This is a genomic window from Nonomuraea purpurea, assembly GCF_042650645.1.
GTDB classification, from domain to species: Bacteria; Actinomycetota; Actinomycetes; order Streptosporangiales; family Streptosporangiaceae; genus Nonomuraea; species Nonomuraea purpurea.
The window spans coordinates 1-110,756 of the sequence record NZ_JBHSBI010000011.1 but is presented as its reverse complement, the minus strand read 5'-3'; the positions used below and the strand labels follow the sequence as shown (position 1 = coordinate 110,756).

The 110,756-nt window shown below is 68.5% G+C and carries 111 protein-coding genes and 5 pseudogenes (1 of these 116 running past the window's edge); 58 read left to right on the top strand and 58 right to left on the bottom strand.

Going from position 1 to position 110,756, the window contains the following annotated elements; genetic code table 11:
- Positions 1–327 carry the 5' portion of a sensor histidine kinase gene (locus tag ACFOY2_RS22570; RefSeq protein ID WP_379530055.1) on the bottom strand. 855 nt of this gene lie to the left of the window's left edge, so only the first 327 of its 1,182 coding nucleotides appear in the window; it begins with the start codon at positions 325–327; its stop codon lies beyond the left edge, outside the window.
- Positions 328–480: 153 nt separating this feature from the next.
- Between ACFOY2_RS22570 and ACFOY2_RS22565 the strand changes: the two genes are divergently transcribed.
- Complete coding sequence (locus ACFOY2_RS22565) at positions 481–1,455, top strand: hypothetical protein (RefSeq protein WP_379530054.1); 975 nt, start codon at positions 481–483, stop codon at positions 1,453–1,455.
- A 13-nt stretch (positions 1,456–1,468) separates the two neighbouring features.
- Here ACFOY2_RS22565 and ACFOY2_RS22560 read toward each other — a convergent pair whose 3' ends face one another.
- The 8 genes and pseudogenes from ACFOY2_RS22560 to ACFOY2_RS22525 form a co-directional block, all read right to left on the bottom strand.
- Positions 1,469–2,545 carry a LacI family DNA-binding transcriptional regulator gene (locus tag ACFOY2_RS22560; RefSeq protein ID WP_379530053.1) on the bottom strand — a complete coding sequence of 359 codons (1,077 nt, stop codon included), beginning with the start codon at positions 2,543–2,545 and terminating at the stop codon, positions 1,469–1,471.
- 9 nt (positions 2,546–2,554) lie between these two features.
- Complete coding sequence (locus ACFOY2_RS22555) at positions 2,555–3,463, bottom strand: glycerophosphodiester phosphodiesterase family protein (RefSeq protein ID WP_379530052.1); 909 nt, start codon at positions 3,461–3,463, stop codon at positions 2,555–2,557.
- The gene (locus ACFOY2_RS22550; RefSeq protein WP_379530051.1) at positions 3,460–5,163 is read right to left on the bottom strand and encodes an ABC transporter permease; all 1,704 of its coding nucleotides are present in this window, start codon (positions 5,161–5,163) and stop codon (positions 3,460–3,462) included. The genes ACFOY2_RS22555 and ACFOY2_RS22550 overlap by 4 nt, the downstream gene beginning before the upstream one ends.
- Entirely contained in the window at positions 5,163–6,170 is a 1,008-nt protein-coding gene (locus ACFOY2_RS22545; protein WP_379530050.1) for an ABC transporter ATP-binding protein, read from the bottom strand. Before ACFOY2_RS22545 ends, ACFOY2_RS22550 begins: the two co-directional genes overlap by 1 nt.
- Complete coding sequence (locus ACFOY2_RS22540; RefSeq protein WP_379530049.1) at positions 6,167–7,222, bottom strand: extracellular solute-binding protein; 1,056 nt, start codon at positions 7,220–7,222, stop codon at positions 6,167–6,169. Before ACFOY2_RS22540 ends, ACFOY2_RS22545 begins: the two co-directional genes overlap by 4 nt.
- Before the next feature lie 364 nt (positions 7,223–7,586).
- Positions 7,587–7,997 carry a calcium-binding protein gene (locus ACFOY2_RS22535; protein WP_379530048.1) on the bottom strand — a complete coding sequence of 137 codons (411 nt, stop codon included), beginning with the start codon at positions 7,995–7,997 and terminating at the stop codon, positions 7,587–7,589.
- 39 nt (positions 7,998–8,036) lie between these two features.
- Positions 8,037–8,135 (bottom strand): annotated as a pseudogene (locus ACFOY2_RS22530) (hypothetical protein); the annotation flags it as partial.
- A gap of 132 nt (positions 8,136–8,267) precedes the next feature.
- Complete coding sequence (locus tag ACFOY2_RS22525; RefSeq protein ID WP_379530047.1) at positions 8,268–8,717, bottom strand: hypothetical protein; 450 nt, start codon at positions 8,715–8,717, stop codon at positions 8,268–8,270.
- A gap of 447 nt (positions 8,718–9,164) precedes the next feature.
- Here ACFOY2_RS22525 and ACFOY2_RS22520 point away from each other — a divergent pair, with 447 nt between their 5' ends.
- A complete protein-coding gene (locus ACFOY2_RS22520; protein ID WP_379530046.1) occupies positions 9,165–9,410 on the top strand; it encodes a hypothetical protein in 246 nt (81 codons plus the stop codon).
- A gap of 18 nt (positions 9,411–9,428) precedes the next feature.
- Here the strand turns inward: ACFOY2_RS22520 and ACFOY2_RS22515 are convergent, their stop codons facing one another.
- Positions 9,429–10,424, bottom strand: coding sequence for a LacI family DNA-binding transcriptional regulator (locus ACFOY2_RS22515; RefSeq protein ID WP_379530045.1), 996 nt, complete (start codon positions 10,422–10,424; stop codon positions 9,429–9,431).
- Positions 10,425–10,622: 198 nt separating this feature from the next.
- Here ACFOY2_RS22515 and ACFOY2_RS22510 point away from each other — a divergent pair, with 198 nt between their 5' ends.
- Positions 10,623–14,651, top strand: coding sequence for a glycosyl hydrolase 115 family protein (locus ACFOY2_RS22510; RefSeq protein ID WP_379530044.1), 4,029 nt, complete (start codon positions 10,623–10,625; stop codon positions 14,649–14,651).
- Between the two features lie 111 nt (positions 14,652–14,762).
- Here ACFOY2_RS22510 and ACFOY2_RS22505 read toward each other — a convergent pair whose 3' ends face one another.
- From ACFOY2_RS22505 to ACFOY2_RS22480, 6 genes are all read right to left on the bottom strand, one after another.
- Positions 14,763–15,620, bottom strand: a complete 858-nt coding sequence (locus tag ACFOY2_RS22505; protein ID WP_379530043.1) for a hypothetical protein — start codon at positions 15,618–15,620, stop codon at positions 14,763–14,765.
- A gap of 66 nt (positions 15,621–15,686) precedes the next feature.
- On the bottom strand, positions 15,687–16,070 hold the full coding sequence (locus tag ACFOY2_RS22500; RefSeq protein ID WP_379530042.1) for a peptidase inhibitor family I36 protein: 384 nt from the start codon (positions 16,068–16,070) through the stop codon (positions 15,687–15,689).
- A gap of 62 nt (positions 16,071–16,132) precedes the next feature.
- Entirely contained in the window at positions 16,133–16,885 is a 753-nt protein-coding gene (locus ACFOY2_RS22495) for a hypothetical protein (RefSeq protein ID WP_379530041.1), read from the bottom strand.
- 136 nt (positions 16,886–17,021) lie between these two features.
- Entirely contained in the window at positions 17,022–18,545 is a 1,524-nt protein-coding gene (locus tag ACFOY2_RS22490) for a serine/threonine-protein kinase (RefSeq protein WP_379530040.1), read from the bottom strand.
- Between the two features lie 3 nt (positions 18,546–18,548).
- Positions 18,549–20,123, bottom strand: coding sequence for a serine/threonine-protein kinase (locus ACFOY2_RS22485; protein ID WP_379530039.1), 1,575 nt, complete (start codon positions 20,121–20,123; stop codon positions 18,549–18,551).
- A 4-nt stretch (positions 20,124–20,127) separates the two neighbouring features.
- The gene (locus ACFOY2_RS22480; RefSeq protein ID WP_379530038.1) at positions 20,128–21,684 is read right to left on the bottom strand and encodes a serine/threonine-protein kinase; all 1,557 of its coding nucleotides are present in this window, start codon (positions 21,682–21,684) and stop codon (positions 20,128–20,130) included.
- Positions 21,685–21,767: 83 nt separating this feature from the next.
- Here ACFOY2_RS22480 and ACFOY2_RS22475 point away from each other — a divergent pair, with 83 nt between their 5' ends.
- The 4 genes from ACFOY2_RS22475 to ACFOY2_RS22460 all read left to right on the top strand — a co-directional run bounded on the left by ACFOY2_RS22475 (position 21,768) and on the right by ACFOY2_RS22460 (position 25,824).
- A complete protein-coding gene (locus tag ACFOY2_RS22475) occupies positions 21,768–22,658 on the top strand; it encodes a hypothetical protein (RefSeq protein ID WP_379530037.1) in 891 nt (296 codons plus the stop codon).
- Between the two features lie 390 nt (positions 22,659–23,048).
- Positions 23,049–23,894 (top strand): peptidoglycan-binding domain-containing protein, encoded by an 846-nt coding sequence (locus ACFOY2_RS22470; RefSeq protein WP_379530036.1) that lies wholly within the window; start codon positions 23,049–23,051, stop codon positions 23,892–23,894.
- A gap of 57 nt (positions 23,895–23,951) precedes the next feature.
- Complete coding sequence (locus ACFOY2_RS22465; RefSeq protein WP_379530035.1) at positions 23,952–24,842, top strand: peptidase inhibitor family I36 protein; 891 nt, start codon at positions 23,952–23,954, stop codon at positions 24,840–24,842.
- 34 nt (positions 24,843–24,876) lie between these two features.
- A complete protein-coding gene (locus ACFOY2_RS22460; RefSeq protein ID WP_379530034.1) occupies positions 24,877–25,824 on the top strand; it encodes a SpoIID/LytB domain-containing protein in 948 nt (315 codons plus the stop codon).
- A gap of 40 nt (positions 25,825–25,864) precedes the next feature.
- Here ACFOY2_RS22460 and ACFOY2_RS22455 read toward each other — a convergent pair whose 3' ends face one another.
- The 3 genes from ACFOY2_RS22455 to ACFOY2_RS22445 all read right to left on the bottom strand — a co-directional run bounded on the left by ACFOY2_RS22455 (position 25,865) and on the right by ACFOY2_RS22445 (position 28,223).
- Positions 25,865–26,368, bottom strand: a complete 504-nt coding sequence (locus tag ACFOY2_RS22455; protein ID WP_379530033.1) for an NBR1-Ig-like domain-containing protein — start codon at positions 26,366–26,368, stop codon at positions 25,865–25,867.
- Between the two features lie 775 nt (positions 26,369–27,143).
- A complete protein-coding gene (locus tag ACFOY2_RS22450) occupies positions 27,144–27,431 on the bottom strand; it encodes a hypothetical protein (protein ID WP_379530032.1) in 288 nt (95 codons plus the stop codon).
- A 291-nt stretch (positions 27,432–27,722) separates the two neighbouring features.
- Positions 27,723–28,223, bottom strand: a complete 501-nt coding sequence (locus ACFOY2_RS22445) for a hypothetical protein (protein WP_379530031.1) — start codon at positions 28,221–28,223, stop codon at positions 27,723–27,725.
- 207 nt (positions 28,224–28,430) lie between these two features.
- On the opposite strand from ACFOY2_RS22445, the gene ACFOY2_RS22440 reads away from it, so the two are divergent.
- The 4 genes from ACFOY2_RS22440 (at position 28,431) to sigJ (ending at position 33,090) form a co-directional block, all read left to right on the top strand.
- On the top strand, positions 28,431–28,979 hold the full coding sequence (locus tag ACFOY2_RS22440; protein WP_379530030.1) for a DinB family protein: 549 nt from the start codon (positions 28,431–28,433) through the stop codon (positions 28,977–28,979).
- 289 nt (positions 28,980–29,268) lie between these two features.
- Complete coding sequence (locus ACFOY2_RS22435; protein WP_379530029.1) at positions 29,269–31,422, top strand: CHAP domain-containing protein; 2,154 nt, start codon at positions 29,269–29,271, stop codon at positions 31,420–31,422.
- A gap of 145 nt (positions 31,423–31,567) precedes the next feature.
- Complete coding sequence (locus ACFOY2_RS22430) at positions 31,568–32,041, top strand: carboxymuconolactone decarboxylase family protein (protein WP_379530028.1); 474 nt, start codon at positions 31,568–31,570, stop codon at positions 32,039–32,041.
- A gap of 56 nt (positions 32,042–32,097) precedes the next feature.
- The gene (sigJ, locus tag ACFOY2_RS22425; protein WP_379530027.1) at positions 32,098–33,090 is read left to right on the top strand and encodes an RNA polymerase sigma factor SigJ; all 993 of its coding nucleotides are present in this window, start codon (positions 32,098–32,100) and stop codon (positions 33,088–33,090) included.
- Positions 33,091–33,806: 716 nt separating this feature from the next.
- On the opposite strand, the gene ACFOY2_RS22420 is transcribed toward sigJ, so the two are convergent.
- The 4 genes from ACFOY2_RS22420 to ACFOY2_RS22405 all read right to left on the bottom strand — a co-directional run bounded on the left by ACFOY2_RS22420 (position 33,807) and on the right by ACFOY2_RS22405 (position 41,986).
- Positions 33,807–35,477 carry an OmpL47-type beta-barrel domain-containing protein gene (locus ACFOY2_RS22420; RefSeq protein WP_379530026.1) on the bottom strand — a complete coding sequence of 557 codons (1,671 nt, stop codon included), beginning with the start codon at positions 35,475–35,477 and terminating at the stop codon, positions 33,807–33,809.
- 114 nt (positions 35,478–35,591) lie between these two features.
- On the bottom strand, positions 35,592–39,518 hold the full coding sequence (locus ACFOY2_RS22415; protein WP_379530025.1) for a ThuA domain-containing protein: 3,927 nt from the start codon (positions 39,516–39,518) through the stop codon (positions 35,592–35,594).
- A gap of 143 nt (positions 39,519–39,661) precedes the next feature.
- Positions 39,662–40,651, bottom strand: a complete 990-nt coding sequence (locus tag ACFOY2_RS22410) for a multicopper oxidase domain-containing protein (RefSeq protein WP_379530024.1) — start codon at positions 40,649–40,651, stop codon at positions 39,662–39,664.
- Between the two features lie 300 nt (positions 40,652–40,951).
- Positions 40,952–41,986 (bottom strand): medium chain dehydrogenase/reductase family protein, encoded by a 1,035-nt coding sequence (locus ACFOY2_RS22405; protein WP_379530023.1) that lies wholly within the window; start codon positions 41,984–41,986, stop codon positions 40,952–40,954.
- 328 nt (positions 41,987–42,314) lie between these two features.
- On the opposite strand from ACFOY2_RS22405, the gene ACFOY2_RS22400 reads away from it, so the two are divergent.
- Together ACFOY2_RS22400 and ACFOY2_RS22395 are read left to right on the top strand one after the other, a co-directional pair.
- Complete coding sequence (locus tag ACFOY2_RS22400; protein ID WP_379530022.1) at positions 42,315–42,977, top strand: TetR/AcrR family transcriptional regulator; 663 nt, start codon at positions 42,315–42,317, stop codon at positions 42,975–42,977.
- 170 nt (positions 42,978–43,147) lie between these two features.
- Positions 43,148–43,525, top strand: coding sequence for a Dabb family protein (locus ACFOY2_RS22395; RefSeq protein WP_379530021.1), 378 nt, complete (start codon positions 43,148–43,150; stop codon positions 43,523–43,525).
- A gap of 16 nt (positions 43,526–43,541) precedes the next feature.
- Here ACFOY2_RS22395 and ACFOY2_RS22390 read toward each other — a convergent pair whose 3' ends face one another.
- From ACFOY2_RS22390 to ACFOY2_RS22370, 5 genes are read right to left on the bottom strand one after another with little or no spacing between them, the layout of a single operon-like run.
- Positions 43,542–43,952: a pyridoxamine 5'-phosphate oxidase family protein gene (locus ACFOY2_RS22390; RefSeq protein WP_379530020.1), complete on the bottom strand. Its 411-nt coding sequence runs from the start codon at positions 43,950–43,952 to the stop codon at positions 43,542–43,544.
- 5 nt (positions 43,953–43,957) lie between these two features.
- Positions 43,958–44,755: an ABC transporter permease gene (locus tag ACFOY2_RS22385; RefSeq protein ID WP_379530019.1), complete on the bottom strand. Its 798-nt coding sequence runs from the start codon at positions 44,753–44,755 to the stop codon at positions 43,958–43,960.
- A complete protein-coding gene (locus ACFOY2_RS22380; RefSeq protein ID WP_379530018.1) occupies positions 44,752–45,645 on the bottom strand; it encodes an ATP-binding cassette domain-containing protein in 894 nt (297 codons plus the stop codon). The genes ACFOY2_RS22385 and ACFOY2_RS22380 overlap by 4 nt, the downstream gene beginning before the upstream one ends.
- Positions 45,642–46,004 (bottom strand): hypothetical protein, encoded by a 363-nt coding sequence (locus ACFOY2_RS22375; protein ID WP_379530017.1) that lies wholly within the window; start codon positions 46,002–46,004, stop codon positions 45,642–45,644. Before ACFOY2_RS22375 ends, ACFOY2_RS22380 begins: the two co-directional genes overlap by 4 nt.
- A gap of 3 nt (positions 46,005–46,007) precedes the next feature.
- Entirely contained in the window at positions 46,008–46,553 is a 546-nt protein-coding gene (locus ACFOY2_RS22370; RefSeq protein WP_379530016.1) for a helix-turn-helix domain-containing protein, read from the bottom strand.
- Positions 46,554–46,614: 61 nt separating this feature from the next.
- Here ACFOY2_RS22370 and ACFOY2_RS22365 point away from each other — a divergent pair, with 61 nt between their 5' ends.
- On the top strand, positions 46,615–47,406 hold the full coding sequence (locus ACFOY2_RS22365) for an arginase family protein (protein WP_379530015.1): 792 nt from the start codon (positions 46,615–46,617) through the stop codon (positions 47,404–47,406).
- A gap of 38 nt (positions 47,407–47,444) precedes the next feature.
- Here ACFOY2_RS22365 and ACFOY2_RS22360 read toward each other — a convergent pair.
- Together ACFOY2_RS22360 and ACFOY2_RS22355 are read right to left on the bottom strand one after the other, a co-directional pair.
- Positions 47,445–47,558, bottom strand: a pseudogene (locus ACFOY2_RS22360) (osmotically inducible protein C); the annotation flags it as partial.
- 44 nt (positions 47,559–47,602) lie between these two features.
- Positions 47,603–48,664, bottom strand: a complete 1,062-nt coding sequence (locus ACFOY2_RS22355) for a hypothetical protein (RefSeq protein ID WP_379530014.1) — start codon at positions 48,662–48,664, stop codon at positions 47,603–47,605.
- A gap of 265 nt (positions 48,665–48,929) precedes the next feature.
- Here ACFOY2_RS22355 and ACFOY2_RS22350 point away from each other — a divergent pair, with 265 nt between their 5' ends.
- A complete protein-coding gene (locus tag ACFOY2_RS22350) occupies positions 48,930–49,832 on the top strand; it encodes a helix-turn-helix transcriptional regulator (protein ID WP_379530013.1) in 903 nt (300 codons plus the stop codon).
- 41 nt (positions 49,833–49,873) lie between these two features.
- Here the strand turns inward: ACFOY2_RS22350 and ACFOY2_RS22345 are convergent, their stop codons facing one another.
- On the bottom strand, positions 49,874–50,398 hold the full coding sequence (locus tag ACFOY2_RS22345; protein WP_379530012.1) for a hypothetical protein: 525 nt from the start codon (positions 50,396–50,398) through the stop codon (positions 49,874–49,876).
- A gap of 253 nt (positions 50,399–50,651) precedes the next feature.
- Between ACFOY2_RS22345 and ACFOY2_RS22340 the strand changes: the two genes are divergently transcribed.
- Together ACFOY2_RS22340 and ACFOY2_RS22335 are read left to right on the top strand one after the other, a co-directional pair.
- Positions 50,652–51,476, top strand: a complete 825-nt coding sequence (locus tag ACFOY2_RS22340; protein WP_379530011.1) for a MurR/RpiR family transcriptional regulator — start codon at positions 50,652–50,654, stop codon at positions 51,474–51,476.
- A gap of 9 nt (positions 51,477–51,485) precedes the next feature.
- A complete protein-coding gene (locus tag ACFOY2_RS22335; protein WP_379530010.1) occupies positions 51,486–52,325 on the top strand; it encodes an aldo/keto reductase in 840 nt (279 codons plus the stop codon).
- Positions 52,326–52,352: 27 nt separating this feature from the next.
- Here ACFOY2_RS22335 and ACFOY2_RS22330 read toward each other — a convergent pair whose 3' ends face one another.
- A complete protein-coding gene (locus ACFOY2_RS22330) occupies positions 52,353–53,114 on the bottom strand; it encodes a hypothetical protein (RefSeq protein WP_379530009.1) in 762 nt (253 codons plus the stop codon).
- Complete coding sequence (locus tag ACFOY2_RS22325) at positions 53,111–55,387, bottom strand: protein kinase domain-containing protein (protein WP_379530008.1); 2,277 nt, start codon at positions 55,385–55,387, stop codon at positions 53,111–53,113. Before ACFOY2_RS22325 ends, ACFOY2_RS22330 begins: the two co-directional genes overlap by 4 nt.
- 648 nt (positions 55,388–56,035) lie before the next feature.
- On the opposite strand from ACFOY2_RS22325, the gene ACFOY2_RS22320 reads away from it, so the two are divergent.
- From ACFOY2_RS22320 to ACFOY2_RS22290, 7 genes are all read left to right on the top strand, one after another.
- Positions 56,036–58,213 (top strand): septum formation family protein, encoded by a 2,178-nt coding sequence (locus tag ACFOY2_RS22320; protein WP_379530007.1) that lies wholly within the window; start codon positions 56,036–56,038, stop codon positions 58,211–58,213.
- A 133-nt stretch (positions 58,214–58,346) separates the two neighbouring features.
- Positions 58,347–59,057 carry an FHA domain-containing protein gene (locus ACFOY2_RS22315; protein WP_379530006.1) on the top strand — a complete coding sequence of 237 codons (711 nt, stop codon included), beginning with the start codon at positions 58,347–58,349 and terminating at the stop codon, positions 59,055–59,057.
- A complete protein-coding gene (locus tag ACFOY2_RS22310) occupies positions 59,054–59,743 on the top strand; it encodes a PP2C family protein-serine/threonine phosphatase (RefSeq protein ID WP_379530005.1) in 690 nt (229 codons plus the stop codon). Before ACFOY2_RS22315 ends, ACFOY2_RS22310 begins: the two co-directional genes overlap by 4 nt.
- Positions 59,721–60,761, top strand: a complete 1,041-nt coding sequence (locus tag ACFOY2_RS22305; protein ID WP_379530004.1) for a serine/threonine-protein kinase — start codon at positions 59,721–59,723, stop codon at positions 60,759–60,761. Before ACFOY2_RS22310 ends, ACFOY2_RS22305 begins: the two co-directional genes overlap by 23 nt.
- Positions 60,758–61,342, top strand: a complete 585-nt coding sequence (locus ACFOY2_RS22300; RefSeq protein WP_379530003.1) for a hypothetical protein — start codon at positions 60,758–60,760, stop codon at positions 61,340–61,342. Before ACFOY2_RS22305 ends, ACFOY2_RS22300 begins: the two co-directional genes overlap by 4 nt.
- On the top strand, positions 61,335–63,815 hold the full coding sequence (locus ACFOY2_RS22295; RefSeq protein WP_379530002.1) for an Hsp70 family protein: 2,481 nt from the start codon (positions 61,335–61,337) through the stop codon (positions 63,813–63,815). Before ACFOY2_RS22300 ends, ACFOY2_RS22295 begins: the two co-directional genes overlap by 8 nt.
- The gene (locus ACFOY2_RS22290) at positions 63,812–64,741 is read left to right on the top strand and encodes a hypothetical protein (RefSeq protein ID WP_379530001.1); all 930 of its coding nucleotides are present in this window, start codon (positions 63,812–63,814) and stop codon (positions 64,739–64,741) included. The genes ACFOY2_RS22295 and ACFOY2_RS22290 overlap by 4 nt, the downstream gene beginning before the upstream one ends.
- A 31-nt stretch (positions 64,742–64,772) precedes the next feature.
- Here ACFOY2_RS22290 and ACFOY2_RS22285 read toward each other — a convergent pair whose 3' ends face one another.
- On the bottom strand, positions 64,773–65,315 hold the full coding sequence (locus ACFOY2_RS22285; RefSeq protein WP_379530000.1) for a class I SAM-dependent methyltransferase: 543 nt from the start codon (positions 65,313–65,315) through the stop codon (positions 64,773–64,775).
- 401 nt (positions 65,316–65,716) lie between these two features.
- Between ACFOY2_RS22285 and ACFOY2_RS22280 the strand changes: the two genes are divergently transcribed.
- The 8 genes from ACFOY2_RS22280 (at position 65,717) to ACFOY2_RS22245 (ending at position 73,866) form a co-directional block, all read left to right on the top strand.
- Positions 65,717–66,376 (top strand): glycosyltransferase family 2 protein, encoded by a 660-nt coding sequence (locus ACFOY2_RS22280; RefSeq protein WP_379529999.1) that lies wholly within the window; start codon positions 65,717–65,719, stop codon positions 66,374–66,376.
- Position 66,377: 1 nt separating this feature from the next.
- The gene (locus ACFOY2_RS22275; RefSeq protein WP_379529998.1) at positions 66,378–67,028 is read left to right on the top strand and encodes a TIGR04282 family arsenosugar biosynthesis glycosyltransferase; all 651 of its coding nucleotides are present in this window, start codon (positions 66,378–66,380) and stop codon (positions 67,026–67,028) included.
- Positions 67,028–68,032 carry an NAD-dependent epimerase/dehydratase family protein gene (locus tag ACFOY2_RS22270; protein WP_379529997.1) on the top strand — a complete coding sequence of 335 codons (1,005 nt, stop codon included), beginning with the start codon at positions 67,028–67,030 and terminating at the stop codon, positions 68,030–68,032. Before ACFOY2_RS22275 ends, ACFOY2_RS22270 begins: the two co-directional genes overlap by 1 nt.
- A gap of 11 nt (positions 68,033–68,043) precedes the next feature.
- Positions 68,044–69,471: a glycosyltransferase 87 family protein gene (locus ACFOY2_RS22265; RefSeq protein WP_379529996.1), complete on the top strand. Its 1,428-nt coding sequence runs from the start codon at positions 68,044–68,046 to the stop codon at positions 69,469–69,471.
- Positions 69,472–69,516: 45 nt separating this feature from the next.
- Positions 69,517–70,833, top strand: a complete 1,317-nt coding sequence (locus tag ACFOY2_RS22260) for a molybdopterin-dependent oxidoreductase (RefSeq protein WP_379529995.1) — start codon at positions 69,517–69,519, stop codon at positions 70,831–70,833.
- Positions 70,830–71,342 (top strand): hypothetical protein, encoded by a 513-nt coding sequence (locus tag ACFOY2_RS22255; protein ID WP_379529994.1) that lies wholly within the window; start codon positions 70,830–70,832, stop codon positions 71,340–71,342. The genes ACFOY2_RS22260 and ACFOY2_RS22255 overlap by 4 nt, the downstream gene beginning before the upstream one ends.
- A complete protein-coding gene (locus ACFOY2_RS22250; RefSeq protein ID WP_379529993.1) occupies positions 71,339–73,147 on the top strand; it encodes a glycoside hydrolase family 15 protein in 1,809 nt (602 codons plus the stop codon). The genes ACFOY2_RS22255 and ACFOY2_RS22250 overlap by 4 nt, the downstream gene beginning before the upstream one ends.
- Positions 73,148–73,293: 146 nt before the next feature.
- Positions 73,294–73,866: a fasciclin domain-containing protein gene (locus ACFOY2_RS22245; RefSeq protein ID WP_379529992.1), complete on the top strand. Its 573-nt coding sequence runs from the start codon at positions 73,294–73,296 to the stop codon at positions 73,864–73,866.
- A gap of 65 nt (positions 73,867–73,931) precedes the next feature.
- Here ACFOY2_RS22245 and ACFOY2_RS22240 read toward each other — a convergent pair whose 3' ends face one another.
- The 5 genes from ACFOY2_RS22240 to ACFOY2_RS22220 all read right to left on the bottom strand — a co-directional run bounded on the left by ACFOY2_RS22240 (position 73,932) and on the right by ACFOY2_RS22220 (position 77,164).
- The gene (locus ACFOY2_RS22240) at positions 73,932–74,468 is read right to left on the bottom strand and encodes a hypothetical protein (RefSeq protein ID WP_379529991.1); all 537 of its coding nucleotides are present in this window, start codon (positions 74,466–74,468) and stop codon (positions 73,932–73,934) included.
- Positions 74,469–74,831: 363 nt separating this feature from the next.
- Positions 74,832–75,023 (bottom strand): hypothetical protein, encoded by a 192-nt coding sequence (locus ACFOY2_RS22235; RefSeq protein WP_379529990.1) that lies wholly within the window; start codon positions 75,021–75,023, stop codon positions 74,832–74,834.
- A gap of 42 nt (positions 75,024–75,065) precedes the next feature.
- Positions 75,066–75,551 (bottom strand): DUF3224 domain-containing protein, encoded by a 486-nt coding sequence (locus ACFOY2_RS22230; protein ID WP_379529989.1) that lies wholly within the window; start codon positions 75,549–75,551, stop codon positions 75,066–75,068.
- A 102-nt stretch (positions 75,552–75,653) separates the two neighbouring features.
- A complete protein-coding gene (locus ACFOY2_RS22225; protein WP_379529988.1) occupies positions 75,654–76,289 on the bottom strand; it encodes a TetR/AcrR family transcriptional regulator in 636 nt (211 codons plus the stop codon).
- Positions 76,290–76,633: 344 nt separating this feature from the next.
- Positions 76,634–77,164 (bottom strand): hypothetical protein, encoded by a 531-nt coding sequence (locus ACFOY2_RS22220; RefSeq protein WP_379529987.1) that lies wholly within the window; start codon positions 77,162–77,164, stop codon positions 76,634–76,636.
- Positions 77,165–77,405: 241 nt separating this feature from the next.
- On the opposite strand from ACFOY2_RS22220, the gene ACFOY2_RS22215 reads away from it, so the two are divergent.
- Entirely contained in the window at positions 77,406–78,137 is a 732-nt protein-coding gene (locus ACFOY2_RS22215; RefSeq protein WP_379529986.1) for an SDR family oxidoreductase, read from the top strand.
- A 125-nt stretch (positions 78,138–78,262) separates the two neighbouring features.
- On the opposite strand, the gene ACFOY2_RS22210 is transcribed toward ACFOY2_RS22215, so the two are convergent.
- Together ACFOY2_RS22210 and ACFOY2_RS22205 are read right to left on the bottom strand one after the other, a co-directional pair.
- Positions 78,263–78,589 (bottom strand): hypothetical protein, encoded by a 327-nt coding sequence (locus ACFOY2_RS22210; RefSeq protein WP_379529985.1) that lies wholly within the window; start codon positions 78,587–78,589, stop codon positions 78,263–78,265.
- Between the two features lie 47 nt (positions 78,590–78,636).
- Positions 78,637–78,813, bottom strand: coding sequence for a hypothetical protein (locus ACFOY2_RS22205; RefSeq protein ID WP_379529984.1), 177 nt, complete (start codon positions 78,811–78,813; stop codon positions 78,637–78,639).
- 127 nt (positions 78,814–78,940) lie between these two features.
- Between ACFOY2_RS22205 and ACFOY2_RS22200 the strand changes: the two genes are divergently transcribed.
- Genes ACFOY2_RS22200 through ACFOY2_RS22180 form a run of 5 tightly spaced genes read left to right on the top strand, consistent with a single transcriptional unit; the run spans position 78,941 to position 82,297 of the window.
- Positions 78,941–79,354, top strand: coding sequence for a TOBE domain-containing protein (locus tag ACFOY2_RS22200; protein WP_379529983.1), 414 nt, complete (start codon positions 78,941–78,943; stop codon positions 79,352–79,354).
- A gap of 14 nt (positions 79,355–79,368) precedes the next feature.
- Positions 79,369–80,175 (top strand): molybdate ABC transporter substrate-binding protein, encoded by an 807-nt coding sequence (gene modA, locus ACFOY2_RS22195; protein ID WP_379529982.1) that lies wholly within the window; start codon positions 79,369–79,371, stop codon positions 80,173–80,175.
- A gap of 6 nt (positions 80,176–80,181) precedes the next feature.
- Positions 80,182–81,015 (top strand): ABC transporter permease, encoded by an 834-nt coding sequence (locus tag ACFOY2_RS22190; RefSeq protein WP_379529981.1) that lies wholly within the window; start codon positions 80,182–80,184, stop codon positions 81,013–81,015.
- On the top strand, positions 81,012–82,043 hold the full coding sequence (locus tag ACFOY2_RS22185) for an ABC transporter ATP-binding protein (RefSeq protein ID WP_379529980.1): 1,032 nt from the start codon (positions 81,012–81,014) through the stop codon (positions 82,041–82,043). The genes ACFOY2_RS22190 and ACFOY2_RS22185 overlap by 4 nt, the downstream gene beginning before the upstream one ends.
- On the top strand, positions 82,040–82,297 hold the full coding sequence (locus ACFOY2_RS22180; RefSeq protein ID WP_379529979.1) for a hypothetical protein: 258 nt from the start codon (positions 82,040–82,042) through the stop codon (positions 82,295–82,297). Before ACFOY2_RS22185 ends, ACFOY2_RS22180 begins: the two co-directional genes overlap by 4 nt.
- Here the strand turns inward: ACFOY2_RS22180 and ACFOY2_RS22175 are convergent.
- Complete coding sequence (locus ACFOY2_RS22175) at positions 82,267–82,734, bottom strand: hypothetical protein (protein ID WP_379529978.1); 468 nt, start codon at positions 82,732–82,734, stop codon at positions 82,267–82,269. The genes ACFOY2_RS22180 and ACFOY2_RS22175 overlap by 31 nt on opposite strands.
- A 266-nt stretch (positions 82,735–83,000) precedes the next feature.
- Here ACFOY2_RS22175 and ACFOY2_RS22170 point away from each other — a divergent pair.
- The 5 genes and pseudogenes from ACFOY2_RS22170 (at position 83,001) to ACFOY2_RS22150 (ending at position 87,770) form a co-directional block, all read left to right on the top strand.
- Positions 83,001–84,282: pseudogene (locus ACFOY2_RS22170) on the top strand (aldehyde dehydrogenase family protein).
- A gap of 295 nt (positions 84,283–84,577) precedes the next feature.
- Entirely contained in the window at positions 84,578–85,021 is a 444-nt protein-coding gene (gene cynS, locus ACFOY2_RS22165; RefSeq protein WP_379529977.1) for a cyanase, read from the top strand.
- Between the two features lie 119 nt (positions 85,022–85,140).
- A complete protein-coding gene (locus ACFOY2_RS22160) occupies positions 85,141–85,320 on the top strand; it encodes a hypothetical protein (RefSeq protein WP_379529976.1) in 180 nt (59 codons plus the stop codon).
- Positions 85,321–85,382: 62 nt separating this feature from the next.
- The gene (locus ACFOY2_RS22155; protein WP_379529975.1) at positions 85,383–86,903 is read left to right on the top strand and encodes a helix-turn-helix domain-containing protein; all 1,521 of its coding nucleotides are present in this window, start codon (positions 85,383–85,385) and stop codon (positions 86,901–86,903) included.
- 462 nt (positions 86,904–87,365) lie between these two features.
- Positions 87,366–87,770: a hypothetical protein gene (locus ACFOY2_RS22150; protein ID WP_379529974.1), complete on the top strand. Its 405-nt coding sequence runs from the start codon at positions 87,366–87,368 to the stop codon at positions 87,768–87,770.
- A gap of 98 nt (positions 87,771–87,868) precedes the next feature.
- On the opposite strand, the gene ACFOY2_RS22145 is transcribed toward ACFOY2_RS22150, so the two are convergent.
- Entirely contained in the window at positions 87,869–89,974 is a 2,106-nt protein-coding gene (locus tag ACFOY2_RS22145) for a WD40 repeat domain-containing protein (RefSeq protein ID WP_379529973.1), read from the bottom strand.
- A 451-nt stretch (positions 89,975–90,425) separates the two neighbouring features.
- On the opposite strand from ACFOY2_RS22145, the gene ACFOY2_RS22140 reads away from it, so the two are divergent.
- Positions 90,426–91,550 carry an epoxide hydrolase family protein gene (locus ACFOY2_RS22140; protein WP_379529972.1) on the top strand — a complete coding sequence of 375 codons (1,125 nt, stop codon included), beginning with the start codon at positions 90,426–90,428 and terminating at the stop codon, positions 91,548–91,550.
- Between the two features lie 73 nt (positions 91,551–91,623).
- Here ACFOY2_RS22140 and ACFOY2_RS22135 read toward each other — a convergent pair whose 3' ends face one another.
- The 3 genes from ACFOY2_RS22135 to ACFOY2_RS22125 form a co-directional block, all read right to left on the bottom strand.
- The gene (locus ACFOY2_RS22135) at positions 91,624–92,034 is read right to left on the bottom strand and encodes a DUF3037 domain-containing protein (RefSeq protein WP_379529971.1); all 411 of its coding nucleotides are present in this window, start codon (positions 92,032–92,034) and stop codon (positions 91,624–91,626) included.
- Entirely contained in the window at positions 92,031–92,882 is an 852-nt protein-coding gene (locus ACFOY2_RS22130; protein ID WP_379529970.1) for a HipA family kinase, read from the bottom strand. Before ACFOY2_RS22130 ends, ACFOY2_RS22135 begins: the two co-directional genes overlap by 4 nt.
- A gap of 92 nt (positions 92,883–92,974) precedes the next feature.
- Positions 92,975–93,595, bottom strand: coding sequence for a TetR/AcrR family transcriptional regulator (locus ACFOY2_RS22125; protein WP_379529969.1), 621 nt, complete (start codon positions 93,593–93,595; stop codon positions 92,975–92,977).
- Between the two features lie 54 nt (positions 93,596–93,649).
- Here ACFOY2_RS22125 and ACFOY2_RS22120 point away from each other — a divergent pair, with 54 nt between their 5' ends.
- The gene (locus ACFOY2_RS22120; protein WP_379529968.1) at positions 93,650–95,035 is read left to right on the top strand and encodes an amidase; all 1,386 of its coding nucleotides are present in this window, start codon (positions 93,650–93,652) and stop codon (positions 95,033–95,035) included.
- 26 nt (positions 95,036–95,061) lie between these two features.
- Here ACFOY2_RS22120 and ACFOY2_RS22115 read toward each other — a convergent pair whose 3' ends face one another.
- A complete protein-coding gene (locus ACFOY2_RS22115) occupies positions 95,062–95,388 on the bottom strand; it encodes a LysR substrate-binding domain-containing protein (RefSeq protein WP_379529967.1) in 327 nt (108 codons plus the stop codon).
- Between ACFOY2_RS22115 and ACFOY2_RS22110 the strand changes: the two genes are divergently transcribed.
- The 4 genes from ACFOY2_RS22110 to ACFOY2_RS22095 are packed head-to-tail and all read left to right on the top strand — an operon-like array spanning position 95,387 to position 97,317.
- A complete protein-coding gene (locus ACFOY2_RS22110) occupies positions 95,387–95,722 on the top strand; it encodes a 4-hydroxythreonine-4-phosphate dehydrogenase PdxA (protein ID WP_379529966.1) in 336 nt (111 codons plus the stop codon). The two genes, ACFOY2_RS22115 and ACFOY2_RS22110, sit on opposite strands and share 2 nt — an antisense overlap.
- The gene (locus ACFOY2_RS22105) at positions 95,719–96,468 is read left to right on the top strand and encodes a cyclase family protein (protein ID WP_379529965.1); all 750 of its coding nucleotides are present in this window, start codon (positions 95,719–95,721) and stop codon (positions 96,466–96,468) included. The genes ACFOY2_RS22110 and ACFOY2_RS22105 overlap by 4 nt, the downstream gene beginning before the upstream one ends.
- A 9-nt stretch (positions 96,469–96,477) precedes the next feature.
- The gene (locus tag ACFOY2_RS22100; protein ID WP_379529964.1) at positions 96,478–97,080 is read left to right on the top strand and encodes a hypothetical protein; all 603 of its coding nucleotides are present in this window, start codon (positions 96,478–96,480) and stop codon (positions 97,078–97,080) included.
- A 60-nt stretch (positions 97,081–97,140) separates the two neighbouring features.
- The gene (locus tag ACFOY2_RS22095; protein WP_379529963.1) at positions 97,141–97,317 is read left to right on the top strand and encodes a hypothetical protein; all 177 of its coding nucleotides are present in this window, start codon (positions 97,141–97,143) and stop codon (positions 97,315–97,317) included.
- On the opposite strand, the gene ACFOY2_RS22090 is transcribed toward ACFOY2_RS22095, so the two are convergent.
- Together ACFOY2_RS22090 and ACFOY2_RS22085 are read right to left on the bottom strand one after the other, a co-directional pair.
- A complete protein-coding gene (locus ACFOY2_RS22090; RefSeq protein ID WP_379529962.1) occupies positions 97,308–97,922 on the bottom strand; it encodes a flavin reductase family protein in 615 nt (204 codons plus the stop codon). The two genes, ACFOY2_RS22095 and ACFOY2_RS22090, sit on opposite strands and share 10 nt — an antisense overlap.
- A 147-nt stretch (positions 97,923–98,069) precedes the next feature.
- Positions 98,070–98,348: a hypothetical protein gene (locus tag ACFOY2_RS22085; RefSeq protein WP_379529961.1), complete on the bottom strand. Its 279-nt coding sequence runs from the start codon at positions 98,346–98,348 to the stop codon at positions 98,070–98,072.
- A 23-nt stretch (positions 98,349–98,371) separates the two neighbouring features.
- Between ACFOY2_RS22085 and ACFOY2_RS22080 the strand changes: the two genes are divergently transcribed.
- Both ACFOY2_RS22080 and ACFOY2_RS22075 read left to right on the top strand, forming a co-directional pair.
- Complete coding sequence (locus ACFOY2_RS22080) at positions 98,372–99,328, top strand: MFS transporter (RefSeq protein ID WP_379529960.1); 957 nt, start codon at positions 98,372–98,374, stop codon at positions 99,326–99,328.
- A gap of 419 nt (positions 99,329–99,747) precedes the next feature.
- Positions 99,748–99,966 carry a hypothetical protein gene (locus ACFOY2_RS22075; RefSeq protein WP_379529959.1) on the top strand — a complete coding sequence of 73 codons (219 nt, stop codon included), beginning with the start codon at positions 99,748–99,750 and terminating at the stop codon, positions 99,964–99,966.
- Positions 99,967–100,037: 71 nt separating this feature from the next.
- On the opposite strand, the gene ACFOY2_RS22070 is transcribed toward ACFOY2_RS22075, so the two are convergent.
- Positions 100,038–100,991 (bottom strand): GntR family transcriptional regulator, encoded by a 954-nt coding sequence (locus tag ACFOY2_RS22070; protein ID WP_379529958.1) that lies wholly within the window; start codon positions 100,989–100,991, stop codon positions 100,038–100,040.
- A gap of 180 nt (positions 100,992–101,171) precedes the next feature.
- Between ACFOY2_RS22070 and ACFOY2_RS22065 the strand changes: the two genes are divergently transcribed.
- A complete protein-coding gene (locus tag ACFOY2_RS22065; protein WP_379529957.1) occupies positions 101,172–102,533 on the top strand; it encodes a carotenoid oxygenase family protein in 1,362 nt (453 codons plus the stop codon).
- Positions 102,534–102,637: 104 nt separating this feature from the next.
- Here ACFOY2_RS22065 and ACFOY2_RS22060 read toward each other — a convergent pair whose 3' ends face one another.
- Both ACFOY2_RS22060 and ACFOY2_RS54745 read right to left on the bottom strand, forming a co-directional pair.
- The gene (locus ACFOY2_RS22060; protein ID WP_449290140.1) at positions 102,638–102,850 is read right to left on the bottom strand and encodes an imine reductase family protein; all 213 of its coding nucleotides are present in this window, start codon (positions 102,848–102,850) and stop codon (positions 102,638–102,640) included.
- Positions 102,824–102,901: pseudogene (locus tag ACFOY2_RS54745) on the bottom strand (hypothetical protein); the annotation flags it as partial. The pseudogene ACFOY2_RS54745 and the gene ACFOY2_RS22060, both read right to left, overlap by 27 nt.
- Here ACFOY2_RS54745 and ACFOY2_RS22055 point away from each other — a divergent pair.
- A complete protein-coding gene (locus ACFOY2_RS22055; RefSeq protein ID WP_379529955.1) occupies positions 102,888–103,520 on the top strand; it encodes a tetratricopeptide repeat protein in 633 nt (210 codons plus the stop codon). The pseudogene ACFOY2_RS54745 and the gene ACFOY2_RS22055 overlap by 14 nt on opposite strands.
- 49 nt (positions 103,521–103,569) lie before the next feature.
- Here the strand turns inward: ACFOY2_RS22055 and ACFOY2_RS22050 are convergent.
- The 4 genes and pseudogenes from ACFOY2_RS22050 to ACFOY2_RS22035 form a co-directional block, all read right to left on the bottom strand.
- Positions 103,570–103,762: pseudogene (locus ACFOY2_RS22050) on the bottom strand (IS5/IS1182 family transposase); the annotation flags it as partial.
- A complete protein-coding gene (locus ACFOY2_RS22045) occupies positions 103,728–104,129 on the bottom strand; it encodes a VOC family protein (protein ID WP_379529954.1) in 402 nt (133 codons plus the stop codon). The pseudogene ACFOY2_RS22050 and the gene ACFOY2_RS22045, both read right to left, overlap by 35 nt.
- The gene (locus ACFOY2_RS22040) at positions 104,126–104,392 is read right to left on the bottom strand and encodes a hypothetical protein (protein WP_379529953.1); all 267 of its coding nucleotides are present in this window, start codon (positions 104,390–104,392) and stop codon (positions 104,126–104,128) included. Before ACFOY2_RS22040 ends, ACFOY2_RS22045 begins: the two co-directional genes overlap by 4 nt.
- A 16-nt stretch (positions 104,393–104,408) precedes the next feature.
- Complete coding sequence (locus ACFOY2_RS22035; protein WP_379529952.1) at positions 104,409–105,749, bottom strand: OmpA family protein; 1,341 nt, start codon at positions 105,747–105,749, stop codon at positions 104,409–104,411.
- Positions 105,750–105,822: 73 nt separating this feature from the next.
- Here ACFOY2_RS22035 and ACFOY2_RS22030 point away from each other — a divergent pair, with 73 nt between their 5' ends.
- The 3 genes from ACFOY2_RS22030 to ACFOY2_RS22020 all read left to right on the top strand — a co-directional run bounded on the left by ACFOY2_RS22030 (position 105,823) and on the right by ACFOY2_RS22020 (position 107,400).
- A complete protein-coding gene (locus ACFOY2_RS22030; protein ID WP_379529951.1) occupies positions 105,823–105,945 on the top strand; it encodes a hypothetical protein in 123 nt (40 codons plus the stop codon).
- A 443-nt stretch (positions 105,946–106,388) separates the two neighbouring features.
- Positions 106,389–106,748 carry a DoxX family protein gene (locus ACFOY2_RS22025; RefSeq protein WP_379529950.1) on the top strand — a complete coding sequence of 120 codons (360 nt, stop codon included), beginning with the start codon at positions 106,389–106,391 and terminating at the stop codon, positions 106,746–106,748.
- A 58-nt stretch (positions 106,749–106,806) separates the two neighbouring features.
- Positions 106,807–107,400, top strand: a complete 594-nt coding sequence (locus ACFOY2_RS22020; RefSeq protein ID WP_379529949.1) for a TetR family transcriptional regulator — start codon at positions 106,807–106,809, stop codon at positions 107,398–107,400.
- A gap of 450 nt (positions 107,401–107,850) precedes the next feature.
- Here the strand turns inward: ACFOY2_RS22020 and ACFOY2_RS22015 are convergent, their stop codons facing one another.
- Positions 107,851–108,195, bottom strand: a complete 345-nt coding sequence (locus tag ACFOY2_RS22015; protein WP_379529948.1) for a hypothetical protein — start codon at positions 108,193–108,195, stop codon at positions 107,851–107,853.
- A 361-nt stretch (positions 108,196–108,556) separates the two neighbouring features.
- On the opposite strand from ACFOY2_RS22015, the gene ACFOY2_RS22010 reads away from it, so the two are divergent.
- Together ACFOY2_RS22010 and ACFOY2_RS22005 are read left to right on the top strand one after the other, a co-directional pair.
- Positions 108,557–109,357, top strand: a complete 801-nt coding sequence (locus tag ACFOY2_RS22010) for an NBR1-Ig-like domain-containing protein (RefSeq protein WP_379529947.1) — start codon at positions 108,557–108,559, stop codon at positions 109,355–109,357.
- A 165-nt stretch (positions 109,358–109,522) separates the two neighbouring features.
- Positions 109,523–109,870, top strand: a complete 348-nt coding sequence (locus tag ACFOY2_RS22005; RefSeq protein ID WP_379529946.1) for a hypothetical protein — start codon at positions 109,523–109,525, stop codon at positions 109,868–109,870.
- Between the two features lie 480 nt (positions 109,871–110,350).
- On the opposite strand, the gene ACFOY2_RS22000 is transcribed toward ACFOY2_RS22005, so the two are convergent.
- Complete coding sequence (locus ACFOY2_RS22000) at positions 110,351–110,506, bottom strand: DUF6895 family protein (RefSeq protein ID WP_379530253.1); 156 nt, start codon at positions 110,504–110,506, stop codon at positions 110,351–110,353.
- Positions 110,507–110,756 lie beyond the last annotated feature (250 nt).

Genomic DNA, 110,756 nt, shown 5'->3' with positions numbered 1-110,756 from the left:
GGCCGTGGGCGGTCGCCGGTAAAGCGCCGCGACGAGCGTGGCGATCCCCGCGGCCACCGACGCGGCAGCGGCCGGGATCGACAGTGCGATGACGGCCAGCGAGGCGGCCACCGGCCACCGCCGGCACAACCACATCCCCACGCACGCCAGGGCCCCGCCGGCTACGTCGGCCCACAGGTACCAGCCGGGCGTCCCCGGGACGAGATCCCCCCAGACCACCCCGACGGCCCCGGCCATGGCGAGCACGACGCCGCCGGCCCCGACCGCCCAGTCACGCCGCGACCGCCCCGACCCCGGTTGCCCGTCCCGGCCTTGTGCTGCGAACACAACCGCAGATCGTATCCGCCGGTCTTCTGCCTGGTAAGCAACCAAGGTCCCCCGCCATGACAACCAAAGTCACCACCCGGGAGCGACAGAAGAGGCCACGGAGCGGCCTGACGGCAGCAGCGCGCCGCGCCCGTCGCGGGGGACCGTGGGCGCATGGACACCTCACGAGCACGCGGCCGGTGGGCCGCGCTCCTGCTGGCCGGGCTCACCCCGGTCGTCGCCGAGCTCACGCTCGGCAATCCGCCCCTCCGCCAGGCGTGGCTGCTACTGCTGTGGATGCCGATCTACGGCGCCGGCACCGTACTGATCCGCGAGCTGGTACGCCGTGCCGGCCGGGGCTGGGCCGCGATCCTGCTGCTCGGGGCGGCGTACGGGATCGTGGAGGAGGGGCTGGCGTTGCAGGCGCTCACCAGCCCGACCATCTACGGCGTGGCAGACTGGGCGCCCAGGATCCTCGGCCTCAACAGCGCCTACACCGAGCTGAACATCCCCTACCACGCGGTCTTCAGCGTGGCGCTGCCGATCCTGCTGGTGGATCTCATCGTCCCGGCTCTTCGCCATCGGCCCTATCTGGGGCGCACCGGGCTGGTCGTGGCGGGGGTGGTGTTCGTGCTGGGCGCCCTGGTGCTGCGGTGGACGACGGCCTTCATCGACCCCGGCTACCAGGTGCCGCCGGCGGCGCTGGCGGCGTTCGTACTGGCGATCGCGGTGCTCGCGGTGCTCGCGCTGCGGTTCGTCCCCCGCCCTCCGGCCGTCGTGCCCCGGACGATTCCCGCGCCGCCGGTCGTCGCGTGCCTGGCCGGGGTGGTGGCGTTCGGATATCTCGCGCTGCTGTTCCCCTTCGGCGGCGCCCGGCACCCGGCCTTCACCCAAGGCGGCTGGGTGGTGGTCCCGATGGTGGCGGCCGTGCTCCTGGCGGTGGCGGCAGGGGTGCTGCTGCGCAGGTGGACGGCGCACGGCGGGTGGCGCGACCGGCACAGCCTGGCGCTGGCCAGTGGGGCGCTCGTGGCGCACACCGCGTTCGGGGTGATCGCCAACGGCGAGAACACCACCGACCGCGTGTCGCTGGCCGCGCTCGGACTCGTCATGATCGGCCTGCTGGCCCTGCTCGCCCGGCGTACGCGGTGACCGCCGGCTGCCGTCACCTACCGCCGCGAGGTGGTCCGAGCGTGCGCCCGGGCAGCAGTGTGCCGGGGAGCAGTTCGTGTTCGACCTTGATCCGGCCCGGCTTGGCGAGCATCGACTGCATCACCGCCGCAGCTCGTACGGCGGCCTGCTCGACCGGTATGCGCACCGTGGTGATGCCCAGCAGGTCGACCCCGGGCAGGACGCCGTCGCAGCCGGTGGCGGACAGGTCTTCCGGCGTGCGGACCCCGGCGGCGCGGGCGTGCGACAGGAAGGCGAGCAGGCGCACGTCCGACGGGAACATCGCCGCCGTGATCGTGCCGGCGTCGTACAGCGCCATCACCTCGGCGATGCCCTCCTTCACGACGCCGAACGTCGGCGACGGTATCCGGTGCACGGTGACACCGTGCCCCTCCAGCCGCTGGGCCATCACCCGGCCGCGAAGGCTCTCCGCCACGGAGCTGCCGACATTCGGAATCACCACGGCGACGTCGCGGTGTCCCTGCGCCGCGACCGCGTCCGCGAGCAGGGTCGCGTTGCCGTTCTCGTCGTAGGAGACGCTGTAGATGCGCGGGTGGTTCTCGGGCCGCCCGATGATGACGACCGGCACCACGTCCAGGAACGGTTCGAGCATCTCGGCCTGGATGACACCCGTGGAGACGAACATCCCGCCGACCCGGAGCCCGAGCAGCCGGTTGAGCGCCTGCCGTTCGAAGTTCGCGCCTTCCATCGGTGACGGGGCGACAGTGATCATCTGCAGCCCGAGCCGGCTGATCTCGGCCTGCAGTTCGCTGAACAGCAGTCCGTACGCCGGATTGCTCGGCCCGCGCAGTAACAGGCCGATGATGTCCGAACTGCTCGCGGCCAGCGACCGGGCCATCTCGTTCGGGATGTACCCGAGCCGCTCCGCCGCGGCATGGACCGCGTCGCGGGTGCTCGGCGCGACCGGAGTGGTGCCGTGGAAGACCCGTGACACGGTCGCCCGGGAGACACCCGCTTCCTCGGCGACCGCCATCATCGTCACGTTCAGGGGTGACTGCGACTGCGGCTTCGACGATCGGCGCCTGCTCCTGGCCGCCTCACCTGATCCCACTCGCGGATCCTATCGGCGCCGGTGGACACGAGGGACGATTCCGGTCCTTTCCTCGCGGTACCGGCGCAGGAGGCCGGGCCAGTCGGTCTGGATGATGTCCGCACCGTGCGCGATCAGCCATCCCCAGCCGTCGGCCGGATCGCCGAGGACCGAGGTGTGGTCGTCGCGACCGTGGAAGAGCGGGACGCCGTCGGACAGGTTGATCGCGTCCAGCAGGCACGCCAGACCGGCGTCGTGCAGCTCGCCGATCAGCTCGGGCCGGGCGAGCTCGTCCGTCGCGCTTCTCGCCAGCAGTTCGACGCCGACCAGGTTCAGGTCGGGATCATCGAGTACGGCGTCGATGTCCGCGCGGGTCCGCACCATCGGAATGAACGGGTACTTGACCGGATGCCGTCGCAACTTCTCGAGCCACACCTCCTCCACCGGGCTCTTGAAGACCAGTTGTTCCGCCAGGTCGAACCGATCGGCGAACGGCAGCAGGCGATCCCAGTACCACCACGACCGGTCCACGTTGAACAGCACGTCGCCCCTGAAGCGCTCAAGTACGTCGGCCAGTTCGCTCACCCCGGCGTCGGCGCGCACCCATCGGTACCGCAGCGCGCGGATCTCCGCTGTGGACAGCGCCCGGAGGTCGACGTCGCGATCGAAGGCGAGCCGCTCCATGCCGTCGTGGAAGAGGAAGAAGTCCCCGTCGGCCGATTCCACGATGTCGATCTCGACCATGTCGGCCCCCTCGACCAAGGCGGTCTCGACCGCATCGCCGGTGTTCTCCGGGATGTTCCCCAGCCCGGTGCCCCGGTGTACGGCGATCAGCGGCGAACGCTCCGCCAAGGCCGTGTTGAGCAGCGCGTTGATCTGCTTGTACTGCGGCTGGCCGAACAAGTAGTACTCCCTGGTCGTAGTGGTTGACTGGCTCATGCCCGGCTCCTGCGGACCCGGCTGTTGCGGCCGTAGACGAACCACATCGCGACGGTGCAGACGAGCATGAGCAGTACGGCGTACACGAAGGTCAGTGCGGTGGCGTCGGTGTTGCCCTGGTTCCGGGTGGCGTTCTGGATGGTGATGCCGAGCGGTTGGTAGAGCGGGTGGGCGAGGAACACGGCGAGGTCGTAGTCGTCGAGCAGGCTGGTGAAGTTCAGGGCTGTGACGGCCGCTGCCACGGGGAGGACCAAGGGCACCAGGACGCGTAGGTAGGTGCGCATCCGGCCGGCGCCGAGAATGGACGCGGCCTCCTCCAGCGAGTCGGGGACCCCGGCGTAGGCGGCCTTCATCAGCCGCAGAGTGAACGGGATCTTGGCCAGGATGTAGCCGATCGCCAGGAGGCTGACCGTGCCGGTGAGGACCATCCCGCCGATGATCGGCCGCGGTGCCGAGTAGGCGATGACGAGCCCGAGCGCGAGCAGCGTGCTGGGCAGGACCCACGGGATGTGCAGCAGGTACTCGATCGCGATCGTCACGGGATTGACGACCTTCTGCAGCACCCGCGCCACGAACAGCATCATCATGATGACGACGATCGCGGTCACCGTCGCATAGCCGATGCTCACGACGAAGGGCCAGTACGCCGTGGCGTCGGTGAGCACGCGATGGTAGTTGGCCAGGGTGAAGCTGTCCAGGCTCAGCCGTCCCGTCGAGATGGTCGCCGCGTCCGTGAACGAGAAGACCACGATCAGCAGCGGCGGTACGGCGTACGCCGCGAACAACACGTACGCGCAGACGTGCACGGCCGCGTTCGCGACCGGATTGGTGATGCGCTGCTTTCGCAAGGTCGCAGGGACCTTGGAGACCGAGAAGTAGGTCCCGCCCGCCTCCAGCCGGTTGAGGGCGGTGAGCAGCACCAGCGTCGCCACACCGAGGATCAGCGCGAGTGTGGCCGCGAGGTCTCGCGAGCTGGGGATCTCGGCGAAGGTCAGGATCATCGGTGTGATCGTCTGGAACTCCCGGCCGCCCAGCACCTGAGGCGCGGCGAACGCGGCCAGTCCGCCCAGGAAGGTCAGCGTCGTGACCGCGAACAGCGTCGGCCGCAGCACCGGCAGCACGACCTGTCGCAGGATTCGCCAGGGCGAGGCGCCGAGCTGCTGAGCGGCCTCGATGGTCTGCTGGTCGATCCGGGCCAGCGCGGCGGACAGGAAGAGCAGATGATGTCCGGTGCCGGTCAACGTCATCACGACGACGACCGCGAGCATCCCGGAGAACCACCCGGGATCCGCGCCGGGAAACACCGACAGCACGATGCGCGTGATGAGCCCGCCCTCGCCGTACACGAACGTGTAGCCCGAGACGGCGACGACACCGCCGTACACCAGTGTCGTCGCGTAGCCCACCCACAGCAGGCGGGCACCGCGTACGGCGAAGTAGCGAGTCACCAAGACGACGAACACGCCGACGACGTTGACGGTCACCGACAGGACGAGCGCCAGCAGGAAGCTGTTGCGCAGCGAGTCGATGGCACGTTGCGAGGACCACAGCCGCTCGAACGCGCGGGTGCTGAACGCGCCGCCGGGGAAGAAGATCTCGTGCAGCGTGACGACGTTCGGATAGATCAGGAACGCGGCGATGAACCACAGCAGCGCCGCGGCGGCCACCAGGAACCACGGGGAGCGGACCCGGCCTCTCATCAGGCCGCTCCCGGATACTGCAGAACCGACTCCGGGTCGATGACGACGTCGACCCGGTCACCCGCGTCGAGCCGGTCGTCGCTCCGCATCACCTGCAGCACGTCGTGCTCCGTGCGCACCCGGTACATCGTGTGCGCCCCGTGGAACGCGCGGGCGGTGACGGTACCGGGCAGGCGGACTCCCGCTCCCGACCGGTCGAGACCGACCTTTTCGATCCGCAGGTACGAGGCCTTGCCGGGATCGAGCCGATCGGCGCCCCGCGCGGCAAGCTCCTTCACCAGCTCGACGCTGAGCTTGTTCACCTGACCGATGAAGGTGCAGACGAACTCGGTCGCCGATCGCTGATAGATCTCCTCGGGCGATCCCACCTGCTCGATCCGGCCGTGGTCGAGCACCGCGATCCGGTCACTCATCGACAGGGCCTCTTCCTGGTCGTGAGTGACGTACACCGTCGTGATGCCGAACCGGGTCTGCAGGTCCTTCAGCTGGCCTCGCAGCTGCTGGCGAAGCTTCGCGTCCAGGTTGGACAGGGGTTCGTCCAGCAGCAGCACCTTGGGCCGCATGATCAGCGCCCGGGCGATCGCGACACGTTGCTGCTGCCCGCCGGAGAGTTCGGCGACGCCTTTGGCCAGCTGCGCGCCAGAGAGGTCGACCTGCTCCGCGATCTCGGCGACGCGGCGGTCGACCTCGGACTGCGAGTGTTTCCGTACCCGCAGGCCGAAGGCGATGTTGTCACGGACGCTCATGCTCGGGAACAGCGCGTAGTTCTGGAACACCATGCCGATCTCCCGTTTGCCGCTCGGCACGTGGGTCACGGTGCGACCGTCGACCAGGACGTCGCCGGCTGCCGGTTCGACGAACCCGGCCAGTACGCGCAGCGCGGTGGTCTTGCCGCAGCCCGAGGGCCCGAGCAGGGTGAAGAACTCTCCTGCCTCGATCCGGAGCGAGAAGGACGGCAGCGCCTCGAAGCCGCCGAACCGCACGGTGACGTCGTCAAAGGTGATCATTTGCTGAGGTACTCGAGTTCGATCTTTTCGATCCACTGGTCGAGGTGCTGGGTGACGAACGCCCAGTCGATCGGCTGGGCGGTGAAGGAGTCGGTGATCCGGACCGCGTCGGCGTCGGCCTTCGAGACCGCTGCCTTGTTCGCCGGGGCAGTGAAGAACTTCTTCGACCACGCGGCTTGGACGTCGGCACTGCCGAGCCAGTCGATGAACTTCTTCGCCGTGCCGGCCTTCTTCGTCCCGGCGACGAGTCCCACCTGCTGGACCGTCATCGGCGCACCGATCTTGGGGTGCGCGGCCTCGGTCTGGACCTTGTACTGCTTCTCCCGGGTGGCTTTGCCGGCCAGCCACATCTGACCGGCGTCGACCTTCCCCGCTGCCATCTGCGCGTACAGATCGGTGCCGGTGACAGCCGGTACACCGTGCGCGAAGTAGGCCTTCACCGCATCCCAGCCGGCCTGGCTGACGCCGAGGTCGCCGCTGTCGTCGCGGTACCGGCTGAGGATGCCGGCCACCACCATCTGCGCGGTCGCGCCGCCGAGCGCGCTGGGTACTTCGTAACGCTTGTCGAACTGCGGCTTCGTCCACAGGTCCGGCCAGTCCGTCGGCTGCTGAGCCGGGGCGAGCGAGTTGTTGTAGACCAGCATCACCGGCTCGCGGACGATCGGCCAGAACTGCTTCCCGTCCGCGTCGCCCAGGGCGGGGTCGACTTCACCGGACCAGGCAGGGGTGTAGCTCTGCAGGACGCCGGCCGCCTTCAGCTTCCCGAAGTACACGTTGTTGAGGCCGAACGTGACGTCGGCGATCGGGTTGCTCTTCTCGGCGAGCAGCCGGTTCTGGATGTCACCGCCACCGAGGTCGACGAACTGCATGGTGAAGCCGGCCTTGGCCGCCTCCGCCTTCAGCCAGTCGCCGCGGCCGTCGGAGACCGAGTTGCTGTAGATGACCAAGCTGTCCGTGCCGGTCGAGCCGGCGGTCGAGGCCGGTGGGGAGCAACCGCCGGCGACCAGTGCGCCGACGACCGCGACCACGAGGGTCGCAAGAGCCTTCCGCATCGTTTCGTCCGTTCCGCCCCGCAGGGCAGAGTCGTAGGAGGGGATGTACGCGCGTTCATCGGTGTCGTAGGCGAGACTGTACCCCGCCAATGAACGCGCGTACATATGCGAAAGTCCGCTGGATGGCCGATTGGTGACCGAGTGAGGTCTGAGGGGTTCTGTCGCGTTTCGCTCGCCGGGCTGCGGCCCTCGTCCGCATGCCAAAGGGCTCCGGCATCGGCCAACGCCGGCGCCGGAGCCCACTCGCTGATCAGTTGGGGCCGATGGGAGCGTCTCAGGTCTTCATGTGAGTCACCGGTGGTGGTGTCAGACGGAGGCCGGTACCCACTGCCATTCAGTCAAGGGCGTTGGCTGTAGGGCCCGGTTACGGCCAGGCCTGTGTGACCTCGCATTTCTGATAATCTTCGAACTCCATCGACTGGCAGGTGTCTCTGCCCGTGTCGTAGGTGTATTCGCGGGCGTGGTCGGAGCCTCTGTCGCCGACGAGCAGATCGCCGTCCGCCCCGCCGTACAAATAGTCGTTGCCGTAGTTCATGCCGGTGTCGTTGTAGTCGCCGTAGAGCTTGTCCACGCCGGCACCGCCGTGAAGCGTGTCATTGCCTCCGTGGCCGTATAGCGTGTCGCCTCCGGGGCCGCCGTCCAGCATGTTGTCGCCGTCGTTGCCGACGAGGACGTCGGCGGACCGTCCACCGTAGATGTCTTCCACGTCGCTCGGGATGTTTTCCTGTTCGCCGGCGATGCCGTCGTCGGCGACGCCGTTCAGAGATGCCTGCACCCGCACCCCCTTTTCCGCGTAACTCACCGAGTCCCGGCCGCTGCCGCCGACGTATGTGTCGACGCCGTTCTCGCCGCGCAGATCGTCGTTGCCCGGGCCTCCGTTCAGGCTGTCGTTGCCGTCCGAGCCCTCCAGCAGGTCGTCGCCGTCTGCGCATTCCTGCGGGCAACCGCCGAAGAGCCGGTCGTTGCCGTTGTCCGGCTTTCCTTGGTTCGCGCGCAGATCGTCGGGGCTGAGACCGCCATAAACCGACTGCGTTCCGGGACCGCCCTAGATGACGTCGTTGCCGGAGCCGCCGTAAATACGGGCCTGCGTCTTACTGCTCGTGGGCAGCAGGTTGATGATCGTATCGGCGCCTGCGTGGCCGTCGACATGCAGCCCCTTGGGAGTGCCGCTCAACCCGCATTCAACTTCGTTGTCGGTGATGTCGATGCAGTCGCCACCCGGAAGTATCGGGTAGTTCTTGTCGGTGACGCGAACCCGGCCGCGGTCGCCCGGGACGATGGTGATGTAATTGTCCCCGTAACGACCGTGAACAGTCAGCGTATCCCCGACGACGCCGACATGGGTTGTGGTCGGATCGGTTGGATCCACGTCGGCCCGCGCGATGGCCGGTGAGGCTAACACCATTCCAGCAGCAGGTGCCGCTGCGCCGATCCCTGACAACCTCTTACGCATACCACGAGTGGTTTTCCCCGCCATACTATTGATCTGATTCATATAAGCTCCAGTTCTAATGCTGAGAATACGTACACGGCAGCTCGACGTTTTATGGTCGTTCAGCGGCGGTGTCCCGGCCATGAGCCCGTGTCGCCTGCTGCGATGAATTCGGGCTGGACAGCCGTAGGTGAGCACTGCAGGATGAGGGTTCTCCCGGAAAAGGTCGCCAAGGCAACCTGTCAGCGCCTCATCTGGTAAAGCGCAAAGGCACAGCGGCGGTGCGCTCGCGAGCGGGGACAGGAGAGCAGCTCTGCGGCAGGCGGCATGCCCTTGCCGGTCGTCTCCGTACTCACGGAGCCAAGGCTATGAGCAGCGCATACAGATAACCTCCAGAAACCGCACATCCGGCAGGCGTGATCGAGTGAGGTCTGAGATGACGGGGTTCATCCCCGCAGGCAAGATCGCGTTCCCCTGGGACTCGGTTAGTGTGTGGCGTGTCATCGACGCATGCCGAGCGTTCGCGGACCTGCACCCGGTGATCAGCGGGCCGGCCGATACGTCAACCGCCGTCCGTTCGTCTGGTTCGATGACGACCTCGAACGCGCCGACCGGCTGTACCTGAAAGCCCACGAGAACGTGGACCGGTTCCGCGTCATCGACGTCGGCCCGCGTAAAGGACTCCGGCCGCTGCACGTCGAGCAGGCAGCGGAGTGGCTGACATCCATCGACGACAAGAAGCGGGTCCGTGGTTGACGACCTCCTCACGCTCGTTCAAGGCCCGCGGCGGTCCGCCGGGCCGGACGATTCGCGGAGCACCAGCTCGGTGGGCAGGCGGATCGCCTCGCCCTCGCGTTGTGATCGTGCGGCGAGCTGCTCGATCAGGAGCTCTACCGCGAGCCGACCGGCCTGCGAGCCGGGCCCGGCCAGGGTGGTCAACGAGGGATGGACGAAGTCGGCGGCGAAGATGTCGTCGAACCCGATCACGCTGATGTCGGCCGGGACTCGAACACCGCGCTGGGCCAGGCGTCGGATGATGCCGATCGCCAGCAGGTCGTTGTGAGCCAGGACCGCCGTCACGTCGGTGCGCAGTGCCCCGTCGGCGGCGGCCCCGCCGCCTGCGACGTTGGGGGCGTACGGACCGATCCGGTGTGCCGTCAGACCGTGCGCTTCGGCCACAGCGCTCAGCGCCGCCCAGCGCGCCGCGCCTATCCAGGAGCTGGGTGGTCCGGCGCAGTAGGTGAAGTTCTGGTGCCCGAGCGAGGCCAGGTGTTCGAGGATCTGCTGACAGCCGGCGCCGCTGTCGAACGTCACGCTGGTCAACCCGGGCAGCTCTCGGTTGAACAGGACGATCCGGTGCAGTTTGGCGAGGTCGCGCAGGACCTCGTCGTCGAGTCGGCTGGAGGCCAGCACGAATCCGTCCACGCCGGTGGCCAGGTCGCGAATCTGGTTCTCCTCGATGCGCCGCGATTCCTCGGCGTTGACGATCACCAGAGTGACGTTGGACGCCTTCGCGCGCTGCTCCGCGCCGCGGATGAGCTCGAAGAAGTGGGGATTGGTGATGTCGGAGAGCACCATGGCGATGGTGCGGTGGCGTAGACCGGAAAGAGCGCGGTTCTGCGGTCTGTGCTCGTAGCCGAGGTGTGCGGCGGCGGCGACTATCCGCTGTCGCGTCGCTTCGTTGACCCGGCCGGGCTTGTTGAACGCCCGGGAGACCGTCGACGCGGCCACGCCCGCAGCTTGCGCGACGTCAAAGATGGTGGGCCCCACGAACGCATCTAGTCACGAGATGGAAATTCTGGCAACACCTTGCAGAAATTGTCGCGTGGTACCTACGTTGCGATCATGCCGGCCACACGGTGACGTCTCGGACGAGAGGAGCCAGGGATGTCGCAACCAGGGCAAATAGGTCGATTACCGCATGATAAGCGCACTATCGCGCGTCGGGCCACGCGGTGGTCCGCAGCTGTGACGATCGGCGCTCTGCTGGCCGCGTTGCTGACGTCGGTGGGGGTGGCGCCGGCGCAGGCGTCATCGGCCGACTTCACCATCTTCAACGGTCGCACGACCACTCCGATCCTGATCGACCCGTCCTATGGCGGCGATCACGCCGATCGGGACTACAAGCAGGTGCGCCGCGCGGTCCAGGACCTGCGTCAGGATGTCGCCATGGTGACCGGGGCGGTCGATCCCGGCCAGGTGCAGAGCCTGTTCGTCGACGACGAGCCGGCCAAGGAAGCGCGGCTGGCGAGGGCCGACCAGCGCAAACTGCCGGCCCTGCTGACCAGGGCCGAGGGTCAGAAGACCGCGATCATCGTCGGTCAGATCGGTCAGAGCCGGCTGATCGACGGGATCGTCGCAGCAGGCAAGTTCGACGAGGCCGCCGGGATCAAGGGCAGGTGGGAGGCGTACGCGGCCAAGACCATCAAGAACCCGGTCCCCGGAGTCGACAACGCACTGGTGATCGCGGGCAGCGATGCCCGCGGGACGATCTACGGGATCTACTCGATCTCCGAGGAGATCGGCGTCTCGCCGTGGTACTGGTACAGCGACGTGCCGATCAAGCGGCGCGACGACATCGAGGTCGAAGGCAAGACCCGGGTCGACGACGGGCCGGACGTCAAATACCGCGGAATCTTCATCAACGACGAAGAACGCACCGTCGTGTGGGCGAAGAAGAAGTTCCCCACCGGCAACGGCACGCCCGAGGTCAACTACTACCGGCACGTCTATGAGCTGATGCTGCGGCTCAGGCTGAACACGCTGTGGCCGGCGATGCACCTGGCCTCGACGGCGTTCAACGCGGTCACCGATACCGGGACCTACGACCAGGGGACGCCGATCAACGCTCGTGAGGCGGCAGCGTTCGGCGTGGTCGCATCGTCCTCGCACGCGGAGTTGATGCTGCGCAACAACGAGGGCGAGTGGCGGCAGTGGTACGCCCGCAACAAGGACGCGCTCGACATCAAGGGCCCGGACGCCGTGGCTGCCTTCAACTATTCGATCAACAAGCCCGCGATCCTGGAGTACTGGCGCCAGCGTGTGGTCGCCAACGCCGACTTCGAGAACATCCATGCCCTGGGTATCCGCGGTGTGCACGACAGCGATCCGGTGTTCACACCCGGTAACCCGTACGGGTTCAAGGACAAGATCGAGATGCTGGCCGACGTCATTCGCGAACAGCGCAAGCTGATCGCCGACGTCTACGGCAGCGCCGACGCCGTGCCGCAGGTGTTCATCCCCTACAAGGAGATGAACGATCTCTACAACGCCGGGCTGAAGGACCACATCCCCGCCGACGTGACCCTGATGTGGGCCGAGGACAACCAGGGCTATCTGCGCCAGGTGCCCACGCGCACCGAAGCCGCCCGGTCCGGCGGGAACGGCGTCTACTACCACATCTCCTACTGGGGCGAGCCGAAGAGCTACCTGTGGCTGAACTCGACGCCGATGTCCCTGATGGTGCAGCAGTTGCGTCGGGCGTGGAATTCCGGTGCGGGGCGCTACTGGATCCTCAACGTCGGGGACATCAAGCCCGGCGAGATCAAGCTCGACCTGTTCGCCAAGCTCGCGTGGGACGTCAAGGGCTATGACGACACCAACATCGGGAGCAAGTTCCTCACCGAGCACGTGGAGCGAGACTTCCGGCTGAGGGGCAACGACGCCGCCGTGGTCACCGACGCGCTGGAAAGGTTCGACGCGCTCGAGAACACCAAGCGCGCCGAGTTCTGGGGAGAGATCAACTCGTCCAACGCGAACTCGGGAAGGATCCACAACGGCCAGGTCTTCCCGTTCAGCGCCACCTCGGACGGGGATGAGCTCCAGCGCTACATCAACGAGTCCAACAAGCTGGTGACGATTCTCGACGGCGTTTCCGCCAAGCTCGACCCGCGCTATCGCTCCGCGTTCTATCAGCAGGTGCTCCACCGAATCCGGTCCTACCGCAACATGGCTGAGCAGATCGGCTACTACTGGAAGAACCAGCTCGCTGCCGCCCAAGGCCGCTACGCCGGCGCGGGAAGCTACGAGCTGCTCTCGAAGCAGGCCCGTGAGCGCATCTTCACCGACGAGGACTACTGGAACACGATCAGCGACGGCAAATGGGACGATGCCATCGGCCACAGTCACCCCGAAGGCTTCCCGAACGAGGGCGCCGTCATGCTCACCAACGACCGGTATGCCCGGGTGGCCACACCGGCCGACGCGGTGGGCGCCGCCGCCGAGGGGAGCAAAGAACCTGGTCGTGGCACGCTGACGTTCAACTCGGCCGCGCCCGACGACAAGCGGTTCTTCGACGTGTTCTCCCGCGACGACGTAGCCAACCCGCAGGAGTGGGTCGCCGAGGCGGACGCTCCGTGGATCACCCTTTCTCAGCGCCGAGGCACGACCGCGACAGAGCAACGAGTCACGGTGACGGTCGCCAAGAACCACCCCGCCGCGAAGGGGACGATCCGGGTCTTCAACGCCGTCCGCGGCGCCAAGGCCGGCGACCCGGTCGCGACGTTCACGGTGGACGCGCAACGGGCAGCCGTGGATCTGCGCCGTGTCTCCGAGCCGGCACACCTGGAGGCCAACGGATACGTGGCCCTCGAAGCCGAGCACTTCTCCGAGAACATGCCCGGCGCCGACGGGAGCCGGTGGGCCCCCCTTGAGGGCGTGGGTCAGCGCGGGGCGTCGATGGGCAGCTTCCCGGAGATCGCGCCCCGGGTCGAGTCCGGCTTCGAGACGACCGCCCGCCTGAGATACCGGGTCCACTTCACCTCCACCGGAAGGTTCACCGGGACCTTCTACCGAATCCCGACCCTGAACGAAGGCACAGAGGACGGCGGCACGGCGCGAACCGCGCGCACGGCGATCGGGCTCGACGACCAGGCCCCCAGCCTGCTGCGCGGCAACTCTGTCGCCGGTACGAGCACCAGCCCCTGGGGATTCAACATCATGCATGGAATCGAACCCCTGAACTTCACCATCGATGTGACCACAGCGGGGTGGCACGACCTCGTGGTCTACCGCTCGGACGCGGCGATCCTCTTCGACCGGATCATCATCGAGACCCGCGCCGGCGCGGCCGGTGACGGCCTTGTCGGCCCGCCCGAGAGCCCGAACAACATCGCCGCACCCCAGAGGGCTACCGTGGCGCCGCCCCCTGACACGATGCCGAAGCTCCGCCGGCTGCCCGCGATCCAGACGTCGGTGGGCCAGACGAGCACGGTCGAGGGTGTGCGGGACGTGGCGGCCGCGAAGTCTGACAACGAGACCGCCGTGTCGGTCGCGGTGAAGGACGGCCAGGTGCGGGTCACCGGGCGCAGAGCCGGGAGGGCCGAGCTCTCCATCACCGCTGGTGGTGAGGCCTGGGTGGCGTCCGTCACGGTGGGCCGCGCTGCGGGGGCGCCGGTCGGCGCCTATCTGGAGCGGGACGGTTCGGTCGTCTTCGACGCGGCCGACGCGTTGGAGAAGAGCGCCTCCGCCAACGCGGTCGCCAGCAACAACGGGACCCACGGCTGGGCGCTGGCCCGTAACGGTCTCCAGGTCGTCCCGCCGGCCGACGCCAGCGCGAAGGCACAGTGGCTGGCGACCTCGGCGGCCCAGGGCGAGGCGTTGTTCAAGGCCGGCCCGACGGAGAAGGTCAACGGGAGCTCCGCGGCAGGAGCACCACCCCGGCTCGACTTCACCGTCGACATCCAGACCGGCGGCACGTACTACCTGTTCGTCAACACGAGCAACCCGAACGCCGACGCCGACTCCTACCATGTGGTCGTCGACGGGCAGTGGAGATACCAGTCGAACAAGTCAGGGCCGGAGACCGGGTTCGAGACCTGGTACGGCAGCACGAGCGTCGCCGCGGCCGCGTTGACGCTCGCGCCGGGCGAGCACACGATCTCGCTGGCGCCTCGTGAGGCCGGGCTGGTGCTCAACCAGATCGCTTTGACCACGAAAAACACACCCGGCTTCACCGGCTTCCAGACCCCCAGCAGCCGGAAAGCGAGCGCTTCATGACGCTCTGAAATCGAGCGAAGCACCAGCCCGAGACGGCCGGACGTTCCAGGTCCGGCCGTCTCGTCATCTGCGGAGTGCTTCTCGGCGTCGTGGGTTCCGGCACCCACAGGCTCAGCCCTGTTCCGCGAGAATCCGGCGGGCGGCCGCGAGCTGCCGGTCCTTGGCCGCCCCCAGCGCCCGGAACTCGGCGGGATACGCGCGGACGGCATCGTCCTGGATGCGCTTCTCTGCGGCGGACCAGACGGAGACGAGGCCGGTCTTCACCTTGCACCGCACATCCGCCTGTGCCGCGCGGATCTCCTCCTGCGTGGGAGGGCCACCGCTCAGCCACCGTTGATCGGTGATGGCGGCGAGCGGGTCGGCATAGCGCAGCTCCTCGGCCCGCATGCACCCACTCCAGGACCGGAAGACCTGGACTACCTTCGGGTCTCGCCGGGACTGCTCGAACGTCTGCGTGATGAGCTTGTTGAACAGCGCCGTATCGACCTGCGGCGACCCCTGCTCGATATGGCCCCGCGCCTGCCGCAGGCAGCCGCCCGCCTCGCCGTACACGGCCTGCCGCTCCGCCGCCGACAGGTCTTTCATCCGCCTCTCACGTGCCTCGGAACGCCGGGCCACGGAAGGGCGGTCCGGAGCGACATGGTACCCGTACAGACGGGCTATCTCTGGTTCGACGACGCCGTAGCGGCGGCGGTTGGGCGGCTCCAGGTCGTCCGCCGCGCCCGGCGGCACCACCTCCCACACCATGCCCCGCTTCCGCATGCAGTCGCGGACCAGGAGATCCTCGGCGGCCTCAAGGATCATGATGTCCGCCGTGGAGAAGTTGTACCTGTCGAAGGGGATGGACAGCTCGCGCGCCTCCACCCCCGGCGCCGGCACCGGCACCAGGGGTTTCGTCCTCTCCGCCGTCGAACAGGCCGTCACCACGGTCAGCAAGACCGCGACCGCTCCCCACAGCCGAACAGGCACGTCGATTCCTCCGATTCGCCTGGGTCGCGCTACGACCTGCGCGGTGGAGCCGAGCCCCAGGAGGTGCTACGGGTTGACGCGCTTGACGGAGCTCGTCAGGTTGTCGAAGCCGTTATTCGTCAGGTCGCTGTCCGACGACCTCGGGGCCGCCGCGTATCCGTAGGAGCCGGCGCAGTTGGCGCTGTTGTAGAACTGGATCCTCCCGGCCGTGGTGTTCCTCATGGAGCTGGCCTTGTTGTTCAGGGCGCCCACATTGACGCACCCGTTGGAGGTGAAGAGGAACGTCTCTTTGGCGCCTGCGTAATCATCGTGCTCGTACAGGCAGAAGAAGGTGGCGTCACAGGTGCTGGCAAGCCGGTTGGCATCGGCCTGGACGGGCAGGCCGATGCCGAGCAACCCGGTCATGGCCAACGTCACGACGCCGGCCCTGCGGATGGTCTGTCGCCTCATGTACACCCCATTCTGAGAAGATCTTGGTAGCGCCAAAGCATAGCGATGCGCGCTGGCGGTCCTCACCCTGTGCCTGTGCCGATCTTGTCGGCGAGCGCCTTGGCCGCGTCCAGCGCGCCCCTGGCCAGCCGGCCCTCGGGGTCCTCGGCGACTCGGCGGTCATATCTGACCTCGATCACCGCGTTGCTCAGCCGGACGCCCACGACCGCCGTGGTGGGCCCCCTGCCTGTGCCACTGGGCGTCGTCCACCTTGTGACATAGGAATCGTCCCCGATCGCCGGGTCGGCCTTGGCATATTCCCCGGGTATCGTCTCCGCCTTCCACCGGCGCGCGATGAACTGCTCGTGCGCCTTCGCCACCCCCTCGGGGAACACCTTGGCGTACACCTTCAGCGTGAAGCTCATGTTCTCGGGAAGGCTGGCTCTGTTCGCTTGATTGGTGTACCACTCGCACTCCTCCTTGTAGATCTGCGACTTCTTGGGGAAGAGCACGAGCTTGGCCAGCAGGTCCTCGGCCAGGAGGCCACACGGGTCCAACTCCTTGGTGAACTTCGCCTCGCCGGTCGGGACCGGCTCGCTCGTCGAGGGCTGCGCGTCGGGGACGTCTGCCGTCGGGGGAGGGTCGGTCGCGCTGCGCACCGGAACGGGGGTCGTCGTGGCCGCGGAGGCGGCCTGGGCCTGCGGCGGCTCCCGCGTCAGGAGGAAGGCGATCGTGAACACCATCAGCACGAGCACCGCCATGGCCCCGCTGAGCAGGACTGGCGTCACCCGGATGCCGGGTCGTGGGGGACGGGGCTGGGTCGGTCGATCGTTCATCTCGTTCGCGGCGCGGAGATCCGGTTCTTCGGTAACCGGGCGAAACGCCACGTCTCCTCTCGGGGCTCTGGGGAAACTGCTCGCCGATCTGTACGGGGCGGGGACGCCGCCCGATCGCGTCGGCGGGTCTGGCGCATCAGCCGGTGTCCGTCGATGCGACCTCCGTCAGCGCGTCCGCCAGCGCGCGGGCCGTCTCGACCGCCCGCTCCTGCTGCCCGGCTCGCACCTCGGAGCGGTCGTGGTCGGCAGAGTCGATCTCGACGACCAGGTTGCTGACGCGTACCCACACGACGCTGTGGGCCTGCGGGAACGTCGTGGCCCACCAGTTCTGGCCGAAGGCCTCGTCCCCGATGCCGGGCAGATCACGCACCGCCTGATGGGTGGTCGAGGACTTACTGCCCTTCATGGAGGCCTGCGTCTGTTTCCTACCGGTGAAGATCTTTTGCGCCACCGCCACCTGTGCCGAGTGCGAGATCTTGATGCTGACGACGTCCTTGAAGGTTCCGGCGGTCCAGTCGCACTTGGTGGGGTCGAGCCCGACCTGCCGCCTGGACAGTCCAGGCATGATCTTCGACGCCCGCTCGTCGCTCACCAGCCGGCAGGCGTGCGGCGCTGTCGCGAAGGCGCCGTCTCCCCGCGGGGTCTGGGACGGAGCCGTCGTCGTGGTGGCCGTCGGCTGTGGGGCGGCGGACTGGTTCGACGGTGGCTTGGTCGTCTGGGCGGAGGTGTTGACCAGCAGCACCGCTGTGACGGTGAGGGAGGTGGCGACCGCCAGCCCGCCCAGTGCGAGGGGAAGCCTGCTCTTCCGCCGCGGGGCCGGCACAACGGTTGGCGTGGTGATTGTCGGCCGGCGCGTGGGCAGCGGAACCGCCACCGGCTGGAGGATCTCCCTGATCACTTGGGGATGCGGTCGCGTGGCCGGGTTCGCGTTCAGCAGCCTCAGCAGCAGCTCGCCGAACGGTCCCGCGTTGACGGCGGGCGGTGGCGGCTGGGTGAGCACTGCCGCGATGCTCGCCATGGGGGAGTCGCGCTGGTACGGGCCGCGCCCCTCCACCGCCGCGAACAGAGTGGCGGCCAGCGACCACAGGTCGGAGGCCGGTCCGGCGGGCTCGCCGCGCAGCCGCTCGGGGGCGATGTACCCCGGCGTGCCGGCCGTGCTCGCCGGGGACGCGTCCGTGGCGTCGGTGATGTGCGTGGCGATGCCGAAGTCGGTGAGGATCGCCTCGCCGGAATCGGTGACGAGCACGTTGCCCGGCTTCACATCGCGGTGCAGGATGCCGTGCCGGTGCGCCGCCTCCAGCGCGTCGAGCACGCGCAGCCCGATCGTGGCGACCTGACCGGCGGGGAGCCTGCCGTGTTCCTTGATCAGGTCGGCCAGTGACCGGCCGGCGAGCAGGTCCATGACGATCCACGGCTGGCCCGACTCGGCGATGACGTCGTGCACGGTGATGATCGCGGGGTGGTTCAGCGACGCCGCCGCGCGGGCCTCGCGCAGCGTGGCCGCGAGCGCCTCCTCCCTGAGGGAGGGGTCGGACGGCAGGCGTACCTGCTTGACGGCGACCTCGCGGTGCAGCACCGCGTCGTGCGCCCGCCAGACCGTGCCGGCGCCGCCGGCGCCCAACGGTGCGAGCAGGTGGTAACGAGCAGCTACGACGTGCATGCCTCAGGCCTTGGCGTCGAGGTTCTCGGCGAGGTACTTGACCGCTTTCGCGGCCTTTTCCCGCAGTCCCGGCTCCAGCGTGACATTGCGGATGAAACGGATCTGGCCCACGATGTTGCTGGTCCTGAAGACCGAGTTGACAATGTACCTCTTGGTGCTGAGGGAGCCGTCCTGCACCTCCCAGGCGACTGCCCCGTCACCCGCACCGGGGATGTCGAAGACCTCGCCGAACTTGGTGCCGGTGCCTCCCCGGCCCGCCTCCGACTCGGCCGTGGCCTTGGCGCCCTGCACGTGGTCCTCGGCGAGCTTGGTCTCGTACCCGTCGCCCTGCTGCTCATACAGGAAGAGCGTGAGAACCATCGAGAGATTCTTGTCGTCGCCGACCCGGCTCCACGAGCATTTGACCGTGGGCTCCAGGGCGGTGGTCCAGTACCTGCCCACCACCTCCGTGGCCTGCTCCCGGGTGAGCAACTGGCACGGCCTGGGGATCGCGGTGAACTTGCCGGGCGTGCGGACGACCGGCGTACTTGAGGGGGAGGCGGCCCCGGTGGGCGTCGCCGTGGCCGGCGGGGACTCGGCGCTCGCCGCGGCCGCAGGCGTGGCGGCGGGCGGGGAGGCGGCTAAGGGGGCGGACGATGACGAGGTGGCCAGGATGAGCGTCACCGACATGACGAAGGCGACGATGACGGCCGCAGCGGACCCGTACACCGGCAGCCGGGGCAGCACCCACGACGTCGTGCGCGAGGCGGGGACCGTGGCGGCGGTGCGTTGCGTGATGGAGTGCAGGACCGCCCTGAGCGTCACCGTGTCCGGACGCCGTGCCGGATCCTTGTCCAGCAGTCGCATGAGCACAGGCGTGAGAGCGCCCGACCGCTGCGGCGGCCTGGGCGGCTCGGTCATCACCGCGCCGTGCGTGGCCAACGCGGTCGGACGGGAGAAAGGCGGCACGCCCTCGACGGCCGTGTAGATCGTCGCACCGAGCGACCAGAGGTCGGACGCGGGACCGGCGGCCTGGCCGGGCTCTTCGGTGAGCGCCTCGGGAGCGGTGAACCCAGGCGTGCCCATCGGCACGCCGCCCGGTTGCCCGCCGGCCCGCGTGGCGATGCCGAAGTCGGACAGCATGATGCGGCCGTCGTCGGCCAGCAGCACGTTGGCCGGTTTGACGTCGCGGTGCAGCAGACCGCGACCGTGCGCGGAGGCCAGCGCGGACAGCACGAACAGCCCGATCGAGGCCGCCCACTCCGGCGACATCGGCCCGCCCGACGTCACGATCTGGTCGAGCGAGCGGCCCTTGACGAGCTCCATGACGATCCACGGTTCGGCGCCGTCCTCGACCACGTCGTGGATGGCGACCACGGAGGGGTGCCTGACGTGCGCCGCCGCCCGAGCCTCGTGCAGGGTACGCGCGCGCAGCCGCGCATGGTCGTCCGGGGACAGGTTCGGCGGTATGTGCACCTGCTTGATCGCCACCTCGCGGCCGATCGCGGTGTCGTGGGCCTGCCACACCACCCCCATGCCGCCCTGGCCGATGGGTGCGAGCAACCGGTAGCGCCCGCCCACGAGGCGTGGCTGGTTCATCACATCACTCCTGGCTCTCTAGCACCGCCGCGACCCATCGGGCGGCGTCACGCGCGCCCTTGCGCAGGGCCTCGTCATCCCCGATCTTGCTGAGGTCGACGTACTTGATCTCGATCACGACATTGCTCAGGCGGAAGATGACGTCGTGCCGTTCCACCTGGCCCTTGGGGTTGACGTACTCGTAGCTGAACGCCTCGTCCCCGATGCCGTCGATCTCCTGGGAGGGGCTGCGGTTCTGCGTGATCATCTTCTCGACGCCGATGTCCGGCCACTTCCAGGTGATCCTCGACTCGGCCGCCGCACCGTTCAGTCTGTTGACGAACGTCTCCGAGGCTTCGTCCAGGCTGATCCCCCAGGCGCTGTCCACCTGCACCGGCTTCAGCGGGGTCACTGCGAGGCCGTTGCCGCGCGCTGTCCAGTCGCAGCCTTCCCCCTCGCGCCGGCCCTTGGTGGCGGCCTTCGGGACCAGAAGGCGCACCTGCGTCGGCGTCACGAGCGCGCATGGATTCACGGGGACGGTGAACCGCGCGACGGGTTCGGGGGTCGGTGCCGTCGGCGTCCGGACGGGGGTGGAGGTGGCGGCTTGCGCGTCCGTGTTCGGCGTGGGGGGCGGCGCGGACGTGGGCAGGAGCGCGACGGTGATGGCCACGGCGGCCACGGCCGCCGTCAGGCCGGCCCCGGCGAGGATCGCCCCGCGCCTGCCCCGCCTGTTCGGCGCGGGCAGAGGCGCCGTGGCGTCCTGGTTCCCCGCCACCCGCTGCAGCAGGAACGCCGCGGTCCGGGCATCGGGACGCTGATGCGGTTCGCGCGCCATCATCTGGATGAGCACGGGGCCGAGGCTCCCGGCACGCGTGGGAGTCCGGGGCGGCAGGGTCAGCGCGTCACGCAGGACCGCCATGGGGGAGGTGCCGGCGTAGGGGGCCACACCCTCCACCGCGGAGTACAGCGTGGCGGCCAGCGACCACAGGTCGGAGGCCGGGCCGCCGCGTTCGCCGCGGAGCCGTTCCGGTGCGATGTACCCGGGGGAACCGAGGAGCAGGCCCGACTCGGTGATCGTGGCCTGGTCCTCCAGCCGGGCGATGCCGAAGTCGGTGAGCACCACCCGCCCGTCGCCGGTCAGGAACACGTTGGCCGGTTTCACGTCACGGTGCTGGATGCCGTGGGCGTGCGCGGTCGACAGCGCGTCCAGCACCCGGAGCCCCAGCGCCGCCACACGTTGCGGGGTCCACGGCCCCTCGGCGGCCACCGCGTCCTTGAGGTCGCGGCCCTTCAGCAGTTCCATGACGATCCAGGGCATGGCGTTGTGGACGAGCACGTCGTGGATCGTGATGATGTTCGGGTGCCGTAACTGCGCGGCGGCCATCGCCTCACGCATCGACCGCTGCAGCGCCTCCTCGCGCTCGGCAGCGGGGAGCGAGTCCGGCATGCGTAATTCCTTGATCGCGACGTGGCGGTCGAGGAGTTCGTCGTGGGCCAGCCATATCGTCCCCATGCCCCCCTGGCCGAGTGCCGTCAGCACGCGATAGCGGCCCGCAACCCTTTCTCCCCGAACATCAGCCACACGGGTAACACTATTGAGCGCCGGTTTCAGTTCGCTATATTTCACGCTTTGACCGGTCCAGCTGTCCGAGCTTCGGAGCGAAGATGACCACCGCACCTCCTGTGCCTCCCGCCTCGCACTGGCCGGACCACGGCGGCGAGCAGCCGTCGAGCTCGACGCCCCCGGGCTGGGCGATATGGATCACGGCGGCGGCCGCGGTGGTGGCGGTGATCGGCGGCGGGCTCATCGCCGTACGGAACGTCGGCTCGCCGCCTCCTGCGGCGTCACCCCTCGACACGGGCAGCCAGGTGGAGTCGCCCGCCTCCCCGCCCTCGGGGCAGCCGTCGTCCCCGGGCCCCACCCTCGATCGTTCCACCGGACCCACGGATGACCCGGCCGAACCGTCGGCCTCCCCGACCATCACCTCCACCTTCCCGCCGTTGCAGGATGTGCCCGAGGTGTGCGACCTGCTGACCGAGAGCCTGATCGCGCGGCTCGCCCCCAAGGCCGCGTCGGGGCCGGGCGTCGCCAAGGACGGTTATGGCGCCAAGCGGAAGGACTGCGAGTGGCAGCAGAAGGGCTACAACATGAAGGGCGGCTACACCCACACGCGGTCGATCAGCGTCAAGGTCAACGTCTTCCCCGACCACGAGAAAGCCATGCGCAACGCCGACTCCGACTGGCGTTTGATGCGTTACTTGTCCGGGAGGAGCGAGGGTGACCCGCCCATCACGAAATACGGGGAGATCAAGCAGATCTCCGGCCTGGGAGACGGGGCCTGCGCGATCTACTCGGAAGGCACCCGCAGGCGTGAGGGGATGGCCTGGATCTATGTCGTCCGGGGCAACGCCACGATCGAAATCCGGTTCCGCGGCTCTGTCATCAAGGGACGCAGTGTTTTCCCGATGGAGAACAGCCGGTCGGTTCCCGAGGCGGAGCTTCTCAAGGGCGTGGAGGAGATCGCTGGAGAGGCGGTCAAGAACCTGACGGGGTGAGGCGCTGCCCCTCCGGCCGGCGGTAGCGGGGATCAGCGGGCGGGCAGCGTCCACTTCCCACCTTTGCAGGCGGGCGGGCCGAAGGTGAAACGGCGTCCACTGGCCGCAGGAAAGCATGTGCCGGCGTCCGGCGCCATGCCTGGATGAACGCGCCGCGTCGCCGCTTCCAAGGCGTTTCGAGCAGTTCGTGTCGACGTGGAAGAGGCCGCAGACCTGGCCGGTAGGCGTCTCGCTCGCCATCGGATCACCTGTCAGACGGCGCGTACGCCTGTACGGAAGAGCCTGTCGAACAGGCTGACAACACCGATCTTCTAGCGGACACGGTGGGCAATCGGAAACTTTGGATTCCGCCGCACCGGAATCGCCCCAGCCCCTGAACCAGGAGTAACGATGAAGCTGCCCTCGTATGCCGCTGTCCTCATGCCGGCCGTCCTGTTCGCTCCGCTGATCGGAACGTTCGGGGCGTCGGCGGCACAGGCGGCCGACGTCAGGGCCCTTCCGAGCGTGAACATGGAAGCCACCGTCAAGGCGGCCCAGATCGACCCGCGGCGGCCTGACAGCACGATGACCCCGGGCGCCAAGGCCAGCGTGCTCCTCGTTGAGCGGGCGCTGCGCGACCGACACTTCCTCGACGCGAAGTGGGTGGACGGCTACTTCGGCACCACGACGGTCGCCGCCTACGCCAAGTACCAGAAGTCGCTCGGTCTCACTGGGCTCGCGGCCAACGGCCTGCCGGGCAAGACGTCGCTCACCAAGCTCGGTGCCGGCCGCTTCAAGGTCACCGACGTCATCGACCCGGGCACCCGGGTGTCCACCGGGGCTTTCGTCATCAACACCCGCACGCGAAGCATGCTGGCCGAGGCGAAGCGACTGCTCGGCCGCGACCTCAAGCTGGATCAGGGTTCGTACAACCCCGGCGGCGACCCCACGTCCGTGGGCACCCACGACGGCGGCGGCGTCGTCGACATCTCGGTCAAGGGGATGAGTTCCGCCACCCGCACCGCGGCCGTCCGCGCGCTGCGCCTTGTCGGCTTCGCGGCATGGGTGCGTAACCCCCAGCAGGACGACTGGCCGTGGCACATCCACGCCACCGCCATCAACGACACCGACCTCTCCAGTCAGGCCCAGCACCAGATCGGTGACTACTACCTCGGCCTGAACGGGCTCGCCGGCCGTGGCCCGGACGACGGCCCGAAGGTGACCATCCGCTCCTGGGAGGAGTACCAGCGCCGCTGACTCCACCCTCCCGCTGATCATCCGAAACGCAGGTTCCGCAGACAGAAGGAGAACAGAATGACCACGCTCACCAGGATCCTCAGCGCGGCGACCGCCGCGATGGCGCTCGGCGGAACCGTCCTCGGCACCGCAGCACCCGCCTCGGCCGCGGACCGCGACGGCATCTGCCAGACCGGCGAGTTCTGCTACTACTTCAACAGCAACAACCAGGGATCGGTCTCGGACTTCACCGGGTCGGTTTCCGACTACTCCACCGCGCAGCCTTCCTGTTACGACTTCAAGGGAGCCGGCGCGGGCAAGGGCAAGTGCATCAAGAACTCCGCCGCCTCGGTCTGGAATCGCAGCAGCAAGACCGTCCGGGTCTACTTCAACAGCGGCTACAGCGGCACCTACCAGGACTTCGCCGCAGGCGCCAAGGGCAATCTGAACGCCACCCTCAAGAACCAGAACGCCTCGCACCAGATCGGCCCGTCGTCATCGACGCGCAGCAACATGTCGTCCTCGCTGTACAAGGCCGCCGGCACGATCACCTGCGGCTTCGACGGTTACACCACCACCTCCGGCCGGCACGAAGGCATCGACATCGCCCGCGGCATCGGCTCGAATGTTCACGCCCTGGTGGCGGGCCAGCTCATCAACGTCGCACGCGGATCCACCGGCAGGGCGGGACTTTCCACGATCGCCATCTACAACGCCGCGTCAAACAAGACGGTGATCTACCTGCACTCCGCTCCGCTGTCGTCCTTGCGCGTGGGCCAGCAGATCAGCCGCGGCCAGGTCATCGCCACCGAGTCGTGGCATGGAGTGTCGAGCCGTTCGTCCGCACACACCCACGTCGAGATGCGTCCCGGACGGCAAACGCGTGCGGCCAAGAGCGTCGGCGACTCCCGCCTGGAGAACCCGAACCCGACCTCGTTCTGGAACTCCCAGGGCTACAGCATCCGATAACGCTTCGCGGCATCTGACAAGAAGAGGAAGACAAGTGCCTTTACGAACTGTCAGGATGATCTCGCGGCTCGCCGCGGCGACCGCCGCGATGGCGCTCGGCGGGACGGTCCTTGCCACCGCTTCGCCCGCCTTGGCCGCGGACCGCGACGGTGTCTGCCAGACCGGCGAGTTCTGCTACTACTTCAACAGCAACAACCAGGGATCGGTCTCGGACTTCACCGGGTCGGTTTCCGACTACTCCACCGCGCAGCCTTCCTGCTACGACTTCAAGGGAGCCGGCGCGGGCAAGGGCAAGTGCATCAAGAACTCCGCCGCCTCGGTCTGGAATCGCAGCAGCAAGACCGTCCGGGTCTACTTCAACAGCGGCTACAGCGGCACTTACCAGGACTTCGCCGCAGGCGCCAAGGGCAATCTGAACGCCACCCTCAAGAACCAGAACGCCTCGCACCAGTTCGTGAGTTCCACATCACCGATCGGGTGCAAGACCGACGGCACGGACACCAAGTTGCCCACGACGATCCTCGTGTACCGGAAGTCCCTCGATCGCGTGGAGCGGGTGGAGTTCAAGACCTACGTCAAGAACGTCCTGCCCAACGAGTGGGTGTCGAGCTGGCCGAGCGAGTCCCTCAAGGCCGGGGCGATGGCCGTGAAGAACTTCGGCTGGTACTGGGCGCTGCACTCCAACCGCAAAACGCCGAGCGGCCAGTGCTTCGACGTCTACGACCACACCTCGAGCCAGGTGTACAAGCCCGGCTCCGCGAAGGCGGTGACGAGCGCCGCGGTGGACGCGACGTGGGGCGCCCGGCTGACTCGCAACGGGAAGATCTTCCGCGCTCAGTACTGCTCCACGACGACGGCGTGCGGCAACTGGGTCGACGGCGACTGGATGTCGCAGTACGGCTCTCGCGATAAGGCCAGAGCGGGCTGGAGTTACTCCAGGATCCTCCAGAACTACTACACGGGGATCGTTCTCGGCTCCTGACCGACTCCAGGTTCCCCGCCGTGGCATGCACGGCGGGGAACTAGGGTTCGTCGACGATGATCTGGAAGTTGATCGGCCGGCTTCCGGGGAACACGACCGCTCCCGAAGCGTCCACCATCTTGAATCGCACGTAGCACAAGCCCGGCTTCTTGGGCGTGGTGATGTCAGTCCGGATGTCGACTGTCTCGCCAGGTTGCGTGTCCTTGATCGGCACGTCGGGAATGGTCTGGCAATGATCAGCTTGCTGCTTGAGGCCGAGGCGCCGCAGCGAATATCCCTCCCATGGCACGGTCCCGGCGTTCTTGAGCCGCCATACCTTGGTCATGGTCGCTTCGGCGCCGACGCGCGTGCAGTCGGGGAGCGTGACGTCCGCGATGAACACGGCCGCATCGCCCTTGTACAGCGGCGGGGCCCAAGGCGGGTTGGTCGAACGCACCGGGCAAGCGTCTGGGGACAGCGCGATCGATCCGCTGCCGGACGAGTTCAAGCCGGGTCCGCTCGGCGTGGAGCCGTTGCGATTGACGGCGACCACGACGAGGACCACCGCCCCCATGACGACAGCCGCTGTCGCGAACGCGGCCGGGCGGGTCAGCCGTAATCGCCCTCTCTTCCCCGGTGCGGGAAGCAGAGGCTGGGCGTCGCTCGAAAGCTCCTCGGACGGCCAGGACGCTTGCGACCCGATGGCGGGGTGCGCGGGAGGAGGTTCCGCGGCACCGGTGGCGGAGCCTGCGAGTCCACCAGAGGGACGGTCTACCGAGGTGTCCGCGCGGATCGAAGGATCCCCGGCGCTCGTCGATCTGACCGCCAGGTTCGCTCTCTCCCAGCGTTCGCGATACGCGGCCGGGTCCGCGCCGCACGCCTTGACGAACTCGACGGTGGTCTCCCAACTCGGGAGCCGGTTACCCTTCGTGGCTTCGTGCACCGTTGTGTGGGAAATTGCCCCTGACCGGCCGGACATCTCCCGGAAAGGGGGGTTACCAACAGAGTTGCGTAACTCCCGCAAGGTCGCCGCAAAATCCTCGATCGCCTCCGCCCGTGCACGCCTGTCGTCCACCGTGCGAAGGTAACAGCACCCACGGTCCTCACTCAACCAGAACCGGTATCGGCGCGAGGCCAGGCGGGATGCGGCATAACACCGGGCGGCATTCTTGGGCATTTCCAGTGCGGACAACGCATGACGCCGCGCCACTATTCGGTAGCGGACGGCATTGATTTAACCCGTAGGTTCCGCATGGTGATTGCTGTGGGGCACGGTGTGGATGCCGAGCGTCAACGTGGCGGGGTGCGGCCCGCTCGGCCGCACCCCGTCTGGGCGTTCGTCAGGCGACGAAGACGCTGCTGCCGAGCACCTGAGTGGTGCGCCCGCCGGGCGGGACGACAGCGATCACCTGGCCCGTGCAGTTGTGCCCGTTGTAGACGAGTGCGTACTCGTTGGTGTTGTTGTGCAGGATCAACGGTCGTATGCGTGGCTCAATGCAGCCGGAGGGATTCTCGACGACCTGACCCCCGGCGAATATGAACTCCCCGTGGGCGGCCTCGGCGGTGGCGGGCGCAAGGATCAGCGCTGCCGTGGTGAGAGTGGCGAGTGCGTGGACACTGCGTCGCATGATGGGCTCCCTGTTCGAGACGAGGCGGTGTTCCCGCCGTTGCGATAACCCATCATGCACTCTCTGTATTCGTATAACTACTCAGTGTATGGGCGTGTTGGGGAATGCCGACGGTGTTCGCGTATCACCAATGGCTGGGGTTCTGGAACGAGCAGCACGCGCGGCACGGCCCGGGGCGGTTCGCGCCGGGTGGGCAGCAGGTCCCACCGGGCGACGATGGCAGCCGGGGTGAAGGTGGCTTCTGTGAGGCCGAACGGCTCTCCTGTGCGGCGGTCGGCGCTCACGCTGAGCTCACATTCGCCAGAGCGCGATGGACTGGACGTTGTTGTCAAAGCCCGGGGCATGAACGGCTGGACGATGCTGTGCGCGCCTCGGGTTGCGGAAGCCGGTCCCATAGTCCAGGAAGTTCGAGTCGTTGTGGATATTCACCGCGTTGCACCCGTTGCCGGTCAGGAACGAGGAGGCGCGATTGTTCCAGTGGCCTAGATCTTTGATGCGATATCCAGCGAAGTCGCAGAGAAGGTCGAAGAGTCGGATGATCACCGTGGCGTTCGCGAGCACTTCTGGGAATTGACGTTTCCGTCCCTGTTGACCATGATGGCGCAGTTTTCCTGCGCGCCGACCTGCTGCTGGTTCTGCGCGTGCGCCGATGGGACGGCTATTATGCTCGCGGCCCCGATGGAGGCCGTCAACGTTGCAACCTTCGCTATGGTGCGAGCTTTCATGTTCCTCTTCTTTGCATTCATAATGTGCTCCGTGCGATGCGGCAAATGGCTCGGAACTCGCGTCCACATGAACACCGCACGAGAGACTCTACAAGCTGACAGAATGGTTTTCGTTTCGTCAATTCTTTAAGTGTTTGACTCTTGCCGATTCGTCCACGGCAGGCCCTTTATAGAGATGACGTCTGTAAAGACGGGCGCCGACCTAAGGTGATGCGCCGCGGCTTCGGAGGCTTATCCCGGTGCGGGGCGCCCCGCCGAAAGCTAGGGTTCCCGCATGTCCGAGTTGGAACGGCTGCGCTGGCAGCTTGACGTGTCGTGGTCGCTGTTGTCCTTGCACCTGGACCAGGTGACCGACGAAGAGGCCCTGTGGGAGCCTGCCTCGAACTGCTGGAACGTTCGCCGGAAGGCCGACGGGACGTGGGCGGCGGACTGGGCCGTGCCGGAGCCCGAGCCGATCCCGGTGCTGACCGTCGGCTGGGTGATGTGGCACATCGGATTCTGGTGGGGCCACGCTCACACCCGGTGCTTCGGGGAACCCGATGCGGTGACCGTGGCCCTCGACTGGTCGGAGGCCGCGTCGCTGACGCCGTGGCCCGGGGATGTCGCGTCGGCGATCACATGGCTGAACGAGTGCCGCGATCGGTGGAGCGGCGCGCTGGAGTCACTGAGCCAGGAGGAGTTGAACTCCACCGACCGCAGCCGCTGGTTCGCCGATGGATCACTCTCTCTGGGCCATGTGCTCGCGTGGGCGAACATCGAACTCATGAAGAACGCCGCGGAAATCGGCATCGTGCGCCATCTGCGCCTTGCGGACCGGGACTGACGAGTAGTCGGCGGAGGCGCCCTGCCGACTGGTACGGGCGCCGGGATTTTGGTAGATCTTTTCCTCGAATCGCCCACTAGGCGACACATTGGACATCGCCTCTGACCTGGCACTTTACCGTCCAAGGGGGATCTTGGCCTCTCTTGGGGTGCACTTGACCTGCGGAAACGGCAAGCTACCCTCGCCCTATCACAGGTTTCCGGTTTGTTCACATTGATCCAGTGATTACCAATTTTGTCAGGATCTGTGTGCATAAATCCGGTCTTGTTCGGGAGGTCCCCTCACTTCCATGACGCCAGAGATTCAGAGGTTCATCGAACTGCTCCAGAGCCAGCTCGGCTATGCCGGCAAGGGCGCGGCCACCAAGTTCGGCGAATGGTACGGCAACAACGTCGAGTTCGACGCCGACTACAGCTCGGCCCCGTGGTGCGACATGTACCTGTCGTGGGCGGCCCACAAGCTCGGCTACCAGGAGTGGATCGGGCAGTTCGCGTGGACGGTGGCACACGCGCGGTGGTTCAAGGAACACCATGCGTGGGGGAAGGCCCCGAAGCCCGGCGCACTCGTCTTCTTCGACTGGAGCGGCACCGGCCAGATCGACAACATCGACCACGTCGGCGTCGTGACGAAAGTGAAGGGCGACAAGATCTTCACCATCGAGGGCAACACAGGTGGCGGCGTCGTGGAGCGCAAGGAACGCGACACGAACAGCGTCGTCGGGTACGGCTACCCGGAGCGCGTCAAGTCCCGCCTGGACGAAACCGCATCCGGCACCCAGCAGGTCAGTCAAGGCGCGGCCCGGCCCCCAGGCGCCCCGGCGCAGACCGACGACCGGACCAGCGAAGCCCGGACCGGCCCGCACCCGCCCCGAGACCAATCCGCCGACCAGAACCCCGAGGCATCGCGCGACACCCACATGACCCAGGAACAACCCGGCCAAGGTCGCTCCGACACGCGGCCAGACGCGAACACGACCCGCGAACAACTAGCCGATCGCCCACCCCACCAGCCACCCGGCGGCCACACGGGCAAAGACCGGCCACTCGGTGGGCCGCCTGGCGAGTCTTTCGGTGGCTCTCCCGGCGACAATCCCGCCCAGGGACTCCAGACCCCTCAGTCCACCGACGACCGAGGGCCCCAGGAGGGCGACCCGTCCACCGCTGACCGTCCAGGTAAGGACACCGCAGACGTCCCGCCATCTCACGGAAAGTCGACGGGCCCCCTGAGCCCGGACACCAACCAGGACGACTCCCACTCTGCCGCACCCCCCACACACGCACCGCCCCAGGCTTCGGACTCACCGCCCGACGCGAGCGCCCCGTCCCCGAACTCTCCCGACAACCCGACAGCCACCCCGACTTCCGACACATCGACCTCCACCCCGACGCCAACGGCCAGTCCGACTTCCGAAACACCGACCTCCACCCCGACGCCAACGGCCAGTCCGACTTCCGAAACACCGACCTCCACCCCCACGGCCACCCCGACCTCAGAAACACCGACCTCCACCCCCACGGCCACCCCGACCTCAGAAACGCCGTCGGCCACAGTCACCCCAACGCCAAGCCCCTCCGAGACGCCTCCCACAGCCACCGCGACCCCAACAACCTCCGACACGCCGGCCGCGTCGGTGTCGCAGACGGCTGCGGAAACCACCGCTCCTTCGCCGTCGGCCGATGCCTCCGCCTCACCCGAGCCCGAGCCGACCCCCTCTCCGAGCGAGGCGGCGACCACGTCCCAAGCCGAGGCGACCCCCGCCTCCACCTCCTCGCCGACCACCACCCCATCCCCGGCCGAGCCGGTCGCGTCCACCGCAGCCGAGCCGGTCCCCGACCAGGCCACCGATGCCGCGTCGCAGGCGCCCGGCCCCTCGGTCACGACCGCCTTCCCCACGCATCTCCAGGCGTCGGTGTCCGGCCCGCCGGCGAGCTTGTCCACTCCGGCGTTGATCACCTCGGCTGTGGTGGCCGTACTGGCGCTGTTCGCGGTGTTCGCCGTACTCAAGACCCGCGCCCGTGCCCGCGCGGCCGCCTCCGCGTACGCCGCCCCGAGCCTGTCCATGCCGGTCGCCCGTCACGACGTCGCCGAGCCCGACGAGAGCTCCCTGTGGAGGCGAGAGCTTCTGGAAGTCATCGAGGCCGCCATCGCCCTTCCGCCATCTGGCGAACAGGACGGCGACTCACCCGACCGGCAGGAGAACCGGCGACCTGACCCCGAACCGAGGGAGCAGGACGTCTTGACCGAGCCGCTGGAGGCCGTCATCGACACCGGCACGTCAGAACGCATCGTCATTCCCGAAGCGACGACCCCGTTCGACGCCTTCACCCCGGCCCGGTCCACTGACCAGGACACTCCCGACCCGACCCACCACGGGCACGGGCCGAGCGGTGAGCACCACGACGGCGATGAGGACGGCACCACCGAGAGGCCCTCGACCCCCTGACACGGGCAAGGCTCAGGCCCGCAACCGTCGTAGCGCGCCGGGATTCGCGAGTGGGAGACGTAGGTCACATTCGGCTGGCTGTGACATCTCGCCGGGCTGTTTCGTCGGTGGGGGTGTAACAGCCAACACGGCAAGGGAGAACAGTGTGGACGCCCGTCTCAACTTCCTCGGCAGCCCGATCGCGGCGAAGCTCCTGAAGCATGTCCTGTCCGCGGGCAAGGTCGTGCATGATTCGACCCTGTCAGCCACGACGCAGGAGCTGGTGGCGCTCCGCATCAGCCAGATCAACGGCTGCAGCGTCTGCGTCGACATGCACACCAAGGAGGCCGCGCACGCGGGGGAATCCTCGGTGCGCCTGAATCTGGTCGCGGCGTGGCGGGAGGCGACGGTCTTCACCGAGGCCGAGCGGGCCGCCCTGGAGCTGGCCGAGCAGGGCACGCGCATCGCCGACACGGCCGGTGGCGTCACCGACGAGGTCTGGGCGAACGCCGCCAAGCACTACGACGAGGACCAGCTCGCGATCATGGTGGGACTCATCGCCATCATGAACACCGTCAACCGGCTGAACGTCATCACCCAGCAGCCCGCGGGCGCATACCGGCCCGGCCGGCACGGATAGCGGCACCGGGCCGCATCAGGCTGTTCGGAGGGCAACGCGTCAAATGTCACAGTTCGGTGCGTTGTCTCGTCGGACTGGTGAGGGCATTTGCGACCAAGGGAGTCAGCAACATCATGACCACCCCATCCGAGCCAGGAGACGGCCGGTTCGATCCGGGCCTGAGCGCGATCATGAGCGAACGGCGCCAGCTGATCAATCTCGCCTACCGGCTCCTGGGCTCTCTGGCCGATACTGAGGATGTCGTCCAGGAGACCTACGCCCGCTGGTACGCCATGACCCGGCAGCAGCAAAAGGCCATCGAATCGCCCGGCGCCTGGCTCACCACGGTCGCCAGCCGCATCTGCCTCGATCTGCTCGGCTCGGCACGGGCCCGGCGCGAGAGATATGTGGGCGAATGGATCCCGGAGCCGCTGCCCGATCCTACGGAGTGGAGCGACGGGCGGCCGGGCGGCAGCACGGTCGACCCGGCCGACCGGGTCGCCCTTGACGAGTCGGTCAATATGGCCTTCCTCGTCGTGCTCGAAGCGATGGCCCCGGCCGAGCGCGTCGCGTTCATCCTGCACGATGTCTTCCGCTACTCCTTCGCCGAAGTGGCCGAGATCGTCGGTCGTACGCCGGCGGCATGCCGCCAGCTGGCCTGGTTGGCCCGCCGCCGTATTCACGCGTCTCAGGTGCCCGCGGCACCGACGGCTCAGCAGGCCGGAATCGTCAGGGACTTCAAAAAGGCATGGGAAGCCAAGGACATCGACGCTCTCGTCGGCCTCCTCGACCCCGACGCCACGGGGACAGCCGACGGCGGTGGCCTGGTCAGCGCCATGCTCCGCCCGATGGAAGGCGGCGAGCGGATCGCGCGCGCCTTCGTCGCCATCGCCGGCCTGACACCCGACCTGGCGATCCTGGAGCGTACAGTCAACGGCCGGCCGGGTCTGGTGGCCCAGCAAGACGGCGTCACCGTGGTGGTGCTGGCCTTCGACGTCGCAGGCGAACGGATCAGGCGCATCTGGTCGGTACTGAATCCCGAGAAGCTCCGGCCTTGGACGACGGGCTGACCCGCGGGCCAGGCCGCCGCGGGCGCCCTTACGCCGGGCGTCTCATGTTCGACCAGAGGGCTCGATCTCGGATCAGGAAAGGGAGCAACTGATGACCAAAACGGAGTAGGGAAGGGGTTCGCTGGCTGGGAGGGTTGCGGTCGTGACCGGGGCGGGTGCAGTGGGGGTGCACCGAGCCGCGCGGGGAGAAACCGCTACGGCCTCTCCCCGCTCTTCATCGACCCAGATCACCTGTGGAGGGCTGAAGCGAAGTTACAAGCCCGCGCGCCTGCAGGCCTCCTGGGCATTCGCCCAGGGGTAGAACGGAATCTCGTCTTGGATGCGGAGGGCGCAGGTGATGAGCCACCCAGCTCTTCCCGCGTTCGCCTGGCCCCACTTGCATGTGTCGATGACGCCCTGATCTGTGGCGCTGGGGCCGCCGATGTAGGCGAGGCACTGCGCCGCAGTTGCTTGCGCGGGTGCTGACATGACTGAACCGGAAAAGATGCATGCCGCTACGCCGACGGTGGCGAATGTGATCTTTCTAAGTATCCGTGGCATGGCTCAGTACCTCTCTCGTTCGTGTGCTTGAGGTCAGCGGTGTGACACCGCACTTCACCCTCCATCACCGAAGATCGCGAGGCCAGGACAGCAGCCGGACATATGGCGGACATTCCAGGGAAACGCACCGAGACCGGCGGGCGGCTTTCGAGAGGGAGGCCGCCCGCCGGCTGGGTTCACGTGTCCTTGCAGCCCTTGCCCTTGCCCGGCTTCGGGCATTCCGGGCCGGGCGTCGCGGCCTTGACCAGCATGAACTTGGCCGTGCCGACAGCCGAGGTGTTGCCGGCTTTGTCAGTGGCTCGGTAGGTCACGGTGTGGGCGCCCGGCTGGCTGACGGCGAGGGGTTGCGCGTACGCCGCGTACGGCTGGCCGTCGAGGGAGTACTCCACCTTGGCGACCCCGGACTCGGTGTCGGTCGCGGTGAGCGTCACCGTGGCGGAGCCCACGTAGTTCCAGGCCCAGTCCATGTTGCCGGTGATCTGCGCCGTCACCTGCGGCGGGGTGGTGTCCTGTCCCGGAGGAGCCGCCACGGTGAACGTCACCGAGCCCACCGGCGAGGTGTTGCCGGCCTTGTCCGTGGCCCGGTAGCGCACCGTGTGCGCGCCTGCCTTGTTGACCGACACCGGAGCCGAGTATGCCGTGAAGGCGCCGTCGTCCAGGGAGTACTCCACCGTGTCGACCCCGGACTGGGTGTCGGTCGCGGTGAGGGTCACGGTCGCGGAGCCGATGTAGTTGCCGTCGTCGTCCCGGTCGCCTGTGACCTGGGCGGTCACCTGCGGGGGAGTGGTGTCCTTCTCCTGCTCCGTCACCACCGTGAAGGTCGTCGTGCCCGGGTCGGAGGTGTTGCCGGCTTTGTCGGTGGCCCGGTAGGCCACGGTGTGGGCGCCCGGCTGGCTGACGGCGAGGGGTTGCGCGTACGCCGCGTACGGCTGGCCGTCGAGGGAGTACTCCACCGTGTCGACCCCGGACTCGGCGTCGGTCGCGGTGAGGGTCACGGTCGCGGAGCCGACGTAGTTGCCGTCGTCGTCCCGGTCACCTGTGACCTGGGCGGTCACCTGCGGCGGAGTGGTGTCCTCTCCCGGAGGAGCCACCACCGTGAAGGTCGTCGTGCCCGGGTCGGAGGTGTTGCTGGCCTTGTCGGTGGCCCGGTAGCGCACCGTGTGCGCGCCTGCCTCGTTGACCGACACCGGAGCCGAGTACGCCGTGAACGCTCCGCCGTCGAGCGCGTACTCCACCGTTTCCACTCCGGACTCGGTGTCGCTCGCCGTGAGGGTCACGGTCGCGGAGCCGACGTAGTTGCCGTCGTCGTCCCGGTCACCCGACACCTGCGCCGACACCTGCGGGGGAGTGGTGTCCGTGCCGCCGCCGTCGGTGACCACCAGCTCGCCGACCATCTGGCCATGACCGGGAATCGCGCAGAAGAAGCGGTACTTGCCCGGAGTGAGGTTCACCTGCGCCTGGTGCCGGCCGCCGTTCGCGTCGAAGGGGCTGGCGATGATGTTGAGGCTGACGTCGTGGTTGTAGCCGGGGGTGGAGACGTCGAAGGTCAGGGTGTGCGTCATGCCGGTGGTGTTGCCGGTCGCCGCACTGTTCTCGAAGACGATGGTGGTGGGCCCCGCGGTGGCGGTGTCCGGCGTCGACTTGTAGGCGGTCATGCTGTTGTCGGCCGTCCAGGTGAGCACCTGGTCGGCCTGGGCCGTCAGCCGCATGCGGGGCTGCGCGTCGGCCTGGACCGACGCCAGGAAGAGCGCGGGAAGCGCCACGGTCAGCAGCACCACGGCCAGGCCCGGCGCCGTGGCGGCGGCTTTGAACGTCCTGCGTAAGGCATGGATCAAGCGGACATGCATGGGATCGATGCACCTCTCAAAGTCTGCGCGCGTGCCGGCGGGCGGCACGCTCCGGCTGGGGTGGGGTGCCGGGCGGGGTACGCACCCGGCCCGGCACCCGGCCGATGGAGCGGCCTAGAGTTCGCGCACCCGGATGTTGCGGAATTCGATCGCGTCGTTGTTGCCGTGGTTCTGCAGCCCGACGAACCCGCTGATGAACTGGCGCAGGTCCGTGGGCGGGTCGCCGGCGCGGGACGACGTCTTGCCCGGCGTGTTGTCGAACTCGTTGATCACCTTGCCGTTGCGGATGATCGTGTAGTGCTGCCCGACCACCCGGACCTCGTAGTCGTTCCACGTGCCCTTCGGGGTGACCCCGGCCTTGTCCAGGCCCGTGGCGGCGAAGTTGTAGACGGAGCCGGTCTTCTGCGGCTCGCCCGTGTCGCCGTCGTAGATCTGGATCTCGTGACCGCAGAAGATCGCGACCCAGGCGGGCGACGTACGGGCCGAGCCTGTCGTTCCGCAGCTTCCCGCCGGACGCTGCTCCAGCGGCGTTCTCGGATCGGGGAAGCGGACGAAGACTCCGCTGTTGGCGCGGAGCGCGTCGGGCGCGACGTCACGGAACTGCAGCCTCAGCGAGAAGTCGGCGTACGCCTTCTTGGAGTACCACAACATTCCGAGACCGCCGGTGGCGCGGATCGTGCCGTCCGGCTGCAGGTTGAACTGTCCCGACGGGGCCTGCGTCCACCCCTGGAGCGACTGCGCCGTCCCGTCGAAGAGGGGCTCGTACCCGTTCGTCTTGCCGATCTCGGACTGGGCGGCCGCCTTCTTGAGCGCGGACGCCTCGCGGCTGTCGATGACGCCGTCCTTATGGGCCTTGTTCACCACGTCGTTGAGGTGGCTCATGAACTCGCCGTGGTTCTTCCAGTCGCGCTCGTCGTCGATCAGGTCGTTGAGCGTGCAGCCGCCGCCGGCCACGCGGTTGGCCACGCCGGTGTCGGTGTCGAGCAGCCGGACCGTCGGCCGGGCGTCGGGGGCGGTGCATTCGACCTTGACGTCGATCGTGCCGGTGGCCGCCTTGCCGTCGGCGTAGGTGACCTTCAGCGTCGCCTTGTAGGTGCCGAAGTCCTTGTAGGCGTGCGTGGGGTTCGCCTCCTTCGACGGCCTGCTGCCGTCGCCGAAGTCCCACTCCCATGACACGCCGCCGGCCTTCGTGCTGGAGAACGCCATCGTCCTGGGGTCGCTCTGCCGGAGGGGACGCGCCACGGCCAAGCTCGGGTTCGGCGTCGCCGGACCACCCTTGTAGGCGACGCGGATCAGCTTCTGGTTGGAGTGGAGGCTGAAGAATCCGCCGGCGTAGTCGAGCATGTAGAGCGCGCCGTCCGGCCCGAACTTGGCGTCCATCCACGACTGGAGCTGGGTGTTGCCGCCGCCGCCCGGGATGATCTGGCGCAGGTCCTCGCCGAACACGGGCCGGCCTGCCTCGGGCACGGTCTTCGGGTCGACGCTCACGGCGACGCGGTTGTTGCCGTTGGACTCGTCACCGATGAACCACTTGTTCTCCCAGTACGCCGGCCACGCCACACCGCTGTCGGTGTCGACCTGGGAGCGATGGTAGGTCGGCCCCGACATGACCGCCTGACCGCCGCCCTTGAGGTAGGGAATGGTGAAGGTCTCCTCGCCCGGCTTGTACGTGGGCAGGCCGCTGCCGTCGTCCCGCTTCGGGTAGACGGGGCCGCCGCCCTGCGGCGAGTACCAGATCATGTTGGAGCGCGCCGGTGGGATGTCGACGAGGCCGGTGTTGCGCGGAGAGGTGTTCTTCAGGTTGTCGCAGTCGTACCAGTCGGCGGGCTGGGTGGCGTCGACGTTGCTGCGGTCGCGGTAGGGCTGCTTGTCGCCCATGCAGTACGGCCAGCCCTGGTTGCCGGCGGAGGTGAGGATCGTGGCGGTCTCGTACTTGGCGGGACCCCACGTCTCGCTGGGGCCGCCGGCGTCGGGACCGACCCATCCGGCGGTCAGCCAGTTGTTCACGTTGTCCCAGGCGATGCGCGCGATGTTGCGGACGCCCATCACCCAGATCTCCGGGCGGGTCTTGCCGCCGCCCTCCTCCTTGCCGGTGAACAGGTTGCCCTTGGGGATGGTGTAGGTGCCGTCGGGCTCCGGGTGGATACGGAGGATCTTGCCGTTGAGGTCGTTGGTGTTGCCCGAGGTACGGCGGGCGTCCTGGAACGAGACGCCCTTGTAGTCCGCGGTCCAGTTGTTGCCCGAGTAGCCGCCCGAGCCGCCGGAGGAGTTGCTGTCACCGGAGCCGATGTAGAGGTTGCCGTCCTTGTCGAAGGCCATGCCGCCACCCGCGTGGCAGCAGCTGTGGATCTGGGTGTCCCACTGCAGCAGGTCCTTGCGGGTGCCCTGGTCGATGCTCTGGTCGGCGGCGTCGTAGGTGAACCGGGAGACCGTCCGCTTGCCGATCCGCTTGTCCCTGTCGATCGACTCGTGCGGCATCCAGTAGGCGTAGACCCAGCCGTTCTGCTCGAACTTGGGGTCGAGCGTGATGCCGATCAGGCCTTCCTCGTTCTTGACCAGTTCGTCGCCGCTGCCGCGGTTGCCCATGACGGCGAGCGTGGTCAGGAGCTTGACCTGCTTGGTCTTCGGGTCCCACTGGTGGATGGTGCCGCAGCCGAGGCCGACCTTGGGGTCGTTCCAGTCGACGATCGGGCCGGTCGTGCAGGCGGCCTTGCCGATGTAGAAGACCTTGCCGTCCGGGGCGATGGTCAGACCGTGGGGCTCGCCGATCTGGTCGAGTTGGCCCTGCTTGTTCTGCGCGGTCAGCCGCTCGACGGTGTAGTTCGAGGCGATCGTCGCCTGGCAGTCACCGCGCACCAGGCCGGCCGCCCACTGGATGGCGCCGCCGAGGTGGCTCAGGAACTGCGTGTCGCCGGTGTAGCTGGCCTTGGTGCCGCCCATGCCGGTGTAGAAGGACCGGCCGCCGTCGTAGTCGCGGCACCACGAGACGGGATGGAACGCGCCGTTGCCGTTCAGGCCCTCGTCGTAGGTGTTCTCGCCGACCTGCGCGACCGTGTGGACCTTGCCCAGCGGGTTGGGGCTCCAGTTCATCCACGTGTCGGTGCGCTTCACGGTGAAGGGCAGCCCCTTGTTCGCCGGGTGCTGGCGGTCGACGAGGTCGACGACGGCCTCCTGCGGCTTGCTCTCCGGGGGCTCTCCGGCGGTGGGGCCGAACAGCCGCAGCTCGGCCAGCTGGGTCAGGGGCTCGCCGCTGTTCGCGGTGATGGTGAGCCGGTAGTACTGGTAGGCCGTGCTGTTGTCGAAGGTGTATTCCTTGGTCTGGAACCGCTGGGGGAAGCTCTCCCCGCTCCGCTTGTCGAGGTCGGTCCAGTCCGTTCCGTTCTGGGAGCCTTGCAGGGTCCAGTCCTTCGGGTCACGTCCGGGGAAGTCGTTGGCGGACGTCAACGCGTAGTGCGCGATCGCGACCGGCTTTTCGAGCTTCCCCTGGACCCATCCGGTCGGTGTCCTGGCCAGCCACTTGGTGTCGTTGCTCCCGTCGAACAGCTTGTCCTTGGTCTCGTTCGGCGGGTTCTCGGCGCTGGCGGCGCTCTCCACCACCTTCTCCGGCGGGGGGAGGCTGCCGGCGGGGCGGGTGCCGATCAGCTCGGTGAACCAGGCCGAGTCCGTCTGGGCGCGCGCGGCGTCGTGGACTCCGACGAACCCGCCGCCGTTCCTGACGTAGGCCTGGAATGCGGCCAGCTGGCCGTCGTTCAGCACCGCGCCCATGGCGGACAGGAACACCACGCCTCGGTAGCGCGCCAGGTTGTCGGTGGTGAAGACCGCCGGATCCTGCGATGCGTCCACGGAGAAGCCGTTCTTCCCGCCCAGGTCCTTGATCGCCGCCGCGGCCTGCTTGACCGGGTCATCCTGCTGGTCGGCGGGACCGTGGAAGACCAGCACGTTGACAGAACCCTTTTCGGGCGGCTTGGGGGCGGCGGCCTGTGCTTGGGCGGGCAGGGCGACGGGGGTCGCCAGCCCGAGGATCAGGGCGGCGCTCGACATCGTGATCAGTAAGCGGTGCCAGACGGGTCGTCGGGGCGGTAAGAGGGCTTTTCGGCCCATCGTTCGCTCCTTCGCATTGAGGGTGATTCGGGACCTGCTGGGGAAGAGCTGAGGGTTGTGCCGCGGCCGGGTCCTGGGCCGCGTCAGTGATGCGCGTTCGCCGAGTGGCCGTCACCCGAGTGATCGGGGGGGTTCCCGTCCGCGTCGGTCACCGTGAAGATCCCGGCCATCCCCATGTCGGAGTGGCTCTGGACGTGGCAGTGGTACATCCACGCCCCCGGGCCGACGCGCTCCCCGGCGATCACCTGGAAGCCGAACGACTCGGCCGGGCCGGTGATCTTGGTGTCGATGATCCGGCTCTGGTCCTGCGGATGTTCCAGCAGGCCGGTGCGGTTGTCGGCCCAGCGGTGCCCGTGGATGTGGAACGTGTGGTAGAACTCGCCGTGCGTGATCACGATCCACTCCACCCGCTCGCCGAGCTTCGCGACGAACTCGGGCGCCTGATGGGCCGGCTGGTTGTTGATCGACATGTCGTTGAAGACGACGGTGAACTGCTTGTCCGGCTTGATGTCGCCCTTCCGGCGGACCACCAGCGGCCCGTAGAGCCCCTGCCGGATTCCCCCCGTGCCGTGATCGGTTCCCACGACGTGGTCGTGGTAGTGCCAGTAGCCGGCGCTGCCCGGCTCGATGCTGCCGCCCGGGCGCCGGCCGGGGGCGTGGGTGCGCCAGGTGTAGGTACGCCGGCCGCCCGGTTCCACCACGCTGTTGTTCAGTCGGGTGCCGTCGCTGGCCGCGTCGTAGTCGACCCCGTGGACGTGCAGGCTGGCCGGCACGTCCAGGTTGTTGACCATCTCGATCTCAAGGGTGTCGCCCTCGACCATTTCGATGGCAGGGCCGGGGATCGTGGGCTTGCCGGGCTCCAGGCCGTAGCCCAGCCGGCCGTCCGGCAGCCGCTCGGCGTAGAGGGTCATGCGGCGGACGTTGCCCTTGCCGGGTTTGTCCGCGGGCTTGTCGATTACCGCCTCGGCCTGGCTGGATACTACAAACGGTGCGACCGCGGCGAACGCCGCGGAGGCGGTGAAGGCGCGCCGGGAGAACCCGCCTTTCGCCATGCCTCTGCCTACCTCGGTCATGCTTCCCCAATCGGTGACGGCGCCCCACTCGCGTGAGGGCTGGGTGCAGCTGCTCGTGTGGGTTCGGGAGCGAGGGTGTAAGAGTGGGAATCACAGAGGGTCGAGGGTGATAGTTAGGGTGACCGTCGATGGAAGTACGCGCCCTTTTCGGCCGAATGTCCAAGATGTAGCGGCGAAAGTTAGGCTACTTCCGCCAAAATTCGGTCAAAGATCTGTGCGATCGTGTTCCGCTCGGGAAATCCCGGATCCACGCTGTGAGCTGGGTTTCGCTGCGGCTGACTTCCATGCGGACAGGAACCGTTATCCGGCGTCGGGCACGAGGACGACTTTGCCGGTCACGGTTCGTGACTCGGCCAGGGCCATAGCCGCCGCAGCGTCGGAGAGCGGGAGCGTCGCGGCGATCTGCGGGGCGAGCGTCCCGGCTGCCAGCAGCATCAGCACCTCGGTGAGGTCGTCGCGCAGACGGGCGCGGAAGGCATCCGCCTGCCGGCGGCCGGCCCAGAAGTCGTAGAAGTAGGCGTTGCGGCCGTTGGGAAGATAGTTCCAGAGCATCAGCCGGAAATACGACTTGAGGACCGGCAGCCGGGCATTGCCCTCGTCGTCCTTGGTGGCCGCGGTCCCGTACGACACCAGGGTTCCGCCTCGGCGCAGCAACTGCCACGACTGCCGCAGCCCGGTACCGCCGACGTGGTCGAACACCGCGTCCACGCCGTCCGGGGCGAGCTGCCGGATCCGGTCGTACATGCCGGGGTCGCGGTAGTCGACCGGGGTCGCACCCAGCTTCCGCACCGTCTCGTGGTGACGTGCCGACGCGGTGCCGATCACCGTGATCCCGGCGTGGCGGGCCAGTTGCACCAGCGTCGTGCCGACGCCGCCGTTGGCGCCGAGGACCACGATCGTCCCGCCGCGGCGGACCTTGGCCATCCGGTGCAGCATCTGCCAGGCAGTGATGCCGTTGACGAGAACGGTTTCCACCTCGGCCGCGTCCAGGCCGTCCGGCACGGGGACCAGGTCGGCGGCGTCCACCTGGACGTGGCTGGCCCAGGCGCCGATCTTGGTCACGGCCGCGTACCTTTTGCCGACCATCGTGGCGTCCACGCCGGGGCCGGCCGCGACCGCCGTGCCGACCACGTCGTAGCCGGGCACGAAGGGAAAACGCGGCTGGTCGTAATACCTGCCTCGGCGCATCTGCTGCTCGGCGAACGAGACGCCGGTCGCCTCCATCCGCAGCAGGACGTTGCCGGAGGCCGGTGCCGGAAGCGGCCGGGTGCGGATCTGCAACCCGTCCGGGTCGACCTTGCCGGGCATGACGATCTCAAGGGTTGTGCCGGTCATCGAAAGCTCCTCAATAGCGTTGTTGTCGCCGTGCTACTTGGCCGGCACGGCTGAGGGCCGGACACCGGTCTCCCGCAGAAATGCGGACGACAGGTGCCCGGGACTGCTGAAACCGCAGACGAACCGGTCCAGGTTCAGGCCGGCGTAGCCGCCATGTCGAAGCGCGGTTCCCTCTGCATCAGCGAGACCACTTCTCCGGTACGGGTGACGAGCAGCGCACGCACGGCCATGGCGTTACCCTGGCTCTCTTTCGTTACACCCTATAACTGCTTCTAGCTTTCGTCAATCGCAATGGTGATAGCCTGTAACTCGAGGGAGAGGCCGACCCATGGACAGCGAGGTGGCGAGCCCGCGCGAGCGCTACCGGGCGCAGGTGCAGGCCGAGATCAAGCAACACGCCTGGCAGCAGATCGCCGCCACGGGCGTGTCAGCGTTGTCTCTCAAGGCGATCGCCAAGCATCTGGGCATGAGCGGCCCGGCCCTCTACCGGTACTTCGCCAGTCGCGACGATCTGATCACGGCGCTCATCAGGGACGCCTACCGCAGCCTCGCCGACGCCGTTCGCGAGGCATACGACTCCGGTGCCGACATCGCCGCGCTGGCTCACGTCGTCCGCGCGTGGGCCCTGAGCGACCCCCACCGGTATCTGCTGATCTACGGCACACCCGTGCCCGGCTATCAGGCGCCCGCCGACACCGTCGCTCTGTCGCAGGAGATCATGGCCGTGTTGATCGGCGCTTACCGCAAGGCGGACATACCCTCGCAGGAAACCCCTTTCGGCGCTCACCTCGACAGCCACCGGCACTGGACGCCTGATCCCACGGCGTCGACGGCCGTCCTGCGCCAGGCCCTGACGTTCTGGACACGGCTGCATGGCGTGCTGTCACTCGAACTCGCCGGCCACTTCACCGGCATGGGGATCGACGTCGCGCTGCTGTACGCCGACGAAGTCGACTCACTGCTGCGTCAGAGCCTCGGCCGGTTCCGATGACCGCCGCCGCGCGAGCGGTGCCGGCCTGCGCTGAAGAGCGAGCTTGAATTCCGGTCGGCCAAGGAGCGTGGGCCCTTGCCTAAGCGCCGCTGCCCTCGAATAGGCAACTCGTGCCGATGCGACGAGACACCAGGCTCGTTCATAGTTCAACCACCTATGAGGGGAGCACGATGATCTACCACAGCATCCGTATGAAGGCCACGGCGGGCGTGACACAGGAGCAGATCGAGGAGGCGCTGGAGAGCATGCGCAACCAGGGCCGGGTCATCCCGGCGGTGAAGTCGTTCGTCGTCGGCCGCGACTACGGAGGCGACTTCGACTGGGGCGGCGTGTTCGTCATCGAGGACCTCGACGGCTACTGGGAGTACCTGACGCATCCGGCGCACGCGCACACCGACCGGATCGGCATGCCCCTGGTCGAGAAGTATGACTCGTACGACATCACCGACGATGACGACCCGCAGATGGGAGCGAAGATCGCCGACCTGCACCGGCGACGGTACGAAAGCGACCCCGAACTGGCCGCGCTGGTGGGCATGCTGCCGTAGCGGACGCCCAAACTGTTCAGGCGGAGAAGCGGTTCACCACTTCTGGGTGGACGACGATGCGCACTACGCCCCCGACAAGCCACTCGTCGAGGAACTTCTGGTGGTTCGGGGCGCTCATGTCCCAGTATCGTTCGGCGAGACGAGCCGCGAGTTCGGCGCCACCCTGATCGTGGAGAGTGACCGAGCCCTCCACCGCTACCCAGTGTTCGGGCTCACCAGGTGGCGCCGCGACGACGACGGAAGCACGGGGGCGCTCCCGGAGACGCTCGAGCTTCGGCGCATCCGGGACGGAGAACATCTGCAGGTCGCCGCCGGCTACCTCGAACCACACCGGGCGCGGCGCGGGCCAGCGTTCACCGCGTGGCGCGACAGTGAGGAAGGCGTAGAGCGGCCGTGTGAGCAGAGCAAGATCCTCATCACGGAACATGCGAGCTAGCTTATGTCACGCCGCATCGGATGGAGGAGCGCGGCCGTGCTCGCCAGTGCGGTGTACCCGAGCAGGACCAGCGCTCCGGCCAGGGGGGACAACAACTGGACGGGTTCGCTGGACAGTTGCTGGGCCATGGCGTCGGCCACGGCGGTGAAGTCGGTCAGAGCCGCCGTGGCGCCGCCGGGCAGCAAGGGGTACAGGTCGCGGACGCCCGGGATCATGATGAGCAGCAGCTCCGCCCCGTACAGGTAGCCGATCACCACGCACAGCGCCGCGATCTGGTGGCGGATCAGCGCGCCCATGCCCACGCCGAGCACTGTGTAGGCGACCATCGCGACCGCCAGGCGGCCCAGCAGCTCGATGACGGTCCCGGTGGGCAGCCCCAGGCTGACGCCGCGGGCCGCAGCGGCGCCGAACAACGCCACAGCCGCGGTGCCCGACAGGACGAGCCCGTAGATCATGCCCGCGAACCCGTAGGTGATGAGCTTGGCGGCCAGCACCCGCCAGCGGTCCGGCGCGTACAGGAACGTGAAGTTGATGGTCCGGTGCCGGTACTCCGAGGTCACGGCCAGAGTGCCGACCGCGGCAGGGACGAAGGCGGTGAAGCCGAGGAAGCCCATGACGGCTCGCACGCCGGCCTCGGTGTGCAGGCCCGGCATCGGGGGGTCGAAGTTCTCCGGCCCGACCAGGGCCAGCAGACCGATCAGGCCGCCGCCGAGGAGCGCGGCCACGAGCAGAGTGCCCAGCCACAGCCGGGTCGCGAGCAACCTGCGGAACTCGGCGTGGATCAGGGGCTTCATGCGTTCGTCCGTTCGCCGGTCAGATTCAGGAACAGCTCTTCCAGGCTGGGCTGGTGGGTGGTCAGGCCGTGGACGCGCAGCTCGTGTGCGGCGGCCAGGTCGGCGATCTGGGCGGGGTCGAGCCCGTGCACGCGCAGGTCCCGAGGGCCGTCGACGTCTATCCGGTGGGCGGTGGGCGCCAGGACGCGGGCGAGCCGGGTGGCGTCCGGGCTGCTCACCCGTACGGATTGCGCCGTGCCGGCGAGGTCGCGCAGGGGCCCGGCGGTCAGCAGCCGCCCCTGCCGGATGACCACCACGTCGTCGGCGACCTGCTGCACCTCGCTGAGCACGTGGCTGGAGACCAGGACGGTGCGGCCCTGCCCGGCCAGATCGCGCAGGAATGCCCGGAGCCAGGCCATGCCCTCGGGGTCCAGGCCGTTGCTGGGTTCGTCCAGCAGCAGGACGCCGGGATCGCCCAGCAGGGCGGTGGCCAGGTTGAGCCGCTGGCGCATGCCGGTGGAGAAGGTGCCCGTTCTGCGTCCGCCGGCCTCGGCCAGGCCGAGCAGGCCGAGCAGGTCCTCGACCCGGCTGCCGGGGTGGCCGCCCATCGTGGCGTAGATCCTCAGGTGATCTCTGGCCGAGTGGTGCGGATGAAAGGAGGCGGCGTCGAAGACCGCGCCCACCACGGTGGTCGGACGCGGGATGTCGCGGTAGCGCCGTCCGCCGATCGTCACGCTGCCGGAGGTGGGCGCGACGTGGCCGATCATCATGCGCATCGTCGTGGTCTTGCCTGCCCCGTTGGGGCCGAGGAAGGCGGTGACCGCTCCCGGCCTGACGGTGAAGCTGAGGTCGTCGACGGCGGTGAGCGCGCCGTACCTTTTGGTCAGGTTGCGGAGCTCGATGCCGCTCATGCGGCCACGGCCCGGATGGCCTCGACGAGCTGGTCGGCGTCGGGGACCGAGACGACGACCTCGTCGAACTCGCCGCCGGAGCTCGCGCGATCCAGCAGCAGGTGGAGCCCTGGCAGGTGGCGGTTGACCGCGACCAGTTGCCGCGGGCCGCCGTAGAGGCCCCACACGCCGATCTTGGTGTGGCCCGATACCGTCAGTCCCCTTCTCGCGCCGCGCGGGACGCGCAGCGGCTCGTCCGTGGTGATCGCCTGCCGCACGGCCGCCAGGGGAATGGTGTGCCGGGCGCGGCCGGCGAAGAATCGTTCCCACGAACCGAACCGCAGAATGATCGAACCGTCGTTGATGATGACCGTCGCCATGTGTCAGCCTTCTTTCCTCAGGGGGAGGAGGATCGTCGCCAGCAACCGGGCCGTGCGGCCATGCCCCGGCTCGTTCGCGAGCAAGGGCTGGACCAGCTCGGCGAACCCCTGTGCGAAGCGGACGAACTCCTCGTCGTCCAGGTGCAGCACCACCTGCTGGTAGCCGGCGCCGTCGGCCGCCAGGTCGACGTGCTCCCTGGCGAGATAGCGCGAGAACTCCGACAGCAGGCTGCTGACGAACGCGGTGAAATACCGCGCGTGATCCTCCGGGGAGGCCGAGGCCAGCGCTTCGGCGGTAGGCGTCACCCCACCTTCCGGCACCGCGTACACCCGCTCCGTCGCCCCTCCGACCTTGCGCTCTTCCACCACCTCCAGCAGGCCTGCCTTGGCCAGCGTGGCGATCTGCCGGTACAGCGTCGCCTGCGGCACGTCGGGCAGCAGGCCGGCCAGGTCGGATGCCGTGCGCCGGCCGCCGGCCACGGCGCCCAGGATGCGGATGCGTACGGGATGAAGCGCCAACTCGGCCCAGCGCTCTGTCGAACTGCTCACGATGGAGACATTATCACTATCAATAATGAGAAAGCTATCGGGCGTCTCGTATTGTCGCCGTATGACGACTGCACTCTGCGTACCCCAATGGCAAGGATCAGCGTCGAGCAAGGCGCCGCAGCTGATGGCCGGCGCTCGCCGCGCCGCAGAGCTCGTTCCGGCCGGCACGGTGATCACCGTGCCGGTGCTTGAAACAGACGGGGACAAGGCCGCCGGGATCCGGGCGTACGACGTGCTTGTGGAGAACCAGCGGCTGACGCGGAAAGCACTGGCCGGCATCGACGACCGGGTGATCACCATCGGCGGCGACTGCGCGGTCGACATCGCGCCGATCGCCGCTGCCCACACCCGCTATGGGGACGCCTTGACGGTGCTGTGGATCGATGCCCACCCGGACGTCTACAGCCCGCAGACGCTGCCGTCGGGCGCCTTCCACGGGATGGTGGTGCGCGCCCTGCTCGGAGACGGGCCCACCGGCCTCACCTTGGAGCATCCGCTGGCACCGCATCAGGTGATCATCACTGGAGAGCGAGCGGGTGACGCGTCCGAGCACGAGTACCTCGCGAAGACCGGCCTGCGCAGGTATGGGGTCGACGACCTGGAGCGCGCGCTCGACGGTCTGCGCGGCCCCGTGTACGTCCACGTCGACCTCGACGTCCTGGAGCCCACCGCCTTCGGCGCAACCTGCTACCCGGAGCCGAACGGCGTGCGGCCGCAGCGACTGATCGACCTCATCTCCCGGGTGGACGACATCATCGGGGCAGCCATCACCGAACACGCGCCATCCGGCGACGACGCCGACCCCGGCGAGGCCGAGGTGATCCGCCTGCTGGGCGCCGCGCTGACGCGCTGAGCCGACCTGGCAGCAGGACGGCAGCCGTCCGAAGTTCCCTACTGGACAGTGGCCGTGAGGGTCACCTCGATGTTCCCCCGGGTGGCGTTGGAGTACGGGCACACCTGGTGTGTGGCCTTCACCAACTCGTCGGCGGTGAGCTGCTCCAGGCCGGTCTTCTGAACCGGCCCGGGGAGACAGGCGTCGGCTTGGCGGGTCAGCGCACGTCGACCGGGCGCAGCGTGAAGCCGTCGTTCGGCTTGCCGGCCAGCAGGGCGGCCAGGCCGCCGCTGAGCGCGTAGGTCGCGCCTCGGGGGCCGGCCGTGATGCCGCTGGTGACCGGGTCGGTGACGGTGTCGGTGACCTTGACGGTGGCGGACTTCCAGTCACGGCCGGGGCGGACCCGCTGCACGACGGCGGCCTTCCCGCTGAGCAGGCCGCTGCTGACCACGGCGAGCGACTTGTCCGGCAGGACCCGGATGCCCGCGGTGAGGGCCTTGAGGTTCTTGGAGAGCTTGACCTTGACGGCCTTCTTGGGGTTGTCGACCGGCACCCGCACCAGGCTGCCGTCGGCCTTGGCGACGATGAGGAGGTTGCCGGGCATCCATGCGACGGCGCTCATGCCCACGTTGTTCAGGAAGTTCGGGACGTCCACGTTCCCGGCCAGCAGCTTGTGGCTCACCAGGACGGAGGCCCGGCCCTTGCGGTCGATGCGGAAGATCGTCGAGGAGAGCTGGTCGACCGCGTATGCCGTGCCGTCCGGGGCGACCGTCACGTCGGCCACGAGATGCTGCTTGTCGTCGCCCGCGACCTTGTTCAGGTCGGCGTACCAGAGCCTGCGCCCGCTGCCGATCTGGTAGGCGGCCACGCCTGCGACCTTGAACGTGGTGGCCTTCGTGGAACGTTCGGCCGTCCCGTAGTCCACGTTGCCGGCCAGGATCCTGTTCCCCTTGGAGTCGACCCGCACGGCCTGCACCGACACCAGCTTCTTGTCGTCGATGATGGTGCGTACCCTGCCCTTGAGGTCGACGGAGGAGATGGTGCTGTGCGCCAGCGAACCCGTCACGAACTTGCGGGAGCCCGGGTAGTAGTCCGCGGAGTGGGGGAAGACCCCCGGCCCCTTGGCGTCGATGGTGGGCGCCGCAGGACGGGAGTGACCGGAGGTGGTGGCAGCCTGCCGGTCGGAAGCGGCGAGGGCGGGGGTGGTGCCGGCCAGCACGATGCCGGGGACCGTCATGGCGGACAGGGCCAGGGCGATCGCGGACTGCTTCAGCTTCATGGGGTGTTGTTTCCTTCCGAAGACGCTGTCCGGCCCGGCGTGCCGGACAGCGTGTGGATGCCGTGTTCAGGTGAGTCGGGTCGAGCCGCAGCCGGTGCCGCGTGGACGGCGAAGTTGCCGTACCGGGCTCCTGTCCGCTGACGCCGGCCGGCTCTGTGCCGGTCCTGCGTCTTGCTCGTGGCTCCGAGTTTGCCGTCGCCGGCCGTCGGCAGCCTGCCCCTGGCGGGGGCAGGCTGCCGGTATCCCGGTGCTCGATACTTGGCGTATGAACAAGAAGACGGGGTTGGGGGAGTTTCTCAGGATGCGCCGGTCGCAATTGCAACCGGCGGATGTGGGGCTTCCGGATTTCGGGGAGCGCCGTCGCGTGCCGGGGCTGCGCCGTGACGAACTGGCGCAGCTCGCCGGGGTGGGCCTGTCCTACTACACGCGCCTGGAGCAGGGGCTCTCGCTCAACGCGTCACCGGAGGTGCTGGACGCGCTGGCCCGTGCCCTCGGTCTTGACGAGGTGGAGCGGGCCCACCTGCACGACCTGGCCCGCGCCTCGCGCCGCACCGGCACCCGGCGCAGGCCCGCGCCGGAGCGAGCGGGAGACACGACCCAGCAGCTGCTCGCCGCGTTCGGCGACGCGCCCGCGGTCGTGGTCGGGCGCCGCAGCGACGTACTGGCCTGGAACCGCACGGGACACGCACTGTTCGCCGGGCATCTGGACCCGCACATCCCCGATCAGCCCGACCAGCGTCCGAACACGGCCCGGCTGGTCTTCCTGGACGCGCACACGCGGGACCTGTACGTGGACTGGCCGAAGAAGGCCAGGGACGTGGTGGGGAAACTGCGGCTCGCCGCCGGGCAGTATCCGGACGATCCTCGGCTGGCCGCGCTGATCGGTGAACTGACCATGAAGAGCCCGGAGTTCGCCGGCATGTGGTCCGAGCACCGGGTCAGGAAGTGGGACCTCGCGACCTACCACATGCACCACCCGCTCGTGGGCCACATGCAGCTCAACCTCCAGACCCTGAACGTCCCGCAGGTGGAGGGCCAGCGCATTGTCGTGGCGACCGCCGAGGCCGGCACCGGGTCAGCGGCGGCACTGAGCCTTCTCGCCCAGGCCGGTGTTCCGAGCGCCAAGGTGGGTTCGCATACCCCCTGGTCGACATCGATCAGAGCCTGACACCTCCTCGGCCGGGGTGTCAGGCTCGGTGACCGTCGGGCTCAGAGCTTGCGGATCGATACGGCGTTGTCGCCGACACCGCCGCCTCGGGCGTACACGCACAGGTAGCTCTGTACGACGGCTTGGACCGTCCAGCCGGGCGGCGCCGACTGGACGCCGCAGATGATGAGGGTGCGGCCGGAGGGCAGACCGTTGATGTTGGTGAGGGTCTGCTGGTTATTGAGGACGCCGTTGGGGGTCTTGCTGATTTCACAATTGGTGGAGTAGGACAGCGTCGTGGCATAGAACCCGGCCGGGGGCGGAGGCGTGATGCAGGTGGTCACCGTGCCGCCGGCGGAGGTGTCGCTGATGACCTTGACGGTTTTCGCGTTGTAGTAGATGGTGCCGGGCTGGCCACACTGGTACCAGTCGAAGTAGGCCGTCGGCATCGAGCCGGTGGGGATGGGGGCGTTTGCGCAGACGTCCGAGCTGGGGCCGAGCATCTGCGTCGATGCTCCTGCCGGGGAGGGAGAAAGGCACATGACGGCGGCCGCCGCGACGACGATGGCGGTCAGCAGTCTTCTCATCGGCGCTCCTGTCGAATCGATGTCGGGCACTCATCATTACCGGGCATCTGCCTCCGAGAAATGCGCATCTTGCCTAAATGTGCAAGTGGCATTTTTTGTCACGCATATTGCGCGTTTCAGCGAAAGCTGCGATACTCCCGCCAAAAATAGGATATGCATATCACCTATTTAAGGTAGCGACCTCAATACCCGAACTCTGTCGGCCGGCGGCGACGAGACGGCGCAGAATTTCGTTCTCTGCTACGCTCCCACCATGGAACGAAATTCCCTCGCGGCGACCGTGCGGGCCCGGCTTGCCGGGCTGCACGACGCCGAGGCGCGGGTCGCGCAGGTGGTGCTCGACCAGGGCGCCGGGCTCGTCCACCTGAGCGTGAGCGACGTGGCGCGGCTGGCCGGCACCTCGGCGTCCACCGTCGTGCGGGCGTGCCGGCGGCTCGGGCTTGGCGGCTATCAGGAGCTGAAGATCGCCGCCGCCCGCGAGGCGTCGCCGGGCCCCGAGCCCCAGGACGATCACGACCCGCTGGCCGCGACCGTCCGTGCCGCGAGGGAGGCGCTCGGCGGGCTCGGCGCCACACTGTCCCGCGAGGGCCTGAACGCCGCCGCCGAGGCGCTCAGTGGAGCCGCCCGGGTCCTGGTCGCCGCCACCGGCCTGTCAGGAGCGGTCGCCCTCGACGCCGCCTACCGGCTGCGGGCCCTCGGACTGCCGGTGGACCTGCCGCCCGACCCCCTCACCGCGCACCTGGCCGCCGAGCTGCTTCCGCAGCCATCGGTCTGCCTGGCGATCAGCCACAGCGGCGCCACCCGCTCCACCGTCGACACCGCCCGCCGCGCCCGCGCCGCCGGGGCCCAGGTCGTGGCGATCACCAGCTACGCCAGCTCGCCGCTGGCAGAAGAGAGCACATGGGTGCTCGTAGGCGGCGGGCAGGACCTCGTCTTCGGGATGGAGGCGGTCGCCAGCCGCCTGGCCCACCTCACCATCGTCGACACGCTGTCCATGATCGTGCTCGCGCTGCGCGGCGGCGCGGCCGAGCGGGCGGTGTCGGCCTCCGCCGACGTCACGGCCGGCCACAGCTACTGAGAGGACACAATGATCAGTCAGAGTTTCGACATCGCGGGCGAACTGCGGGTCAGCCGGCTCGGGTACGGCACCGGCATGCTCACCGGGCCCGGCTACTGGGGGCCGCGCCTCGACCCCGGCCAGGCCGCCGCCATCCTGCGCCGCGCCGTGGAGCGCGGGGTGACGCTCATCGACACGGCCGACAACTACGGGCCCGACCTGGCCGAAGAGCTGGTGGCGAAGGCGCTCCACCCCTACCCCGGCGATCTGGTGGTGGCGACCAAGGGCGGCGTCGTCCGTACCGGCCCCAACCTCTGGCATGTCGCCGGGCGGCCCGAGCAGCTGCGCGCCATGTGCGAGGCGAGCCTGCGCCGGCTCAGGACCGACACCATCGACCTCTACCAACTCCACCGGATCGACCCGGACGTGCCGCTGGCCGACCAGCTCGGCACGCTCGCCGAGCTGCGGCGAGAGGGCAAGATCCGGCACATCGGCCTCGACACGGTCACCGTGGAGGAGCTGGAGCGGGCACTGGAGATCACGGAGATCGCCGCGGTCCAGAACCGCTTCAACCTGCTGGACCGCGAGTCCGAGCCGGTTCTGCGGGTGTGCGAGGAGCGCGGGCTGGCGTTCCTGCCGTGGTTCCCGCTGGGGAACGGCTCGCTGGCCCGCGCCGTCCTGCCCGAGGTCGCACGGCGGCACGGGGCCGCCGCCGGCCAGGTGGCGCTGGCGTGGCTGCTGCACCACTCGCCCGTCATCCTGCCCACGCCGGGCACCGGCTCGCTCGCCCACCTGGAGGAGAACCTGGACGCGGCCGCCGTCGAGCTCACCCCCGATGAGTTGGCCGCCCTGGACACCCTCCAGCCCTAGAGACAGCGGCTGCGACCATCGGCACGCTCAGACCCGCAGCTTGGTCATCAGCTTCTTGAAACGGGAGACTCCCACCGTGAGGGTCACGGACGCGATCCCCATGAGAATCCACCACGCCAGATCGGTCAGGCGATCGCTCGTGGCAATGGTCAGAGCCACTCCTGTGATGATGAGGCCCACCGTCAGGACCGTGCCGATCAGGCTCAGCCAGGGCAGCCACCCGTACTTGTGGAAATAGAACAGCCAGAACCCCAGCCACCACGCGGCGATTATCAGGGCGATCGCCAACTCCCCGAGCGCGCTCAGTGGCCCGAACGCCCCAGAGGTGTCCCTCACCCCTATGAGGGAGGAGGATTCCAAGCCCTCCATGACGGCGCCCCCGTGCACGGCTATGGCCGCCGCCCCCAGCGGGGCCAGGTACAGCCAGAGCATGCCGCCCAGTGGGCGCTCCAGACCGAGGACGATGCTCAGGCTGCCGAGGTAGCACGCCACTATGGACGTGACGACCAGGGCCAGACCCGAGAGCTTGTGGCCGGCGCCACCAGGTGGATCCCACAGCTGTGCCAGAACCGAGGAGAACCCCTGCGCAGCTATGCACGCGAGGAATCCTCCCCAGATCCTGGGGAAGCGATCCGTCACTCTGAAGCCGCGGATCATCTCGGCGACCACCCAGTGCCCCAGGCATTTCGGCTCGCCGCCCGTGCGCCGCGCGGCATCGCGGCCGCACGGAGAGGTGCCTTCGACGTCCCTGACAGTCGTGTACGAGCAGGTGAAGCCGAACTCGATCATCCTCGGACCTCAATTGCCGCGCTGGAGGGCAGTTGACTCGCACGTACGGCCGCCACCTGCTGGTGCAGCCACTCGATGGCCGAGCGGCGGCTGGACTGCCAGACCTTCCACCATGGACCGTCGTCGAGCGGTACGGAGAACCATCTTCGGAGCTTGTCCGCCGAGGCGCTGTGCCGCATGACTTCGGCCAGGACTCGTCGACGACGGCGTACCAGTGTTCCCGCCAGGCTGTTTCCGAGCAGGCACAGCGTGAAGAGCACGACCATCGTGACGGACAGCCACTGTGGCAGGAACGACGGATCCTGAGCGGGCTGACCGGCAACCGGCTCGTCGGCGAAGAGGTGCACAAGCATGCTGGTGAGGCCGACCGCCCACACCGCGAAGAAACCCGCCGCGAGAGCATAGGACCGGTGCACGACCCGCCCGAGGGCGTTCCACCGAGCCTCCGCCCAGCCGGGATTGCTCAGCAGCCACAGGGCCCACTTGCTGAACCGGTCCCACTCGTCGGGCAGCAGATCCCGGTGCAGCCCATCACAGCTGTTCTGGTCGGACACCACGAGCACCTCGTGCAAGGCCTGACTCAGATCGTCGTAACCGAGTTCGAAGTTGGGGCGCCCTTCCTCCCAGTCCTGGAAGAGCTTGCGGTCGAAGGGCAGCCAGTGGAAGTTCATGTCTGAACGGCCATAACCCGGCTCCCCCCAGTGCCGGATCAGGGCATCGCGGCTCGGGACACGGTTGACGATCGTCTCGACGCGCATCCGGTTGAAGTCGTCGACGGTCTCGACGCAGTTGCTCAGAATCGCCTCCCGCTGGTCCTTGGCCCCGGCCCGTGCGGCGGCCACGACGAAGGGATGGTGCGCTGCCGCGAGGCAATTCACCACGAGCGGGTCGAACTGCGCTCCGCAGTCGACCACCACACAGGTCGCTCCCTTGCGGATGCCCCGTTCGAAGGCGGCGTCCAAGATCTCCTGGCACACCTCGTTGGACCTGCTGTCCTTGATCTCGGCCACGAGTTCGAAGACGAACAGCTTGTCGCCGGCCCGCGCCGCCGGCAGGAGCAAGATTCTTCCGCAGTCGTGCCGCCGCAGATAATCCGGAGTGACATCGATGAGGTTGTCGCTGAGGTCCCTGGTCGGCATGTCGGTCTGGGCCTGGGAGAACGCCGCGACGTGATCGGCGAACGTGCGGACCCTGCCCACACGGGCGCGCGCCCGCTGGCACCACTCGCTCGTACCGCCGAAGTGCGCGATGTCGGCATCCAGGTACAGAACAGTGTTGCCCGACTCGGCGAGCAGCTCGGCCGTCATCATGGCGAGCGTGGTCTTCCCCACGCCACCGGACGTCCCGACGAAGGCCCAACTGGGCAGCGGGGTCTGATATTTGCCTGAACGAGGCATGCTCGGCCTCCTCACTGTAGGGGTGGGCGACGTCCCCCCGGCCACGGAGAGGGTCGCGAGCTTGTGCTCCGCCTCCCGGGCGGTTGGACGCTCCTTCGGATCCTTCGCGAGCAGCCGCATGACCAGCTCCGAGAGACCTTCGGGCAGATCGGAGCGGAGCTCGTGCAGGGGTCGCGGGACCGCGCGATGGTGCTGCTGGATGAGTGCCGGGCCGGTCGCGCTGAACGGCCTGCGCCCGGTGAGCATCTCGTACAGGACACAGCCCACCGAGTACAGGTCCGCGCTGGTCGCGGCCGGCACGTTGTCGAACCGCTCGGGAGCCATGTACGGCAGCGTCCCGATCGCCCCGGCACCCGGCTCGGTGATGCCGGTGGTGTCCTCGCTGATCTTGGCGATGCCGAAGTCCATGACCTTCACGTCGCCGCGTTCGGTCAGCATGATGTTGGACGGCTTGATGTCCCGGTGGACCACGCCGGCCTTGTGCACGGCTGCTATCCCCCGGCACACCTGCAGGGCGACACCTATGGCCCGGCTGACCGGCAACCATCCCTGCCCGTCGAGGAGTTCGGCGAGTGTCTGCCCCTCGACCAGCTGCATCACCAGGTAAGGCACGGTGCCGCCGTCGTCCTGGACGATTCCGTAGTCGTGGACCGACACGACGTACGGGTCGTCGAGCGCCGCGGCCGCGCGCGACTCCACCTGGAACCGTTGGATCGCCTCCGCTGAAGGGACAAGCATGGTCGTCTGGAGCGTTTTCACGGCAACAGACCGCTCGAGCACCTGGTCATGGGCGCGCCACACCATGCCCATTCCACCGCTCCCGATGCACTCCTGGAGCCGGTAACGCCCGCCGAGCACCGTGCCTGGATTCGTCAACGTCGGCTCCTTCGAAGAGACCTGGAGGCTGTTGCCGCCGTCCCTCTGATCGCGGTACGGCACGACACAGCATCGACGTAGCGCGTTACGACAACCATGGCAACGAGATGGAAAGTACGTTGATAAGGTCGCGGCTGTGCGTTCGCTGCAAATTGTGCGCCGGTTTGCTCGATGCATGGACAGGCGACGGCCTTATCCAAAAGGCTCATTCAGCGCTGAATATCGTGAACCAATCCTGTCCAGGAACGGCCTCGACGGCCAAGACGACGGCTCGTACCCAGCGGAACCGCCACGGCGCGAGGGGCCCGGATGCAGGAGGCCGCGAACCAGACCCTCACGAGGGCGAACTTCACGCTTGCCGGCACTCCTTCCGGCATCTGAGCAGCCATAGAGCCTCGCCTCTCTCCGCGCCGTCGGCGCGCCTGCACTGTCTCAGACCTGGCCCGGGACCGGTCCCGAACCAGGTCTGAGACAGTGCAGGCGGTGACCATTGCCGGGAGGTGCGTATGCCGCCAGGTGATGAATTCATTTAGCAATGAACGGCGCAACCATTGAATGACCATCTGGGTTCCATGCTCATGCCATGGAGTCCGGCGAGAGTCCCCGCCAAGCTCTTGTCAGCGGAATCTCGATGGTGATGGGGAGGAAATGTTCGGGGCAGACAATACGATCAGCGCGGCATTGGCCGAGGCGGCCGGAGCGGCACTGTACACGCGTAACGCGTTCCGGATCACCGGGGTGTCGACGTACGCTGATCGGCGAACCATCAGGCAACGCAGGCGGCACGTCATCCCCGCGCTCGAGGTCGGCGCCGACATCGACCTCGGGCATGATCTCGGCCTCAACGAGGTCCGCGCGGCCTTCGACCTTCTCCAGGGAGATGCCCGCCCCCGGCTGGTCCACGAGCTGTTCTGGCTCTGGGACACCCCCGACGCCGACTGCTCCTGCCCCCGCAATCTGCGTCGCGACCATGACCAGGCGGTGCGGGCACACAGCGCCGCACTCGAACGGGAGGCCTCGGCCGTCCACCCGGCCGGCCGGGAGCTGGACGATCTGGAGAAGCTGTGGTCCGAGGCCGGACGGCGGTGGCGGGAGGTCCTGCGCCGGGCCGTCTTCTGGGATCACGTCCGGCACCGGGCCGCAGCGCTGGACGACCGGCAGCTGAACGAGTCCGACGTTGACACCCTTCGTAGGGAGCTGCCGACGGCGCTGGTCAGGCCGCTGATCGAGCTCGCGGCCCGGCCGGGGCAGAGCCAGGGGCGGCTCGCGGAGGTGGCCCGAGGTTGGCCGCTGGTGCCGGGGAAGGTGGTCGACGACCTGCTGGAGGACATCGTCGCGCCGGTTTTCGAGGACACGCGGACGGCGCTGTCGGACGCGATGCAGGCGCTCGACGCCGACGAGCCCGGGCGGGCGGCTTCGACCGTGGACGAGCGGGTCCTGCCGAGCCTGCGCCGGCTGGAGGCGGTGGTGCCGCACGGCCGGCACCGCCGCACGGCCGGCGTGCGTAACGAGGCCGCGGTCGTGCTCAACAACTGTGCCACGGCATTGCTGGACAGCCAGGGGCCTGCGGCCGACGCGTCCGCACGGAGACTGCTCGACAAGGCGAGCAAGCTGAGCTCGGATCCCCACACCCTGGAGCGGATCGAGCAGAACCGCGCCTTGCTGAAGGAGGCCGTCAAGTCCTTCGAGATGATCGAGCAACAGGCGAGGACGTTTGTGGACCTCGGCCGCCCCGACCTGGCCGGCGAGGTCCTGCGCAAGGTCAGGCGAGCCTTGCGTGACCAGCCGTGGGCGGACGATGTGATCGACGAGATAGCCGACAAGCTGAGGATCAGCCCGCCCCGCCGGCCCTTGACCGCCCCTCGCCGCTCGTCGACCACCCGACGCCCTTCGGCTGCCCCGCGCCCGTTGTCGCCCGCGCCGCGGGGGTTCTTCAGACGGCTCTTTCGCGGGGTCAAGTTCCTGATGTGGATCGGCGTTCTGATCGGCCTGTTCCTCCTGACGACGGAGTGGTTCGGCTGGAACTCCGCGTCCACGGCCGCGCTCTTCTCCGAGGTCAAGGCGGACAACGCCCCCGTGGGTTCGTGCGTGGAGACCAAGGAGGGCTTGCAGGCCGATCACTCGCAGGTCCCCATGATCGACTGCGGCGAGCCGCACTGGGGCGAGGTGCTGGGCTATGTGTCACTCGGCAAGGCGCCCTCGCCCTACCCCGGAGACGACCAGGTCCAGTCGACGGCCATGTTCGAGTGCGCGAGGCTGCAGGCGCGCCAGGACCTGATCTTCGAGGAGTACACGACCCACTACCTCTTGCCATCGAAAGAGGCATGGAACGACGGAGACGGCCGGTTCGAGAACTACGCGCCGTGCGTGCTGATCCCGCGCAACGGCAACCAGATCAGGGGCAAGCACGTCGTCGATCCCCCGCCCAAACCGGAGGACGCGGCAGTGGTGCCGATGGGCCTGTACGGCAAGCAGAGAAAGCTGGACCCCCCGGTGGGGAGTTGCGTCAAGGACAAGAAGAGGTGGGGTCCGGAGCCGAACAACGTTCCGATCGTGCGCTGTGAGCTTCCCCATTGGGCCGAGATCGTGGGCTACCCGAAGCTCTTCGACAAATCCCAGCCCTGGCCGGGTGACGACAAGGTCTGGGACGCGGCGAAGGCCGCGTGCGCCAAGACGAGCGCGGACCTGAAGGCAGGAAAGGACCATCGGATCCACATCAATTGGCCTTCCAAGGACTGGTGGGGCGACAACAAGGAGACGGAGCTCTACGCCGTGTGCCTGGTGAGCCGGGCCGACAACAAGACGTTCAGCGGTGGTCTGCGATGACGCGTCCATCTGGATTCCGCCTTGTTTCCATGGCCTTCGGCGAGCCGACGGGCCAGATTCGTAGCAGCGCCTACAGGAGGTTCTCGTAGTGGTTCGGGCAGTGGCGTTGCGCATCAGCTCGCCGGAGGGGGTCATGAGCGCGGTCGAACTCGGCGGCGGGCCGATCACCGTCGGGCGCGCCTCGCCCGAGCACGCCCCCGACGTGGAACTGGGGCCGGATCCCCAGCGGTGGGTCGGCCGCCTGCACTGCACGCTGGACTTCGCCGACGGCATGTGGTCGGTGACCGACAACGCCAGCGTCAACGGCACGCTGCTGCGGCACGGCGACGTCACCGAGCGGCTGCAGGGGCGCAAGCGCATCCAGCACGGCGACACCCTTCTGATCCTCGGGGACATGACCCCGAAAGGAGAGCCGCTGTACTGGGAACTGACCTTCCTGGACCCGCACACCACGCGGCCCGCGCCGTTCGGGCCGCCGACCGACGTGCGTCACACCGGACCGGGCCTGCGCTACGACTGGGTGGCCGCCAGGGCCTACCGCGTCGAGAACGGCGTGGAGACCCTGATCGACGGTCTGCGCCCGCAGGGCCACCAGTTGCTGCGGTACATGGCAGGGCGCGGCAACGATGGTGCCGCGGTCGCCTGCGACCACGCGTCGCTGATCACCGCGCTGTGGGGCCCGCGCGAGGAATGGGCGCCGCACCGCTCGTACACCAGGGCCGACCTCGCCGGTGTGGTGCGCGCCGTACGCAGGTGCATCGAGGTGGACCCGTCACACCCGCGCATCCTCGAGACCGTCACGGGCATCGGCTACCGCCTGAACGTCAGCAGACCCCCCACATGATCAGATACGCGATGCGCACCCAGGCGGGCGGCCTGCATGGGGAGAACCAGGACGTCGTGGCGGCCGATCCCGCCGGCGGCACGTTCATCGTGGCCGACGGCATCGGGGGCCTGGCGGACGCGGCGGCCACCGCGCGTACGGTCGTCGACCAGTTCCCCCGCCGGTTGTGCGAGCACGTCACCGCCATCCGAGCGCCCGGCGTCACGCACGCGGTGACCGAGGTGGTCGCCGAGCTCAACGAGCGGGTACGGCGCGAGGCCCGCAGCGGGCCCGGCACGACGGGCACGACCGCGGCCCTGCTTCTCGTACGGGGCGGCGCGGCGCTGGCGGTGCACCTGGGAGACAGCAGGATCTACCTGGCTCGCGACGGCCGGCTCGACCGTCTCACCGAGGACCACGTCCGTGAGGGCAGGCTGACCAGGTTCGTGGGGATGCCGGGCGAGGTCGTACCGGGCATATCGGTTCATGAGCTGAGCGCGGGCGACCGCTTCCTGCTGTGCACGGACGGCCTCACCGGCAGCGTGGACGACGAGGCGCTGGGAGCGATCCTGAACACGGCCGCCGACCTCGAAGGCGTGTGTGAGCGACTGATCAACTCCGCCGCGGCGGGCGGGACGATCGACGACGTCTCGGTGATCGCCGTGCAATACGGGGGGAGGGGCGATGGCGCTGCTCAACAGCGGTGACCGGGTCAACGACACCCTGGTGATCGATCGGCTGCTCGGCGAGGGCGCCTTCGCCGAGGTGCACCGGGTCCGGCACGCCTATCTCGGACTGCAGGCGATGAAGCTGTTCAAGAAGGTCGCCTCGTTGGAGGAGACGCACCTGATGCTGGACGAGGCCCGGCTGTTGTCGACCCTCGGCCACGCGAACATCGTCCGGTTGTTCGACGCGAACACCGTGCAGACTCCTGAGGGCCTGCGCGGCTTCTTCACGATGGAGTACCTCCCGGGAGGCAGCCTTGAAAACCTGTCCAAGGCCTACCCGCACAGCGTGCCGACGGCCATCGCGGTCGACGTGATGGAGCAGATCGCGAGCGGACTTGCGGTCGCGCACGAACAGGACCCGCCCATCCTGCACCGCGACGTCAGCCTGGCCAACGTCCTGATCGGCTACGACGGCAGCGTCATGCGGGTGAGAGTGAGCGACTTCGGCCTGGCCAAGCGGGCCGACCCGGTCACGCGCACGGCCAGCGCCAAGGGCACCATCGCGTTCATGGCCCCTGAGGTCCTGACCAACCAAGGCTACTCGTGCGCGAGCGACGTGTGGTCGGTGGGCACGATCGCCTACTTCCTGCTCACCGACCACCTTCCATACGGCGAAACCGGACGCTACTCCTCCTACTCCTTCGCCCGGTTCAACCGGCGGCTGCTGCCGCCCAGCAGGTACAACGACGACGTCGACGCCAGGCTGGACGAGATAGTGATGTCCACGCTCCAGCTCGATCCCCAGGAGCGCCCGACCAACGCCCGCGTGCTGGCCGACGCCCTGCGCCGGCGGCGCAGGCCCCCGGCAGTGTCGTATCGGGACCGGGACCGGGGCCGGGCCCGGCACCTCGCCGACGAGGCCCTCCGGCTCCACCGGATCCCCGGTGAGCTGGAGCGGGCCGCCGATCTCATGGAGGAAGCCATCGACCTGTGGCCGCCACTGGGCGAACAGCACCAGCCCAAACTCCTGCTGTGGCGCAAGGGGGTGATGATGTGAGCCCTGACCGCAGGCTGCTGTCCCGGATGCGGGAGGAGCTCCGGCAGCGCCGCCACCACCGCTCTTTCCGCATTCCGCCCCCGTCCTGGGACGATGAGGTCACCGAGCAGTTGGAACGACTGCTCGCCACGGCCGCCACGCACACCGAGCCCGTGCCTCCTCCGGATGAGAAGGCACCGGCCGCCACGCGCGCCGAACCGGTGCCACCTCTGGATGAGAAGGCACTGGCCGCCGCGGCGACGAACCTGTGGCGGGCCGAACGCCGGCTCGCCAGGAAGGACGAGGACTCACCGGCGAAGAGCCGGCAGGCCGGCCGTTTCCTGCGGACCACGCGCGGCGCGCTGGCCGAGGCCGGTCTGGTGGTGCAGGACCACGACGGCGAGCAGTTCCACTCGGGGCGCTCACTCGAGGTCCTGCTCTTCCAGGACGATCCGTCCCTGGCCACGGAGACGGTCCTCGAGACCGTGCGGCCGTCGATCTATCTCCAGGACCGGCACATCCAGATGGGCCAGGTGATCGTCGGCTGCCCGCCCCAGCCGAGCCCCGACAGCGACGACGACGTGAGGAACGACCATGCGTGACACCATCGACTTCGGCATCGATCTCGGCACCACGAACAGCGCGATCGCAGTGGCGGAGAACGACACCGTCGCAGTGATCAAGAACAACGACGGATGGGACATCACACCGTCCGCGATCTGGATACCCAAGCCGAATCAGATCAAGGTCGGACGCCCGGCTCGGGACCGGGTCTGGTCGGATCCGAAGAACTCCGCGGCGGAGTTCAAGCTCGAAATGGGGCTCGCCGACGCGCGCAAGACATTCGCCAAGGCCGGGCTGGAGCTCACCCCCCAGCAACTGTCGGCCGAGGTCCTCAAGTCGCTTCGCGCGGACGCCGCCCATCACTGCGGCACGACACCCGACGCTGCCGTGATCACGGTCCCCGCCGCGTTCACGTTGAACCAGAACAAGGCCACCACCGACGCCGCCATGCTCGCCGGGTTCACCGCCGCCTGCCCGCTGGTGCAGGAGCCGACGGCGGCGGCGTTCGCGTACGGGTTCCACGATGCCGACGACCGGGCGTACTGGATGGTGTTCGACTTCGGCGGCGGCACCTTCGACGCCGCGGTGGTCAGCAAGCACGACGGCGAGCTTCGGGTGCTCAACCACGCCGGAGACTCCTACCTCGGCGGGAAGCTGATCGACTGGGCCCTGGTCGAGCGGATCATGGCGCCTGCGGCGGCCCGCGATCTCGGCCTGCGCGACTTCCGGCGGGACAATCCGCGGTGGGAGCAGAACTTCGCCATGCTGAAGGGCGCGGCCGAAGAAGCGAAGATCCAGCTCTCCCGCCTCGAACGCGTCGAGATCAACATCGACCAGATCGACGAGAGCGGCGACACCCAGACCGTCGAACAGGTTCTGACGCGTGACGAACTCGACGCGATCGCCGAGCCGTTCTACGCCAGGGCGATCAACCTGTGCCGATCCGCGCTGAAAGACGCCGCGCTGGGCCCCGCCGACATCGACCGGCTGCTGCTGGTCGGCGGCGTGACCCTGGCCCCGGGCCTGCGCGAGCGGCTCGCGGACCCGCGCCACGGCCTCGGCATCGAACTCGACATAAGCCTCGACCCGACCACCGTCGTCGCCCGCGGCGCGGCCATCTTCGCCAGCACTCTCCGCCGCCCGCACCCCGTCTCGGCCGACGCCGGCTCCGACGAGTTCGTCATCGAGTTGGCCTACGAGCCCAGCGTGACGACGGCCACGCCCACCATCGCCGGCCGGGTGCACGGGCCGGCCGAGGACTGGACGGCCTATTCCGTCACCCTGAGCAACCCGGAAGGGAGGCCGCCCTTCGACAGCGGCCGCATCCTGCTGAACGCCACGGGAGCCTTCGCCACCGAAGTCTCCATCGACAAGGACCGTACGTCGAAGTTCACGGTCGAGCTGATCGACGACAAGGGTGCTCCTCAGCCGGTCGCGCCCAACACGATGTCGATCAAGCATCGCGACGTCGAGTTCGGTGGCGTGCGGCTGGCGCACTCGCTCGGCATCCGTCTCGCCGACGGCAAGTTCGCGCCCGTGGTGCGCAAAGGCGCCACATTGCCGGCCACCGTCCGCGGGGAGTACGAGACCTCCATCGCCCTGAGCCGCGCCGACCCGGACGGCGCGATCCTCATCCCGGTCCTGCAGGGCGAGCGCACCCGGGGAGATCGCAATCGCAAGGTGGGGATGCTGGAGATCCGCCCCAAGGACCTCATGATCGACCTGCCGGCAGGCAGCGATGTGGAGGTGACATTTGAAGTCGACACCTCCAGCCTGGTCACCGTGGTCGCCGACGTGCCGCTGGCGCAGATCCAGTTCGAAGCCATGATCAATCTGACGGACGTCAAGACCCCGAGCCCTGAGCTGCTGAATGGGATGCTGTCCGACGCGGAGCAGCGCCTGACGTCGCTGCGCAGATTGGTGTCGACGGACAGGTCGGGCGCGGCCGCGCGCCAGTTGGACAGGATCGACGAGGAGGGCGCTGTCACGACGGCCCGCGAGCAGGTGTCGGCGGCCAAAGTGGATGCCGGTGCCGCGGCCACGGCCGAGGAGCGCATCCGAAACCTGCAGGCGGATCTGGACGAGGTCGAGGAGGCCGCGCAGCTCCCGGCGCTGGCGCAGGAGCTCGAGGGACTGCTCGCCGAGGCGACGGAGCTGGTCGACAGGCTGGGCGACGCCGCGGACCGCCAGGAGCTCGCCGAGGTGCGCAGGCGGGGGAAGGAAGCGATCCAGGAACAGGACTCCGCGGCGATCCGCGCCCTGATCGAGCGGGCTCAGACACTCCTGATCGAGGTGGAGCGGCGCTCCCCGGACTGGCCGGTCAAGCTGTTTGCGGTCCTGCAGACTGCGGTGCCGTCCCACGGTCAGGTCTCCGCACTCATCCGCGAAGGTAAACGGGCCATCGCGAATGGCGACATGCAGGCTCTCGAGGCGGTCAACCAGCGCCTGTTCCGGCTCCTGCCGAAGGACCAGCGCGACAAGATCGAGCTTGGCGGGTTGAACAAGCGATGAGCGAGGCGTTGCGCGTGCACCTGACCGTGAGCCGGGCACGCTCGGCTGCGCGGGCTGGGGACCTGGACCGTGCCGCCCAGCTTCTTGACGAGCTGGACGGCTCCGGCAAGGATGCCGCCGACGTGCTCGACCTGCGGGCCAGGCTGCACGCCCAGCGCGGCGAGCTGCAGGAGGCGGATCGGTGCTGGGCTGCGGTGCAGGCGTTGGCGCCGCAGGACGCGGCCGCCGCGGCGGGGCGCCGGACGATCAAGCGGATCACCGCCGGCCGCCGCCGGTCCAGGCCCCTGATCCATCCGGGCCTGCTGGGTGCGGCCACGGCGGCGGTGATGGTCGCGGCGCTGGTCGGCTGGGCCGTCGTGGTCCCGCAGGCCGAGCCAGGCCCGCCACCGGCGGCGGCTGCGCGCGCCGACCGGCGACAGGCGGAGAACGACGCCCTGAATCAGCGCCTGGCGTCGCTCGAGGCGGACCGAACGGCGGCCGCGGAGCGCCAAGAGGCCGCTGCCGCTCGCCGCAACCGCGAGGTCGCCGCGATCGCCAGGAGGCTGGCTATGCCAGGGGTGAGCGTCGAACGGCGGTCAGGGAGTGTCCGCGTGCTCTTCAAGGCCGGGCTCTTCCCGCACAGCGCGGAGATCAGCGGGAGGGGTGCGGGGCTGTTGCGCAAGCTGGGCCGCAGGATCGCGGGCCTTGACGTGACGACAACCGTGGTGGGCCACGTGGTGGCGGTGCCCGGCGGCAGGACGGACGGCGGTTCCGTGGTCGCACTGGGCCGTGCTCTGGTGGCGGCCCGCTATCTGGCGGAGGGTGGTGAGCTGGCGTTGACGTCGTTCTCGCTACTGAGCGCGAACCAGTCGGACGGGCCGTTCCCCGACCCGCGACGCAACCGGACGGTGACCCTGCTCGTCGCGCCGAGGGACTCTCCCGGATAAAGAGCGGGGACGGGCCGCGCGGCCGGGCGAGTCATGACAGGGATGCGAACCATCGCCCCGCCGCGTTCCAGCGTTCGACGGTGGGGAACCCGGATCGCCCGGCAAGGGGGGCGATGTCGTCGATCGAGACGGTCGCCCAGGTGAACCAGTCACCCGTACGCCCGGCCTGGCGCAGCCGTACGGTGTGGACCCTGCTCTGTGAACCCGGCGGCGAGAGTTCGGCGATCACCGTCCCTCCTGGCCTGACCAGCTCGCGCAGGCGCTGGAGGAGGGCTGCCGGGTTGCCGCCGATGCCGATGTTGCCGTCGGCCAAGAGCGCCTCGGCCCACCGCCCGGTTCCTGGAAGGGGTTCGAAGACGCACCTGCGCAGCGCCAGGCCGCCTGCGCGGCGGGTCAGCTCCACGGCCAGGGGCGTGATGTCGATGCCCAGGGCGGGAATCCCCATCCGGGTGAGCGCCACGGTCAGTCTTCCTGGTCCGGAACCGACATCGAGAGTGGGTCCGCCGCATCGGGCCAGAATGTGCTCGTCGCCCTCGTTGTACAGGAGCCAGCGCTCGGCGGAGAGCGACCGCATTCGGCCGTCGGCATATTCGATGTCTACGTTTCCGCCTTTGAGGCTGTCTTCGTAGAATGCGCCGATCACGCGGCTCTTCCATTATGGCGGGCGCTGAGAAAGGGATCTGCCGGAATGTTTACGCCACTACTGATGATCATTCTGTGACATTACCCCGGCAGGTCGGTGGCGATCCTTACGAAGCTGTTATGGGCGGGGAGCTGCGATCGTCCGGCAAAAACGCGCCCATCACGCCCTCGGCCGAGAGCCAAATGCGACCTGCCGGGGGTGCGGGGTCCAGAGACCCAAACCACGGGGTCGGCCATGAAACCGTATTACCGCAGACCCGAACTGGTCATTTCTCGGAACGACGTCATCCTTTCGTAAGAGAGGAGGCGCTGTTGCCGCGTTAGCGTCGGCCCATGGAGATCGACGTGGTTCTGCCCTGCCTGAATGAGGAGGCGGCGCTGCCGTGGGTGCTCGGGCGGATGCCGCCCGGTTTCCGCCCGATCGTGGTCGACAACGGTTCGACCGACGGATCCGCGAGGGTCGCGGCGGAGTTCGGCGCGACGGTGGTGGCTGAGCCCCGGCCCGGATTCGGCGCCGCCTGCCACGCGGGGCTGACGGCCGCGACGGCGGACGTGGTGTGCTTCATGGACGCCGACGCGTCCCTCGATCCCGGGCAGTTGCCGCGCGTCGCCGGGCCGGTCCTGGCGGGGGAGGCCGACCTGGTCCTCGGTCGCCGCGTTCTTGGACCGGACGCCTCCTGGCCGGTGCACGCCCGGCTCGGCAACGCCGTGCTGGCTCGCGAGCTGCGCCGCCGTACCGGTGCCGATCTGCACGACCTGGGGCCGATGCGGGCGTGCGGACGTGCCGCCCTGCTGGCCTTGGAACTGGCGGACCGGCGGTTCGGCTACCCCCTGGAGATGGTGCTGCGCGCCGCTGCGGCCGGTTGGCGGATCGCCGAGGTCGAGGTGGACTATCTGGCCCGTACGGGGAGGTCGAAGGTGACCGGTACGGTGCGCGGAACGCTGCGGACGATCGGTGACATGCGCCGGGTCATGGCCGACAGGACAGTATGACGTGAGTTCGCACCATGCCGACGGCGCGCAACTCCTGGTGATCGCCAAGGAGCCCGTACCGGGAAAGGTGAAGACCCGCCTGACCCCGCCCTGCACTCCGCGCGAGGCCGCGGCACTGGCCGTCGCCGCGCTGGAGGACACGTTGCGGACGGTCGCCCGGGTTCCGGTGGCCCGCCGCGTGATCGCTCTCGACGGGGCTCCCGGGGCGTGGCTGCCCGCCGGGTTCACGGTCGTTCCGCAGCGCGGCGACGGCCTGGACGAACGGCTCGCCGCCGCCTTCGACGACGCCCACCGGCTGTCGCCCACCCCGATCGTGCTCATCGGCATGGATACCCCGCAGGTGTCCGTCGGCCTGCTGACCGGCGCCGTGTCGTTGCTCGACGCCCACGACGCGGTGTTCGGCCCCGCGACGGACGGGGGGTTCTGGCTTCTCGGGCTGCGCACCCCCGACCCCGATCTGCTGCTCGGCGTGCCGATGTCCGAGCCGACCACAGGAGAGATCCAGTTGAACAGACTGACTGAGGCCGGAATGAGCGTCGCCTGCCTGCCTTGCCTGACCGATGTGGACACCATGGCGGACGCGATCGAGGTGGCGGCGCTGGCTCCCCACTCCCGTTTCGCCGCCGCGCTCGCCGGAACGGCGGTGTTGTGATGCACGATGCGAGGGTGCTGGTCACCGGCGCGGCCGGGTTCATCGGGAGCCATGTGACGCAGGCGCTGGAAGCGGCCGGACACGAGGTGGTCCGCCTCGACCTCAGGACCGGCGACGACGTGCGCGAGGACGCCGCGCTGGACCGGTTGATGGCAGGGGTCGACGTCGTCGTGCACCAGGCGGCCAAGGTCGGGCTCGGCGTGAACGTGGCCGACCTGCCGGACTATGCCTCGGTCAACGTGTACGGCACGGCCGTGCTGCTGGCCGCGATGGCCCGGCATGAGGTCGGGCGGCTGGTGCTGGCCTCCTCGATGGTGGTCTACGGCGAGGGCGCCTACGACTGTCCGAGGCACGGCCGGGTACGGCCCGCGCCGCGTTCCGCCGCCGCTTTGGCACGCGGGCTCTTCGAACCTCGTTGCCCCCGGTGCGACTCGGAGGTGGTCTACGCCACCATCGATGAGAACGCGCCGGCGGATCCCCGCAACGCGTACGCCACCAGCAAGCTGGCGCAGGAGCATCTGGCCGCCAACTGGGCGCGCGAGACCGGCGGCACAGCCGTCGCGCTGCGGTACCACAACGTGTACGGGCCCAGGATGCCCCGGGACACGCCGTACTCCGGGGTGGCGGCGATCTTCCGATCCGCGCTGGAGGCCGGTCGAGCACCCAGGGTGTTCGAGGACGGCGGGCAGTTGCGGGATTTCGTCCACGTCCGCGACGTTGCTCGCGCGAACGTCACCGCGCTCTCCGGCGGCCGGCCGGGCCTGCTGGCCGCGTACAACATCGCCAGCGGGGAGCCGCGCAGTGTCGGCGACATGGCGGTGGCACTGGCCACGCAGCGTGGCGGTCCTGAGCCGGTGACGACGGGGGAGTACCGGCTGGGCGACGTCCGCCACATCGTGGCATCTCCGCACAAGGCGGGTGCGGAGCTCGGGTTCTACGCCCGGATCGGGTTCGACGAGGGCATGAAGGAGTTCGCCACCGCACCCCTGGCCGGCTCGGCGTGACCTGCCGCGCGGTGGGGACGGCCGTCCTGCTGGTCGCCCTCGTCGGCACGCTCGCGCCGGCGATCGGTGAGAACGCGGATCGCCACGGCCTGTTCTGGCCGTACGCGCTCGCGTGGGCGTTCTTCTGCGCGGCGACGTGGGCTGTGCGCGGGCTGCCGACGCGCCAGGCGATGTGCCTGTTGATCGCCGGCGGGATCGCCGTGACCGCCACCGGCCTCCTCTCGCCGCCCGCCACCAGCACCGACTCCTACCGCTACGCCTGGGACGGACGGGTGCAGGCCGAGGGCATCTCGCCCTACGATCACGCCCCGGCCGAGGCGGCGCTGGCGCCGCTGCGCGACCCCTGGCTCTTCCCCCGCGGCCACGGCTGTGATGGGCCCTATCGTTACCCGATCCCCTCCGGAGACTCGGTGACGTCGTGCACGCGGATCAACCGCCCCGGCGTGCACACGATCTATCCGCCCCTGGCGGAGGCGTACTTCCTCCTGGTGCACGGACTCTCGCCCGAAGGGGCACGGCACAAGCCGCTGCAGATCGGCGGTGCGCTCATGGCGCTCATGACCTCGGCCGTGCTGCTGATCGCGCTCAGCCGCCGGGCCGGCACCCGGGACAACGCTCCGGCGTACACCGCCTGCTACGCGTGGTGTCCCGCCGTCCCGCTCGAACTGGTGAACAACGCCCACGTCGACGCGCTCGGCGTCCTGCTCGCCGTCATCGCCCTGACCACGGTGAACAGGCACAGAGTCCTCGGCGGCACGCTGCTCGGCGCGGCGACCGCCGTCAAGCTGCTGCCCGCCGTCACCGTACCGGGAGCGCTCTCCGGGGTCCTCGCGGCAGGCGGGAAGACGCCGACGCGCCGGATGCTCGATACCCTCGCCGTCCTCGGCCCCGCCGCTCTCGTCGTGGCGCTCGCCTACCTGCCGTACGCGCTCGCCTCGCGCAACTCGGTACTCGGCTACTTCTTCGGTTACTTGACCGAGGAGGGTTACGATGATGCCGGCAGCAGAGACCGGTATGCGCTGCTACGGCTGGTTCTTCCAGACTCGTGGGCGTTCCCCGCGGCCCTCGTCATCCTCGGGATCGCGATCTTCCACGTACTCCGCCACGGCGACGCGGACCGGCCGTGGCAAGGCGCCCTGCTGGTGACCGGGGTGGGGTTCCTCGTGTTCACGCCCGGCTATTCCTGGTACGCCCTACTGGTCGTCGCGCTGGTCGCCCTCGACGGCCGGTGGGAGTGGCTCGGCGTCCCGCTGGCCGGCGGCGTGGCGTACATGGGCACCGGCGCCGGCTTCGGGACCATCGCCTACGCCCTTGCCGCGCTGGCGGTGACCGGTGGGCTCGTCGCACGCGCGGCGTCTTCAAACGGTTCCGCATGGCGAGCGGCCAGACATTGCCGAACGGGTGCCGGGGCGTTGCTTTGGAAAGACCGTTTCCGGTAAGGAGACCGAGCAGCCGACATTGGATTTCGGGGGGATCGGTGCCGGATGCGTCGAGTGGGCAATAAGGGCCGCCTGGCCGCGCGCCTCAGGGGGTGGAGCGGGCCGCCCGGGCCGTTCCGGCCGGAGTTCTGGCGCAGCCCGCTCCGAGGCCCCTGGCTGACCTCGGTGCTCGGACTGATCCTGCTGGCCGGGATCATCCTCGTCGCGATCACCGGGCTGGTGTCGTACGCCGCCTACGAGCCTCGGCTGCCGGGCAACGACACGACCCCCGGCAGGGGCCTGCTGGGCTTCTACCTGTTCGACTGGCCCACGGACCCGGTCTGGTTGTACCGGGTCACCCAGGGCGCGCACGTCATCGGCGGGCTGACACTGGTGCCGATACTGCTGGCCAAGCTGTGGTCGGTCATCCCCAAGCTGTTCTCCTGGCCGCCCGCCCGCTCCGTGGCGGAGGTCGTCGAGCGGGCCAGCCTGCTGCTCCTGGTCGGCGGCGCGGTATTCCAGTTCGTGACCGGGATCCTCAACATCCAGCTCTTCTACGTCTTCCCGTTCTCCTTCTACCCGGCCCACTTCTACGGCGCATGGATCTTCCTGGCCGCCTTCGTCGTCCACGTCGTCATCAAGCTGCCCCGCGTCATCCACACCCTGCGGACGTACGGCCTGCGCGACTACCTGCGCACCTCCACGGCGGACACCCGCCCTGAGCCGCCGGACCCCGATGGCCTGGTCGCCACCGACCCGGCGCCCGCCACGATGTCCAGGCGCGGCCTGCTGGCCTTCGCCGGCGGCGGCTCGCTGGTCATGTTCGGCCTGTCCGTCGGCCAGTGCGTCGACGGGCCGTTGCGCCGTACCGCGCTGCTCGCTCCCCATGGGCGCCACTACGGTACGGGCCCCAACGACTTCCAGGTCAACAAGACGGCGGCGAGCCTCGGCGTCACCCCGGCCATGACCGGCGATTCCTGGCGGCTGGCACTCGTCGGACCACACCGGACGGCACTCTCCCGCGAGGATCTGCTGGCGATGCCGCTGCACACCTACGCCTTGCCGATCGCCTGCGTGGAAGGGTGGTCGACCGTCCAGACCTGGACCGGCGTACGGCTGGCCGACCTCGCCCGCCTCGCCGGGATCCGGATCGGCTCGACAGGCGTCACCGCCAGGTCTCTGCAACGCGGGGGCTACTTCGGTGAGGCTTCGCTCAGCGCCGCGCAGGTCGCCGATCCGCGCTCGCTGCTGGCGCTGCGGGTCAACGGCGCCGACCTGTCCCTCGACCACGGATACCCGGCGCGGGTCATCGTCCCCAATGCTCCCGGAGTACACAACACGAAGTGGGTGCGCGAGCTCGACTTCAACCAGGAGCGATCTTGAACGGCCGCAGTCGGTGGGCAAGGACCTACGGCGCCCCTCCGTGGCACCTGCTCGCACTCGCCCTCTGCTTCCTGGTCGCCGGTTACGCCGCCACCCGAGTGGTCGACGTGGGGATCTGGCCGGGCTTCCTGGTGTGGTTCGTAGGGGCCGTCATCTTCCACGATCTGGTGCTGTTCCCTCTTTACTCCGCGGCCGACTTCGCCGCCCGGTCTTCCACCGCTCTTACCCGTCGCCGTGGTCGTACGGCTGCTCGGCCTCGGCCTCGGCCGACGGGGCGGCGGCCGGCTCCGATCAATTACCTGCGCGTGCCGACCGCGTTCTCCGGCCTGCTGCTCCTGGTGTGGTCCCCACTTATCCTGCGCGGCGCCGAGCCCAACTACAGGGCGGCGGTCGGCTTGAGCACCATCCCTTATCTCACCCGATGGATTCTGGTCACCCTGGTGCTCTTCGCCGCCTCAGCACTGCTTTACCTGCTGCGACGCCTGGCCGCACGGCGGGTCTGCCGTTGAGCGCCCGGCCGATCGGCGACTACGCGATGCTGGCGGACTGCCGCTCCGCCGCGCTGGTCACGTCCGACGGCTCTGTCGACTGGCTGTGCCTGCCACGTTTCGACAGTCCGGCGCTCTTCGCCCGGCTGCTGGACGAAGAGGCCGGCTACTGGGCTATCCGGCCGTCATGTCCGGCCGAGGTGACCCGCCGGTACGTCGAGGACACCCTCGTGCTGGAGACCACGTTCCGGACGCGCGGCGGCACCCTGGTGCTCCGGGACGCCCTCGCACTGGGCCGGGGCGAACGCGGGCACGCGCTGGGCACGTCATCCCCCGGCCTGCTCCTTCGCCGGCTCGCCTGCACCGAAGGGCGGGTGCCTGTGGAGATCGTGTATGTGCCCCGGCCCGAGTTCGGGCTCGTCCGCCCGCTGATGCAACCGGTCCGCGGCGGCCTGATCGCCCGTGGAGGCGCCGACGTGCTCACCCTGTCCAGTCCGGTGGAGTTCCGGACCAGCGGCTCGGTCGCGGACGCCGCTCTCACCCTGCGCGCAGGACAGAACGTCGGTCTGGCCCTGCAGGTCGGCCGGGCCTGGGCGCCCGACCCGCCGCGCCGCACCTCCTGGGCCGTCGCGCGCCGGATTCGCGACACCATCGCGGGATGGCGCTCCTGGTCACACGGTCACGCCGACTACGAGGGACCCTGGCGCCGGCGCGTCAACCACAGCGGCCGGGTGCTGCGCGCGCTGACCTACACCCCGACGGGGGCCATTGTGGCCGCGGCCACCACCTCCCTGCCGGAAAGCATCGGCGGGGAGCGCAACTGGGACTACCGCTACACATGGGTCCGCGATGCCAGCTTCACCCTGCAGGCCCTGAACACGGCCACCTGCGAGGAGGAAGAGACCGCCTACTTCACCTTCCTGTCCCGCGCGTGCGCGACCCAGGGCGACGCGGACCCGGACCTGCAGATCATGTACGGCATCGGCGGCGAGCGCGACCTGAGCGAACGGCGCCTGCCGCATCTGCGGGGGTGGCGGGACAGCGCCCCCGTGCGGGTCGGCAACGACGCCTGGCGCCAGGACCAGCTCGACGTGTACGGCGAGTTGCTCGACGCCGCCCACCAGACTTACCGGGATATCGGCCCGTTCGACCCACTCACCCGCTCGCTGCTGATCGGAGTGGCCGAGACCGCCGCGCGCCGCTGGCAGGAGCCGGACCAGAGCCTGTGGGAGGTCCGTGGTCCCAGCAGGCAGTTCACACACTCCAAGCTGATGTGCTGGGTGGGATTGGACAGGGCGATCACCCTGGCCCCCGTACTGGGGGCAACCTCCCGGGTCGCAGACTGGACGCGCGTCCGAGACGAGATCCACGCCGCGATCCTGACCCACGGCTGGAATGAGCAGGCGGGTGCTTTCACCCAGACGTTCGGTGGCACCCATATCGACGCCGCCACCCTGATGATGCCCTTGGTCGGATTCCTGCCACCGGACGACCCGAGGATCCGCTCCACCGTGCAGGTCGTCGCCACCCAGCTGACCGACGCGAGCGGGCTGGTGCACCGCTACCGTTCCGCCGACGGGCTACCGGGGCAGGAGGGCACCTTCCTGCTGTGCACCTTCTGGCTCGCCCACGCGCTGGCCCTCACCGGCCAGGACGCCGAGGCCAAGCGGGCGTTCGAGACCGCCGCCTCCTGCGCCAACGATGTCGGCCTGCTCAGTGAAGAGGTGGACACCGGCACAGGAGAGGCAATCGGCAACTTCCCTCAGGCCCTCAGCCACATCGGCCTGATCAACGCCGCCCGCGCCATCAGGGACGCCCGGCGTTGAGCACGTCTCGGGTTCCCGTCTGGAAAGCGGCCCCAGCCTTTGTGCCTTTTTGGGGCAAGGGTGACTCCGTTGTTCTCCGCAGCTGCCGAAACTGAAGGGAGAGATCAGGGCCGCGAGCCCGGTTCCGAGAACTAGGGGTGATCGCTGTGAAACGAGCACTTCTCGCGACAGCACTGGTACTGACCGCCGCCGTCGGCACCGTCGGCGCGTCCCCATGGACGAGCTCCGCCGCGCGGCCGACGCCGACGCCGACCGCCGGTGCGAACCCTGTCGGGCCCGGCTGCGCCCCGATCAAGAAGAGCCTGTCCGGCATCTCCGACAAGGGGCTCGGCACCGCCCTGGCCCAGATCCCGGAGCTGTCCATGCTGTCGCAGGCGGTCAAGACGGCCGATTGGCAGACGAAGTTCAACCAGGCCGCGCACCTCACGCTCTTCGCACCGGACAACCACGCCTTCCAGGCGATCCCGGTCAAGACCCGGGACAAGATCATGGCCAACAAGCAGGAACTGACCAAGATCCTCGGTTACCACGCGGTCCAGGGCAGGCTGACCCCCGCCGAGCTGAAGAACGCCACGCTCGCGACCCTCCAGGGCGGCGACCTGACCGTGAAGGGTTCCGGCAAGCACACCACCGTCAACCAGGCCAAGCTTGTCTGCGGCGACATCCAGGCCCGCAACGCCACCATCTACATCATCGACAAGGTGCTCATGCCCCACTGACGGCGAGCGGCCGGTCATCGGACGTGACCGCGTCCGATGATCGCCGCTCGCCTGGCAGCGGCAGGTCAGCCGGCGCCGGGGACGGTGACGGGCTGCTCCTTGACCTGGATGCCCGTCTTGGAGGCGTCGTGGACCAGGCCGTCCAGCGAGGCCTTGCCGGCGTTGAGGTCGGCCGGCGTGGCGGTGCCGCCCTTCAGCTTGCCGGTGAGGCTCGTGACCGCGCCGTGAACAGAGTCGAGAGCCTTGCACAGCGTCGGGTTGGCCATGGCGAAACGCCTGGCGACCTTCAGCTCGTGCAGGGCGAACGCACCCGCCACCGCCGCCTTCGCGAAGGTCCGCTTGCGCTTCTCTGCTCCGGCCTGGAAGCCGCCGCTGCGCAGCGGCCTGTAGATGTAGCGGTGGAAGGCGCCCAGCGCGAGACCCGCGTGCAGCGCGAAGCGCGTCTTGGCGAGCCGCCTGTCATTGCCCGACGTCGGGCATGTGGCGCCGGGCGAGCTCGTGATGCCCGGGGTCGGTGTGGCGACCGCCGCCGGGCCGGTGGCGACCACGGCTTCGGGTGGCACGGCGCCGGTCGTGTTGCCGCCGCAGCCAACAAGCAGCACCGCCGCCAGCAGAGCCGACGCGGCCCGCGTGGCAACGGATCGAGTACTCCGTCCAGCCACTTCTTCCCCCTATGAATGCCATGCGGCCCACGCGTGACGCTGCGCACGAGGCGAGCTTCGGATGTCATCGGCGAGCCGAGTGCCCACCACATGAGTGAACTTGCCACCCTGGCCGTGGAGTAAGCGCCCCTTTGCCGCGCCCGGGCCGTCTCAGCACCCTGTTCAGCCGGACATTTTTGAACGGGCTGACCATGACGGCGAACGGTTTGCTCCGTTGTGGCACCTGGCCCGGTCGCGGCTGCGTTCGTGGTCGGTGATGTCGTACAGGACTGATCGGTCCCGGCGTTCCTCAGGGGGCGCCGATCACGTACCGTGCGCGCAGGCGGGTGACACCTGGCCGATCACGTGGCCGCGCGCCACCAGGTCGTCAGCCAGTCCGCGGGCGTCGAGCAGTTCCAGGGCCCTGGCGTGCACGGCGAAGGCCCGGGTGATGTTGGGCTCCTCGGCCCGTTGTTCCAGGATCCGGCAGGAGGTAGCCGGGACGAGCGATGGCATGACCGCACGGCGCCCTGCCCGGCATCGCGGACATCTGCGGACTCACTTCTCGAACCAGTGGGTGAAGTTGTCCTCTGCACGCCAGGTGCCGTCCGGCCCCAGCGCCACGGTGAACGCGCCGCGCCCGCGCAGTCCGGTCAGCTCGCCGGTGCCGGAGCCCGGGACCACCGTCCAGAACCCCCGTCCCGCCCCTGGCCGGTCACCGTAGCCGTAGCTGGTCAGGACGAAACTACCCGTCCTGCCGTCGATCGTGCCGACGATCCGCTCGACCCCGGCGACGATCTGCGACCCGTCCGGCTGGACCACCCGGACGTGGTCGGCGTGCCCGGTGCCCTCGATGCCGCCGGTGAACCGCTCCGTCATGAGCGTCGCGAACACCGCGGGACCGCCCTCGACGGCCGGGCCGATGTCCTGCTTGTCCATGGTGAGCACCTCGACGGAGCTGGTGTGCGTCACCGCGTCCGGTGGCGGCTGCTCCGCTGCGTGGCCCGTGGGTCCCTCGGTGAGCCCGCCCCAGGTGAATGACATGTGCTCTTCCCTTCCGCCGGGTTTCCCTGGCACTTATCAAACCAAACTGTTCAGTTTGATTACGGAGCCGTAAAAAGCCCTGCATGCCGACCCCTTCTGCCGTCAGGTGGTCGCGCGCAGGAACAGGTCCACGATCCGCTCGACGCGCTCGCGATCCGGGGCGGTCACCGGCTCGTCTGTGGCCACGATCCCGTCCGGCAGGATGTAGGTGAGCAGGCCGCCCGTGAGCAACCGGGTCGCCGCCTCCACGTCGTCGACCACGATCACCCCGGCGTCGCGCGCCCGTTCCAGCAGCTCGGTCACCCGCAGGCGGACGCCCCCGGTGATCGTCTGTGCCCACAGCCGGCCGATCTCCGGCACCCGCGGCGAGTCGGCGATGATGACGCGCGACAGCGCGAGGTAGTCACTGCCGGAGATGGCCTTCAGCACTTCCGAGGCCAACTCGACCAGCGTGGCCCGCAGCTGCGGCAGGGAATCCACCGGCCGGTCGCCATCCAGCACCGCGTGATCGCGATTCAGCCTCGACAGCAGCGAGCCGAGCACGTCGACCATGAGCTGCTCTTTGCTGCGGTAGTAGACGTACAACGTCTGCTTGGACACGCCTGCGGCCTTGGCGATGGCGTCGGTGGTCGCGCCGGCGAACCCCTCCGCGAGGAAGACGCGTGTTGCCCCATGACGGATCTGGGCCCGTTTGGCCTCACTGCGCGCCGACTCCTGAGTCGCCTTGGCCGCATCCATGTGCCAAACCGTACTGTTCAGTTTGATTTCGTGTCAAGACATCACCGCACCATGCACCCGCGCCCACGTACACCTGCGCTCCCACCGGTCCGGTCCGGCTCCACGGAACATCGACACCTCCTGGCGGGCGTTCCTGCGCCTGCAGGCGAAGGGGTTGCCGGCCTGTACATGTTGTTCGTGATGGAGGTGCCGCGATCGGGTCGGACTTCGATGTCGCGAGAAGACGCTACTTATTGTCTTCTTTTCTTGATGAGCGAAGCATCAGGGAGATGGACACGCCCAAGGAAGCGAGGCACATCAGGCCGAACACATGCCCGGAGGAAGTGGACGGGTAGAGCCCAATGTCATTCTCCCCGTCCGTCTTTCGGCCAGAAGCGGAACCGGAACTCCTCAAGCCCTTCGGGATATCCGCCCATATCTTCGTCATCCTCATCGAACTCGTCAGGAAAAAACTCGCCATCGAGCCCCGGATTCGATGTGTCCATACGGTAGCCGCGAACCGACCATAGGGCATCAGGTTTTCCAAGATCAATAACGGGGCCAGTTTCCCCACCTGAATTGCATGCGCGGACCCGCCCCGAACTTGAATACATCTCCGCTGTGTGAACCTCGGCTTTGGGCTCGTACTCGACAGGAGGTTCTTTTTCCCATAATTCGAGCGTGATGGCGACAATGTGATGGTAGCCCGCACGGCTGCGTGCCACTGCCATGTTGGCGGTGGCAGCGAACCAGGGTCCATCCTGGCTGGTTTGGGCGAACAATTGTTCAGGAGGGAGTGCGGCGGCCATGGATGACAGTCCGTCGATATCCATGATCGCGAACGATCCATAGTCAACAAGAAAATTATCTTTGACGTATTCTCTTGGTCCGGTCATATAGCCATCCAAAATTCCACCAGGGGAGTGCTTGCGGTGCTCGAAGCGTCCTTGCGGTCCGACGCTCGCGCCAACCTAGCCTGAATCCTTCGACCTCGCGTTGCTTGCTTGACACGCGCGGTGGCGATCGCGGCCCGCTCCACCGCACTCTCATCGCCGTCGCCTGGCAACGCGCCTCCGCCGGCGATTGGATGACCTACGCTGCCGACAGCAGCCGCCGACCACGAACAGGGAACCGCACATGAGACTGGACGACCACAATGTCGTCATCACCGCCGCCGGACGCGACTTCGGACGGGCCCTGGCCATCACCCTCGCCGATCTCGGCGCCAGAGTCTTTCTCTCCGCCCGGACACTCGCAGCAGCCGAACGCACCCGAGACGATATCCGCAGCCGAGGCACCGGAAAAGTCCACGCCTTCGCCTGCGACCTGACCGACCCAGCCTCCATCAGCGACTTCGCCCACCAGGTCGCCGCACATACCGACCACATCGACGTGCTGGTCAACAACGCAGCGCGCTACCTCGAAGGCGAAGACCTCCTGGCCGTCTCCGACCAAGACGTCATCGACACCCTGGCCTCCGGGGCCACCGGCACCATCCTGGCCACCAAGAACTTCCTGCCCCTGCTCCTGCGCTCGGTCAAACCCGACATCATCACCATGATCTCAACCGCCGGACTCCCCGGACACGCACGCTCCACTGCACACGACGCCTTCTACAGCGCGAAGAACGCCCAAGCCGGCTTCACCGAGATCCTCTCCAAACGCCTTCGCCCGCAAGGGGTACGCGTGATCTCCCTCTACCCACCCGACTTCGACAACGCGGATCCACTCACACCCGACTGGCACACCACACCACGAGGCCCCAAAGACCCACTCACCAGTCAATCCCTGATCGACTGCATCCTCTTCGCGATCAGCCAACCGCGTGACTGCTTCATCAAGGCCTTCCACTTCGAGGAACCCAGCTGACACAGGCGTGCCGTTATCGGTGCTGCCGCAGCTGTATCACGACAGTGCGAGAACCACCGCGCAGATGGTCCTGAGAGCTGCCCGAAAGACCGCGAGAAGGGTGCGCAAGGGCCGCTCCCGAAAGGTCAGTCCTCAAGATCCGTGTACGTGTACCACGGGCCTTCCACGTGCTCAACATCGCGCGGCTGCACATGAGAACTCCAGACATAGCCAAAAGCGCGGTCCCCCAACCACCCTCGGCCCTGCTGGAAATAGACGAGACCGTCCTCCCGAAAGACCTTCTCGAACGAGAGGTTCCCGATGGTCTGCTCCTCAAGCTCGTCGCCCTCCCCCAGCGAGCGAGCGACCGCTTCCATACTCCCGGCCGAGCTGGAGAAGCGCTCATCCTCGGTAGGGGCAATAGTTACGAACGCGACCAGCACGAGAATGGCTGCCAACAGCGCCGCTCCCATGTATGCGATTCTGCGTAACGCAGACCCCTCCACCACGATCGTTCCACTCATGTGGTCATCTTTACATGCTGCGGCAAGGTCGAGGCGGACGACGCCACGTACAGCCGGAGCCGGCCGTTCTTGACGTCGGGGTCGATGCGTGGCTCGGTCAGCTTCAGGACGTCGGCGAGCAGGGGACCGGTGAAGGTGTGCTTCTCCGCGCCGTGGAAGGTCTGGTCACGCACGCGCACGGTGTGCTGGGGCAGGCCGCGCAGTTCTCGTGAATGCCATGGCAGAACCGTAGATCATGCCGCTCCTGCGGTGGAAGACGGGTATTCAGGGTGGAATGTGCGGAAGGTAAGGTGAGGGGTTGTGACGACGTTTCGGATCAGCGAGGCCGCCGCGCTGCTCGGGGTCAGCTCCGACACCGTCCGCCGGTGGGTGGACGCGGGCCGGCTGGGAGCCGAGCGGGACGAGAACGGTCACCGGCGGGTGAACGGCGCCGATCTGGCCGCTTTCGCCCGCGCGCAGATCGGGGAGATCGACGGCGGTGGCCGCTCCTCCGCGCGTAACCGATTTCGCGGCATCGTCACCGAGGTGATCCGCGATGCGGTGATGGCGCAGGTGGAGATCGCTGCCGGGTCGTTCCGCGTGGTGTCGCTGATGAGCCGCCAGGCCGCCGACGAGCTGGGCCTGGAGGTGGGGGTGGTGGCGGTCGCCGTGATCAAGTCCACCAACGTCGTCGTGGAGATTCCCGGTCACGATCGCGTGGCCAGTTACTTGTGAGGAGCCCCCCTGTGGTGTTCAGGCGTCTTTCCCGATGGGCGATCGCCCTGCCCGTCGCGCTCGCGCTGGCGGGTCTGTCCGGTTGCGGCTCCGGCGAACCGGCTACGTCCATGTCCTCCGCTTCGGCTTCGGCCTCCTCCGGTGGCGGGGCCGAAGAGGTGACGGTGTTCGCCGCGGCGTCGCTGACCGGGACGTTCACCGAGCTCGGCAAGACCTTCGAGGCCGCCCATCCGGGCACGACGGTGAAGTTCAACTTCGGCTCCAGCGCCACGCTGGCCCAGCAGATCACGCAGGGGGCGCCGGCGGACGTGTTCGCCGCGGCGAGCCCGGCCACGATGAAGACGGTCACCGACGCGTCCCTGGCGAGTTCGCCGACCACGTTCGTGCGCAACAAGCTGCAGATCGCCGTACCGAAGGACAACCCGGCCAAGGTGGATGACCTGAAGGACCTGACCGACAGCAAGGTGAAGGTGGCGCTCTGCGCGGAGCAGGTGCCGTGCGGGGCGGCGGCGGTCAAGGCGCTGGACGTGGCCAAGCTCAAGGTCACCCCGGTCACCTTGGAGCAGGACGTCAAGGCCACGCTGACCAAGGTCGAGCTGGGCGAGGTGGACGCAGCGCTGGTCTACAAGACCGACGTGATCGCCTCGGCGGGCAAGGTGCAGGGCATCGTCTTCCCGGAGGCGGACCAGGCCATCAACGACTACCCGATTGCCACCCTGTCGAAGGCGCCGGCCGGTGACCTCGCCAAGCAGTTCGTGGATCTGGTGCTGTCGCAGCAGGGCAAGGACGTGCTGACCAAGGCCGGTTTCGAGGCCCCCTGACCCCTGATGATGCCGGTGCGATCTCGTCGCGACCGCCTCACGCCCACGAGGCGTGAGGCGGTCGGCAGGCTGCCGTGGATGCTGGTGCTGCCTGCGGTGGCCGGGTTGGTGTTCCTGGTGCTGCCGCTGGCCGGGCTGCTGATCCGGGCGCCGTGGCCGACGCTGCTGGAGCGGCTGGCCGAGCCGCACGTGCTGGAGGCGCTGCGGTTGTCGCTGGTGTGCGCCACGATCGCGACCGCGGTGTGCCTGCTGCTCGGCGTGCCGCTGGCCTGGCTGCTGGCGCGGGTGGAGTTTCCGGGGCGGCGGGTGGTGCGGGCCCTGGTCACCGTGCCGCTGGTGCTGCCACCCGTGGTCGGCGGCGTGGCGCTGCTGCTCGTGCTGGGCAGGCGCGGGCTGGTCGGGCAGTGGCTGGAGTCCAGTTTCGGCATCACGCTGCCGTTCACCACCCTGGGCGTGATCGTCGCCGAGGCGTTCGTGGCGATGCCCTTCCTGGTGATCAGCGTCGAGGGGGCGCTGCGCGGCGCTGACCAGCGCTTCGAGGAGGCGGCGGCGACGCTGGGCGCTTCGCGGTGGACGGTGTTCCGCCGGGTGACGCTGCCGATGGTCATGCCGGGCGTGGTGGCCGGCGCGGTGCTGTGCTGGGCGCGGGCGCTGGGGGAGTTCGGGGCGACGATCACGTTCGCCGGAAACTTTCCCGGAACCACGCGGACGATGCCGCTGGCGGTCTACCTGGCGCTGGAGACCGAGCCCGAGGCGGCGATCGTGCTCAGCCTGGTGCTGCTGGTGGTCTCGGTGATCATCCTGGCCAGCCTGCGGGATCGGTGGGTGAGCGCGCCGTGACGCTGAAAGCCCATCTGGTCGTCGCCCGGCCCGCTTTCACTCTCGATCTCACCCTGGAGGTCGCCCCGGGAGAGGTGGTGGCGCTGCTCGGCCCGAACGGCGCGGGCAAGACCACAGCCCTGCGTGCCCTGGCCGGGCTCACCCCCATGTCCGGCGGGCAGATCACGCTGCGCGACAGGCCGCTGCACGCCCTGCCCGCCGAGAGCCGTCCGATCGGGATGGTCTTCCAGGACTACCTGCTCTTCCCGCACCTGACGGCGCTGGACAACGTCGCGTTCGGGCCGCGCTGCCAGGGCGTCCCCAAGGCCGAGTCCCGCCGCACCGCCGCCGAACTGCTGGAACGCGTCGGCCTCGCCGACCGCGCCGCCGCCAAACCACGCCAACTGTCCGGCGGCCAGGCGCAGCGGGTCGCGCTCGCCCGCGCCCTGGCCGTGCGGCCCGAACTGCTCCTGCTCGACGAGCCGCTGGCCGCGTTGGACGCCCACACCCGGCTGGAGATCCGCTCCCAGCTGCGCCGCCATCTGGCCGACTTCGACGGCGCCACCGTGCTGGTCACGCACGATCCGCTGGACGCGATGGTGCTGGCCGACCGGCTGATCGTCATCGAGGACGGCACTGTCGTCCAGCAGGGCCCTCCGGCCGAGGTCGCCCGCCGTCCGCGTACCGACTATGTCGCCCGCCTGGTCGGGCTCAACCTGTATCGCGGCACGGCCGACGGGTCCCGGGTCAAGGTCGGCGACCTGCTGCTGCACACCTGCGAGCACCTCGACGGGGCCGCGTTCGTCGCCTTCCCGCCCGCCGCCGTCGCCCTCTACCGCACCCGCCCCGACGGCAGCCCGCGCAACCTGTGGCAGGCCCGCATCGACGGCATCGAACGGCACGGCGACAACGTCCGGATCCACCTCGACGGCCCCATCACCGCCTTCGCCGACATCACCCCCGCCGCCCTGGCCGACCTCGACCTGAACCCCGGCCAGCAGGTGTGGGCGTCGGTCAAGGCCACAGAGACCCACGGCTACCCCGCATGAACGCCGCAGAGGCCGGCCCCGGCCACGACTGCAACGCCATCTGTCTCGGCGGCCCTTGCCACGGCCTGCTCACCCACATCGACCAGGACATCGGCATCCTGACCGTCCCCGTCCCACGTCGCTCACCCGACCAGCCGGAGACGCGCGCCCGCTACCGCATCACCCGCGAGCGGGTGCGCTACTGCGGCCAGGCCGAGCCGTACATCGCGCTGCACTGGGCCGATCAGCCATGCTCCTGCGGCCTGACCCCGTAGCTCTCCTGCCCCCATAACCGGTCGTCGGCGCACACCCTGATGTCGGTGACCTGGCTGATGTGCCGCGCGCCGCAGCGATCGCCCGGCATCACCAGGTGCGGTCCCTCGCCGTCGAGGCGCCGGCAGTCCATGCTGACGGCCAGCACAGCTGGAGTGTTGCCGAACTCCGGGTCGATCTCGCCCCACGACACCACCGCGCGGTGGCCGTCCCGGCCCAGCACCGAGATCAGGAAGCGCAGCCGGTCTTTGCGCTCGTCCGGGTCGAACAGCGGCTCGGCCGCCCGCAGCACGTCGATGAGCAGCGGCCCGGTGAAGTAGTGCCGCCGCAATCCGGAGGAGCGGCACTCGAAGGTCACCGTCACCTCCCGCTGCGGCATCGAGCGCAGCATCGCGACGCTCAACCAGGCGGGTGCGCGTATCTCGCCTGACAGAGTCACCTGGCCGCTCGTTGGAAGATCGGTCGACGTGGGCTGCACGGGAACCCTCCTCGCCTTCGACACGCCTGCTCTTCGCGTGCCGGCCACCGAATGGGCTCGCACTCAACTGCAAGCTGCTTCCAGCTTACTCATGGCAGATGAGAGGACAATCGTGCGATCCGTGCCGCTCATGAGAATCTCGGCCCCTTGCTTTCTTCCGCCGTCGGTAGTGTCATGGGGACTACCAGGCGCTGGTCCGGCCGCCCACGTCAGAGCCGGGTGAGCGCATGTTCATCGACAGGAAGCCGACGCTGATGACGGTGACCTTGGACAAGAGCGTCGAAGACTTCGTGGCGACGCCTCGGCAGCTCTTCATCGACGGCCCGTGGTCGCGGCTGACCCCCTCCGAGCGTGGCCGTCTCATCTGGCGGATCGGCGACCTCATCCTGGAGCACGCCGACGAACTCGCCCAGCTCGAATCGCTCGACAACGGCAAACCGTTGGCAGTGGCCCGCGCCGCCGACATCCCTCTTTCGGCGGACATATTCCACTACATGGCCGGGTGGGCCACCAAGATCGAGGGCAACACGATCACGTTGTCGGCGCCGAACATGCCAGGCGCCGCCTTCCACGCCTACACCCTGCGCGAGCCCATCGGCGTCATCGGCCAGATCATCCCGTGGAACTTCCCGCTGCTCATGGCCGCGTGGAAACTCGCCCCCGCGCTGGCCACCGGCAACACCGTCATCCTCAAACCCGCCGAGCAGACCCCGCTCAGCGCGCTGCGCCTGGCCGAGCTGATCGCCGAAGCCGGCATCCCCGGCGGCGTGGTCAACGTCCTGCCCGGGTACGGCGAGACGGCCGGGGCCGCGCTGGCCGCCCACGACGGTGTGGACAAGGTGGCGTTCACCGGCTCGACCGAGGTCGGCAAGCTCATCGTGCGGGCCGCGGCGGGCAACCTGAAGGTCACCCTGGAACTCGGCGGCAAGAGCCCGAACATCGTCTTCGACGACGCCGACCCCGACATCGCCGTTCAGGGCGCGGCCAACGCCATCTTCTTCAACCACGGACAGTGCTGCGTGGCAGGATCCCGGCTGTTCGTCCAGCAGAGCCGCTTCGAGCAGGTCGTCGAAGGGGTCGCCGACATCGCCCGCGGCATCAGACTCGGCCCGGGGCTGGAGCCCGACACCCAGATGGGGCCGCTGGTCTCCGACGAGCAGCTCCGGCGCGTGACCGGCTACCTGGACTCAGGCCGCGGCGAAGGCGCCCGCACGGTCGTCGGCGGCGGACGCCACGGCGAGCAGGGCTACTTCGTCCCTGGACGAGATCGCGGCACAGGCCAACGACACCACCTACGGGCTGGGCGCGGGCATCTGGACCCGCGACATCTCCAAGGCGCACGCCCTGGCGGGCAAGATCCGCGCGGGCACGGTATGGATCAACTGCTACAACGTCTTCGACGCGGCGCTGCCGTTCGGCGGCTACAAGCAGTCCGGCTGGGGACGTGAGATGGGACACGAGGTGCTGGAGGCGTACACCGAGGTCAAGGCGGTGTGCACCCAGCTGTGACAAGCCTCCCCGGCCGTTGGGAAAGGCGGACCCGGGGATCGAGAGATGGGCGCGGGCGGCGAGCGCCAGGCGAGAACCTGCATGCTGCCGACCGCGCTCACCTCTTCTCCTTGGTTCGGGTGCTGGAGGAGTGGGCGCCGCCCTCGACGATCAGGTATCCCATCTCAGATGGGACGACCCGCATCCGCTCCGGTACCCCGAACATGTGCGCCAGCGGAACGCGATGCGTGTGCGAATGGGCCTTTGGGGTGTTAAGTTATGGCCGATTGTATGCTGTATACAAAATGGAGGAGTAGTGCTCACCAAGCAGGAAGCGGCTGAAGCGGTCCGGCACGCCAAGGTCGTCACGGGGGTGACGTGGGCCCAACTCGCCGACGCGGTCGGCAGACCCTTGGCGTGGACGACGGCCGCGCTGCTCGGCCAGCACCCGATGAGCAAGAATGAGTCCGCCACGGCGGTAGCCCTTCTGGAACTCGGTGAAGACGTCGCGCTGGCCCTCCAACTGCAGCCCACGCGCGGGGCGCTCGCCGCCGCCGTCCCTGTCGATCCGACGATCTACCGGCTCTACGAGGTCATCCAGGTATACGGGCCGACCATCAAGGAGCTGATCCACGAGCAGTGCGGGGACGGCATCATGAGCGCCATCAACTTCCGCCTGGACGTGCGGCGGGTGCCGGACCCGGCCGGCGACCGCGTCGTCATCACCATGGACGGGAAGTATCTCCCCTACCAATGGTGACGGACCCGACGCCGGTGGACTCCAGGCTCCGCCCAAGGGTCACCCGTGCGCTCGTGCCGCGTCCATCCCCGAGATCACCGGGCCGCTGAGCACGCGGGTGGTGGCCCCGAGCAGACGCGGTGCGAGGGCTGCCGCCTGGGCCCGGATCTCAGCACCCGGCGACCTTCCGCAACCAGGTATGGGAGGTCGACCAGAAGAATCTGCCCATCGTGGAGCTGCCTCCTCCCCGCGGCAAGGCCATCACCCCATGGGTGACGATGTTCCTCGACGACGCCACCCGGCTGAGAGGAGGAGAATGACGCTCGGCCGGGTGCCATGGTGAGGGCAGGGGCGCGGAATTTCGGCAGGGGAGGTATGGGCCGTGGGGGACAGCGGGGCGCAGCGGCAGGGGCAGGGCGGAAGGCTGGACGGGCTGCTGCGTGAGATGAGCCGTCAGGCGTCGAGCGGGGCCGAGCCGGACGTGCGGAAGGTTCTCGACTGGCTGCACCGGCAGACCGGCTCAGACATCGCACTGGTGGAGGATGCCGCAGGCACGGTGGAGCTGTTCCCTGCGGACTTTCCCCGGGAAGAGATTCTGGGCCCGCTGGCTCCGCTGCTCGGGCAGCTGGCCGGCGGTGGGATGGCTGCGGCGGCCACCCGAGTGGATGAGCTGTACGTGCACTGTGAGGCCCTCGGTGCGCACGACCCGCGCCCGGTGCTGGTCACCGCCAGCCGTTCCGCGCCGAACCCGGAGACGGTGGCCTTGTCCTCGCACGTCGGCAGCCTCATCACGCTCCTGCGGCGCGCCCGGGACGCCGACCGGAGCTTGCGCGGCTACCAACACAAGGCACGCCAGCTGCGGTTCGCCGTGCTCTCGGCGCTGATGGCGGGCGAACCGACCCTGGCCCGCCGCATGACAACCGGTGCCGTTCCGCCGTTGCTGGACGCCGACAGGCTCCTGGTCTACCTGCTGCACTGCCCCCCGACCGACCGCGACCGGATCGCGCGGGCCCACCAGGACCCCTCCGGCTACCACGGCCAGGACCTCATGGTGCAGTGCCCCGTTTTCAAGGAACATCTGATCTGTCTCATAGCCGATGAAAATGAGGTGGAGGGCTCCGGCGCCCGGGGCCGGGGCGAGGCCCTACGCCGCCTGGTGCGCGACAACCCGCACTACGCGCTGGGCATCAGCGACCCGCACCCCCTCGGCGGGACGGCCGAGGCATACAGCCAGGCCGCCCACGCCCTGGCCGTCGCCCGCAGCATTCCTGACCGCGTGGCCTCGTACCACGGCCAAAGTCCGCTGGAAGGCATCCTGCCCCGCGGGCCGGCCCTCATCTGGGCCCGTACCTTTCTCCGCCCGCTGGACGCCCTCGCGAAGACCACCGTCGACATCACTCGCCTCGCCATGGCCATGCCCCGATCCGCCGTGGCCCGCCTTATCAACCTCAGCCGCAACACCGTCACCGCCCACCTCCGACGCGCGGAACAGGCTCTCGGCCTCGACCTCACCGACGTCCGCTCCCGTGCCGCCGTGAACCTGGCCCTCGCCCTCACCAGCACATGCGCCGACCCCGAACCCGAGACGCAGCACCCGCCCCCCACCCTGGACGACCTGCTGCGCACCGATCCAGCCACCGCCTGGGCCCAGACCTTCCTCCACCCCCTGCAAGCCCAGCACCGTCGCACCCTCCAGGCATGGATCGACGCAAACATCGACGCCCAGGAAGCCGCCCGCCGTATCGGCATCAGTCGCAACACCGTCCGAACCCACCTGCGCACCGCCGAAGCCCTGCTGGGCCGCGACCTGCTGACCACAGGCGCCGGCATCCACGACGTCGTCCACGCCCTCCACATCCTGCTGACCTTGCCGGTTGAGCACCGTGCACGCTCTGGCGCCTAGATTTGAGCGCCGTGCACATTGGCCAAAGGCGCGGCGTCTTCTATCGTCTTGGCCACGCTCCATCTGTCGCACGGGAGAACGATGACACCTCTCCGACGAGTGGGGTTCGTCAAGACGAAGCAAGCATCCATGGAGGCGATGAGGTCGCATCAAGTCCCGGCCATGTGATAGTTCCGGTCGTCCCGCCAGCTGGCAATCGGACGATTTCAGCCGGGCCGAAGACACCCTCTGAACCCCGACCTCCGGCACCTCCGCGTTGGCCCGGGTCTGAAAGCCACCGGGCGCCCTCGACAAACACTTACTTCAGGCCTGCCGTGCCGGCATTTCCGGCCGAGGGCGCGCGGAATTAGCTCACTGCGTGCCCAGCTGTTCACCGATAGATAAGTATCAGCATTTACTGAAAATCCGGATTACCTGTACGGTAATTTGGTCAAGTTTTATTTACCCTCGTGAGGTTGAAGCATGAAATACAAGAAGCTCGCGTCCATTCTCCTCGGCTCCGCCGCCACGGCCGCCTTGGTGTTGACCCCGGCTCCGGCCGCCTCCGCACAGACCAGTGCGACGAAGGCCGCAACGGCGTCGGCCGGAGCCGGGGTCCAGCGCGACAGCATCCGATGCTCCAAGCCCAGGGGCAAGTGGGCCAACTACTCCTGGGGCGAGGGCAACACGACCGTGACCATCTACTTCAACAATCACTGCAGCCACAAGGTCAGTGCCAAAATCAGGTTCGAAGCCAAGGGATCGGTTGGCAGCAACGGCCCCAAATTCCAGTGCATGACGGTCAATGCCAAGACCAAGGGTAAGAAGAAGTTTCCCGCCAGACTCTACAAGGCGTATTCCGTGACCCGAGTCGCGCGCTGCAGCTGAGCTTGTTCTACAGGCGGGGTCATCCACGCCTCACCCTGACCACCTTCGGCCTCGTCGCTGACACCAAGCGACCCTGCCCCAGGACGTGGAGAGTCCAGCTAGGCTGACGTGCGCCGTATGCGGGCGAGCAGGTGCCGGGCATCGTCGTCGAAGCCGTCGAAACCACTGCTCAGCACGATCTTCATCAGCTCGGTCACACGCGCCGTGCCGGCGGGGTCGCCGGCCTCCGCGAGATACTCGCCGAGCCGGTAAGCCGCCTCGGCCACAAACTCCGGATCGTCGCTGATCTCCAGGGCTCTCTCGTAGAGCCGGGCGGATCGTGCCTTGTCGCCGATCTGGTAGTGCAGCTCGGCGAGGTGGGCCACGGCTGTCGGGATGTGGCGGCGGTCTCCGGAGTCGATCACCTGCTGGAACCAGGGCTCGGCCTCAGCGAGATTCTGCTCCCATTTGTAGTCCAGGCCCATCCTCAGGGCCGCGATCACCGCGATCTCCCGCTCCTCGCGGCCCTGGGGCTCGGCGAAGATCTCGAGCAGCTTGAGCTGTAGCGGGCGCGACCTCTCGAAGTCGTTGAGCATGCCGTGCATCTGGGCCAGGTAGAGCAGGGCCCAGCGGGCCTGGTGCGGGTACTCCTCGCCGGTCGCCTCCCGCCACGCGTCCACGCACTGCTGGTATGCGGTGAGCGCGCCCGCCCAGTCTTTCTCCTCGCACAGCCGATCGGCGGTCTGCCGCGCGATCCCGGCCCGACGTGACGCCTCGGCCCTGGGCTCGGTGGTCTGGAGCTTGGTGTCCGCGATCACCTGTGCGGTGGGCCGTACGGCCGGGTCGTGGGCGTGGCCGTGGGACTCCCCACCCTCGGTCAGGATGCCCCGCAACTCCGCGGGAGGCTCGTCGGGGAGACCCACGGGGAAGACGTCGAGCCTGCTGGGCGCCTTCTCCTTGATCCGGCTCTCCACGACAACCCAGCGGCCGTCAGGCGACCAGGCCACGAGGTTCGCCTGGCGCCCCAGTGAGCCACACAGGATGGGACGGCCGTCGGACATCCGCCAGACGCTCGGCTCACGCCGATCGTCCGAGGCGAAGGCGCTCTGAGAGATGAGCACGTGCCGGCCGCCGGGGGCGACCGCGACGTCGCGCACCCAGCCCCAGTCCGTCGCGATTCGGCCGCGGACGCGGCCGGTCTCGGTCTCAACGACGGTGATGCCGGGACGATCCTGACTGATCAGGAGTATCTGGGACTCCTCATGGTCGAACGCCACCTGCCGCACGCGACCGGAGTCGATGTCGTCCGGCAGCGTCACCGAGTCGTCCGGGGCGCCGGAGACGTCAAGGAACTCGACCCCAGGCAGGAGGTGCCGAGCGCGATATCGGCCCGTACGGGACCGGACGTTCCCCGGCTCGTGCGGCACCTCGGTCACCGCGCCTGCCTCCATGTCATACGCCCACTGCCCGTCGTCCAAGAACGACTTCACCGTCACGACGGGGCGTCCGGGCACCCACATGAGCGAGGGAAGCCCGACCCCGTGGTCGAGGCGCAGCCGCTCGGTCCACCCGGACGTCTCGTAGACGACCAACTCCGTGCCCCAGTTGAGAAGGGCCAGGTGGGTACCGTCGTCGGAGAAGGCCATCGCTCTCGCCTGACGGGCTTCACCCTTCCCCGCGCGGAAAGGCTCGATCAGGTGCGCTGACCGGGTGAAGTCGGGCACGTGTGCCGCATCGTCCGGCTCGGTGGCGCCGGAGCCGACGTCCCAGACGGTGGAGCAGGTGTCGCCCGGTTCCAACCCTTCAATCCAGCGCGGGTCGGTGACCCGGACCACGTAGTCACCCTGGACAAGCTGATCCTCGTCCTGCCAGCCGCCGTCGCGGAGGTGGTAGAACATCGCCAGTGTGTCCCACTGCTCATCCGTCATCGGATGGTTGCGGGTGGACAGCCGGTCCACGCCCTCGATGAACCACCGGGAGTTCACCGCCACCCACGCCTCGTCCATCAACGGCTTGTGGTCGAAGGCTCGCGCCAGCGGGCGCGGGGCACCGTACTCCGCGTCCGCGAAATCCCACAGCAGCCGCAGGAAGAACACGGCGTCGTCAGGCAGCGGGAACCCCCCGTCGATGGAGGGCTCGTTGTAGACGACGAACACCCGCAGTCGCACGCTGCGACGATCGTCGGCCACGTCCAGCACGCGGGCGCCGTACAGGTCAGTGGACATGGGACCTCCGATTTGATGCTCAGGACCGGTGCCGGGACAGGCAGTGCACAGCCTGGCAGGAGGCACCGACATTCCGCGACCGATGAGTTTCGGTCGCGAACGTGGTCGCACTCGTGACTGGCTGTCGAGGCATTGTCTGAACGAGCCGGTGGATCTTCAGGGACAGGGGGGTAAACGTTACTGAACAGCGACGCCCTCAGAGGAACTCGATGCCGGCCTGCAGGCGCCTGTACCAGCAGCGCGGAGCCGACCGAGAGCATGAGCGAGTTGTTCGGCGCGGTCGCGGGTTGTCCTGGGTCAGTTCGCGGTTGCGGGCGTTTGCTGCCGCAAGGCGATAGAGCAGGGACGCGTCGCTGCTGGGGTTTTCCGCTGGGTGACGCCCGGTGGTGTCTATCTCGCCATGATGCGCTCGGCGGGCGACGCCGGGACCGGTGATGGCAGGATGACCAATATGGACATTCGCACCGAACAGCTCCATATCCCCGAGGAGGTCCTCGCAGAGCTACGCGGACGCTTGGAAGCTACGCGCTGGCCGAGCCGACCCACCCGTCCGGCCTGGGCGGACGGGGTGGACCCGGACCTGGTCCGCGACCTGGTCGCCTACTGGCTTGCGGGTTTCGACTGGCGGGCGCGTGAACGCGCGCTCAATCGCCACCGCCATGTCCGCGCGGACGTCGACGGGCTCGCGCTGCACGCGATGATCGCCGAACCGGACTCTCCGACGGCGACACCGCCGGTGCTGGCCCTGCACGGCTGGCCCGCGACGTTCGAGCAGATGACCCGGCTGGCGGACCGCCTGGTCGCGCCACCGCACGCCATGACGGTCGTGGCTCCTTCGCTGCCCGGATTCGGGTTCTCCCAGGCGCCGACGGAGCCGGGATGGAACCCGGCGCGGATCGCCCGAACCGTGCACACCCTGATGACCGAGCGCCTCGGCCACTCCCGCTACCTGGTACGCGGCACCGACTACGGCCTCAACGTGGCGCTCCACCTGGGAGCGATGTACCCCGGCCACGTCACCGGGGTGCACATCGGCGGCACCCATCTCGCCGTACCCGGCGACGAGGACCTTCCTGCGGACCTCAACGCGGAGGAACGCGCTTTCGTCGAGGCCGGCCGCCGTTGGTACGCCGACGAGGGCGGCTACGTCGACATCCAGGCCACCAAGCCCGAGACCCTGGCCTTCGCGCTCTCGGACTCACCGGCGGGCCTGCTGGCGTGGATCGTGGAGAAATACCGCACCTGGTGCGCCACCCCGCACGATCTCCACGCCCGCTTCACCCCTGACGACCTGCTGAGCACCGTGACCATCTACTGGGCCACCAACACCCTCGCCTCCTCGGTCCGCCTCTACCGCGAAGACCGGCTCGGGCCGGCGCCCGCTCCCGCGCGGGTGCCCGTGGCCGTCAACCAACCGCAGGCGGAGGAGTACCACACCCCACGCTCCTGGTGGCAACGCCTCCAACCCCGGCTCACGCGCTACACGCTGCTACCCGGTGCCGGCCACTTTCCCGAATGGGAGGCGCCTGACGCGCTGGCGGCCGACATCGCCGAATTCGCGCGAACCCTGGGCTGAGGGTCGGCTGGGGAGCCCCAGAGCCTTTCCGGCCGCCGCCCGGTCGCCGCGTGACCGGGCGTCGTGCCGTGTTTCACGTCCTGCGAGAGCCGGTCGGGGGCAGGACGAGGAGGTGAAGCAGGCGGTCGACCTCGGCGTCCGGGTCGATGGTGAGGCCGGTGTGGGTCGGGCTCGCCTGGACGACGGTACTGCGCGGCGCTGTGAGCCATCGGAAGCGCTGACCGGGATCCAGGGTGACGGGCGGTCCCGCGGCGGCGTCGCCCGCGCAGACGGCGGCTATCGTGCGCAGGGCGTGCTCGATCGCCGCGATGTCCGTGGCGGGGTCGAGCAGGCGCAGGCGATCGGCGTCCACGTGGATCCGCGCGCCGAGGTATCGCCGCGCCCGGCAGTAGAGCAGGACGCCCGCGTTGAGCGTCTCGCCGCGATCGATGCGCGGGATCACGCGCAGCAGCGCGTAGTCGAACGCCTCGGGTTGCCAGGTCATCGCAGCCCCTTGCCGTCGCGCGTGGCGGATCGGGTGGGACGGCTCTTCGGCTGGGGCGGCGCCTGGGCGATCGTGTCGAGCACTCCGGGGAGCCAGCTCTCGCGCGCCGCGAGACGGTGCGTGATCCGACGCGCATAGACCTCGCGAAGCCGTTCGGGGGTGTCGAAGCCCTCCTCGCCGACGAGCCAGGGCTCCGGGACCGCCGCGACGGCGGCGCGGACGGCCTCGCCGGTGAGCTGTGGCGCCAGTGCGGCGTCGGCGCCGGCGAGGTCGGGCCGGAAGCCGAGCACGAGGTGGTCCGTGGCGTCGTAGGCTCGGGTGTCCCAGGCGGTCGCGCCGGCCCAGTTGTGATGGAAGGTCAGGGCGGCCCCGTGGTCGATGAGATGTGGCCGGCCGTGCCAGTGCAGCAGGTTCGGGTTCCGCCACGAACGGTCGACGTTGCCGACCAGCGCGTCGAACCACAGCACCCGCCCGGCGAGCGAAGGGTCCATCGTGGACGTCGTGGCGTCGAAGTCGCGCGAGCCCGGCAGGAAGTCGATGCCGAGATTCGTACCGGCGCTCGCCTTCAGCAGGGCCTGCACCTCGAAATCCGGTTCGGTGGCGGCGAACGCGGGGTGGAGTTCGACGGTGACCAGCCGCGGCACGGGCAGGCCCAGCATGCCGGCGAGTCCGGCGCAGATGACCTCGGCGATGAGCACCTTGCGGCCCTGGCCCGCGCCCACGAATTTGACCACGTAGGTCCCGAGGTCGTCGGCCTCCATGAGGCCGGGGAGAGAGCCGCCTTCGCGCAGGGGGGTGATGTACCGCGTCGCGCGGACGTGCGCCAGTCCAGTGGGGAGAGCGTTCAAGAGGATGTCCTGTGTTTCGGTTCGGCATGAGATGTCGCCGTGGATCCCCGCTTCCTCCGGGCGGTCGCTTGGCGGGCCGGTTCGTCCGTGGCTCAGGTGTCGTTCTCGGCGTTGCGAGGGGCCGACCACGAGCGCATGAGCAGTTCGGAGGCGTCCACGATGACCTCGTCGGAGATCTCGTCCGGGAACAGCATGCGCTGGATGAGCAGGCCGTCTTCCAGCGCGTGCACGATCAGCGCCAGGAACGCCGGATCGGCCGGCGGGGTGATACCGAGAGAGGCGAAGGTGGTCTCGATGCTGCCGGTGTGGGCGTCGCGGGCGAGGCGTTCACGTTGGGCGAGTTGCGGTCGGAACGAGGGGGTGCGCAGCGCGTAGAGGATCAGCTCGGTGCGCAGTGACATCCAGCCGAGCAGGTTCGCGGCGCGGTCCTTGTGCCAGGCGCGCAGCGCCGCGTAGGGGTCCTGCTCCCGCGTGATGGCGGTGACTTCGTCAAGTTCGCGCATGGTGCGCTGTTTCAGCAGCTCGACGACGAGTTCGTGTTTGTCGGCGAAGTTGCCGTAGAACGCGCCGCGGCTGTAGCCGGCGCGCTCGGCGATCTGCTCGACGGAGGCGCCGTTCACGCCGCGCTCCGCGAACAGCTCCTCCGCGGCCGCGAGCAGTCGCGTGCGGGTCTCCTGCCTGCTCTCCTCGCGGGTCAGCCGCTTACGCGTCACGCCCACCTCCACATACGGTTCTGTATCCAGATTCAGTTGTGTATCTTAGCGGCCATGTGGAAGTCGAAAGCCATCGAATTGGCCACCGCGGTACGCGACGGCCACGTCAGCGCCGCCGAAGTGGTCCAGGCGCATCTGGACCGGATCTCCGAGGTCAACCCGACGTTCAACGCGGTCACCGCCGTGCTCGCCGACAGCGCCATGGCCGCGGCCGCCGGCATCGACCGGCGCCGGGCGGCGGGCGAGCCGCTCGGCCCCCTGGCCGGGGTGCCGTTCACCGTCAAGGAGAACATCGACGTCGAAGGCGTCCCCACCACACACGGCGTGCCCAAATTCCGGGACAACGTGGCCACGGCCGACTCACCCTCGGTGGCACGGCTACGCGCGGCCGACGCCATCCCGATCGGACACAGCAACATGCCCGACATGACGATCGGCGGCTACACCAACAGCCAGCTCTTCGGCGAGACCCTCAACCCCTGGCCCGTGGTCCGGAACCCGGGAGCCTCCAGCGGCGGCGACGGGTCCGCGGTCGCGTCCGGCATGGCCGCCATCGGGCTGGGCAACGACTCCGGCGGCTCGGTACGGGTGCCCGCGTACTGCTGCGGGGTCGCCGGGCTGAACCCGAGCTACGGCCGCTTCCCCATGGAGCACCAGATCGGCGGGAACACACCGATGCTCGCCTCTCAACTGTTCCCCAAGGACGGGCCGATCGCCCGCTCCGTCCATGACCTGCGCGCCGCCTTCGAAGTGCTCGCCGGTACGGACCCGCGTGACCCGCGTGCGGTCCCCGCCCCACTGGACGGCCCGCCGCTGCCAGGACCGGTGCGGGTCGCGGTCGTGGCTGACCCCGGCGGCTTCGGGGTGAACCCGATCATCCGGGCGGAGATCGAGAAAACGGCCGAAGTGCTCGCCGACGCCGGTTACGCGGTGGAGGAGGCCGACGTGCCACGACTGACCGACGGGCTCACCGCGTACCTCAAGATGATCACGAGCGAGTTCGGGCTGACCTGGCCGCGCCTGCGGACGCTGCTGACCGAGGACAGCGCCCGGCACATGGAGCTGAACATGCAGCGCCAGCCGTCCCTGGACCTCGCGGACTATCTCCGGCTCACCGCCGACCGGCATTCGATCATCCGTGACTGGCTGCTCTTCCTGTCCGACTACCCGCTGGTGCTCGGCCCGGTGTCGACAGAACCGCCGGGCGATCCCGGCGACAAGGAACTGGACGCGGAGGAGAACGCGCGCATCGCCCTGGCAGGCCGGCTGTGCACCGTGACCACGTTCGTCGGGCTGCCGGCCGTGGCCGTGCCCACCAGGGTCGAGGACGGGGTGCCGCTCGGGGTCCAGATCATCGGCCGGCCCTTCCGCGAGGACCTGTGCCTGTCGGCCGCCGCCGCCATCGAGGCCACGTCCGGCACCTTCACACCGGTGGGCTGAGAACGCGGGTGTGCTGGGAGCGTCCCTCAGGCATGGTCCCAGTTACGGGATCGCGTGGTGATGGAGGAAAAGCGGTCCGACCACTGGTTCAGCTCCCGGGCCTGGTCGCGTAGCCAAGCAAGCACCGTGGCGATCCGAGGGTCGTCGGATGTGCGGATGAGGAGGAAGTAGGCGCTGCCGTCGGGCTGGAATCCGAAGGGCGCGGCCAGCCGTCCGGTGGTCAGGTCGTCGAAGACCAGAGCGTGTGATCCGATGGCGACGCCGAGGCCGGCGCCCGCGGCCTGAAGGCTCAGATAGAAGTGCTCGAAGGTCTGCTCGGCGACGGGCGGGAGGGCGGGCGAGAACGGCCTCATGGGCCGCGAAGATCAGGACATCATCGCGCCCGCGGTACGAGCCGCCCGCGCCGACGGAATCGACGCCAGCGGCCCATGGCCGCCCGACACCGTCTTCATGCGCGCCCGCAACGGCGAGTTCGACATGGTCGTCGCGCAGTACCACGATCAGGGCCTCATCCCCGTCAAATACCTCGGCCTCGAGCACGGCACGAACGTCACGGTCGGCCTGCCCTTCGTACGAACCAGCGTGGACCACGGCACCGCCTTCGACATCGCGGGCAAAGGCGTCGCCGACCACACCAGCCTGCTCACCGCGCTGCGCCACGCCCGTACGCTGGCAGGTGACCGATGACGCCGCTCGCAGCGCTCGACATCCTGCGGGCTGGACGCTGGGTCGATCTGACCCACGCCTTCCACCCCGGCATCCCGCACTGCCCGAGCTTCGACCCCGAGCAGCGCACCGTCGTCTACGACCACGCGCCTCGTAGCGGCACCCGCGGGTCAGGGTTCCTGGCCCACGAGTACCGGCACGTCGGCCAGTGGGGCACCCACGTCGACCCACCCGCGCACTTCGTTCCCGGCCTGCGATTCCAGGACCAGATACCGGTCACCGAGATGATCCTTCCGCTGGTCGTCCTCGACATCCACGAACAGGCTGCGGCCGACCCCGACTACTGCGTCAACGCCGCCGACCTGGTCGGCTGGGAGGCCCGGCATGGACTGGTGCCGCCCGGCTCTTTCGTCGCCCTGCGCACCGACTGGTCCCACCGCTGGCCCAGTCAGACACGCGTGATCAACGTCGATGCCGACGGCACATACCACTACCCCGGCTGGAGTCGCGAGGTGCTTGTGACGTTGTTCGAAGAACGCGGCGTCACCGCCTGCGGACACGAGACCACGGACACCGACCCCGGAATCGTCGTCAGCCAGGGCCGGGCGCCCCTCGAGCACTACGTCCTGGCCCGAGACCGCTACCAGATCGAACTGTTCACCGGACTCGATCAGGTCCCCGAACACGGCGCCGTCATCGTCGCCGCCTGGCCCAAGGCACAGAACGGCTCCGGGTTTCCCGCCCGAGCCTTCGCCATCTGCCCCTGAGGGAGCGCAATGGACTTCATCTTCATGCTGACCCGCGACGACATGACCGTACGCGATTGCCTGGAACTTCTCGACGGTCTCGGCGATCTCCACCTCGCGAATCTGGGCTTCAAGGACGTCGGTGTCGACCCCGCGACCCTCACCCGGCTACACCGCCGCATCAAGGACACCGGCGCGGCCAGCTATCTCGAAGTGGTCAGCACCAGCCGTGACCGCGCCCTCGACTCGGCCCGGATGGCCGTCGACCTGGGCGTCGACTGGCTCATGGGCGGTACCTGGATACCCGAAACGCTCGAACTCCTCGACGGCACCGGCATCGGCTACCTGCCCTTCCCCGGTGTTCCGACCGGCCATCCCACCCGGCTCGGCGGCACCCCACAGCAAGTAGCCGAACACTGCCGCCGCTTCGAGCAGGCCGGTTGCGCCGGCGTCGACCTGCTCGCCTACCGCCTCGTCGTGGCCGGCAGCATCACCACTCCCGGCCAGATCCACGACCTGGCCGCAGCCGGGGTCGACGCCTTCACCATCGGCTCCGGCGCGATGACCGGCGCCTTCGAACCCCGCTCGAAAACCCTGGATGGGCAACTCACCGCCATCCTCGACGCCACCTGAACCGCCGCCACATGTCAAAGTGCGGAGGCACCACTTTAGGCAACGAAACGATCACAGTGGATGCCGCCGCAACTCCCGACACCGGCCGCCATCGCCGGCACGGCTGGGTCGAATCGGCTGGTCAGCCAGGTGCGCAGCATCGTTCCGCATCCCTTTCCCGGCTATCATGTCGCCACGGACGCCCGGAGTCGGCGTGAGGCGTCCGTGGTGCCGGAGGGCATCGACGACTATGACTGAGTGACCGTCTCACTGCGATAGGAGTGGCCGAGTTCGGAGCCGAGGCCGAAGTAGTGACGGAAGTTGTAGATAAGCGGGCTCCACGCCCCGGGGTCAACGTGCTGGGTGCCGGGCACCACGATGCGCGGATCCGCGTGGACCACGCGGACGGCGGCCTCGACGATGACGAACAACCCGGACGCGTCCGGGCGCACGGACACGGCCCGCGCCTCGAACTGCAACGGGCAGCCGGCCACGCGCGGCGGGCGCACCCGCTCGGAAGGCTCCGCCCGCAGGCCGGCGGCGCCGAACTTGTCGGGCTCGAAGCGGCAGCCATGCTGCTTGCTCGCGGGCACGGGAGAGCGGCCGGTCAGGGGCGCCAGTCGTTCCACCTCCCGCCACTGCTCCGGGGCGGGCAGGTTGATCACCAAGTCGGGCCGGGTCGTCAGATTGTGCGCGGTCTGTCCGTCGCGGCCCAGGCCGAGCACAATCACATTGCCCAGTGCCCAGGCCGACGACATGGGTGCGAGGTTGCAGCTCCCGTCGGGGTTCTCGGTCGTCAGCAGGACAACCGGGGTCCCGAAGTACAGGATGCGGGGCTCGATGGTCACGTGATCGGTATTCATGCGGCGAGCCTATGAACGTCACGCTCAACCGGCGGCCGAAGTGTGCCGGGGCCTCCGCTTTCAGTCCACGTCGACGTCGTCCAGGAATCGCAGGAGCTGCGAGAGCACCCGGATGCAGGCGTCGGCCTCGGCTTCGCTCAGATCGCCTCATTTCTGAGAACGCGCGCGCCTGCCTGGCCGGCGTCTTCGGCGACTCAGACCAGCGCGGCGGCCAGCAGGAAGGACCGCTCCGCCCCGCTCCGTCATCGGCGTCAGGAGCGACAGCAGCAGCACTGGAGCGGCGGCCAGCACGCCGCCGCCGACACCCCAGCCGAGTGTGACCGGCGTGAACCGGCCCCAGCGCACCAGCGAGCGAAGCCCGCCGTCCAGGCGCAGCACGCTAACGGTCAGCGCTAGCGTGCCGAGGCCGAACAGCAGCAGGATCACCGCCTGATCGGTGAAGCGCGATCATGATCATCCCCTTCGCGCCGCACTGGGTCGCCTTCGGCGGCGCGCTGTTCATCGTGGGCGCCCTCGACGCCGTCGTCGACGTCGCGCAGAACGCCCACGGCCTGCGCGTCCAGCGGCTCTACCGGCGCTCCATCCTCAACTCGCTGCACGGCGTGTGGAGCATCGGCGCCGTCCTGGGCGGCCTGATGGGCTCCGCAGCCGCCGGCCTCCGCCTGCCCCTGGCGATCCACCTGGCCACCTCCGCCACCCTGTTCAGCATCGTCGCCCTCATCGCCTACGGCTTCCTGCTGCCCGGCCAGGAAGACGCCGAGCGCGCCACCGAAGCCCAGGACCTGGCCGCCGCCGACGGCCATCCGGCCGGCCCGCCCGCCTCCCAGCACTCCGGCCGGCGCTCGTTCACCGGCCCGGCCGTGCGGATGCTCGCCGCGCTCGGCGCGCTGGCCGCCTGCGGAGCGCTGGTCGAGGACGCCGGCGCGTCCTGGGGCGCCCTCTACCTCACCGGCCTGCACGCCGACGCCGCCACCGCCGGCTTGGCCGTCGTGATCTTCCAGGTCGCCATGACCGTCGGCCGCCTGTCCGGCGACCGGGTGGTGGACCGCTTCGGCCCGCGCACCGTGGCCCGCGCCGGAGGCATTCTGGCCGCCGTCGGCATGGGCGCCGCCCTGGCCGTCCCTTCCATCCCGTCCGCGCTGGCCGGCTTCACCCTGGCCGGACTCGGCTTCGCCACCCTGGTCCCGGCCGCCATGCACACCGCCGACGAGTTGCCCGGCCTGTCTCCCGGCACCGGCCTGACCATCGTCAACTGGCTGCTGCGCGGCGGGTTTCTGCTGTCCCCGCTCCTGGTCGGATTCATCGCCGACCTCAGCAGCCTGCGCGCCGGCCTGCTGTCGGTCGTCCTGGCCGGCGTCATCACCATCGTCCTCGCCCGCGTCCTGGTCAACCGCACCTCGTCCTGAGCACCGATCACGCTGGCGGAGGAGCCCACCACCCTGTCCTTTCCCGCCGAGCGCTGGCAGGGCCCCATCGGCCCTGCGGTTCGTCCGTCTCCGGCATGAGGCCGCAGCACATCAAGTTCTTCGTGAAGCTGTCCGACTATGCCCCGGGGAAAGCCCGCACGCGACCGAAGTCCCTGACCGCTGAACGCGATCCCCGGAGCCAAAAGAACAAGCTCAGCTCCGGCCGACGCCGTTGCGGCCTTCGTCGCACTGGCCTGTGCGGAGGCGGCCGGAGCCGGGGTCAACACCAAGGCGGCCGTGGCGGCGGAACCGAGGAGAATGGACGCAAGTATTTCTGTTGTGGCGCGACAGCGTAAAACATGTGACCCGCGGGATGGACTGCGCAAGGTTCCTCTCCGTCCACGCAGGTCAAGCGGCATATGAGTACTCGTGGAGAATCCCGCCGAGCCGATCTCGCCGGCGTATGTTCAGGCGTCCATTCGCTTCGGATAGACGTCAAGTTCATCGAACCGACCGCCAGCACCACCGGGCGCAAGGGTGGCCGCGGCAAGTACTACCAGTTCACCGCTAGCGACGACTGCACTCGGCTGCGCGTGCTGCGCATCCACCGGCAGCTCAACCAGAAGACCCAGGCGTAAACGATCATCGTCGGCTGCGCAAAGGGAGCCTGCGGTTGACGCGGTCAGCTCACAGCGCGCCGCGACGGCGGCTACGGCCGGTGCTGCCGCCCGATCTGGACCGCGACCCCGTCCAGCAAGAGCCGCAGCCCGGCCTCGAAGAACGCGGTCAGGTCGAATTGCAGCCGGTCGTCGAAAGGCGCCGTGTGCGTTGAGAGCCCGGCATGAAAGGACGGGAGATGGGCGTTGTACCACTGGTCAGGCGACAGCCCCGTGTGCCGCTCCGCGTCGTGCTGCGCCTCCAGGTTCGTGGCCGTTCCCCTTGCGTGGTTGGCCACCGCCCACCACACGACCCGGGCCGCCTCGGGGTCGAGGCCGAGCCCGAGCACGGCGCTCATGCCCCAGTTGCCGAACCTGAGCATGTTGGGCAGCGGCTGCGGATGGGTGAGCGACATGAACCGGGGCAACCAGGGGTGGCGCAGATAGAGGTGCCACTGCAGGCGCGCCGCGAGTTCCAGATGGGCTCGCCAGCCCGGCGGAGGCTCTTGCGGTAGCTCCAGCTCGCCGAACACGGTGTCGGCCATGAGCGTGGCCATTTCCTCCTTGCCACGTACCAGGCCGTACAGCGACATGGTGGGCATGCCAAGCGTTGTCGCGACGCCGCGCATGGACACCGCCTCGAAGCCCTGCGCGTCCGCGATGGCGATCGCCGCGCGCACGATCCGCTCGCGTTCGGCGTTCTGGCCGGCCGCCACCGGACGCCGAGCGCGAGCCCGGCCCGCCCCGGGACGGGGCGCGGGTGCGGATACGGGGGCAGGTTCGGCCACGACGGTGCCGACGCGGGGGACGGCCAGCACCCGGCCCCGCCGGCGCAGCGTGTCCAGCGCCTTGGTGGCGGTCGCGGGGGCCACTCCCCACTGTGCGGCGGCCTGCCTGATGGAGGGGACGCGGTCGCCGGGCCGCAACTCGCCCCTGTTGATGCGCCGCTCGATCTCCCGCACGATCCGCAGGTACGGCGGCTCGGAGCCGCTCCCGGCTCGCTGCATGGCCAATCGTCTCCCAACTCCTGTACTAGGGCAGCTGCGACCCGGCCGCAGCCCTCGTCCCGCCCCTGGTGAGCGGTCGATTCCTGGCCTAGCACATCGCGGGCGGCTGCACTGCGCCGGGCGTTCGTCCGGTGTACCGTCTCGCTTCGTACACCGTACAACCGATCGACCGAGGTGAACATGGACCACGACGACCGTTACCTTCACGGCCCCTTCGCCCCCGTGAAGGAGGAGATCACCGCCTACGACCTGCCCGTGACCGGACGCCTGCCCGCCGATCTGAACGGCCGCTACCTGCGACTGGGCCCGAACCCGCTCGGCGTGGAGGACCCCGTCACGCACTTCTGGGCCTTCGGCGCGGGCATGGTGCACGGAGTGCGCATCCGCGACGGCCGCGCCGAGTGGTACCGCAACCGGTGGGTCCGCTCGACGGAGGTCTCCGACGCACTGGACAGGATGCGGCGCGGGCTGCAGCCGCCCGCGTTCCTGCCGCCCTCCCCGAACATCCACGTGCTCCGTCACGCCGGGCGCACCCTGGCCCTGTCAGAGGCCGGCGGGCTGCCGCACGAGCTCGGCTACGAGCTCGACACGATCGGGGAGCACCCCATGGGCGCCACGCCCGATGGTTCCAGCGCCAACGCACACTCCAAGGTCGATCCGCGCACCGGCGACCTGCACTCGGTGGCGTATGTGCTGGGACGTCCGTTCGCGCAGCACATCGTCACTGATCCGGCGGGAACGGTCACCCGGATCACCGACATCCCGCTGCCCGGGGACCTCCCGTTCCTCCACGACTTCGCGCTGTCGGAGAACTTCGTGGTCGTGTTCGACATCCCGCTGACGTTCAGCATGGACGCGATGCGCTTCCGCTGGAACCCCGCGCACCAGGCCCACGTGGGCGTCCTGCCCCGGGCGGGAGGGCAGGTCCGCTGGTTCCCCGTCGAGTCCTTCTACGTCAGCCACATCCTCAACGCCTACGACGACGGCTCGACGATCACCGTGGACCTGATCGTCGCCGAGGGGCCCGTCGACGTCGCCGATCCCGGCGGCATCAAGCCCAGGCTCGACCGTTGGAGCATCGACCTGCACGCCGGGCGGCTGGAGCAGCGGTGCGTGGACGACCGGGCCCAGGACTTCCCGCGCGTGAACGACGCCTACGCCTCCCGCCCGCACCGCTACGGCTACTCCGCGGTGACCCCGGTGTACGGCATGCAATTCACCCCGGAAGGCCCGCACCCCGACGACGCGTTCACCAACGCGCTGGTCAAGCACGACCTGGTGCGGGGCACGACGGAGGTGCACGGGTTCGCGCGGGACGCCGCCGTCGGTGAGGCCGCCTTCGCCGCGGACCCGAGCGGCGACCAGAACGAGGATGCGGAGGACGCCGGTTACCTGATGGCCTACGTCGCCGATCCCGGGCGCGGCGCCTCGGACCTGGTGATCCTGTCCGCTCAGGACTTCACCGGGCCGCCCGTGGCACGCGTCCACCTGCCCGCACGCGTGCCCCTCGGCTTCCACGGAAACTGGATCCCGGACGCCTGAAAGCCGTACGCGCTACGTGGCCTCAGCCAAAGCCATCGAGGCCGTCACCTCGGAGGACGGCGTGTGGTCGTCGGGCGCCTCACGCGCATTCCTGACCCGCGCCCTCATCGAAGTCTGAGCAGTTCGTACACGGCGGCGAAGCTGTCGTCGCCATGCCCATCGGCCGACCGCCTGTCGAGCAGCTCCTTCAGCGGCCGGTGCAGGGCCGGGTCGACGCCGCGCTCGCCGCTGACGGCGATCAGGGCGTCCACCGCGGGCCGGTTCAGGTGGATGGTCGAGGCCGCGTCCCCGGCCTTGGCGGCGGTGCGGTTCCACACGGTGGTGCGGTAGCCGGCGTCCAGGAAAGCGTGGGCGATGGCCGTACCCATCCGGCTCAGGCCGAGGACCGTCACGCGGCGCGTCGCGCTCAGCCACGCCGCAACTCCTTGGACAGCGCCTGGGCGGTGCTCGCGATGCCGTCCGCGCCGTGGCGGGTACGCGGCAGGGGAGGTCCACGCCGAGATCGGGCTCGCGCTCGGCGCCCGCAGGGAGGGCGACCTCGACGAGGCCGAGGTGCGCCTGAGAAGGCTGCTCGCCTGGCATCGCGCGCGTGACTTCGACCCGGGGCCAGCTCTGCTGCTGGCCGAACTCGGCTTCGTGGCCGAGCGCCACGGCGACGCCCGTACCGCGCTGGAGCTGCACCGCGAAGGGCTGGACGTGGCACGTTCCGGTGGCGATCCGCGGGCACGCGCCCTCGCACTGGAGGGGCTGGCGGGTGCATACGCGCTGGCAGGAGAGCCGGCACGGGCCGCTCGCCTGCTGGGGACGGCGGCCCGGCTTCGCGAATCCACGGGAGCCCCGATGCCGCCGGCCGAGCGCGGCGACGTGGACCGCATCACCGCCAGGATCCGCGCTGCCTTGGACGAGGAGGCTTTCGCCACCGAGTTCGCCACCGATGCGCTCGACGGGGATGGCGAGCTCGACGCAGAGACCGGCAAGACTCACTGAGGACCACTCAGAGGGCGTCTGAAGTGCGAAGTTTGTGATTGATTGCCGGTTACGTGTATCGCCAGGTTGAGGTGGATTCACCAGTTGTGCGTCGAGCGAGGTCGTCGATGGACGCCAGGCGGATCATAGCCGCTGCGTGGTCTGGTCGCGTCTCATAGTCGCGGGCCAGCCGGCGGTGGAGCATAAGCCAGCCCAGGGTGTACGCGTTCAACCACCCAGCGGCGCTTGACCACGTGAAATCCGCACGATGTGCGGGATCCCGGCCGGGTTGCTGATCCAGTGGGCGGCCAAGCCCGACGGCAGTGGTTCGAGCTCGTCCTGCGGATGCACGCCGTGCTCGGCGAGGTGGCGGGTGGCCAGCTCCACGTCGTCGGTGAAAAGCTCCAGCCACACCTGCGCCTGGGCGTAGTTGTCCACCCGGTCGAACCACAGCTTCACCGGTCCGAACTGGACGGACGCGCACTGCGCCACCACGCCGTCCACCCCCTCGCCGCTCTCCTCGGTCACCTCCATGCCGAGCACGTCCCGATAGAAGGCGACGGTGCGGTCGAACTGGGCTTTGGGCAGTTTCATGGCGACGTTGCGGCCGCCCTGGAATGTGGGTCTCATGGTTGGGTCTCCTCATCGCGGTCGAGGTAGGTGCTGAGGGCGTGCAGGGTGTGGTCCCAGTCGCGGGTGGTGCCTTCCATGGCGGCCCGCCGCAGGTGGCCGTGTCCGCGCGCCCAGTCCAGCAGTGTGGCGTAACCATCGGCGGTAGCGGGAACGCCTGGGTGTCTTTGAGCATGCCCATGACCGTGATCACTGCTGCGACGTGCATCGGTGTAGCGGCGTGCCGTGGCTCGCTCGCGCACCGGGGGGTCACTTGCTCCCACGAAGGGATGTCTCCCGTTACTGGATGGGGACCTGGAGGTCGCGGAACGGGCCGATCTTGACCTTGAGGGCGTCGGCGGTGTCGGGCAGGGCGAAGAGGTTCCAGAACTCGCGGGTCTGGCCTGGCGCGAACTTCTCGGTGCTGATGCGGACGCCGGAGACGTCGGTGCATGCGCAGTAGGAGTCCACGCCGTCGTCGGTGGGGACCTCCAGGCGGCCGGGCAGGTACTGGCGGCGGGCGGCGAGGTCGGTCACGCGGACGTTGGTCGCGGCCTGATATTTGTACGCCTCCCAGTCCTGGGTGTGGTGAAGGTCCCGGAACCAGGTCTCGGCCGATCCCTCATTAGTGATCTTGTAGGTGAGCAGGCCGAGGCCGCCGGGCAGCCGGCGCAGACCCGTGACCTCCATGGCGATGGGCTGGCCGTCCGCTCTGGTGGTGCCGGTCAGGCCGGTCGCGCCGGGAGAGGTCGTGGCCACCGGTTCCTGGGCAGCGGGCTGAGGTTTGGGGAAGGTCACCGTGACGCGGCGGTTGCGGCGCTTGCCCTCATCGCTGTCGTTGTCGTACAGCGGGCGGCGCGAGCCGTATCCCTTGGCCTGGAAGCGGATCCCGTCCCGGGACAGCAGTGCCGACAGGGTGCGTTGCACCGCCTGGGCGCGGCGCAGTGACAGCGGGTCGTTGATGGCGTCGTTGCCGGAGGAGTCGGCGTGGCCCGCCACCGTCACCACCGTGGCGGGGGAGGTGTCGATGAGTTTGGCCGTGCGGGCCATGATCGACTTGGCATTGGGGGTGAGAGTGGCCTTGTCCACCGCGAACAGCACGTCGGAGGAGAGGTTGACCTGCAACTCCTTGCCGTAGTCGGCGGTCTCCTCCGACTTGTCCAGGGACTCGGAGGGGAGGATGAGGCGGCGGGTGACCGGCGTGACGGGCTCGGCATCGGGGTCGGGGAAGTCGCCGGTCGGAGCTTCGTCGCTGATGGGCACGTTGAGCATCGGCGGGCCCACGGGGGTGACGACGGTGGTCGTGGCGGGGTTGCCCGACGGTGCGGGCAGCACCGCGTAGACGGTGATCGACTGGCCGGGGTCGATGAAGCGGCCGAGGCCGTCGCGGTCCCGGTCGCTGCAGAGGCAGGGGGAGCCGGCGGGTTGGTAGGGCAGGATCCAGGTGCGGGTCTGCGCGTCGAGGACGCCGATGCCGGAGGCCCACTTGATCGCGCCGAGGGGGCGGGTGCGGTCGCCCATCTCGCCGGGCCAGGACAGGTGCTTGTCGGTGCCGGTGTTGGACAGCCGGATCTGGGCGATGAGGTGCTTGCCCTTGACGCGATTGAGGCCGACGACCTCAACCTTGAGGTTCTCGGTCATGGTGCTGTGGGTTTCGGCCAGGGCCGGTGGGGTGTCTTGATCCGATGCCGTGGCAGTGGCGGGTGGAGCGCTGGTGGACGGGGCATTCGACGTCGGTGCGGTGGTGGCGGGCGGGGGCGCGGCCTCCTTCGTCGGCAGCACCCCGCACCCGGCCGTGGCCAGCGTGAATATGGCGGTCAGGGCCAGGATCCGATGAGGTACGGGGGAGAATGTGTCCGTTCCCACATGTTGGAGCTCAGGCCGCGTGAGAGCGGTGCACACACCCCGGTCTGAGGTGTGCCGCCCGTCAGTTGCGCGCATGCGACACCACCAGGAACGAGCCCGGAGCTACCACGTCCATCACCGGCTTGACGATCGCGTGCGGGTCATACTCCTGCGCGCTGGAGCCGGTAGGGCTTGCTTTCTTTGCATGAGAGACCCCTTTTCGGATGGCCTTGGGTAATACGTCCAGAGTGGCGAAAGGCGAGCCGCGGTCGTGAAGAACACATCAGGATTGCCACCGACATCAGCATCGTGGCTGACTGCATGCTGAGGGCAAGATCGCCCACGCCGGCCCCGGCAAGGCCGGCCTCCATCCGTGTTGTCCGTACTATACGGTATGGTACGGCACGGGTGCATCGTCATAGCCCGAGGAGAGACATGTCAGCATTGCCCGATCCGGTTTGGCCGGTTGTCGTCCTAGCGATCATCCAGGCCGGTGACGCCCTCATGTGCATCAAGCCCGTTCCATTCATCGCCCAGTGCTTCGAAGACGTGAACTGGCCGCGACGTTACTGGTGGATCATGCCACCGCTGAAGTTCGCCGCCGCGGCCGGTCTGATCCTGGGCATCTGGCTGCCGTATCTCGGTGCCGTGACCTGTGCTGCGCTCGTCCTCTACTTCATGGTCGCCATCGCGATGCACGTCGCGGCTCGAGACTTCGGCCGTAACCTCTTCCTCAACGCCACCGTCATGCTGCTGATCTGCATCGCAGTCGGCGTCTTCAGCTTCATGGCATGAAGCTCGCACACGCCTCGGCGAGCGCGGACCACTCCATACCCGATGGTATGTTTGTCGGATGAGCGCGGCACGAGATCGGTGGCTGAACGAAGGCTTGAAGGTCCTCGCTGAAGAAGGTGCAGCAGGGATTCGAATCGACCGGATCGCCGCTCGGCTTAACCTGTCGAAAGGGTCGTTCCACCATCACTTCGATGGCGCCGAGGGATACAAGAAAGCGCTTCTCGCCCATTTCGAGAAGCTATCGATCGAAACGTTTGAAAATGCAATTTCCGAGGCCGGTGAATCGGCTGGTGCCCGGGTTATTCTCGCACAGCTGACGAAACTCGTCCGCCCTGGCGGCACAGGAATCTATCGTCCCGAACTCGATATCGCATTGCGGGCGTGGGCGACATGGGATGCGGACGTGCGTGCCGTGCAGACCCGCCTGGACGAGGCCAGACTGTCTGCACTCCAGCGGGTGTGGCGATCAGCCGTCGCCAGCGACGAGGAGGCCCGGACGGCGGCCCTGCTGCCCTACCTGCTTGCGGTTGGGGCAACCGTCGTCTTTCCCCCTGTCGACGCTGACCAGCTTCGCGACCTCTATGAAATCCTCCTACGACTCGTACCGGATAGCTCCTGCCAGACGCAGGATGGCACGACGTCACCACGGTGACCCGGCCATGCGCCAGCCCTTCATCTTTCCCCAGCCATAAGGAGCATGGGCGCTGGTCAGGGCCGAAGCGTTCTGGGGAGACACCACGGGTTTGACGATGTTGCGCCCTGATCCCGCCGGGGCCATAAACCCCGGTCGTCCCGTCACTCCCGAACAGGTGCGAGTGTGACCACGGCACCTTCGTCATCGGTCCTGCCGCTCTCCGGGTCGCTGCGGGCCGGCAGGATCAGCCGGCCCACAGCCCAGGTTCGCGCGGCTCGGATACCGATGTGGCGGAGCTGATCAGTCGGTGATCGCCTGGTGCCTGCCCCGCGGCGTGCGAAACGATCTACTGCGCTCGACATGAGCCCAACAGTCCAGCAAGTCGGAGCGGTTCATCCTGCTGTCTTGACCTCGGGCCCTCCACCGACAAGGAATCATGTGCTCATTTCCGTTCCCGCAGCCCTTGGGCTAGGCGCGGCCTCCGTCCCTGATGGACACGATCGAAGCGGTCTGGAACCTCTTGTGCCCCTTGCCGCCAGCCTTGACGACCGCCGTGTAGTTCTTGGTGGTCCAGCCCAGGCTGTACTTGATGTACAGCTTGCGCTTGTTGCCGCACCGGTTGCTCCAGTACACCGTCACGGACGTGTTGCCGTCCCCCCAGGACCAAGCGAAACACCCGGTGACTCCGCGGTGGACGTCCGCCGACGCCGGAGTGGCGCTGACACCGACGCCCAGACCGGCGACAACGGCGGTGGAGGCGGCGACGACGGCCGCTCGGGTCCGCAGGCCGGCCATACGAGTGATCACGGACATGAACAGTTCCTTTCGCCTGTGCTCAGGTCACCTCGCCGAGCTGTGAATTCAGCCCGCCGGACCGGGGACGTCGACGCTAGGGACGACGCCCCCGACGGCCGGCGGGGATGTCCACCACCCTGTCATCGGATGGCCGCCAATCCCATCGAACTTTGTCCAGGCTCCGTCCAAAGGACCGGGCTTGGACATTGGACGGAGCCAGCGGGAGGAAGAAAAAGGCGTCACCACCAGCCACCGGTAGTCGACACACGAGGAAGGTAAACAGAACGTGGAGACGCAGGGTCCCAGGAAGCGACGAGGACGACAGCCGACTCGGCCCGATCCCGGCTCAGGGCCGACAGAGGCGTTCGCAGACAAGCTGGTGCAGCTGAAGCAAGCGGCCGGCGACCCGTCCTACGCGGAGATGACCTCCCGGCTCGGCGCGGCGGCCTCGAAGTCGTCCCTGGCCAGCGCCGCGCAAGGACGCAAGCTTCCAACGTGGGAGACAACCTGGGAGTATGTCCGGGTCCTGGCGGTCGACCGCCTGGGCGGCGACCCGGAGAAGACCCAGCAGGAGTGGCGGGACCTCTGGGAGCGTGCCAGGGCGGACAGTTCCCCTGCCGGCATGGGCACCGTCGACGGGACGCAGGACGAGACGCCGCCGCTTGACGCGGGGACGGACCCGGCTCTCCCACCCCGGCCCGCGCAGCGCAGTCGTCTCCTCTTCTCCGTGGTGGCCGCGGCCACGATGGCGGTGGCTGGAGCAGTGTTATTCCCGCTGGCCACGAAGGCGCTCCGAAACAATCCCCCGCCTCCAGGGCCGATGATGAGCCCGGCTCCCGTGGACAACTCCGAATTCGTGGCCGACGTCACGTACCCGGACGGTTCGAAAGTACGGCCGGGCTCTTCCTTCAAGAAGGTATGGAGAATTCACAACACAGGAACGGTCGCCTGGGAGGGCCGATTTCTGGCACGTGCCAACGAGTCCCCGTGCCGGTCGCCGGAAAAGGTGGCCATACCTTCGACGGCGCCCGGCCAGACCGTGGACATCGCGGTGCGGGTGAAGGCGCCGGATGAGCCTGGGAACTGCCACATCTACTGGAAGATGACCGATGCGCAGGGCCGAGTGCTGTTCCCGCTCAAACGCGGGGTGTTCCTCGACGTCCAAGTGGGCCCGTCCTGACCTGCGATTCCATTTGTCCAACACGCTGGAACGCGGCTTTGGACGGGCTCTGGACAAAGATTCCTTGGTCGGCTGGAGGGCCGGGTGCCAGCATGGTGGCCAAGGCGCGATACGACGCCTTTCCCATTCAGGCGCACGAATATCCGACCACGGGAGAAACGAAAAGTGACCAAGATGAAGCGTTCGCTGGCCGTCGGCGTCGGCGTGATTTCCGTACTGGTGTCGATCGGCGGCGGCGTTGCGCAGGCGGCGACCTCCTCCACGTCCACGGCAAGCGGAGCGAGGGTGGCATGCAATGCCCCCGGCACTGGCAACACGACCGTCTGGGGAAAGTGCTGGAACAACGGGACCAGGACCGGTAAGGCTCGCCTGGTGTTCTGGTGCAAAAATATGATCGGTAATGGTTCCCAGCAGAAGAGCACCGGCTGGAAGAGCATCAAGCCCGGCAAGACGGTCAAGTTCGTGGGTGAGTGCACGTTCAAGGCCCGCAACCCTGACTTCCAGACCCGCTGACCTCACGCGGGTTCCGCGTTACCTGGTGACATCGAACGCTGCGTGCATGCCCGCGGCGCGATGCCCTGGCCCTCGCCTCCGCCGCAGTTGCGCGACGCCTCGCCGAGGCTGTCCGTCTCGCTCACGCGAGCATCGGATCCCGTCGGCCGCTTCCCGATGGCCTGCCCTTCGCGAGCACCACGACCGGACGCTCCACCACCCCCGCCGCTGGAAAACGATCCAAGCACACCTGAGAAGGCGTCTTCAGGGGTGCCTTTCGCCCTCTGCCCAGCCTCAAACGATGACCAGCGTGATGATCGTTTGAGGCTGGGGGCGGGCTATGGGGCGGTGACTGGCAGGTCAGTCGGTGGATCGTCCCGGCGCCGTGTGTGGTGCCGATGTCCAGCCGGACGGACTGGTGCGTCAAGGTTGCCGATAATGTCATCCGCCAGGTCATGGCCTTGGGCCATAACGTCGCCTGACGTGCGTGATCTCCAGCCGTCAGGGAGAGGACGCGAGACGCGCGGGCTCCAGCCCCCAGTTTGTGAGGTGGAACACCGTGTGCGTGAGTGCGTAGGCGTGGAAACGGTCGAGCAGCCATGGTTCCGGGCTGCGTCCGAGCCAGGTCCTTTCGGTGACCTTCTCCATATCCTCCATGCCGCCGTCTGCCGGCAGGCCGAGCAAGCCGGATGGCGGTCAGCCGTCCCAGCGACCGGGTGGGGGATTCCTCCTGAGCTGCCCAGTGGCGCGTCCTCACGAGGGAGCCGGCTTGTTGTTCGGCCCCTCCATGACGCAGGCCCCACTAGAGCCTGTACGGAGTTGAGATCACGGGGATTGCCTGCGCTCCGGTCTGTGACCCTGGTAGGTCTTCGCCATGGCGCGTGGAGACCTCACCGATGAGGAGTGG

Excerpts from the sequence above, each read along its gene's own strand:
- ACFOY2_RS22270 (WP_379529997.1), top strand. The coding sequence starts at position 67,028 with ATGCACGATGCGAGGGTGCTGGTCACCGGCGCGGCCGGGTTCATCGGG.
- ACFOY2_RS22520 (WP_379530046.1), top strand. The coding sequence starts at position 9,165 with ATGCCGAGCGTTCGCGGACCTGCACCCGGTGATCAGCGGGCCGGCCGA.
- ACFOY2_RS22260 (WP_379529995.1), top strand. The coding sequence starts at position 69,517 with ATGCGTCGAGTGGGCAATAAGGGCCGCCTGGCCGCGCGCCTCAGGGGG.
- ACFOY2_RS22110 (WP_379529966.1), top strand. The coding sequence starts at position 95,387 with ATGGGCCGCGAAGATCAGGACATCATCGCGCCCGCGGTACGAGCCGCC.
- ACFOY2_RS22105 (WP_379529965.1), top strand. The coding sequence starts at position 95,719 with ATGACGCCGCTCGCAGCGCTCGACATCCTGCGGGCTGGACGCTGGGTC.
- ACFOY2_RS22215 (WP_379529986.1), top strand. The coding sequence starts at position 77,406 with ATGAGACTGGACGACCACAATGTCGTCATCACCGCCGCCGGACGCGAC.
- ACFOY2_RS22420 (WP_379530026.1), bottom strand. The coding sequence starts at position 35,477 with ATGCATGTCCGCTTGATCCATGCCTTACGCAGGACGTTCAAAGCCGCC.
- ACFOY2_RS22115 (WP_379529967.1), bottom strand. The coding sequence starts at position 95,388 with ATGAGGCCGTTCTCGCCCGCCCTCCCGCCCGTCGCCGAGCAGACCTTC.
- ACFOY2_RS22035 (WP_379529952.1), bottom strand. The coding sequence starts at position 105,749 with ATGACCGAGAACCTCAAGGTTGAGGTCGTCGGCCTCAATCGCGTCAAG.
- ACFOY2_RS22320 (WP_379530007.1), top strand. The coding sequence starts at position 56,036 with ATGTTCGGGGCAGACAATACGATCAGCGCGGCATTGGCCGAGGCGGCC.
- ACFOY2_RS22290 (WP_379530001.1), top strand. The coding sequence starts at position 63,812 with ATGAGCGAGGCGTTGCGCGTGCACCTGACCGTGAGCCGGGCACGCTCG.
- ACFOY2_RS22540 (WP_379530049.1), bottom strand. The coding sequence starts at position 7,222 with ATGCGGAAGGCTCTTGCGACCCTCGTGGTCGCGGTCGTCGGCGCACTG.
- ACFOY2_RS22225 (WP_379529988.1), bottom strand. The coding sequence starts at position 76,289 with ATGGATGCGGCCAAGGCGACTCAGGAGTCGGCGCGCAGTGAGGCCAAA.
- ACFOY2_RS22395 (WP_379530021.1), top strand. The coding sequence starts at position 43,148 with ATGATCTACCACAGCATCCGTATGAAGGCCACGGCGGGCGTGACACAG.
- ACFOY2_RS22305 (WP_379530004.1), top strand. The coding sequence starts at position 59,721 with ATGGCGCTGCTCAACAGCGGTGACCGGGTCAACGACACCCTGGTGATC.
- ACFOY2_RS22380 (WP_379530018.1), bottom strand. The coding sequence starts at position 45,645 with ATGAGCGGCATCGAGCTCCGCAACCTGACCAAAAGGTACGGCGCGCTC.
- ACFOY2_RS22525 (WP_379530047.1), bottom strand. The coding sequence starts at position 8,717 with ATGAATCAGATCAATAGTATGGCGGGGAAAACCACTCGTGGTATGCGT.
- ACFOY2_RS22470 (WP_379530036.1), top strand. The coding sequence starts at position 23,049 with ATGAAGCTGCCCTCGTATGCCGCTGTCCTCATGCCGGCCGTCCTGTTC.
- ACFOY2_RS22285 (WP_379530000.1), bottom strand. The coding sequence starts at position 65,315 with ATGCGGTCGCTCTCCGCCGAGCGCTGGCTCCTGTACAACGAGGGCGAC.
- ACFOY2_RS22090 (WP_379529962.1), bottom strand. The coding sequence starts at position 97,922 with ATGAATACCGATCACGTGACCATCGAGCCCCGCATCCTGTACTTCGGG.
- ACFOY2_RS22025 (WP_379529950.1), top strand. The coding sequence starts at position 106,389 with ATGTCAGCATTGCCCGATCCGGTTTGGCCGGTTGTCGTCCTAGCGATC.
- ACFOY2_RS22235 (WP_379529990.1), bottom strand. The coding sequence starts at position 75,023 with ATGCCATCGCTCGTCCCGGCTACCTCCTGCCGGATCCTGGAACAACGG.
- ACFOY2_RS22150 (WP_379529974.1), top strand. The coding sequence starts at position 87,366 with ATGAAATACAAGAAGCTCGCGTCCATTCTCCTCGGCTCCGCCGCCACG.
- ACFOY2_RS22055 (WP_379529955.1), top strand. The coding sequence starts at position 102,888 with ATGGCCGTACCCATCCGGCTCAGGCCGAGGACCGTCACGCGGCGCGTC.
- ACFOY2_RS22440 (WP_379530030.1), top strand. The coding sequence starts at position 28,431 with ATGTCCGAGTTGGAACGGCTGCGCTGGCAGCTTGACGTGTCGTGGTCG.
- ACFOY2_RS22465 (WP_379530035.1), top strand. The coding sequence starts at position 23,952 with ATGACCACGCTCACCAGGATCCTCAGCGCGGCGACCGCCGCGATGGCG.
- ACFOY2_RS22405 (WP_379530023.1), bottom strand. The coding sequence starts at position 41,986 with ATGACCGGCACAACCCTTGAGATCGTCATGCCCGGCAAGGTCGACCCG.
- ACFOY2_RS22220 (WP_379529987.1), bottom strand. The coding sequence starts at position 77,164 with ATGACCGGACCAAGAGAATACGTCAAAGATAATTTTCTTGTTGACTAT.
- ACFOY2_RS22335 (WP_379530010.1), top strand. The coding sequence starts at position 51,486 with ATGATCAGTCAGAGTTTCGACATCGCGGGCGAACTGCGGGTCAGCCGG.
- ACFOY2_RS22180 (WP_379529979.1), top strand. The coding sequence starts at position 82,040 with ATGAACGCCGCAGAGGCCGGCCCCGGCCACGACTGCAACGCCATCTGT.
- ACFOY2_RS22500 (WP_379530042.1), bottom strand. The coding sequence starts at position 16,070 with ATGAGGCGACAGACCATCCGCAGGGCCGGCGTCGTGACGTTGGCCATG.
- ACFOY2_RS22365 (WP_379530015.1), top strand. The coding sequence starts at position 46,615 with ATGACGACTGCACTCTGCGTACCCCAATGGCAAGGATCAGCGTCGAGC.
- ACFOY2_RS22230 (WP_379529989.1), bottom strand. The coding sequence starts at position 75,551 with ATGTCATTCACCTGGGGCGGGCTCACCGAGGGACCCACGGGCCACGCA.
- ACFOY2_RS22345 (WP_379530012.1), bottom strand. The coding sequence starts at position 50,398 with ATGAGAAGACTGCTGACCGCCATCGTCGTCGCGGCGGCCGCCGTCATG.
- ACFOY2_RS22355 (WP_379530014.1), bottom strand. The coding sequence starts at position 48,664 with ATGAAGCTGAAGCAGTCCGCGATCGCCCTGGCCCTGTCCGCCATGACG.
- ACFOY2_RS22280 (WP_379529999.1), top strand. The coding sequence starts at position 65,717 with ATGGAGATCGACGTGGTTCTGCCCTGCCTGAATGAGGAGGCGGCGCTG.
- ACFOY2_RS22375 (WP_379530017.1), bottom strand. The coding sequence starts at position 46,004 with ATGGCGACGGTCATCATCAACGACGGTTCGATCATTCTGCGGTTCGGT.
- ACFOY2_RS22450 (WP_379530032.1), bottom strand. The coding sequence starts at position 27,431 with ATGCGACGCAGTGTCCACGCACTCGCCACTCTCACCACGGCAGCGCTG.
- ACFOY2_RS22475 (WP_379530037.1), top strand. The coding sequence starts at position 21,768 with ATGACCACCGCACCTCCTGTGCCTCCCGCCTCGCACTGGCCGGACCAC.
- ACFOY2_RS22100 (WP_379529964.1), top strand. The coding sequence starts at position 96,478 with ATGGACTTCATCTTCATGCTGACCCGCGACGACATGACCGTACGCGAT.
- ACFOY2_RS22400 (WP_379530022.1), top strand. The coding sequence starts at position 42,315 with ATGGACAGCGAGGTGGCGAGCCCGCGCGAGCGCTACCGGGCGCAGGTG.
- ACFOY2_RS22145 (WP_379529973.1), bottom strand. The coding sequence starts at position 89,974 with ATGTCCACTGACCTGTACGGCGCCCGCGTGCTGGACGTGGCCGACGAT.
- ACFOY2_RS22485 (WP_379530039.1), bottom strand. The coding sequence starts at position 20,123 with ATGAACCAGCCACGCCTCGTGGGCGGGCGCTACCGGTTGCTCGCACCC.
- ACFOY2_RS22310 (WP_379530005.1), top strand. The coding sequence starts at position 59,054 with ATGATCAGATACGCGATGCGCACCCAGGCGGGCGGCCTGCATGGGGAG.
- ACFOY2_RS22045 (WP_379529954.1), bottom strand. The coding sequence starts at position 104,129 with ATGAGACCCACATTCCAGGGCGGCCGCAACGTCGCCATGAAACTGCCC.
- ACFOY2_RS22565 (WP_379530054.1), top strand. The coding sequence starts at position 481 with ATGGACACCTCACGAGCACGCGGCCGGTGGGCCGCGCTCCTGCTGGCC.
- ACFOY2_RS22410 (WP_379530024.1), bottom strand. The coding sequence starts at position 40,651 with ATGACCGAGGTAGGCAGAGGCATGGCGAAAGGCGGGTTCTCCCGGCGC.
- ACFOY2_RS22095 (WP_379529963.1), top strand. The coding sequence starts at position 97,141 with ATGCCGCCGCAACTCCCGACACCGGCCGCCATCGCCGGCACGGCTGGG.
- ACFOY2_RS22135 (WP_379529971.1), bottom strand. The coding sequence starts at position 92,034 with ATGACCTGGCAACCCGAGGCGTTCGACTACGCGCTGCTGCGCGTGATC.
- ACFOY2_RS22070 (WP_379529958.1), bottom strand. The coding sequence starts at position 100,991 with ATGCAGCGAGCCGGGAGCGGCTCCGAGCCGCCGTACCTGCGGATCGTG.
- ACFOY2_RS22015 (WP_379529948.1), bottom strand. The coding sequence starts at position 108,195 with ATGTCCGTGATCACTCGTATGGCCGGCCTGCGGACCCGAGCGGCCGTC.
- ACFOY2_RS22495 (WP_379530041.1), bottom strand. The coding sequence starts at position 16,885 with ATGAACGATCGACCGACCCAGCCCCGTCCCCCACGACCCGGCATCCGG.
- ACFOY2_RS22315 (WP_379530006.1), top strand. The coding sequence starts at position 58,347 with ATGAGCGCGGTCGAACTCGGCGGCGGGCCGATCACCGTCGGGCGCGCC.
- ACFOY2_RS22390 (WP_379530020.1), bottom strand. The coding sequence starts at position 43,952 with ATGTTCCGTGATGAGGATCTTGCTCTGCTCACACGGCCGCTCTACGCC.
- ACFOY2_RS22340 (WP_379530011.1), top strand. The coding sequence starts at position 50,652 with ATGGAACGAAATTCCCTCGCGGCGACCGTGCGGGCCCGGCTTGCCGGG.
- ACFOY2_RS22120 (WP_379529968.1), top strand. The coding sequence starts at position 93,650 with ATGTGGAAGTCGAAAGCCATCGAATTGGCCACCGCGGTACGCGACGGC.
- ACFOY2_RS22490 (WP_379530040.1), bottom strand. The coding sequence starts at position 18,545 with ATGCACGTCGTAGCTGCTCGTTACCACCTGCTCGCACCGTTGGGCGCC.
- ACFOY2_RS22550 (WP_379530051.1), bottom strand. The coding sequence starts at position 5,163 with ATGAGAGGCCGGGTCCGCTCCCCGTGGTTCCTGGTGGCCGCCGCGGCG.
- ACFOY2_RS22210 (WP_379529985.1), bottom strand. The coding sequence starts at position 78,589 with ATGGGAGCGGCGCTGTTGGCAGCCATTCTCGTGCTGGTCGCGTTCGTA.
- ACFOY2_RS22000 (WP_379530253.1), bottom strand. The coding sequence starts at position 110,506 with ATGGAGGATATGGAGAAGGTCACCGAAAGGACCTGGCTCGGACGCAGC.
- ACFOY2_RS22545 (WP_379530050.1), bottom strand. The coding sequence starts at position 6,170 with ATGATCACCTTTGACGACGTCACCGTGCGGTTCGGCGGCTTCGAGGCG.
- ACFOY2_RS22415 (WP_379530025.1), bottom strand. The coding sequence starts at position 39,518 with ATGTCGAGCGCCGCCCTGATCCTCGGGCTGGCGACCCCCGTCGCCCTG.
- ACFOY2_RS22350 (WP_379530013.1), top strand. The coding sequence starts at position 48,930 with ATGAACAAGAAGACGGGGTTGGGGGAGTTTCTCAGGATGCGCCGGTCG.
- ACFOY2_RS22385 (WP_379530019.1), bottom strand. The coding sequence starts at position 44,755 with ATGAAGCCCCTGATCCACGCCGAGTTCCGCAGGTTGCTCGCGACCCGG.
- ACFOY2_RS22065 (WP_379529957.1), top strand. The coding sequence starts at position 101,172 with ATGGACCACGACGACCGTTACCTTCACGGCCCCTTCGCCCCCGTGAAG.
- ACFOY2_RS22435 (WP_379530029.1), top strand. The coding sequence starts at position 29,269 with ATGACGCCAGAGATTCAGAGGTTCATCGAACTGCTCCAGAGCCAGCTC.
- ACFOY2_RS22080 (WP_379529960.1), top strand. The coding sequence starts at position 98,372 with ATGATCATCCCCTTCGCGCCGCACTGGGTCGCCTTCGGCGGCGCGCTG.
- ACFOY2_RS22140 (WP_379529972.1), top strand. The coding sequence starts at position 90,426 with ATGGACATTCGCACCGAACAGCTCCATATCCCCGAGGAGGTCCTCGCA.
- ACFOY2_RS22020 (WP_379529949.1), top strand. The coding sequence starts at position 106,807 with ATGAGCGCGGCACGAGATCGGTGGCTGAACGAAGGCTTGAAGGTCCTC.
- ACFOY2_RS22075 (WP_379529959.1), top strand. The coding sequence starts at position 99,748 with ATGAGTACTCGTGGAGAATCCCGCCGAGCCGATCTCGCCGGCGTATGT.
- ACFOY2_RS22330 (WP_379530009.1), bottom strand. The coding sequence starts at position 53,114 with ATGATCGAGTTCGGCTTCACCTGCTCGTACACGACTGTCAGGGACGTC.
- ACFOY2_RS22555 (WP_379530052.1), bottom strand. The coding sequence starts at position 3,463 with ATGAGCCAGTCAACCACTACGACCAGGGAGTACTACTTGTTCGGCCAG.
- ACFOY2_RS22295 (WP_379530002.1), top strand. The coding sequence starts at position 61,335 with ATGCGTGACACCATCGACTTCGGCATCGATCTCGGCACCACGAACAGC.
- ACFOY2_RS22190 (WP_379529981.1), top strand. The coding sequence starts at position 80,182 with ATGATGCCGGTGCGATCTCGTCGCGACCGCCTCACGCCCACGAGGCGT.